The following is a 115343-nucleotide window of genomic DNA, read 5'->3' as shown; positions in this document are numbered from 1 at the left end:
AGCCCCGGGGGAAGATCCGGCATCATCCGTCGCCGACCGGGCGGCGCCGGATCGGGCGTCACCGGATCGTGGGCCGGCGGATCGGGCGTCAGTGGATCGGGCTCCACCGGCTCAGGCATCGACGGCTCGGGAGCGGCCGGATCGGGAACGGCCGGATCGAGATCCGGATCGAGGTCGGCAGCGGCACCGGGCGGCGCCGCTCCCGGCGGCACGGAGTGACTCGCGGTGACGACCGGTCTCGACGGCCCGCTCCGGTCCCCCGATGCGGGCGACGGGAGCGTGAACAGGTTGGCCATCCGCCCGCGGACGGCTTCGGCGGTGTCCTGGCGACGGGCGCTGCCCGGCAGCATCGTTCTCATGGCGAGGACGGTAGGCGCAGCCGCCCCGACCCGGCGGAAGTCCTCGATTCCCTGTGGAAAAACCCCGGCTGTGGATAACTCAGGTAGCCCGAACGAGTGAGTTTGCGCAGCTCAAAGCGGCAGTCACCGCGGCGCAACCACCACGGCCAGCAGCCCCGGCCCGACGTGTGCCCCGATCACGGCGCCGACCTCCCCCACGTACAGCTCGCGCAGCCCGGGGACGCGCTCCCGCAACCGCTCCGCGAGGGGCTCCGCCCGGTCCTCGGCGGCCAGGTGGTGGACGGCGATGTCGACCTCCCGCTCCCCCGCCTCCTGCACCGCGATCTCCTCCAGCCGGGCGATCGCCCGGGAGGCCGTCCGGACCTTCTCCAGGGGTTCGATCCGCCCCCCGGCGAGGTGCAGCAGCGGCTTCACGGCCAGCGCGGAGCCGACCAGCGCGCGGGCCGCCCCGATCCGTCCGCCCCGGCGCAGGTACTCCAGGGTGTCGACGTAGAAGAACCCGCGGGTCTGCTCGGCCCGCCGACCCGCCGCGGCCGCGGTCTCCTCGATCCCGCGGCCCGCCGCGGCCGCCTCGGCCGCGGCCAGGACGCAGTGGCCGAGGGCCATGCCGACCAGTCGGCTGTCCACCACCCGCACCGGGATGCCCACCTCGGCCGCGGCCAGCCGGGCGGCCTCCGCGGTGCCGGACAGCTCCGCCGAGATGTGGACGGAGACGATGCCGCCGGCACCGGCCTCGGCCGCCGCCCGGTAGGCCGCGACGAAGGTCTCGGGGCTCGGCCGCGAGGTGGTCACCCGGCGCTTGGCGCGCAACGCCTCGGCCACGTCCTTGGGGGAGATCTCCACCCCCTCGGCAAGCGCCTCGTCGCCCACGACGACGCTGAGCGGTACGACCTCGATCCGATGGCGGTCCACCACGTCCTGGGGCAGATAGGCGGTGGAATCGGTGACGAGAGCGAGGTGGCCGGGCATGTGCCGGAGGTTACTCCCCGTTCGGCCAGGAAGACAGCGCCCGCCCCGCTCCGCCCCAGCGCCTACGACCCGCCGGGGCTCGGCTTCCGCAGCCGGTCGGCCAGCCGTGCGAGTGGCTCGGCGAGCCCGAGGACCTCCTCGGCACTCACCCGCCGCCCGGCCGCCCCGAGCACCTTCCGCTCCTCCGCCGCCGCACCGGCCGCGCCCGCCCGCACCCCTGACGCACCGTCGCTCCCGGAGGCCGCACCCGCACCCGTTCCAGCACCAGCAGCCGGACCCGCCCCCGGCCCCGACGCAGCACCCCGAGCCCCGTCCCCGGCGGTGTCCCAGTGCCGCAGCGCCCCCGCCTCGGTGGTGCACTCCTCCGTCAGCCGGCCCAGTTCGTCGTCGGCGAAGCGCCGCATCCGGTCCTGGGCGGCCCAGCGCAGCGACTCCGCGGAGTGGGTGATCCGCTCGGCCCGCTCGCGGAGTTCGGCGAGCTTGGCCGTGACCCGGGCGCCGTCCGGCTCCCGCTCCAGCATCCGCAGCTCGCCGTCGAGTTCGGCGGCGTGCGCGTCGAGGCGGGTCAGCAGTTGGAGGGCCTCACCGAGCTGGCCGTCCTGCGGCAGTCCGCTCTCCAGCACCTGCCGGGTGCTGTCGAGCGCGGTGCGCAGCGCCAGCCGGACGGCCGCCAGCTGTCCCTGCGGCCCGGGTTTGGTGAAGGTCTTCGCCTTGAGGGCGACGTTCTCGACCGTGCGGCGGGCCTGGGCCTCGTGCCGCTCGACCTTGGCCGCGACGGCCTTGGCCGCCTTCACGGTGCCGACCACCGCCATCGTCAGCAGCGCCACCCCGAAGAGCAGAACCAGCACCACCACCACACCGATCGCGTCCATGGAGCGCCCACCTTCTTCCACCGCTGCCACCGGGCCGGGCTGCTGCCCGGGTGCGGCCTGCCGCGACTGCCGATGTCTCCACCGTAGCGGCCGGGCCGTAGCGGGTGGACCCGTCGGTCGCCCGCGAGCCCAGAGATCAGGGGCGGCTCAGGGGTCCCGCAGGTCCGGCTCAGGGTGCCCTCAGGGCTTCCCGCCCACCCCGGGCCCCGCGCCCCACCATCCCGCGCCGCCCCACCATCCCGCGTCCCACCATCCCGCGTCCCACCATCCCGCGTCCCGAACCTCCCCCCGCCACGATCGGTGCCACACTGGCCGCCATGCTGGAGACCTCCGCCCGTCTGCTGCGTCTGCTCTCGCTCCTCCAGGTCCGTCGTGACTGGCCCGGTGCGAACCTGGCGAACCGCCTCGGTGTCGATGTCCGCACGGTCCGCCGGGACGTCGACAAGCTGCGCAGCCTCGGGTACCCGGTGGAGTCCGCCCCGGGCGTGGCCGGCGGCTACCGGCTGGGTGCGGGCGCGGAGATGCCGCCGCTGTTGCTGGACGACGACGAGGCCGTCGCGGTGGCCGTCGGGCTGGGGACGGCGGCGGGCGGCACGGTGTCCGGGATCGAGGAGTCCTCGGTCCGGGCCCTGGCCAAGTTGCTGCACGTGATGCCGTCGCGGCTGCGGCACCGGGTGGACGCGCTGGCGTCCGCGACGGTCACCCTGGCCTCGAACGGCCCGGTCGTGGACGCCGCCGCGCTGACCGCGATCGCCGGCGCCTGCCGGGCGCACGAGCGGCTGCGGTTCGACTACCGCGCGTACGACGGCAGCGAGAGCCAGCGCGACGCCGAACCGCACCGGCTGGTGCACACCGGCGTGCGCTGGTACCTGGTCGCCTGGGACACCGCCCGGGCGGACTGGCGGAACTTCCGGGTGGACCGGATGTCGCTGAGGCCGCCGGCCGGCCCGCGGTTCGCGCCCCGGCGGCCACCCGAGGTGGACATCCGGGACTACCTCTCCTGGGAGGTGGCCCTCGGCCAGTACCGCTACCAGGCGCGGTTCACCGTCCGGGCGCCCGCGCACGTCGTCGCGCAGCAGGTCAAACCCACCGCGGGCCTGGTCGAGCCGTTGGACGAGCACAGTTGCACCCTGCGGGCCGGCTCCCACTCGCTCAGCGGCCTGGCCGTGTACGTCAGCGTGCTCGGCTTCGACTTCACCGTCCACGAGCCGCCGGAGCTGGTCGAGCACGTCCGGCTGATGTCCGACCGGCTGCGGGCCGCCGCTTCCTCCCCCGAGGATGCCGCGCCCTCCCCCGGATAGGACCGGCCCCCGCCCCCCGGACGGCGCGGAAGCGGGCCGCGTAGCACGCGAAAGCCGGCCGCCCCCTGAGGGAGCGGCCGGCGTCCGTGCGCCGCGGCGGTCAGCCGGTGACGATGTTCACCAGCTTCGGCGCCCGCGCGATGACCTTGCGGACCGGGGCGTCGCCGATCGCGGCGACCACGGCCGGGTCGGCCAGGGCCAGCGCCTCCAGCTCGGCGTCGGAGATCGACGGCGCGACCTCCAGCCGGGCCTTGACCTTGCCCTTGATCTGCACCACGCAGGTGACCGTCTCGTCGACCACGTAGGCGGGGTCGGCGACCGGGTAGTCGGCGAAGGCCAGCGACTCGTCGTGGCCCAGCCGGCGCCACAGCTCCTCGGCGATGTGCGGGGCCAGCGGCGCGACCAGCAGGACGATCTGCTCGGCCACCGGACGCGGCGTGGAGCCCCGCTTGACCAGGAAGTTGTTCAGCTCGATGGCCTTGGCGACGGCGGTGTTGAAGCGCAGGCCGGCCATGTCGCCGCGGATGCCGTCGATGGCCTTGTGCAGGGCGCGCAGGGTGGCCTCGTCCGGCTCCTCGTCCGTCACCACCAGCTCGCCGGTGGTCTCGGAGACGACGTTGCGCCACAGGCGCTGCAGGAAGCGGTACGAGCCGACCACGGCGCGGGTGTCCCACGGGCGCGAGACGTCCAGCGGGCCCATCGACATCTCGTACAGGCGCAGGGTGTCCGCGCCGTACTCGTCGGCGATCTCGTCCGGGGCGACGGCGTTCTTCAGGGACTTGCCCATCTTGCCGGCCTCGCGCTTGACCGGCTCGCCCTGCCAGACGTACTGGCCGTCGCGCTCCTCGACCTCGGCGGCGGGCACCGGGAAGCCGCGCTCGTCGCGGTAGACGTCGGCGGTGATCATGCCCTGGTTGAACAGCTTGTGGAACGGCTCGACCGAGGACACGTGGCCCAGGTCGTGCAGCACCTTGTGCCAGAAGCGGGCGTACAGCAGGTGCAGCACCGCGTGCTCGGCACCGCCGACGTACAGGTCGACGCCGCCGGCCGGCTTGTCGGCCGTCGGGCCCATCCAGTAGGCCTCGTTGGCGGGGTCGACGACCTTCTCGCGGTTGGCCGGGTCGATGTAGCGCAGCTCGTACCAGCAGGAACCGGCCCAGTTGGGCATGGTGTTGGTCTCGCGGCGGTAGGTCCTGACCCCGTCGCCCAGGTCCAGCTCGACGGTGACCCAGTCCTCGTTGCGCGACAGCGGGGTCTTCGGCGAGGAGGTGGCGTCGTACGGGTCGTAGGTGTGCGGCGAGTAGTCCTCCACCACGGGCACCTCGACCGGCAGCATCGACTCGGGCAGCGCGTGCATCGCGCCGTCCTCGTCGTAGACGATCGGGAACGGCTCGCCCCAGTACCGCTGGCGGCTGAACAGCCAGTCGCGCAGGCGGAAGTTGACCGTGCCCTCGCCCAGGCCGCGCGCGGCCAGCCAGGCGGTGGCGGCGGCCTTGGCGTCGACCACGCCCAGACCGTCCAGGGACAGGTCGTCGTGGGCGGAGTTGACGATGACCGAGTCGTAGGTGTCGAAGGCGTCGTCCCACCCGGCCGGGTCCTGGCCGCGGCCGTCGGTCGGCTCGACCACGCAGCGCATCGGCAGCCCGAAGGCGCGGGCGAAGGCGAAGTCGCGGTGGTCGTGGGCCGGGACGGCCATGATCGCGCCGGTGCCGTAGCCCATCAGCACGTAGTCGGCGATGAACACCGGGACCTGCTCGCCGCTGACCGGGTTCACGGCGTACGCGCCGGTGAACACGCCGGTCTTGACCTTCGCCTCGACCTGCCGCTCGACGTCGGACTTGGCGGCGGCCGCCGCCCGGTACGCGGCCACGGCCTCGGCCGGGGTGGCAGCTGCGCCGGTCCACTCGGCCGGGACACCGGCGGGCCACTCGGCGGGCACGATCGAGTCGACCAGGTCGTGCTCGGGCGCCAGCACCATGTAGGTGGCGCCGAACAGGGTGTCAGGACGGGTGGTGAAGACCGTGATCGCGCCCTCGCCGACCGCGAAGTCGACCCGGGCGCCCTCGGAGCGGCCGATCCAGTTGCGCTGCTGCAGCTTGATGGCCTCGGGCCAGTCCAGGTGCTCCAGGTCGGTGATCAGACGGTCGGAGTAGGCGGTGATCCGCATCATCCACTGGCGCAGCTTCGACTTGAAGACCGGGAAGTTGCCGCGCTCGGAGCGGCCGTCCGCGGTGACCTCCTCGTTGGCCAGCACGGTGCCCAGGCCGGGGCACCAGTTGACCGGCACCTCCTTGGAGTACGCCAGCCGGTACTCGCCCAGCACCTCGTCCCGCTCGACGGCGGACAGCTCGGACCAGGCCCGGCCGTCCGGCGTCGGGCGCGAACCGTCGGCGAAGGCGGCGATCAGCTCGGCGATCGGACGGGCCCGGCCGGCCTCCTGGTCGTACCAGGAGTTGAAGATCTGCAGGAAGATCCACTGCGTCCAGCGGTAGTACTCCGGGTCGATCGTGGCGATCGAGCGCCGCGAGTCGTGGCCCAGACCCAGCCGGCGCAGCTGGCGGCGCATGTTGGCGATGGCCGCCTCGGTGGTGATCCGGGGGTGCTGGCCGGTGGCGACGGCGTGCTGCTCGGCGGGCAGGCCGAAGGCGTCGTAGCCCAGCGTGTGCAGCACGTTGTGGCCGGTCATCCGCTGGTAGCGGGCGTAGACGTCGGTCGCGATGTAGCCCAGCGGGTGGCCGACGTGCAGGCCTGCGCCGGAGGGGTACGGGAACATGTCCATGATGAAGCTGTGCGGCTTCGCGGAGACCTCGCCGGCCGAGGCCTCGGCCAGGGGGCCGACCGGGTTGGGGGCGTCGAAGGTCCCCGACTTCTCCCACAGGTCCTGCCAGCGGGACTCGATCTCGGCGGCCAGCGCGGCGCCGTAGCGGAAAGGCTCGGTGGCGGCGTCGGCCGCGCCGGAAGCAGGGGTCGTCTCGCTCATGGTCCTTCGGGCTCCATCGTCATCAGTTAGCGAACCGGGCAGCGTCCCCGGGCAGGCCATCAGGCCTCAACCGGTCCGGAAAGCAAAAAGGCCCCTCGCAGGAGGGGTCGCCACGCCGACTCCGGCCCCCGCCCGGGGGCGTCGGCCGGTCCTGGTCAGCGCGGCCGGCTAAGGAGCAGGCGCACGGTTCGCATGGGGTCAGGGTACCGCAAGGGGGCATGGCCCCCGGGCGGCCGTCCGGCGCGGCCCCGCACGGCCGGCCGGCCCGAGCCGCCGGGTCGAACTCCCGCAGCGCACGGGCCAGCCGCACGGGTCAGAGCGGTCGGCCGGCCCGGACCGCCGCGTCGAACTCCCGCAGCGCACGGGCCACCCGCCCCGACTGCATGCCGGCCGCCAGCAGCCGGGCCTCCTCGGCGATCCGGTCCGCCTCCTCCTGCTCGCCGGTGCGCCGGTAGGAGTCGGCCAGCCGCACCATGAGCAGGGCCCTGGCCCTGGCCCGCTCGGGCGAGAGCGCCCCGACGGCCGAGGTCAGCAGCGCGCGGGCCCGTTCGTGCTCGCCGAGGAAGAGGTGGCCCTCGCCGACCATGCCCTCCAGGTCGGCCCGCTCCTGGACGTGGTCCAGCTCGCCGTCCAGCGCTTGGAAGGCCCGTTCGGCGACCGCCTCGGCGCTGATCTGCTCGCCCTTGCGTCCGTGCGCCCGGGCGATCCGGCCGAGCTGCAGGGCCCGCTCACGGGGGGTCAGCACCTCGTCGGCGGCGCGCAGCGCGGTGGAGAGCATGGCGACGGCGTCCAGCCCTCGCCCCCCGGAGTTGTAGGTGGCCTGGACGGCGAGGCAGCCGACCACGCTGACGCCGAGCCGCGGGTCCCCGGAGACGTGCGCGGCGCGCAGCGCGGCGACGAAGGCCCGCTGGGCGGCGGCGTCGTTGCCCATGTCGTAGCTGGCCCAGCCGACCAGCCGGGCCAGCCGCCCGGCCGCGCCGTACAGCTCGCGCCCGAGCGGTTCGTCGTAGCGGCCGAGCTCCAGCAGCTTGCCGACCATGGCGAGCTCGGCCTTGGCCGGGCCGAGGATCAGGCCACCGCCGTAGGCCCGCTCCAGGCGCTGCTTGCTCTCGTAGGAGAGCCGCAGGTCGGCGAGCTGCTCGGCGGCGATCCGCAGCGCGCCCTCGCCGCCGGTGACCTCCGGTGGCGGTGAGGCCCAGTGCCGGGCGGCCTGCTCCAGCTCGTCGCCGCGGAACAGGTCGGTGAGGCGGACGGGTGCCGCGTCGGCGCCGGCCTCGCGCAGCGCGGTCTGGGCGGTGTCCGCCGTCCACGGGTCGGTGAGCAGCCGGGGCGAGAGCACCTTGGCGCCGCGGCTGCCGCCCATCTGGCCCCAGAGCTGCTCGTAGGTGACGGCGATGCCGACGGTGCGGCTGAGCACCTCGCAGACGGTCTGGTCGTGCGGGGAGCGCGGCACCATGCCGCGGTCACGCCACTTGTACGGCGCGGTGGAGCTGATCGCGAGCCCGGGCGGGAGCATCGCGCTCACCTCGCGGGCGAGCCGCTCGGGGCTCCAGCCGAGCTGGTGGAGTATCCGTGCCAGCTCTTCGTTGCGTTTGCGTGCCAGGTCGGCCATGGCACGACCGTAGCCGTCGCACCGCTCGCGCCGGTAGGGCCCTGGTGGTTCGCGGGGCCGGGCCCGGGGCGGCCGCGCCGGCTGACGGAACGCCAGAAGGACCGCCTCCCACCGGGAGGCGGTCCTTCTGTTCCTGTGGAGCTATGGAGAATCGAACTCCAGACCTCCTGCATGCCATGCAGGCGCTCTACCAACTGAGCTATAGCCCCTTGCCGTTGTCCCCGGCGTTTCCCCCGGCGACATCGCCAACAATACACGGTCACCGGGGTGGGTCCCTAATCGCTTTCCGGCGCCCCGGCACCGGCCGCCACCTGGGACGTCACCGGGCGGGCCGGGCCGGCCGCCGCCCCCGCCACCACCCCCGCCACCGTCATCGCCCGCGCCCGCGCCACCGCGACCGCCGCCGCGCCCGCGCCCACGACCGCGGGACATGAGACTCCGGGAAACGCAGAAGGCCGCCACCCGGATCGGGTGACGGCCTTCACTCCACTGTGGAGCTATGGAGAATCGAACTCCAGACCTCCTGCATGCCATGCAGGCGCTCTACCAACTGAGCTATAGCCCCGCGACACATGCGGCCCTGACGGACCACCGGTGCGGAGTGGAGCTATGGAGAATCGAACTCCAGACCTCCTGCATGCCATGCAGGCGCTCTACCAACTGAGCTATAGCCCCGCGTTCCCGCGATTCCCGCTTTCCTTTCGGTCTGCGTTCCTCCCTGCGAACGAGGAAGACTCTAGCTGGTCAGAGCCGGAACTGCGAAATCGCCTTCGGTTCACCGTCAGGTCTCGTCCCCGATGACCGGCTCGGGGAGGGTGCCGGCGTTGTGCTCCAGGAGCCGCCAGCCCCGCGCGCCGCGGCCGAGCACCGACCAGCAGCAGTTGGAGAGGCCTCCGAAGCGCTCCCAGTGCACCGGGTCGAGGTCGAGCAGCCGCCCGAGCATGGTGCGGATGGTGCCGCCGTGGCTGACCACCACCAGGGTGCCGTCCTCCGGCAGCTTCTCGACCGCCGCCAGCACCACCGGGACGGCACGGTCCGCGACCTCGGTGGCCAGCTCGCCGCCGCCGCGCCGGACCGGCTCGCCCTGCGCCCACGCATCGAACTGCTCCGGGAACCGGGCCCGGATCTCGGCGTTGGTCAGCCCCTGCCACTCGCCCGCGTAGGTCTCCCGCAGGCCCTCGTGGTGGTCCACCCCGAGGCCGGTGACCTTGGCCAGCTCCGCCGCCGTGTGCCGGGCGCGCTGGAGGTCGGAGGAGACCACCAGGTCGGGCTGGAGGCCGGCGAGCAGCCGGGCCGACCGCCTGGCCTGCTCGACGCCCTGCTCGGTGAGCGGGATGTCGGTGCTGCCCTGGAATCGGGACTCCAGGTTCCAGGAGGTCTGGCCGTGCCGCCAGAAGACGATGCGCGGCCCCCGCGCGGCGCGGCTCAGCTCTCGTCCTCGGGGAGGCCGGAGACGGCGTTGCCCGCGGCGTCGGTGACGGCGTTCTCGGGCCGGTTGCGGGTGGCCACCGCGTCGGCAGGCAGCGGCACCTCGGGGCAGTCCTTCCAGAGCCGGTCGAGGGAGTAGAAGGACCGCTCCTCGGAGTGCTGGACGTGCACCACGATGTCCAGGTAGTCGAGCAGGATCCAGCGACCCTCGCGCTCGCCCTCGCGGCGGACCGGCTTGATGTCGAGCTGCTCGCGCAGCTGGTCCTCGATCTCCTCCGCGATGGCCCGCACCTGGCGGTCGTTGGCGGCCGACGCGATCAGGAAGGCGTCGGTGATCGACAGCACCTCGCTGACGTCGAAGGCGATGATGTCGTGGGCCAGCTTGTCGGCCGCCGCCTGGGCGGCGACGTTGAGGAGTTCCTGGCTGTGGTCGGTGACGGTCACGGTGTACTTCCCGCTCGATGGCAATAACGCCTTCCAGGATCTCACGAACGGGCCGGGGCCCGGATCGGACGATCCGGGCCCCGCTCCCGCCTGCTCGAACCGGCGGGTCAGGGCGCCTTCGGCGGCTGGTAGTCCTTGCCCAGGACGACCACCAGATCCGCGTTCTGCGCCTCGGACGCCTTCTTCACGGCGGTCTCCGGCAGCCCCAGCGCGCCGGCCAGGGCCTTGGCGTCCGCGGCCCGGGAGTCGTCGGTGTAGCGGATCTCGGTGGTCGCCTGCGCGGCCGTCTTGGCGGTGCTGGGCACCAGCTCCAGACCCGCGTTGACCGCCTGGATGCCCGCGGTGGTGGCGTTCTGGTCGTTGCCCGAGGCGTTCACGAACGACACCCGGGTGGCCGTGCCGCCCGCCGTGACCGCGCCCGCCTTCACCGTGCCGCCGAGGATCTCCTTGACCTGCTGGCCGGCCGTGGCCTCGTCCAGCGTGCCGTCCGGCTTCACCTTGAGCGTGCTGCCCGTCAGGTGCCCGTCCCGGGCCTGGCCGGCCAGCAGGGCGAGCACCCCGCCGAGCTGCTTCTCCGCCAGCGACGGGTCCAGCACCGCGTTCATCCGGTGCACGTCGTCGGTGGACTCCGCCAGGTCGGTCGGCATGGTGCGGACCACCGCCTCCAGCACCTTCCCGAACCGGGCCAGCTGAGCGTCCCGGCCCTCGGTCGGCGCCTGGTACGTGGCGTAGGCGACCGAGGCCTTGCCGGTCAGCGTCACGCCCTTGCCGGCCGCGGCGAGCACCTTGCCGTCCGGCTTGTTGCCCTCCCGGACCTCGACGTCGGTGTCCACCTTCACGCCGCCCAGCTGGGCGACCAGCAGCTCCAGGTACGGGGTGTCCAGCCGCCAGGTGCCGCCCACCGGGGCGCCGAGCACCGTGCTCAGCCCCTCCCGGGTGGCGGAGGCGCCGATCGTGTCGAGCCCCTGGCCGACCGTGACGGTGCCGGCGTCGCCGCCGGGCACCTTCAGGGTGTCCGGCAGCATCAGCACCGAGCCCTTGTGCCCGGCCGCGTCGTTCACCAGCAGCGCGGTGGAGACCTTGCCCTGAAGGTCGCGCAGGTGCACCACGTTGACCTGCCGGTCGCCGGCCACCGCGGCCGCGTCCTCGCCGCCGCCGAGCTTGCCGGCCCACCACAGGTAGCCGACTGCCCCGCCGGACAGCACCGCCAGCACCACCAGCAGGGCGACCAGCCGGTTGCGCAGCCGGCGGCGGCGCTCGGCCCGGACCTCGCTGCGCGACTCGGCGAACTTCAGCCAGTCGATGACGTCCTCGGACTCCTCCGCCTGTTCGTCCACGAAGGTGAACTCGCCGGTCGAGTAGTCGTCCTTGGGGGCCCGGGGGGTCCGTCGCCCGCCGACCTGCTCGGAAGGCTGCGCCGGCTCGGCCGGCGGCGCGGCAGCGGGAGTGGGCGGCGCGGGCCTGGGCCGCGGGGGCGCGGGCGGCGCCGCCTGCTGGACGGGCTGCGCCTGCCGCTGCGCGGGGGCCGGCCCGGCGGCGTACGGGTCCTGGGCGTAGAGCTGCTGCTCGTGCGCGTACCCCTGGCCGTACCCGCCGGAGGGGTCGTAGACCGGCTGCTCGGGCTGGTACGGCTGCTGGTAGTACCCCTGCTGCCCGCCCCGGCCGCCCTGGCCGTACTGCTGGCCGCCGTACTGCTGGCCGCCCTGGTGCTGGCCCTGGCCGTACTGCTGGGACGGGTCCTGGTACGCCGGCTGCTGCTGTCCGCGGGAGTACCCCTGGCCGTACCCGGCGGAGGCGTCGTGCGCGGGCTGTTCGGGCTGGTAGGGCTGCTGCTGGTAGTAGCCCTGCCGGCCGTCCCGGCCGTACGGCTGCCCGTCCTGCGCGTAGCCCTGGCCGTACGCCCCGGAAGGCTCCTGGTGCGGCTGCTGCTGGTACGGGTACCAGGTCCCGTCGTCCTGGCCGCGGTCTGGCGATCCGGTCACGCCGCCCCTCCCGGGTTCAAGGCTGGGCCGGCGCGTAGAGCGCCCGCTTGTCGATGTAACGGACCACGCCGTCCGGCACCAGGTACCAGACCGGTTCGCCCTTGGCGACCCGGTCGCGGCAGTCGGTCGAGGAGATGGCCAGCGCGGGCACCTCCACCAGGGAGACCCTGCCGACCGGCAGGCCGGCGTCGGAGAGGGTGTGCCCCGGGCGGGTGCAACCGATGAAGTGGGCGAGCTCGAAGAGTTCCTCGGAGTCCCGCCAGGAGAGGATCTGGGCGAGCGCGTCGGCGCCGGTGATGAAGAACAGCTCGTCGTCCGGGTGCAGGGCGTGCAGGTCGCGCAGGGTGTCGACGGTGTAGGTCGGCCCGTCCCGGTCGATGTCGATCCGGCTGACCGAGAACTGCGGGTTCTCCGCGGTCGCGATGACCGTCATCAGGTAACGGTCCTCGGCGGCGGACACGGCGCGGTCCAGCTTCTGCCACGGCTGCCCGGTCGGCACGAAGATCACCTCGTCGAGGTGGAACGCGCTCGCGACCTCACTGGCGGCGACCAGGTGCCCGTGGTGGATGGGGTCGAACGTGCCCCCCATCACGCCGAGTCGCCTCGTCGTCACGCCCTGCGCGCCCCTGGCCTGCTCTCTCATGGCGCCACACCATACGCGACCCGGATTGCCGCCGGGAATGCGCGAGCCCGCGGGGCCCCGCGCCGGGGCCCCGCGCCGCCCGGGTCAGCGGTCGCGGTTGAAACGCGTGGTCACGAAGAGCAGGAGCAGCAGGATGAACAGTGCGGAGCCGCCGGTCAGGTACGGGCTGAGGCTCTCGTGGTTGCCGCCCTCGGCGAGCTGGGTGAGGGCGGGCAGTGCAGCGTTGCTCATGGTCGGCAGGACCTTCTCGGCTCGGTGACGGACCAGGGGTGCGGGCCTGGGTGGCCCGCCCGCTCATCGTACGGGGGGTGCCCCCGCAACCGCGCGGCGGCCCACCGCGTCCCCCAGGTGGGTGGCGGACCGGTGTCCGGACGGGCCGTCAGCCGATGCCCGGTCAGTGCGGCCGCACCGGACGGCTCAGCTGTTGCGGCCGGCCCGCAGCAGCAGCCAGGCCAGCAGTCCGACGCCGACGAAGGACGCCACCACGATGATCCGCAGGAACAGGCCCGGGCCGTTCTCGGTCGAGATCGGGCCGGCCAGGTGCGCCAGGGTGGCAGGGGACATCGCGGGACTCCTCGGGTGCTGCGGGGTGCTGCTCGGCGGCCCGGCCCCGTCACGGGGCCCGGCCCTGCCAGGGTAGACCGGCTTACGCCGGACCATCGGAGGCGCCCCCGGGCGCACCGCCGGCGGGGCCCGGGGGCCGCGCCGGGGACGAGTACGGACGTACGGACGTTGGAGCGATCAGCAGCGGGGGCCGGCCGGGGAGCCGGTGCCGGCATCGACCAGGGAGGTACTCAGCATGTCCGATCTGACCAAGGAGACCGCGCCGAGCCGGCGCCGGCAGCGCTTCCCGGGCATCTCGACCCGGGCCTGGGAGCACCCGGCGGACCGCTCGGCGCTGGTGGCCCTGCGCAAGCTCAGTGGGTTCGACGAGGTCCTCAAGAAGCTCGCGGGCCTGGTCTCCGAGCGCAGCGTCCGGCTGATGTTCCTGGCCACCGCGGTGCGGACCTCCGAGCGGCAGTTCCCGGAGCTGCACAGCATGGTCAGGGACGCCGCCTACGCGCTGGACCTGGAGAAGGTCCCGGACCTGTACGTGACGCAGGACCCGTCGGTCAACGCCATGTGCATCGGCATGGACACCCCGATCATCGTACTGACCAGCGGCCTGGTCGACCTGCTCGACGAGGAGGAGCTGCGGGCCGTGGTCGGCCACGAGGTCGGGCACGCGATGTCCGGACACGCCGTCTACCGGACGATGCTGCTGATCCTCACCAACATCGCCGCCCGGATCGCCTGGCTGCCGCTCGGCACCCTCGCCATCACCGCGGTCATCACCGCGCTCAAGGAGTGGTTCCGCAAGGCCGAGCTCTCCTGCGACCGGGCCGGCCTGCTGGCCGGTCAGGACCTCCAGGCCTCGATGCGCGGCCTGATGAAGCTGGCCGGCGGCCACAACCTGGCCGAGATGAACGTCGACGCCTTCCTGGAGCAGGCCGAGGAGTACGACAGGGCGGGCGACCTGCGCGACGGCGTGCTCAAGCTGCTCCAGGTGCTGCCGCAGACCCACCCGTTCGCGGTGGTGCGGGTGGCCAAGCTCAAGAAGTGGGCGGAGAGCGAGGAGTACCGCTCGATCCTGGCCGGCGCCTACCCGCGCCGCGGCGACGACCCGGACGCCTCGGTCGGCGCCCAGTGGAAGGCCGCCGCGGACTCGTACTCGCAGTCGGTCAAGGAGAGCAAGGACCCGCTGATGGGCCTGCTGCGGGACGTGGCCGGCGGCGTCGGCACGGTCGGCGGAAGGCTCCGGGACACCTTCGCGGGTGCCCGCAACGGCTCGGGCCCGGACGCCGGCGGCCCGGAGGCGAACGGCTCCAACGGCTCTGTCTGACCCTCGGCGGGGCGGGGCGCCGGCCCGGCGCCCCCGCCCCGCACCGCCGCCGTCAGCCGGTCGGCGCGCCCAGCACCCCGCACAGCTGCCAGGCCGGACGGGCGTGGTCCGCGGGGCTGACCGCGGCCGGCGCCGTGCCCTCCGAGCCCGCCGGCAGCGGCTGGAGGTACCCCGCCGCGTCCGCACCGCAGGCGGTGGGGCCGGCGTGCACCACGGCGTCGACCAGCCGCACCCGCCCGGCGCCGATGTCGCCGTGCTCGAACTCGAAGCGCAGCTCCCGGCGGACCGAGAACAGCGTGGCGGGCGCCTGGGCCGTCCCGGCCGGCCGCACCGCGTAGACGAAGGTGTGGTCCGCGGTGATCTCCAGCGTCCCGCTGTCCGCCTCCACCACCCGGGCCTGCCCGGTCACCTTGACCCGCTCGGTCGCCAGCGCGACCTTCCCCGGGTCGAAGCGGACGAGCCAGCCGGTGGCGGCGTGCCGCTGGTCGTCCCGCGGGGCGTTCAGGCTGTCGTCGTACTGCGCCTGCTCCCCCGGCGTCACCAGGGCCCGCGCCCGGCCGGTCTCGCCCTCCACCAGGGTGCTCGGCGCCAGCGAGGACGCCACCAGGTACTGCTTCACGCTGTCCAGGGCCCGGGCGGTCTCGGGCCGGGTGAAGTGCACGGTGCCCGCCGCGGCCGGCAGGCCCAGGCCCCCGGCGCCGTCCGCGAAGTCCGCGGGCAGCCCGGCGAACGGATCGCCCGGGTCCGCGACCGGCGCGACCGCCGCCGCGGGGCTCAGCGCCACCATCGTCGAGGTCAGCTGGTTGCCGCTCGCCGCGCCGCCCGCCCGGTGCGGGGAGCTCACCCCGAAGTACACCGCCGCGGCGAACGCGAGCACCACCAGCAGCAGCAGCGCGACGGCCTGCCGGGGCAGCGAGCCCAGCGCCCCGAAGCCGATCCGGGCCCGGGTGGCACGCGGGTGGCCACCGCCCAGGCGCTCCTGCGCGGAGAGTTCCTGGATGCGGGCAGCGCGGACGAACGATTCGTCGAAGACCACGGACCGGAACTCGTCCTCGTTGCCGGAGCCGCCCTCGGGGGTACCCTCGGGAGGCTCGCGCGGGTCACCCATACCACCAGGGTAGACGCGGGCCCGGCCCCGTACGAGGGGCCGTGCGCAACTTCTGCCGGCGACCGGCTCAGCCCGAGGGCAGGCCCGCCACCGCCGGGGCCGGACCGACCGGGGCGCCCGTGCTGCTGCCGCTCTCCGGCCGGCGCGGGCGCTCGTCCGCGCCGCCGCCGGTGCCCCGGTAGATCGCGGCCACCGCGACGGCCACCACGCTGATGCCCATCACCACGGCCAGCACCCAGGCCACCGGCCGGTGCCAGCGCTGCTGCGCGACGTCCCGGCCCTGGCCGATCCGCTGCGACCGGCCCGGACGGCCCCAGCGGGAGCGCCGCCGGGAGCGGTCCAGCGCGGACCACGGATCGGGATACCGCCGGTCGTCGTCGAGACCTCGCGGGTGCGGCCGCAGCTCCAGCGGCAGCCCCTCCCCCGAGGTCGTCAGGTCATAGCCCCGACCGGCGCCGGCCGCGTCCGGCTCGAACCTCGCCTCGGCGGCAGCCAGCTGCCGCTCCAGCGCGCTCGGCTCACGGACCGCGGCGGACCGGACGAACGCCTCGTCGAAGACCACGGTGGCGAACTCGTCGTCCGCACCACCGTGATCGGCGCCGTCGGGGTACGGCGAACCCCCCACATCGTCAGCCACGGATTCAGCGTATTACCGGGCGGCCCTTTTGTCTGGGGCTCCCGGCAGTTGGTCCGGCACCCGGGTGGTGCGGTCCGCCGCTCCGCCGGCCCCGGCTCAGGACCCGACGGTCTGGGTCGCCTCGCCCCGCACGTGCCCGTCACCGGTGACGATGTACTTGGTGGAGGTCAGCTCGGGCAGTCCCATCGGGCCGCGGGCGTGCAGCTTCTGGGTGGAGATGCCGATCTCCGCGCCGAAGCCGAACTCGCCCCCGTCGGTGAACCGCGTCGAGGCGTTGACGGCCACCGTGGTGGCGTCCACCAGCTGGGTGAACCGGCGGGCCGCCGCCTGCGAGGTGGTCACGATCGCCTCGGTGTGGCCGGAGGACCAGCGGCGGATGTGCGCGACCGCGGCGTCCAGCGACGGCACCACGGCGGCCGCCAGGTCCAGCGACAGGTACTCGGCCTCCCAGTCCTCCTCGGTGGCCGGCACCACCGTCGCCGCGGAACCCTCCGCGGCCTTCAGCACCGCCTCGTCGCCGTGCACCGTCACCCCGGCCTCGGCCAGCGCCGCCAGGGCCAGCGGCAGGAACTCCGCCGCGACGTCCTGGTGCACCAGCAGCGTCTCGGCCGAGTTGCAGACGCTGACCCGCTGCGCCTTGGAGTTGAGCAGGATGCCGACGGCCATCGCCAGGTCGGTCCGGGCGTCCACGTAGACGTGGCAGTTGCCGGTACCGGTCTCGATCACCGGGACGGTCGAGCCCTCGACCACGGTCCGGATCAGCGAGGCGCCGCCGCGCGGGATCAGCACGTCCACCAGGCCGCGGGCGCGCATCAGCTCCTGCACCGAGTCCCGGCTCTCGCCCGGCACCAGCTGGACGGAGTCGGCCGGCAGACCGGCCCCGGCCACGGCGTCCCGCAGGACGGCGACCAGCGCGGTGTTGGAGCGGTACGCGGAGGCCGAGCCGCGCAGCAGCACCGCGTTGCCGGACTTCAGGCAGAGGGCGGCGGCGTCGACGGTCACGTTCGGCCGGGCCTCGTAGATGATGCCGACCACGCCGAGCGGCACCCGCACCTGGCGCACGTCCAGGCCGTTGGGCAGGGTGTAGCCGCGGACCACCTCGCCGACCGGGTCCGGCAGACCGGCCACGTCCCGCACGTCGGCGGCGATCGCGGCGATCCGCTCCGCGTCCAGGGTCAGCCGGTCCACCACCGACTCGGCGGTGCCGGCCTCCCGGGCCCGCGCGACGTCCTCGGCGTTGGCCGCGGTGATCTCCGCGGTCCGGGCCACCAGCGCGTCGGCGATCGCCAGCAGCGCGGCGTCCTTGACGCTGCGCTGCAGCGGGGCGAGCTCGGCGGCCGCCTCCCGGGCACGGCGCGCGGCGGCGAGGACGGGGCTGTCGGTGGTGGCGTGGTCGCTCATGCCGCAAAGGGTAGCGAGTCCCGCGCGCTTGTCCGGCCCGCGTCCTGTCCCGTGAGACGTCCGCCGGCCCGCGATCCCCGCGCACGCCCGCCGCGCCGGGCTAGTAGGGGTGCACGCCACCGAGGTGCGGGGGCGGGTCCCCGAAGCCCTCGGCCACCCGTTTGTGGTACGTCGGGCGGTCGACGACCTCCAGGCCGACGATCTCCCACGGCGGGAGGTTCGCCGAGCCCTTGTGCTCGCCCCACAGCCGCAGCGCGATGGCCGCCGCGTCGTGCAGGTCGCGGGCCTCCTCCCAGTAGCGGATCTCCGCGTGGTCGGTGGCGTAGCGGGCCGTCAGGAAGAAGGAGTGGTCGTACGCGAGGCGCTCCAGCGCCGTCCGCAGCTCGCCGAGCGGGGTGGCGCGGCCCGCCACGCTGAGCACCACGTGCCACAACCTGCCCTGCTCGGGCTGCGGTTGGTCGTCCTCGACCTGCGGGTGCAACTCCCGGACGGTCTCGCGCGGTTGGCGCTGCGACGGCTCGGCCCGGCGACCGCCCGCGATGCTGGTCAGCCTCCGCTCCGCCGTCTCTCCGGGCAGTGCTCCCTGGAGCCTGCGTCCCACCGGCGGCCTCCTGTTCGGCGACGACACTGTCCGGACCCGGCCGGGCCCGCCTGACCCTCTCCCCCGCAGGGCCTGCCGTCAGCCGCGCAGGACGACCAGGTCGTCGCGGTGGACGACCTCGCGCTCGTACTCGGCACCGAGCTCCTGGGCCAGTTCCCGGGTGGACCGGCCGAGCAGACGGGGCAACTCCCTCGCATCAAAGTTGACCAGTCCGCGGCCGACGATGTGGCCGTTTTCACCAAGAAGGTCGACCGGATCACCCGCGGTGAAGTCCCCGTCCACCCGGGTCACCCCGGCGGGCAGCAGCGACTTCCCGCCGTGCACCACGGCGTCCACCGCGCCGGCGTCCAGGTGCAGCGCGCCGCGCGGGGTGGAGGCGTGCTCCAGCCAGAGCAGGCGGTCGGCGGAGCGGTTGCCGGTGCGCCGGAAGAGGGTGCCGGTGGGCCGGCCGGCCAGCGCGTCGGCGGCGTGGCTGGCGGCCGTGAGCACGACCGGGATGCCCGCGCCGGTGGCGATCCGGGCGGCCTCGATCTTGGTCACCATGCCGCCGGTGCCGACCCCGGCCTTGCCGGCGCTGCCGATCTCGATCCCGTCCAGGTCGTGCGGGCCGTTCACCAGCTCGATCCGGCTGGTGCCGGGCCTGCTCGGGTCACCGTCGTACAGGCCGTCCACGTCCGAGAGCAGCACCAGCAGGTCCGCGCGCACCAGGTGGGCGACCAGCGCGGCCAGCCGGTCGTTGTCCCCGAACTTGATTTCGGCGGTGGCGACGGTGTCGTTCTCGTTGACGACCGGCATCGCGCCCATCGCCAGCAGCTGGTCCAGGGTGCGGTAGGCGTTGCGGTAGTGCGCCCGGCGGCTGGCGTCCTCGGCGGTCAGCAGCACCTGGCCGACCCGCACCCCGTACCGGGCGAAGGACGCGGTGTACCGGGCCACCAGGAGCCCCTGGCCGACGCTGGCGGCCGCCTGCTGGCGGGCCAGGTCGCTGGGGCGCCGGTCCAGGCCGAGCGGCGCCAGGCCGGCCGCGATGGCGCCGGAGGAGACCAGCACCACGTCCGGGGCGTCCGCCCGGTTGCGGACCTTGGCCAGGGCGTCGACGAGGGCGTCCACCCGGTCGGCGTCCAGCCCGCCGGCCGCGGTGGTGAGCGAGGACGAACCGACCTTGACGACGATCCGCCGCGCGGCCAGGACTTCCTGCCGCAGTGTCTGATCCGTCATCAGTGCCCTCCGGTCGTACGGGATCGGGCCCACCGGCCCGATCGCAATCTACGGGATGCCGCCACGGCGCCCGTACGCCGTTTCACCCCGTGGACGTACGGCCCGGGGTACGGGTCACCCCCGGGTGCGCGGTCTCCCGCACGTCCGGGGGCGTCCCGCAGGCGGGCGGGTCAGTGGTCCTCGTCGTCGCCGTCGAGCGCCTGACGGCCGGAGGACAGCGCCTCGAAGGCCAGGTACTCGCTCTCGGCGGCGTCGCGGCCCTTCTGCTTCTCGCGGCGCCGGTCGACGGCCGGACGCTGGGTCTCCATCCGGTGGTCCTCGCCACGGCGGCCGAGCATCTCCGCACCGGCGGCCATGGTCGGCTCCCAGTCGAAGACCACGGCGTTGTCCTCGGGACCGATGATGACGGTGTCACCCTCCTGGGCGCCCACCTTCCACAGCTGCTCCTCGACGCCGAGCCGGGCCAGCCGGTCGGCGAGGTAGCCGACGGCCTCGTCGTTGGAGAAGTCGGTCTGGCGGACCCAGCGCTCCGGCTTGACGCCGCGGATGCGGTAGGCGCCGTCCTCCTCGCTGATGGTGAAGCCCGCGTCGTCGACGGCGGTCGGCCGCAGCACGATCCGGGTGGACTCCTGCACCGGCTTGGCGGCCCGCGCCTCGGAGACGATCTGCGCCAGCGCGTAGTTCAGCTCGCGCAGGCCCTTGTGGGCGAGCGCGGAGACCTCGAAGACGCGGTAGCCGCGCTCCTCCAGGGAGGCCCGGGTGAGGTCGGCGATGTCCTGGCCGTCCGGGACGTCGACCTTGTTGAGCGCGACCAGCCGCGGCCGGTTCTCCAGGCCGCCGTAGGCCGACAGCTCGGACTCGATGGTCTCCAGGTCGGTCAGCGGGTCACGGCCGGGCTCCAGGGTGGCGCAGTCCAGGACGTGCACCAGCACCTCGCAGCGCTCGACGTGCCGCAGGAACTCCAGGCCCAGCCCGCGGCCCTGGCTGGCGCCGGGGATCAGGCCGGGGACGTCGGCGATGGTGTAGACGGTCTCGCCGGCGGTGACCACGCCGAGGTTGGGGATCAGGGTGGTGAAGGGGTAGTCCGCGATCTTCGGCTTGGCGGCGGAGAGCACCGAGATCAGCGAGGACTTGCCGGCGCTCGGGTAGCCGACCAGGGCCACGTCCGCGACGGACTTGAGCTCCATCACGATGTCGCCGGCCTCGCCGGGCTCGCCGAGCAGGGCGAAGCCGGGGGCCTTGCGACGGGCGGAGGCCAGCGAGGAGTTGCCGAGACCGCCGCGGCCGCCCGCGGCGGCGACGAAGCTGGTGCCGTGGCCGACCAGGTCGGCGAGCACGTTGCCCTTCTTGTCCAGGACGACGGTGCCGTCCGGCACGGGCAGGACGAGGTCCTCGCCGTTGGCGCCGGTGCGGTGGCCGCCGGCGCCGGGCTTGCCGTTGGTGGCCTTGCGCTTGGGAGAGTGGTGGTACTCCAGCAGGGTGGTGACGTTGGCGTCGACCGTCAGGATGACGCTGCCGCCCTCACCGCCGTTGCCGCCGTCGGGCCCGCCGAGCGGCTTGAACTTCTCCCGGTGCACGGAGGCGCAGCCGTGGCCCCCGTTACCCGCGGCGACGTACAGCTCGACGCGGTCCACGAAGGTGGTCATGGGATGTGCCTCCAGTGCGAAGAAATGATGTTCCTGCGGTAAAACACGGAGGGTGGACCGGGTCATCCCGGCCCACCCTCACTGTGAGTCTTGACGCAAGGTCAGCAGACTCAGGCCTCGACGGCCACGATGTTGACGACCTTGCGGCCGCGACGGTTGCCGAACTGCACCGCACCGGCGGTCAGCGCGAACAGGGTGTCGTCGCCACCACGGCCGACACCGGCACCCGGGTGGAAGTGGGTGCCGCGCTGGCGGACGATGATCTCGCCGGCGCTGACGACCTGGCCGCCGAAGCGCTTGACGCCGAGGCGCTGGGCGTTCGAGTCACGGCCGTTACGGGTAGAGCTTGCGCCCTTCTTGTGTGCCATCTCGCTATCCCCTTACTTGCTGACGGAGTCGATGCTGGTGATCCGCACAGCGGTGTGCTGCTGACGGTGACCCTGGCGGCGACGGTAACCGGTCTTGTTCTTGTAGCGCAGGATGACGATCTTCTCACCCTTGGTCTGGTCGACGACCTCGGCGTGAGCCTTCACACCGGCCAGCACCCACGGGTCGGAGGTGACAGCGTCACCGTCGACGATGAGGATGGTCGAGAGCTCGACCGAGTCACCCGCCTTGGCCTCAATACGGTCAATCTCCAGCACGTCGCCGACGGCGACCTTGTGCTGGCGGCCGCCTGCGCGAACGATCGCGTACATGCGGTACCCACTTTCTGTACTCGGTCGGAACTCGCCGATGCCAGCCACCTGGGTACGGACACAGGGGCCTCCCCCAGGTCAGCAGGGCTGAACCCGGGAGGTGATCTGCTCGGGAGCGCGGCGTCAAACACGCCAAGGGTCAAGAATACGGACCAGCCGCCCTACGGGCAAACCGGGCCCTACCCGGCGTCGGCCGGGCCCTGCGAGCAGGGCCCGGCCGACGCCCGGGGCTTACTCGGACGCCGTATCACCTTCGGCGGCCGCGGCCTTCTTGGCCGCCGCGCTGGTCCGCTTGGTGGCGGTCTTGCGGGCGGTGGTCTTCTTCGCCGCGGCGGTCTTCTTGGCCGCCGTGGCCGTGGTGGTCGCCTTCTTGGCGGCGGCCTTGCGCGGGGCCCGCTTCTTCGGAGCCGGGGCCTCCTCGACGGCCTCGTCCGTGGCGACGGTCTCGTCCGTGGCGACGGCCTGCTCGACCGGCGCCTCGGCCTCGACGGCCGGGGCCTGCTCGGCGGCGGGCTCCTCGACCGGCTCGGTCTCGGTCACCGGCTCGGCCACCGCCTCGGCGGCGGGCTGCTGCTCGGCCGCGGCCGACAGCGCGGCCTCGACCACGGCGTCGGCGCGGGCCTGGAGCACCACGATCTCGGCCTCGCCCGGCGCACCGGCCGGAGCCGTCGCCTTGCGGACCGCGCGGCGGCGGGTGCGGCCGGCGGCCGGGGCGGGCGCCTCGGCCGGGATCTCGACCAGGCTCGGCTGCGCAGCGGGCTCCACGGCCTCGACCGGGGCGACCGGCTCCTCGACCGCGATCTCCAACTGCTCGCCGGCCTCGCGCTCGACGACCTCGAAGGTCTCCTCGGCCTCGGCCTCGGCGTCGAACTCGCCCTCGGCGCTCTCCAGCGCCTCCGGCTCGTTCTGCGCGGCACCGCCCTTGCCCCGGCGACGGCGCTTGCCGCTGCCCGCGGCCGCGGCCTCGCCGGCCGTCTCGGCCTTGCCGCCACCGCCGTGGCTGTGCGGCTGGTCCATGTGGACGATGACGCCGCGGCCGTTGCAGTGCACGCAGGACTCGGAGAAGGACTCCAGCAGGCCCTGGCCGACCCGCTTGCGGGTCATCTGCACCAGGCCGAGCGAGGTGACCTCGGCCACCTGGTGCTTGGTCCGGTCCCGGCCCAGGCACTCCAGCAGGCGGCGCAGCACCAGGTCCCGGTTGGACTCCAGCACCATGTCGATGAAGTCGATCACGATGATGCCGCCGAGGTCGCGCAGCCGCAGCTGGCGGACGATCTCCTCGGCCGCCTCGATGTTGTTGCGGGTGACGGTCTCCTCGAGGTTGCCACCCTGGCCGACGAACTTGCCGGTGTTGACGTCGACCACGACCATCGCCTCGGTCCGGTCGATCACCAGCGAACCGCCGCTGGGCAGCCAGACCTTGCGGTCCAGCGCCTTCATCAGCTGCTCGTCGATCCGGTAGGTGGCGAACACGTCCACGTCGGAGGTCCAGCGCTGGAGCCGGTCCGCGAGGTCGGGGGCCACGCCGCCGACGTACTCGTGGATGGTGTTCCACGCCTCGTTGCCGCTGACGATGACCTTGGTGAAGTCCTCGTTGAAGATGTCGCGGACGACCCGGACGGTCATGTCCGGCTCGCCGTAGAGCAGCGCAGGGGCGTTGCCGGTGGCGGCCTTCTTCTGGATCTCCTCCCACTGCGCCTGCAGGCGCTGCACGTCGCGCGTCAGCTCGTCCTCGCTGGCGCCCTCGGCGGCGGTGCGCACGATGACGCCCGCGTCGTCCGGGACGATCTTCTTGAGGATCTGCTTCAGGCGGGCGCGCTCGTTCTCGGGGAGCTTGCGGCTGATGCCGGTCATCGAGCCCTCGGGCACGTAGACCAGGTAGCGGCCGGGCAGCGAGATCTGGCTGGTCAGCCGGGCGCCCTTGTGGCCGATCGGGTCCTTGGAGACCTGGACCAGCACCGACTGGCCGGACTTCAGCACCGACTCGATCCGGCGCGGGCCGCCGTGGCCCATCGCCCCGAAGTTCACCTCACCGGCGTACAGCACCGCGTTGCGGCCCTTGCCGATGTCGACGAAGGCGGCCTCCATCGACGGCAGCACGTTCTGGACCTTGCCCAGGTAGACGTTGCCGACGTACGAGGTGGCCTGCTCCTTGTTGACGTAGTGCTCGACGAGCACGCCGTCCTCCAGGACGCCGATCTGGGTGCGGAGGCCGTTCTGGCGCACCACCATCACGCGCTCGACCGACTCACGGCGGGCCAGGAACTCGGCCTCGGTGATGATCGGCACCCGGCGGCGGCCCAGCTCACGGCCCTCGCGGCGGCGCTGCTTCTTCGCCTCCAGACGGGTCGAGCCCTTGATGGACTGCACCTCGTCCGGGTCGAAGGCCGGCTCGGTGGAGCGGCGGCGCGGCTCGCGGACCTTCACCACCGTGCGGACGCCGTCCTCGGTGGTCTCGGCGGCCACCTCGACGCCGCCCTCGCCGCTGCGGCGACGGCGACGGCGACGGCGGCGCGAGGAGGACAGGCCGGAGGCCAGGTCGTCCTCGTCCTCGTCCTCCTCGTCGGCGGCGGCCGACGGCTCCTCGGCCTGCTCGGCGGTCACCGTCTCGGTGTCGGTCTCGTTCTCGTCGTTCTCACCACGGCGGCGGCGACGGCCACCGCGGCGGCGGCGACGGGACGGACGGCCGTCCTCGTCCCACTCCGCCTCGGTCTCCGGGCCGGACACGGGCGCCTCGGCGGGCGCCTCGACGGCGGCCGGCTCGGGCTGCTGGGTACGGGCCTCGGCCTGCACGCGGGCCTCCTGGGCACGCGCCTCCTGGGCCCGGGCCTCCTGGACGCGGGCCTCCTGGGCCCGAGCCTCCTGCTGCGGCCGGCCCTCGGGGCGGACCCGCACGGAGGTGCGGACCCGGCGGCGACGGCCGACCCCGCTGTACTCGAACTCGTCCTCGCTGCTGGGCTCGGCGGCGGGCGCGGCGGCCTTCGCCACCGGCGCCTTGGCGGCCTTGGCCGGCTGTACGGGGGCGGCTGCCGGCTCGGCGGCGGGCGCCGCGGCGGCCACGAAGTGGGTCGGCTCCTGGAAGACCGGGGCCTGGAAGATCGCGGTGGAGGGGCGCACCGCGCGGCGGCGCACCCGCTGCGGCGGCTCGGCCTCGGTGGGGGCCGCCACGGCCGGGGCAGGGGCCTCGGCGGCGGCCGCGGTCTCCGGCTCGGCCTCCTCGGCCTCCTCGGCGGCGGGCTCGACGACGGGCTCGGCAACCGGGGTCTCGACGACGACCGGCGCGGCCTCGACCACCCGGCGGCGGCGCGGCCGACGGGCCGGAGCCTCCTCGGCGGCGGGTTCGGCGGCGGTCTCGGCGATCGGCGCGGGCGCGGCCTCGGCGGGCGCGGCCTCGGTGACCGGCTCGGCGACGGTCTCGGCGGCGGGGGCGCCGGCGGGCGCCTCGGCACGCTTGCGGGTGCGGCGGGCCCGGACGGGCTTCTCGGCCGGCGGCTCCACGGCGGCCGGCTCAGCGGCGGCGGGGGCCTCGGCAGCGGGCGCCTCCACGGCGGCCTCCGGCGCACCGGCCGGCGACTCGACGCGCTTGCGGGTGCGGCGGGCCCGGACGGGCTTCTCGGCCGGCGGCTCCACGGCGGCCGGCTCAGCGGCGGCGGGGGCCTCGGCAGCGGGCGTCTCGGCTGGCATCACGGTCTCGGCGGTCTCGGCGGCCGCGCCCTGCGGCGCACCGGCCGGGCGGGAGACCGCCCGGCGGCGACGGCGCGGCGGAGCGGCGGAAACGCCGTCGGCATCACGGTCGGCCGGTGCCGCAGACGACTGCGGTTCGGTGTTCTCGAGCATGCGGGTGGATCTCCCGTCAGGCCCCCGGGCTCCGTATCCGAGCACGGCGGGCCACCGGGGTTCCGGTCGGTCGCGATGATCGCGGACCGACTCCCACGGCGCCGCCGTGCGGACGCGAGGCCGCACAGGGGCTCGTAGTCTCGCTCGGCGCCCCGCACGGTGCGGGGTGTCGAAAGTCTTCTGGTCTGGGCCAGTGTTCTCAGTTGTCCGGGCCACTTCCGGACCCGGCCTGGTTGGCTGCCAGGCGGGTTCCTCCGGGCCGGTTGCGGGCCGGAGGAAGGTTCCTCGGGCCGGCCGACCATCCGGGTCGGCCGGCCGCAAGGGCTGGCCTTCGTGTCGACGGCGCTCGCTCCCCTGGGGAGCCGCGGGGCCCGTGGAGCCGCGGCTCCGGATCGAGTCCGGACCGGGGCTCCCGCCCACTCGGCGGACGCGGATGCGCGCAGCCAGGCGGCCTCTACTGGCCGGCCGTGGCCGCTGCGCGGTCGAGCGCCAGCGGGTCGGTCACCGTGCCGGACTCCTCGTCGAGCGGCCCCTGCGCCAGCCTGGTCACCTCAGCGGGGACCGGCGGCGCCAGGTCGGCCGTCACACGGAGACCGGACAAAACGTCGTCGGGTCGTACGGCGGGTGTGGCGTGTCGTACTACCAGCCGCAGTATCGCACAGGGACCGCCGGTCCGAACATCACCGGTACCGTCCGTACCGGTGTCGTTACCATTCCCGACCTGCGCCGCTACAACCTCCAGCGTGGCGACCGCGGCTCGCGCGTCGAAGACCCGCATGCCGTTCTTGGTCTGGCGCTGCACCTCGACGGCCTCCGCGGCCAGGAACGCGGCGACCGCGCGGTCGGCCTCCGGCTGCGGCACTCCGTCCAGTTTCAGCCGCCACTCGGAGGCCTCCAGGCGCTCCACGAAGTTCGGCGTGCGCACCTCGACCGCGTCGATCACGTCCAGGCCGGGCGGCAGCGACTCGTCGAGCTGCGCACGCAGCTGTTCCGGGTCGCGGGCCTCGGCCAGGCCGATCTCCAGGTACTCGGCCTCGCTGGCCACCCCGGTCGGGGCGGCGTTGGCGTAGGAGACCTTCGGGTGCGGCGTGAAGCCCGCGGAGTAGGCCATCGGGACGGCCGAGCGGCGCAGCGCACGCTCGAAGGCCCGTTGGAAGTCCCGGTGGCTGGTGAAGCGCAGACGGCCTCGCTTGGTGTAGCGGAGACGGATGCGCTGCACCGTCGGAGCGGGCGGCGGACCGTCGGGCGTGCGGCGTGCCAGGGTCGCTCAGTCCTTAGTCAGTAAGCCAGTCCGGCCCGCCGCCCCCTCGGGGCTCGGCCGGACTTCTGTCAGGACCAGGGTACGCGGCCCGCGAGCGCCCTTCGTGCCCCGCTCACCCGAGCAGCACCCGGCGGAACTCGCGGGCGGCCCGGCGGACCTCCTGACCCGCCCGGCGCAGTTCGGCCCTGGCCGGCCACCAGACCTCGCGCCGCAGCCAGCGGCAGGGCCGGACCACCAGGAAGCGCCAGGCCCGTCCGGCCAGCCGCCAGGCCCAGGCCACGGCCCGTCCGAGCGCGCGCAGCAGCGGTCCGAGCGCCGTCCGCCACAGCCACGCCAGCGGGAGGACGACCAGGTACCCGAGGACGGTCCCGACCAGCCACCCGAGGGCGCCGGCCGACCACTCGACGGCCCGGGCGAGCGGCAGCAGCACGTACCGGTGCAGCGCCCCCAGCGGGGCCACCAGCAGGTACCGCACGCTCCACCGGCAGGCGGCGGCCAGCCCCCGGACCAGTCCCCGGACCAGCCGTCCCGCGGCGGCGGCCGCGGCCCCCACACCCCGGGCCAGCGCCTTCGCGAGCGGGACCAGGACGTACCGCAACAGGGCCCCGGCCGGCCGCACGACCCCGTACCGGACCAGCCGGGTGCAGGCCGTCCCCACCGCGAGCAGGGTGGCCAGCAGCCCCCGTCCGAGCGGCACCAGCAGGTGGCGGCCGATCAGCGTCAGCGGCGCCGCCAGCAGCAGGTCGGCGGCCCGGGCCAGGCGTCGGCCGAGGGCCCGCAGCAGGCCTCCGAGCAGACCGCCGAACCGTCCGACGGCCGCCGCGAGCGCGAGCAGCAGACGGCCGCAGGGCGCCAGGATCCGGCGGGCCGCGAAGCGCAGCAGCGCCGCCAGCGCGCCGGCCGACCGGAGCACGGCCGCCACGGTCGCGGACCACAGCCACCGGGCGGCGGGCGCCAGGACGCGGCGGAGGGTCCACCGGAGCGGCCGCACCACCAGCAGGATCCAGGCGTGGCGCAGGGCCCGGCCGAGCGGAGCCAGCAGGGATCGGTACAGGAACCGGGCCGGCCGGACGAGGAGCCGGTCCGCCGCCCACTTGAGGGCGTGCCGGACGGCCCGTCCGGCGGCGGTGAGACCCTCCCAGGCGAACCGCAGCGGGAGCACCACCACCAGCGCCACCAGCCGCGCCACCCAGGTCAGCAGCCCCCCGGGGGGCCGTTCCTTCGACCGCTGCCGCTCGTCCATCCGCTCCCCCACCGACAGCCACCGGCGGTCACCGAGGGCCCGCCGGCGCCGCACGGCGCCGCGCCCGGTGATCGCCTCGAAGCCGAGATCGTAGTGCACCCCCGGTCGCCCGTCCCCGGCCGCGGTGCGCCACAGGACGCGCGGACCCGCCCGGGACGCAGGGCGTCCCGGGCGGGTCCGGTGGGCGCGGGGCTACTTGACGACCGTCAGCGGCAGCAGCTTCTTGCCCGTGGGGCCGATTTGGATGGCCGTATCCATCTGGGGGCACACGCCGCAGTCGAAGCACGGGGTCCAGCGGCAGTCCTCGACCTCGACCTCCTCCAGGGCGTCCTGCCAGTCCTCCCAGAGCCAGTCCTTGTCGAGGCCGCTGTCCAGGTGGTCCCAGGGCAGCACCTCCTCGTAGGTGCGCTCGCGGGTGGTGTACCAGTCGACGTCCACGCCGGTGCCGGCCAGGCCCTTGTCGGCGGAGGCGATCCAGCGGTCGTAGGAGAAGTGCTCGCGCCAGCCGTCGAAGCGGCCGCCGTCGTCGTAGACGGCGCGGATGACGGCGCCGATCCGGCGGTCGCCGCGGGAGAGCAGGCCCTCGATGATGCCGGGCTTGCCGTCGTGGTAGCGGAAGCCGATGTTCTTGCCGTACTTGCGGTCGCTGCGGATGGAGTCGCGCAGCTTGCCGAGCCGCGCGTCGGTGTCCTCGGCGCTCAGCTGCGGGGCCCACTGGAAGGGGGTGTGCGGCTTGGGGACGAAGCCGCCGATGGAGACGGTGCAGCGGATGTCGTTCTGGCCGGTGACCTCGCGGCCCTTGGCGATGACGTTCTTCGCCATGGTGCCGATCTGCAGCACGTCGTCGTCGGTCTCGGTGGGCAGGCCGCACATGAAGTACAGCTTCACCTGGCGCCAGCCGTTGCCGTAGGCGGTCGCGACGGTGTTGATGAGGTCCTCCTCGGACACCATCTTGTTGATCACCTTGCGGATCCGCTCACTGCCGCCCTCGGGGGCGAAGGTGAGACCGGAGCGGCGGCCGTTGCGGGACAGCTCGTTGGCCAGGTCGATGTTGAAGGCGTCGACGCGGGTGGACGGCAGCGAGAGGCCGATCTTGTCCTCGGTGTACCGGTCCGCCAGGCCCTTGGCGATGTCGCCGATCTCGGTGTGGTCCGCGGAGGACAGCGACAGCAGGCCGACCTCCTCGAAGCCGGTGGCCTTGAGGCCGCGCTCGACCATCTCGCCGATGCCGGTGATGCTTCGCTCCCGCACGGGGCGCGTGATCATGCCGGCCTGGCAGAAACGGCAGCCGCGCGTGCAGCCGCGGAAGATCTCGACGGACATCCGCTCGTGCACCGTCTCGGCGAGCGGGACCAGCGGCTGCTTGGGGTAGGGCCACTCGTCGAGGTCCATCACGGTGTGCTTGGAGACCCGCCACGGCACGCCGGCCCGGTTGGGCACCACGCGGCCGATCCGGCCGTCCGGCAGGTACTCGACGTCGTAGAACCGCGGCACGTAGACGGCGCCGGTGCGGGCCAGGCGCAGCAGCACCTCGTCGCGCCCGCCGGGGCGCCCCTCGGCCTTCCAGCCGCGGATGATCTCGGTCATGTCGAGCACGGCCTGCTCGCCGTCGCCGATCACCGCGCAGTCGATGAAGTCCGCGATCGGCTCGGGGTTGAACGCGGCGTGGCCGCCGGCGAGCACGATCGGGTCGTCGACGGTGCGGTCCTTGGACTCCATCGGGATGCCCGCGAGGTCCAGCGCGGTGAGCATGTTGGTGTAGCCGAGCTCGGTGGAGAACGACAGCCCGAAGACGTCGAAGGCCTTCACCGGGCGGTGCGCGTCGACCGTGAACTGCGGCACCCGGTGCTCGCGCATCAGGGCCTCCAGGTCCGGCCAGACGCTGTAGGTGCGCTCCGCGAGCACGCCCTCGCGCTCGTTCAGCACCTCGTAGAGGATCATGACGCCCTGGTTGGGCAGGCCGACCTCGTAGGCGTCGGGGTACATCAGGGCCCAGCGGACGTCGCAGGCGTCCCAGTCCTTCACGGTCGAGTTGAGCTCGCCGCCGACGTACTGGATCGGCTTCTGGACGTGCGGGAGGAGGGCCTCCAGGCGTGGGAAGACCGATTCGACTGGCATGCGGTGAGCCTTTGGCAGCGGGAACAGGACGACTCTCAAGGGTAGCCGAATCGCGACCTTCCAACGTCGGGCGCCCGCGGCCCCCTCGGGGGTCGCGGGCGCCGGGCCGCCGGGGGTTCAGATCCCTATCGGCCGTTGCGAGCGGACGGACTGCAGCAGTCCGACGGCGATCCAGACCGCGAACATCGAGGACCCGCCGTAGGAGACGAAGGGCAGCGGGATGCCGGCCACCGGCATGATCCCGAGGTTCATGCCGATGTTCTCGAAGGCCTGGAAGGCGAACCAGATGACCACGCCGGCCGCGACGACGGTGCCGTACAGGTCGGTGGCCTGGCGGGCGATCCGGCAGGCCCGCCAGAGGATCACGCCGAGCAGGCCGATCAGGACGGTGCCGCCGATGAAGCCGAGCTCCTCGCCGGCCACGCTGAACACGAAGTCGGTCTGCTGCTCGGGGACGAACTGGCCGGTGGTCTGGGTGCCGTGGAACAGTCCCATGCCGCTGAGCCCGCCGGAGCCGATCGCGATCCGGGCCTGGGCGGTGTTGTAGCCGACGCCGCCCGGGTCGAGCGTGGGGTCGGCGAAGGCGGCGAAGCGGTCGATCTGGTACTTGCTCAGCACGCCGAGCTTCCAGATCGCGACGGCGCCGCCGGCGCCCACCGAGATCAGGCCGAGCACCCAGCGGTTGGCGGCGCCGGAGGCGAGCAGGATGCCCATCACGGTGACGGCCATGACCATCACCGAGCCGAGGTCGGGCATCAGCATGACGACGCCCATCGGGATGGCGGCCACCACCAGGGCGTGGACGACGCTGCGGCTGGGCGGGAACTCCCGCTCCCCCGCGTCCACCCGGGCGGACAGCACGACGGCCATGCCGAGCACGATGGCGAGCTTGGCGAACTCGGCCGGCTGGATGGAGAAGCCGCCGCCGAACTGGATCCAGGAGTGCGCGCCGTTGATGGTGGAGCCGAGCGGGCTGAGCACCGCCAGCAGCATCAGCAGCACGGCGATGTAGACGAACGGGACGGCGGTGCGCAGCCGCCTCGTCCCTATCACCACGACCACGCCGCACAGCACCAGCCCGATCACCAGGTTGGTGAGGTGCCGGTAGAGGAAGTACTGCGGGTCGCCGTGGGTCAGCGAGTCGCGCCCCCGGGTGGCCGACCAGACCAGCAGCGAGCTGCCCAGGGAGAGGGCGAGCGCGGCCAGGATCATGATCCAGTCGACCCGCCGCAGCGGGGCGTCCTTGGCGAGCGCCCGGGAGATCGAGCCGCGCTGGGGGCTGAGCCGGACCTGCCGGTACGAGCCGTAGGAGGTCATGCCCGGCTCCTTCCCCCGGTGCGGGTGGGTTCGAGGGCGGCGAGCGCCATCGGGTACGGGGCGGCGGCGCCGCCGGCGGGCGGGGCCGGGTCGAGGAAGGCGGAGCCGGCGGGGAAGCCGGTGCCGGCCGTGAACGCGGCGGGCTTGATGATGGCGGTGCCGTCCGGGTTGAACTTGGGCAGCTCGGCCTGCGGCTTGGGCAGTATGGCCTTCGCGTTGTCCACGTTGCCCTTGTCGTCCACGCCGTAGAGCGCCTGGTAGATCCGTCGCACCGAGTCACCGGAACCGCCGGAGCCGGTGCCGCCCTGGCTTATCGTCATCACGACCGCGTAGTCGCCGCTGTAGGTGGTCAGCCACGAGGTGGTCTGCTTGCCGGCGACCTCGGCGGTGCCGGTCTTGGCGTGCAGCTCGATCTTGCCCTGCGGCCAGCCGGCCCCGGTGAACTTCCAGGCGGCGGTGCCGCTGGTGACGACGCCGGCGGTGGCCTGGTTGATGTAGCTCATCAGCTTGCCGTCGGCCGGCAGCTTGCCGTCCTCGTGCGGGGCGATGTCGCGGACCAGGGTGCCGTCGGGGCTGAGGACCGCCTTGCCGATGGTCGGCCGGTAGAGCGTGCCGCCGTTGGCGAGGGCCGAGTAGATCCGGGCCATCTGCACGGGGGTGACCAGGGTGTCGCCCTGGCCGATGGCGAAGTTGACGCTGTCACCGGCGCGCATCTGGTTGCCGTCGACGCAGTTCTCGCGGGCGATCTCGTCGGCGTACTCGTGGCCGCCCTTGGCCGCCTGGGCGCACCAGGCGTCCTTGTTGGCGTCGAAGAAGGACTGCTTCCACTGACGGTCCGGCACCCGGCCGGCCACCTCGCTCGGCAGGTCGATGCCGGTCTTGGCGCCGAGGCCGAACTGGTGGGCGGTCTTGAAGAACCAGTCGGCCGGGTTCTTCGGCTTGATGCCGCCGTCCTTCATCCACTGGTCGTAGGCCAGGCCGTAGAAGACGGTGTCGCAGGAGACCTCCAGGGCCTTCTCCAGCGAGATGTCGCCGAAGCTCTCGCTCTCGAAGTTCTTGAACTCGCGTCCACCGATGGTCAGGCTCTTCGGGCACGGGTAGTGGCCGTCGAGCGAGTAGCCGGCCTGGACGGCCGCGGTGGTGGAGATCACCTTGAAGGTGGAGCCCGGCGCGGACTGACCCTGTATGGCCCGGTTGATCAGCGGGTAGTTGGAGTCCTTGCTGGTCAGGCTGTCGTAGTCCTTGGCCGAGATGCCGCCGACCCAGAGGTTGGGGTCGAAGGTCGGCGCGCTGGCCATCGCGACGATCCGCCCGGTGTGGACGTCCATCACCAGGGCCGCGCCGGAGTCGGCCTCGTAGTTCTTCTTGGTCTCCTTGTCGTACACCTTGCGGGCGTCGACCATCGCCTGGGCGAGCTGGTCCTCGACCACCTTCTGGACCCGGGCGTCGATGCTGGTGACCAGGTTGTCGCCGGGCTTGGCGGGGGTGCGGCCGGCGCTGCCGATCACCCGGCCGAGGTTGTCGACCTCCAGCTTGTCGACGCCGGTGGTGCCGCGCAGGGCGTCGTCGTAGACGGACTCCAGGCCGGCCCGGCCGATCTGGTCGGAGGGCAGCCGGCGGTCCCGGCCGGACTTCTCGGCGGTCTTGGTGACCTCCTCGTCGGTGACCGGCGAGAGGTAGCCGAGCACCTGGGCGGCGCTGGCGCCCTCGGCGCCGGTGTACCGGCGCACGGCGGTGGGCTGGGCGGTCACGCCGGGGAAGTCCTCGCGGCGTTCCATTATCTGCATGGCCTGCTGCGTGGTGGCCTGCTGGGTGACCGGGATCGGCTGGTAGGGCGACCCGTTCCAACAGGGCTGCGGCGTCTTGGCGTCGCAGAGCCGGACCTTGTCCTGGACGTCCTTGGCGGGCAGGCCGAGCACCTCGGCCAGCCGGGTCAGGACGCCCTTGCCGTGGTCCTTCTGCTGCAGCAGCGAGGTGCGGCTGACCGAGACGACCAGCTTGGTCTCGTTGCCGGCCAGCACCCGGCCGGCGGCGTCCAGGATCTCGCCGCGGACGGCCGGTTCGACCACCTCGCGGATGTGGTTGCCCTGGGCCTTGGCCGCATACTCGTCGCCGGTGCGGATCTGCAGGTACCAGAGCCGCCCGCCGAGGGTGGCGAGCAGCGAGAGGACCAGGATCTGCAGCACCACCAGGCGGATCGTCACCCGCTGGGTGCGGCCGGTCTCCGGGATGTTGCTCACGGGGCAGTGACTCCTATCACCGTGCTGCTCAAGGGCGCTTGGCGAGGTTCAGCGGACGCTTCTTCTTGCTGTTCACCGGCATCGGCGAGGCCTCCCGGGTGGTCCGGTAGCGGGCCAGCGAGCCGAGGCCGGAGCCCTCCCCGGTCCCGACGGCGACGCTGGAGGGCCCGTGGTCGTAGCGGCGGGCGACCAGCATCACGGCCGGGACGACGAACGGGGCGAGCAGCACGTCGTACAGCAGCGCGCTGAGGACCAGTCCGGTGAGGCCGACGTGCCGGGCGGCGGTGTCGCCGACCAGGGCGCCGACCGTCGCGTACAGCAGGGTGGAGACGACGGCGGCGCCGGCCACCACCAGCAGGGCGCTGAGCGCCGAGCGCTGCCGGCCGCCGTCGGGGCGCAGCAGGCCTGCGGCGTAGCCCATCAGGCAGAGCACCAGGGCGTAGCGGCCGATGGCGTGGTCGGAGGGCGGGGCGAGGTCGGCGAGCAGGCCGCCGGTGAAGCCGACCAGGCAGCCGCCGGTCGGGCCGTAGACCAGGGCCAGGCCGACCACGACCAGCAGCAGCAGGTCGGGGGTGGCCCCGGGGAGTTGGAGCCGGCCCAGCACGCTGACCTGGACGACCAGGGCGAGCAGCAGCAGGACGGCGGGCAGCACGATCCGGTCCGGACGCATGGTCAGTTCCCCCCGGGTGTGGTGGACGGTGCGACGGCACCCGCCTGGGTCGGCGCGGCGGGCGCGGCGGCGACGGAGGCGGTGGGCGCGGGCGGCAGGACGGCGTCCCGCGGGTCGGTGCGCGGCGGTGCGACCACCACGCCGACCAGGTCGAGACGGGTGAACTGGACGAACGGCTCGACCAGCACGGTCTTGGTGAGCTGGCCGGGGGTGGCCTGCACCTCGACCACCTTGCCGACCGGGACGCCGGGCACGAACGGCCGGCCGCTGTGCGAGCCGAAGGTGACCAGCCGGTCGCCGGGCTTGACCTGGGCCTTGCCGTTGAGCAGCTGGACCTTCATCGGGCTGGTGCCCTGGCCGGCCGCGAAGCCGATCTCGTCGCTGCTCTCGATCCGGGTGCCGGCGGTGAAGCCGGGGTCGGAGGCGAGCAGCACGGTGGCGGTGGTGGGGGCGACCGTGGTGATCCGGCCGACCAGGCCCTGACTGTTGATCACCGTCATGTCGCGGGTCAGTCCGTCGTCGCTGCCGGCGTCGATGGTGATGGTCCAGGAGAAGCCCTGGGCGGCGCCGATCGCGATCACCTGGGCGGCCTTGATGGTGTAGCCGCCGGAGCCGGCCGTGCGGAGCATCTCGTCGAGCTGCTTGGTCCGGCCGGCCGCGGTGTCGGAGGAGGCGAGCCGCTGGCGCAGCTCGGTGTTCTCCCGGGTGATCAGGTCGAGCCGCTCCTGGTGGGTGCTCGCGTCGCGGACGGCGCGCACGTAGCCGGCCACCGGGTCGACGACACCGGCCGCTCCGCGTTCGACCGGGCCGAGCGCGCCCGCCGCGGCGCGCCGGGCGCCGTTGAGGGGGGAGCTCTCGCCGCCCTTGATGTCGACGGTGATCAGTGCGAAAGCGACAGCCACCAGCAGGATGAGCAGTAGTCGGCTCTCTCGTGTGTCCCTCACGGTGCTGGAACTGCCCCTTCGGTACCGGTCCCGTCCGCGCGGGGCGGACGGGGACCATTCAGTTGACGAACTGTCTGTGATGGGAACGAGCGGCGGGGCCCGCGGTCGCGGCGGTCAGCGCCGCGGCTGGGCGTCGAGGACCTGCTGCAGGGCCTCGAACTCCTCCACGCACTTGCCGGAGCCGAGTGCGACGGAGTCCAGCGGGTTCTCGGCGATGTGGATCGGCATGCCGGTCTCCCGGCGCAGGCGCTCGTCCAGGCCGCGGAGCAGGGCGCCGCCGCCGGTGAGCACGATGCCGCGGTCCATCACGTCGCCGGCCAGCTCGGGCGGGCACTGGTCGAGCGTGGTCTTGACCGCGTCGATGATCGAGTTGACCGGCTCGTCGATGGCCTCGCGGACCTCGGCGGCGGAGATCACCACGGTCTTCGGCAGGCCGCTGACCAGGTCACGGCCGCGGATCTCGGCGTGCTCGTCCTTCTCGCCGTCCAGCGCGAACGCGGAGCCGATGGACATCTTGATCTGCTCGGCGCTGCGCTCGCCCAGCAGGAGGCTGTACTCCTTCTTGATGTGCTGGACGATCGCGTTGTCGAGCTCGTCGCCGGCCACCCGCAGGGACTGCGCGGTGACGATCCCGCCGAGCGAGATGACCGCGACCTCGGTGGTGCCGCCGCCGATGTCGACGACCATGTTGCCGGTCGGCTCGTGCACCGGCAGGCCGGCGCCGATCGCGGCCGCCATCGGCTCCTCGATGATGTGCACCTGGCGCGCGCCGGCCTGCGAGCTGGCCTCGATGACGGCGCGGCGCTCGACTCCGGTGATGCCGGAGGGCACGCAGACCACGACCCGGGGGCGGGCCAGGTAGCGGCGGCGGTGGATCTTGAGGATGAAGTAGCGCAGCATCCGCTCGGTGATCTCGAAGTCAGCGATCACGCCGTCCTTGAGCGGGCGGATGGCGACGATGTTGCCGGGGGTGCGGCCGATCATCTTCTTGGCCTCGGCGCCGACGGCGAGGATGCCCCCGGTGTTGGTGTTGACCGCCACCACGGAGGGCTCGTTGAGGACGATCCCCTTGCCCCTGACGTACACCAGCGTGTTGGCAGTGCCGAGGTCGATCGCCATGTCACGGCCGATGAACGACAGGTTGTTGGCCATGGGGTGTGGAGTGCCTTCCCGGGTTCGGAATGGATGGCGGGGAGCGGGCCGACCTCGCCGTGCCCGCGGCAGGGCTGACATCAGCTGAGCAGCCGTACCGGGCCCATGAGTTGTGTCCATCGTAGCCACGCCGGTCGAAGCGGTCGGCGGGCTACGGCACGCTGCCCATTCTCCGGGGACGGGTCGGCTTCTCGCAGGATTGGGACGCCGTGTCGGGCTTCCCAGTTCCGTATTTGACGATGAAAAGGTGAGTTTCGCCCGGTCGGACCGGACGGCGGGTCGGACGGCCGACCGGCCGGTGGGCGGGCCGGCGGCCGGGCCGGGGCGCGACCCCTCCCCGCGGGTGGGCGGCGGTGAGGGGCCGGGGAGCCCGGGTCAGGCGTGGGCGGGGAAGAAGATCTTGATCTCGCGCTCGGCCGACTCCGGGGAGTCCGAGGCGTGGATCAGGTTCTCGCGGGTGATCGTCGCGTAGTCGCCGCGGATGGTGCCGGCGCCGGCCTGCAGCGGGTCGGTCGCACCGGCCAGGGCGCGGATGCCCGGGACGACGTTCTCGCCCTCGACGATCAGCGCGATGGACGGGCCGGAGGTCATGAACTCCAGCAGCGGCTCGTAGAACGGCCGGCCGACGTGCTCGGCGTAGTGCTGCTCCAGCGTCGCCCGGTCGAAGGTCCGCAGCTCGACGGCGGCGAGCCGCCAGTTGGCCTTGCGCTCGATGCGGCTGATGATCTCGCCGGCCAGGCCGCGCTTGACGGCGTCGGGCTTGAGCAGGACGAGAGTGCGCTGGGACACGGTGCGGCTCCTGGGGAATGGTTCGGCAGGTGTGCGGCCACCGCAGAGATTACCTTGCGTGAGCTGCACGGACATGCGGCCGGGGGGTACCGGCCGCACGCCGTGGCCGGGGTGTGTGCGGGCCGTGCTCAGGCGGTGGCGGCGGCCCGGGCTCAGGCGGTGGCGGCGGCCCGGGCGGCCTTGATCTCGTCGATCCTGCGGCCGTAGCGCACCGAGCACCACCACAGGCCGGCGAAGACCACGCCGAGCCCGTACATGGTCGGCAGGACCAGGCCGCTGGCGATCAGGCCGAGCTGGAGCGCCCAGCCGACCGCGACCGCGCCGGGACGGGTGATCGCGCCGCAGAGCAGGACGCAGAGCAGCATGGCGACACCGCTGACGGTCCAGATCGCGGTGGTCGACACGTCCGACAGCTGCATCGCCACCAGGCCCGCGAACATGATCAGCAGGGCCTCGCCGATCAGGGTCGAGGAACAGAGGGTGCGCATGTCTCCTACTTCCTTCCGAGCAGCAGGCGGGCCTCGCCCACCGTGATCACCGAGCCGGTGACGATCACACCGGTGCCGGTCAGGTCGCCGTCCTCCTCGGCCAGCGTGATGGCCGCCTCGATGGCGTCGTCCAGCCGGGGCTCGACCTGGACCCGGTCCTCGCCGAAGACCTCCACGGCCTTCGCCGCGAGCTGGTCGACCGGGGTGGCCCGGTGGGTGGTGTTCTGGGTGACGACGACGTCGGACATGATCGGCTCGAAGGCCTCCAGCAGGCCCGTGACGTCCTTGTCCCCGCTGGTGCCGACCACGCCGACCAGCCTGGAGAAGCCGAAGGCCTCGTTGATCGCGGCCACCGTCGCCTCGGCGCCGTGCGGGTTGTGCGCGGCGTCCAGGATCACCGTGGGGCTGCGGCGGACGACCTCCAGGCGGCCCGGGGAGCTGACCCCGGAGAAGCCCTCGCGGATCTTGTCCGCATCCAGGTTGCCGCCACGGGCGCCACCGACACCGAAGAAAGCCTCGACCGCGGCCAGCGCCAGCGAGGCGTTGTGCGCCTGGTGGGCGCCGTGCAGCGGGATGAAGACGTCCTCGTACTCGTAGCCGCCCAGGCCGCGCAGCGTGACCAGCTGGCCGCCGACCGCGACCTCGCGGTGGACCACGCCGAACTCCATGCCCTCGCGGGCCACCGTGGCGTCCACCTCGACCGCGCGCTTGAGGATCGCCTGGGCGGCGTCCAGCGGCTGCTGGGCGACCACGGCCAGGGCGCCCTGCTTGATGATGCCGGCCTTCTCGGTGGCGATCTCACCGGTGGTGTTGCCCAGCCGGTCGGTGTGGTCCAGGCCGACCGGGGTGATCACCGAGACGGCCGCGTCGATCACGTTGGTGGCGTCCCAGCTGCCGCCCATGCCGACCTCGACGATGGCCACGTCCACCGGGGCGTCGGCGAAGGCCGCGTACGCCATGGCGGTGAGCACCTCGAAGAAGGAGAGTGCGATCGGCTGCTGCTCGTCGACCATCCGCACGTACGGCTCGATGTCGCGGTAGGTCTCGACGAAGCGCTCGACGCTGATGGGGGTGGAGTCCAGGCTGATCCGCTCGGTGACCGACTCCACGTGCGGGCTGGTGTAGCGGCCCGTGCGCAGCTCGAAGGTGTTGAGCAGGCGCTCCACCATGCGGGCGGTGGAGGTCTTGCCGTTGGTGCCGGTGATGTGGATCGAGGGGTAGGCGCGCTGGGGCTGGCCCAGGATGTCCATCACCGCGCTGATCCGGTCGAGCGAGGGCTCCAGCTTGTTCTCCGGCCACCGCCGGGACAGCTCTGCCTCGATGGCGCGCAGCTCGCTGTCGCCGTCCGCGGCGTCCGCGCCGGAGGGTCGGATGGTGTACGGGTTCTGCCCGGCCTTGTCACTCACGGGCCCAGTGTAGGGAGCCGGACGGCCGGCGGAGACCACGGGCGCCCGGGGCCCTTCGGGTGAACGGGGGGTGATGGTCACCACCTTCACTAGGAAGAGGGATTTGTCCGTTTTATTATCGATTGCAGGCCTCAACTCGATGTTGCCTTCGATCCCATGCCCAACCGCCTACCGGGGGCCGTCATCGACGCACTGCACACCCTCTTCTCCGACCACCGCGCGACCGTCCTGGCAACGGCGGAGCTGCTCTCCTTAGCCCTGCTCTGCTACTTCGCGTTCGTCTTCGGCCGCTTCCTCCTCTACTGGGCCGGCTCCGCCCACGCCTTCCGCCGCAACCGGGCCGCCGCCCCGGGCGACCCGGCGGACTTCGACTGGCACCTGGTGATCCCCTGCCGCGACGAGGAGGCCGTCATCGGGGCCACCCTCGCCGGTCTGCGGCGCAGCTGCCCCCGGGCCCACCTGTGGGTGGTCGACGACGACAGCGACGACCGGACCCGCGACCCGGTGCTGGCGGCCGCCGCCCGCGACCCGCTGGTCCACCTCGTCGAACGCCGCCGACCGCAGGCCAGGATCGGCAAGGGCGCCGCCCTCAACTCCGCCTACCGCGCGATCTGCGCCGCCCTCCCCGCGGGGACCGACCGCTCCCGCGTCGTGCTGGGCGTGATCGACGCCGACGGGCAGCTCGGCCCCGACGTGACGGCCCACGTCGCCAACGCCGAGGCGATGGGCCTCCCGGACACCGGAGCCGTCCAGATCGGCGTCCGGATGCGCAACGCCGACGACCCGCGACCGCTGCCCGGCCGCGGCCGGACGGCCAACGCCCTCGCCCGCGCCCTGGTCCGGATGCAGGACGTGGAGTTCCGGGCCGGCAACGCCGGGATGCAGCTGCTGCGCCGGCGCACCGGCAGCGTCGGGCTCGGCGGGAACGGCCAGTTCGTCCGGCTGACGGCCCTGGACACCCTGGCCGCCGGCGGCGGCAGCCCCTGGCCCGAGCGCGCCCTGCTGGAGGACTACGAGTCCGGCCTCGAACTGCGGCTGGCCGGCTACCGGCTGACCCACGTGCCCGAGGCCGAGGTCTCCCAGGAGGGCCTGGTGTCGCTGCGGCGCTTCCTCACCCAGCGCACCCGGTGGGCCCAGGGCAACATGCAGTGCCTGCGGTACACCGGCCGGGTGCTGCGCTCCCCGCACTACGGCTGGAGCGGCAAGGCCGAGGTCGGATACACCTTCCTGCAGCCGGTGGTCGCCGTCCTGCTGGTGGTGCTCACCCCGCTCTCGCTCGGGATCTCGCTCGCCACCCGGATCTTCTTCCCCGCCGACGCGGCCGGCTTCGAGGCGCGGTTCGGCCCGCTGATGCTGCTGGCCTTCCTGGTCGCCGCACTGCCGCTGGTGCTCTGGGGCGTGACGTACCGCCGCACCGCGCACCCGGACCGCAGCCCGGCGACCGGCCTCGCCTGGGGCCTGCTGCTGTGGCTGTACACGTACCACGTCTTCCCGGTGGCCGTCCGGGCCGCGCTGCGCCTGCTGCTGCGGCGCAACGGCTGGGCCAAGACCCGCCGCAACGCCGAACGCACCGCCGTCGGAGCGCCGACCGCGCTCGAAGGCTGACCGACCCCGCCGACCTCCGCACCACCCGAAGGCCCCGCCGTGACCCTGCACCACCACCTCACCCACCGCCCGACCGCGCACCCGAGCGGGCACGACCCCGAGCCGCCCGGCCCGGCCCACCTGCCCGAGCCGACCGACCGTGCGCCGCGCCGGCCGGCCCCCGGCAGTGTCGCCGTCGTCCTCGGCACCCGCCCCGAACTGGTCAAGCTGGCCCCGCTGGTCCACGAGCTCGGCCCGGCCGCCCGGCTCGTCCACACCGGGCAGCACTGGGACGAGGCGATGTCCGGCCGCTTCCTGCGCGAACTCGGCCTGCTACGCGGAGTTCCTGGGCCTCGCCCGGCACGCCGCCCTGCTGGTCTCCGACTCCGGCGGGGTGCAGGAGGAGTGCACCGTCCTGGGCCGCCCGCTGCTGGTGGTACGCCGCTCCACCGAGCGCCCGGAGGCCGTCGACGCCGGTTTCGCCGCGCTGGTCGCGCCCGGCCCCGAGCTCGGCCGGCTCGCCGGCGAGTGGCTGGCCGACACCCCGGAGCGGCTGGCCCGGCTGGCGGCCACCCCCAGCCCGTACGGCGACGGGCTGGCCTCGCAGCGGATCGCCCGGCTCACCGCCCGGCTCGCCGAGCAGGTCGGTGAGCCGGTTGCCGGGTCCGCCCGGTCCGCCTGACGGCCCGGGCGGGCCCGGCCGTTCAGCGGTGCGAACGGAACTGGACGACCTGCTGGTAGGTCGGCCGGTTCTGCCAGGTGGTCTTGGTGTCCGTCACCCCGCCGAGCGGGCGCTGGATGACGGTGTCGGCGCACCACTGGTCGCCCGCCGCGCAGTCCGGGTCGCCCGGGTAGACCTGGGCCGGGGTCTGCGCGGCCGCCCTCCGGAGGCTCTCCAGCAGGACGGTGCGGCAGGCCGCCAGGTCACCGCCGCCGCAGAAGGGACGGGCCAGCGGGCCGGCGACCGGCTCGCCGAGCACCGAGCGCAGGTCCTTGTCCAGGTAGCTCCACCAGCCGTACTGGAAGGCCGAACCCTTGTGCGGGATCGACTCGTTGGCACTGGAGGTGCCGCTGGTCGGACCGGTCTGGCCGCCCGAGGGCGACTCGTTGATCTGCAGGGCCCCGGTGAGCGCCGCGAACAGCGGGTCGCCGAGGCCGGGCCGGAAGACGCCGTCCGCCAGCAGCGGCCACCAGGCGTCCAGGGTGCGGATCGCGTCGGCGTCGGCGTAGGTGTGGCTGCCCGCCGACGTCTCGGTGCGCCGGCCGCCCGCCGCGAGCCAGGTGTCCAGCCGCTGCACCGCCGTGGCGGTGGCCGGGTCGGTGACCGGCCCGCCGTGGATCACCCGCAGCAGCTCCGGCAGCACGTCCTCGGCCCGCAGGTCGGTGGTGGCCGCGCTCTCCATGGCCCGGGTGAGCGCGACCCGGGTGACCTTCGCCGGGCCCTGGACCAGCGCCCTCACCCGGTCGTCCAGCAGGTTGCCCCGGTGCACCGAGCCGTTGCCGAAGCCGGCCGCGGCGAAGGACCTGGCCTGCTTGTTGTTCCAGGAGACGTAGTAGTCCTGGTCGGTCGACTGCGGGTGCTCGGCCGCCGGGGTGTACCGGGCGGTGTTCGCCACCGGGTCGAAGTCCCGCCACTCGTAGGCGGGTTCGGCCAGCACCGGAAGCCCCGGGTCGACCCCGGGCGCGCGCACGGGGTTGCTGCCGGAGTTGTAGTACGCGGTGTGCGCCGCGTCCGCGTAGAACCAGTTGAAGGTGTAGTTGATGTTCTGCGCGGCCTGCTGGAAGCTCGCGGTGTCGTGCACCGCGCCCGGGTCGTTGAGCATCTGGAAGCCGATGATGGAGTCGGCCTCGTGGCGGTAGGTGGAGCGCAGCGCGGTGAACGCCACCGGCTTGCCGCCGACGGTGCCGCGGGCCTGCACCAGCCCGTAGTTGGACCGGTACATCACCAGGGTGTAGGAGCCGTTCGCGGTGGGGTCCGCGGTGGTGGGGCTCCAGGCGTTCTTGCGCTCCAGCCGTTCCAGCGGCACGCACCGGCCGTGCCAGAGGTAGGAGTCGGCCGCCGTCGTGACGGGCGAGCCGTCGGTGGTGCACAGCGGCACGGCGTAGCTGTCGGTGATGTCCTGCCCGGCCGAGGTGGCGCTCCAGGCGTAGTCCTGGCCGCGGCCGAGCTGGACGTAGAAGCTCAGCCCGGCGAAGGCCGCGCCGCGGGCGCTGATGCCCGGCCCCTGGATCTCCTCCAGCATCAGCAGTTGCGGGGCGAAGTACCCGGTCTGCGGGCCGAACACGGCGACCGGGTGGCCGTCGTCGGTGTGGCTGCCGGACACCACCAGGGCGTTGGACATGCCGTGCCTGGCGGTGAGCAGGTTGCCGGGGAGCACGCCGGGGGCGGCGGTGACGCTCTGCCCGGCCGAGCCGGTGGCGTCGTAGACCAGCCGCTCGGGGACCACCGATCCCGGGTCCGGCAGCGCCGTCCCCTGCGGGTCGTCCGGCGGCAGCGCGTACGGGAACTGCCGTCCGTCGTGCACGGTCAGCACGGCCTCGGGGTCGTCGGCCTCACGCAGCGACTTCCAGACCGCGTCGCCGGCGTCCTTGCCGTACCGGGCCTCGGCCGTCAGTCTGACCTGGGCGGAGGCCAGTTCGCCGCCGCCGCCCGCGCCGAACAGGGCCCCCACCACGGAGGCCAGCGCGACCAGGTCGGTCAGCTTGAAGGGCTCGATCCCGCCCTCGTTGGTGATCGGGTTGATGTGCCCGGTCAGGTCGTACTCGCCGGGGAAGTAGCGGCCGTTGTAGGACTCGGTGACGTACTTGTTGATGCCGTCCAGGTACGCCCCGGCGTCGTCCAGCGCCTGCCGGGCCCGGTCGCCCTGGCCGGCGATGGCGTCGATCTGGCCCTGCAGCTCGGCCTCGGTGTAGGGGGCGGCCTGCCAGAAGCTCTGTTCCAGCTCGCGGTTGGCCGCCGCGCCGCCGGCGAAGCCGGACAGCTGGCCCCGGCCGACGTGCCGGAACAGGTCCATCAGCCAGAGCCGGTCCTGCGCGGCGGCGTAGCCCGCGCCGAACTCGGTGCCGTACCGGGTGGTGCCGGTGATGTGCGGGACGCCGGTGGCCTTGTCGCGGACGATGGCCACGTCCGGGCGGGGGCGGGCGGTGCTGGCGACCTGGTCGGCCGGCACGCCGAAGGAGGCGTCGTTGAAGAAGGAGCGCAGGGTGGCCTCGCTCAGCCCGGGGTAGGCCGCGGCGAGGTTGGCGTACGGGCCGAGCTGGTCGTCGGTGTGGGCGGGGCGGGTGCCGAAGACCTTGTGGGCCAGGATGTCGGCGAGGGTGGCGTTGCCGTTCTCGCCGGGCGGCAGGATGTCCAGGCAGCGGCCGCCGCAGTAGTCGTTCGCGGCGACGGCCGGGGCGGGGGCCCGGGTGGGGGTCGGGGCGGCCGCCAGGGTGGCGGCCGCGAGCAGGGCCACCGTGAGACCGGCGGCCGGGAGCCTGAGCGCGTGGGGGCGTCGATGCATGCCAGCTCCTCCGTCGAAGCTTCGGAAGTCGACGGTAGGACGGTTACTGACCGGTTGCCTAGTGGCGTGCATGTCATTGCGACACGCGCTGACGGACGCTCAACCCGAGCAGGAGTACCGGGCTTCCGGCAGCTGGGCCGCCCGGGGCTCCGTGCGCCCGCTGTGGCGGCGGCGCAGCTCGGCCACGATCTCCTCGGCCTCCCCCTCCGGCAGCAGCGGCAGCATCATGGCGACCGCCTGGAGCAGCCCGCCGAGCAGGTACGTGGTGTCCGGGGTGCTCGCCACCAGCGCGCGGACGGTGCCCACGTCGCCGTCGGCCACCGACTCCAGCAGCAGCGCGGCGTCCACCGACTCCTCGTCGATCACCACGGCGGAGGTGTCGGCCGGCGCCCGCCGCACCAGCCCGCGCAGCACCCGGTCCCCCACCTCGGGGGCGTACGCCTTGCGCACCGCCTCGGCCGCGACCCACACCAGCAGCGTGGTGACCTCGCGTTCGGCGTGCTCGGCCAGCAGCCGGTCCAGCTCCGAGTCGAAGGCGAGCTGATTGCCGTGCCGGAAGGCCAGCAGCAGGACCGCCGCCCGGGCCTTGACCGCCTCCACCGCCTCGGCAGGCAGTTCGTCGGCCAACTCCGTGGTCACCACCATGCTCGCGCCCTCCCGCCAGTCGCACCGCCCGAATGGGAACGTGGGCAACACCGTACACATCCGAACTGGGAACATCGGTGAACTCGCTCACGTTCAGCGGCCCGACATTCACCGGGGCTTTGGTCCCGCATCCGCCGGGACTTTCCGCCCTGTTCTGCGAAGATGCGTCAATTGCCTTGAATGGACGTCCAGATCACGCGTCGGGGAAGAACGGAAGCGCAGGCCGGGCGGGTGAATCCACGGAAATTCCACGGCTCTTCGGGAAGAGCGGAAAGCCCGCCGACACGCCGGGGCCGACTCGGACGCGAGGTCACCGACCGGCCCCGGGCACAGCCCGCGAAGGTCCCCGGGTGGGGGGACTTTGGACCTGGTTTGAGATGACCATCGTCCCTCGGTGGCACGCCAATTGTCGGGAAGGGTTGCCGGGTCCGTCCATTCGCCGACAATCCGCGGGCTCGCCCCGCCTGGAGGCCCCAGGCCATGTCCAGCACGATCGACAACGCCCCGTACACCGCGTTCCACAGACGCCTCGCACTGGCTTGCTCCGGCGGTCCACTCCTGGACGGCTACATCCTGAGCATCGTCGGAGTGGCCCTGATCGGTATGCGTCCGGAACTCGGCCTGTCCACCACCGAGGTCAGCCTCATCGGCGCCTCGGCACTGCTCGGCATGTTCGTCGGCGGCGCCCTGTTCGGCTGGCTCACCGACCGGATCGGCCGCGAGGTGATGTACACCGCCGACCTGCTGGTGATGATCGTCTGCTCGGTGCTGTCCTTCTGGGCCGACGGTGTGGTGAGCATCGTCCTGCTGCGCTTCGTGCTCGGCCTGGCGGTCGCCGCCGACTACCCGATCGCCACCTCGCTGCTGGCCGAGTGGTTGCCCACCCGGCACCGCGGCCGGCTGCTCGGCAAGCAGATCATCGCCTGGTACGCCGGCTCGGTGCTGGCCTACCTGGTCGGCTACCTCTTCCTGCAGTTCGGCGGCAACGCCGCCTGGCGCTGGATGCTGGCCAGTTCGGCCGTGCTGTGCGCGGTGTTCCTGGTGATCCGCCGCGGCACCCCGGAGTCGCCGCGCTGGCTGGCCGCGCACGGCCGGGTCGGGGAGGCCGTCGCCGTGGTGCACCGGCACCTCGGGGTGCGGGTGGACGGCCGTGAACTGCTGCCGCCGAAGTCCGCCGCCGCGTCCGGCGGCTCGCTCCGGGTGCTGCTGGCCCCCGAGTACCGCCGCCGCACGCTCTTCTGCAGCCTGTTCTTCTTCTGCCAGGTCGGCCCGCTGTTCGCGATGCTGACCTTCGGTCCGCAGATCCTCGGCTCGTTCGGGATGCCCGGCGGCACGGTCATGGACACCCTGGGCACCGCCGTCGTCGGCCTGGTGTTCCTGCTCGGCTGCTACCCGGCGCTGCGGCTGATCGAGACCCGCGGCCGGCGTCCCACCATCGTCTGGTCCTTCGCGCTGATGATCCTGCCGCTGACGCTGCTGGGCGTCTGGCCGGCCGCGCCCGCCGCCGTCGCGGTGACCGCGCTGTGCGCCTACGCCTTCCTGTGCGGCGGGCCCAACGTCCTGGACTGGACCTACCCGAACGAGCTGTTCCCGACCGAGGTGCGGGCCACGGCGGTCGGGCTCGCCACCTCGGTCAGCCGGGTCGGGGCCGCCGTCGGCACGTACCTGCTGCCGCTGTCGCTGACCGGCCTGGGCACCGGGCCGACCATGCTGATCGCCGCCGGCGTCACCGCGGTCGGGCTGCTGGTGTGCGTGCTGTGGGCGGAGGAGACCAAGGGGGTGGCGCTGAGCCACGCCGCCACGGCGCGGCCCGTCCCGGTCGGCGTCTGACGGCGGCGCCTGACGTCGCCTCAACCGGGCGCGGGGCGGGGCCGGTCCACCGGCCCCGCCCCGCGCCTTCAGGCTGCGAACGCCCGCTTGAGCAGGCCGATCTCCTCGACGCACCGGCCTGAGCCGACGGCCACGCAGTCCAGCGGGTTGTCGGCCACCCGGACCGGCAGGCCGGTCTCCCGCGAGATCCGCCGGTCCAGGCCGCGCAGCAGGGCGCCGCCACCGGTCAGTACGACCCCGTTGCGCAGTACGTCGCCGGCCAGTTCCGGCGGCACCTGGTCGAGGGTCTGCCGGACGGCGGCGATGATCTCGGCGACGGGCTCGTCCAGCGCGTCGCGGATCTGGTCCGCCGTCACCGCCGCCGTCCGCGGCAGCCCGCCGATCGAGTCGCGGCCGTGCACCTCGGCGCCTTCCGGGAGTTCGGCCCCGGTGACCTGGTCGGCCGTGCCGAGCACGAGCTTGATCTCCTCCGCGGTGCGCTCGCCGATCAGCAGCGAGTGCTCCTTGCGGACCTGGCGGGTGATCGCCTGGTCCATCCGGTCGCCGGCGACCCGCAGCGAACGCGCCGCCACGATCCCGCCCATGGACACCACCGCGACCTCGGTGGTGCCGCCGCCGATGTCCACCACCATCGACCCGGTCGGCTCCTGCACCGGAAGCCCGGCACCGATCGCCGCCGCCATCGGCTCCTCGATCAGGTGCACCGACTTAGCCCCGGCTCCGGCCAACGCCTCCACCACGGCCCGCCGTTCGACCCCGGTGATGCCGCTCGGCACGCACACCACCACCCGCGGCCGCGACCCGAACAGCCGCCGGCGCCCGGTCACCTTGCGCAGGAAGTGCCGCAGCAGGTGCTGGGTTCCCTCGAAGTCCGCGATCACGCCGTCCTGCAACGGGCGGCTCGCCACGATGGACCCGGGTGTGCGGCCGAGCGTCCGCTTGGCGTCCGAGCCGACGCTCAGCACCTCCCCGCTGCGGCGGTCCATCGCGACCACCGACGGTTCGTTGAGCACGATCCCGCGTCCCTGGAGGTAGACCAGGGTATTGGCGGTACCGAGATCGATCCCTATGTCCCGGCCACGCCCCTGCCGACTAATGATCATCCCGTGTCCGCCTTTCCGCAGTTCCGGCTCTTCGCGCACCACCGTCCCTCGCCACCCTACGGGCCGTCAGCGCCGACCGGGACGGACGGCGGTCGCCGGGCGCGGCTCGGGACAGAGCTGTTGCAGAGGCCGGCGTCGGCGGTCCCGGACCGGTTCGCGCCCGGATCGAGCCCGGATCCCGCCCGGGTCCCGCCCGGCCGCGAACGCCGAGGGCCCGCCACCCGGGGACGGGTGACGGGCCCTCGGGCCGGTGCGGGTCAGCCCTGCGGGAGCGCCGCCAGCTGCGCGGTGATCCGGGCGATGTCGGCCTCGGCGGCCTCCTGGCGGCCACGGATCTTGGCGACCACCTCGTCCGGCGCCTTGGCGAGGAAGCCCTCGTTTCCGAGCTTCGCGGTGGTCTGCGCCTTCTCCTTCTCGGCGGCCGCGAGGTCCTTGGCGAGGCGCTTGCGCTCCGCCGCGACGTCGATGGTGCCGGAGAGGTCCAGCGCGACCGTGGCGCCCGCGACCGGCAGCGAAGCGGTGGCGGCGAAGCCGGCCTCCGGCTCGGTGAGCCGCAGCAGCGAACGGATCGCCGCCTCGTGCGGGACGAGGGCGGTGCCGGCCAGCTCCAGCTGCGCCGGGACCCGCTGACCGGGCTTCAGCCCCTGGTCCGAGCGGAACCGCCGGACCTCGGTCACCACCTGCTGCAGCGTGGCGATCTCGGCCTCGGCGCCGGCGTCCCGGAAACCGCTGTCCTTCGGCCACTCGGCGACCACCAGCGACTCGGCGCCGGTGAGCGTGGTCCACAGGGTGTCCGTGACGAACGGGACGACCGGGTGCAGCAGCCGCAGCGTGACGTCCAGGACCTCGCCCAGCACCCGGCGCGAGGCGTCGGCCTGTGCGCCGCCCGCGGCCAGGGTGGTCTTGGAGAGCTCCACGTACCAGTCGAAGACCTCGTCCCAGGCGAAGTGGAACAGCGAGTCCGAGAGCTTGGCGAACTGGTAGTCGTCGTACAGGCCGTCGGCCTCGGCGACGGTGGCGTTCAGCCGCGACAGGATCCAGCGGTCGGCCGCCGTCAGCTCCTCCGGCGCGGGCAGCGGGCCCTCGACGGTGGCGCCGTTCATCAGCGCGAAGCGGGTGGCGTTCCAGATCTTGTTGCAGAAGTTGCGCGAGCCCTGGACCCAGTCCTCGCCGATCGGCACGTCGGCGCCCGGGTTGGCGCCGCGGGCCAGGGTGAAGCGGACGGCGTCGGCGCCGTAGCGGTCCATCCAGTCCAGCGGGTCGACCGCGTTGCCGAAGGACTTCGACATCTTCTTGCCGAACTGGTCGCGCACCAGGCCGGTCAGCGCGATGGTGTGGAACGGCGCCTGCCCGTCCATCGCGTACAGGCCGAACATCATCATCCGGGCGACCCAGAAGAAGATGATGTCGTGGCCGGTGAGCAGGACGTCGGTGGCGTAGAACTTCTCCAGGTCCGGGGTCTGCTCCGGCCAGCCGAGGGTGGAGAACGGCCACAGGCCGCTGGAGAACCAGGTGTCCAGCACGTCGGTGTCCTGGGTCCAGCCCTCGCCCGTCGGCGGCTGCTCGTCCGGTCCGACGCAGACGACCTCGCCGTTCGGGCCGTACCAGACCGGGATCCGGTGGCCCCACCAGAGCTGGCGCGAGATGCACCAGTCGTGCATGTTGTCGACCCAGCTGAAGTAGCGGCCCTCCAGCTCCTTCGGGTGGATCTGCACCCGGCCGTCGCGGACGGCGGCGCCGGCCTCGGCGGCCAGCGGGGCGACCTTGACCCACCACTGCAGGGACAGCCGCGGCTCGACCACGGTCTGGCAGCGCGAGCAGTGGCCGACCGCGTGCATGTAGGGGCGCTTCTCGGCGACGATGCGCCCCTCGGCGCGCAGCGCGCCGACCACGGCGGAGCGCGCCTCGAAGCGGTCCAGGCCGAGGAACGGACCGTGCACGGTGATCACACCGCGCTCGTCCATCACGGTCAGGTTCTCCAGGCCGTGCCGCTGGCCGATCGCGAAGTCGTTCGGGTCGTGGGCCGGCGTCACCTTGACGGCGCCGGTGCCGAACTCGGGGTCGACGTGCTCGTCCGCGATGACCGGGATCCGGCGGTCCGTCAGCGGCAGCGCGATGGTGGTGCCCACCAGGTGCCGGTACCGCTCGTCCTCCGGGTGGACGGCCACCGCGGTGTCACCGAGCATGGTCTCGGCCCGGGTGGTGGCCACCACGATCGACTCGTCCCCGTCCCCGTAACGGATCGAGACCAGCTCGCCGGGGACCTCCTCGTGCTCCACCTCGATGTCGGAGAGCGCGGTCAGACAGCGCGGGCACCAGTTGATGATGCGCTCGGCGCGGTAGATCAGACCGTCGTCGAAGAGCTTCTTGAAGATGGTCTGGACGGCCTGCGACAGGCCCTCGTCCATGGTGAACCGCTCGCGCGACCAGTCCACGCCGTCGCCGAGCCGGCGCATCTGCCCGAGGATCTTGCCGCCGTACTCCTCCTTCCACTGCCACACCTTCTCGACGAAGGCCTCCCGGCCCAGGTCGTGGCGGGACAGGCCGGAGGAGGCCAGCTGCTGCTCCACCTTGTTCTGGGTGGCGATGCCGGCGTGGTCCATGCCGGGCAGCCACAGGGCCTCGTAGCCCTGCATCCGCTTGCGGCGGGTCAGCGCGTCCATCAGCGTGTGCTGGAAGGCGTGGCCCAGGTGGAGCGAGCCGGTGACGTTCGGCGGCGGGATGACGATGGTGTACGCGGGCTTGTCGCTCTTGGCGTCGGCGGTGAAGTAACCGCGCTCCACCCAGCGCTCGTACAGCTCGCCCTCTACCTCCGCCGGGGCGTAGGTCGTCGGAAGGGTGGCTGCGTCGTCCCCGGGGACTGCGTTGAACCCCTCGGGGCTCTCGGGGCGCTGGTTCGTCGTGTCGGTCACGACGCACAGTTTACGTAAGAGGGGGCCCCGGTCACGAACCGCACCGGGGCGGACCACCCGGCCGGACCGGGACGGCGTTACGGTAGCGTGCCCGAATACTCGTACGCCACAATCCGTGTGCGTGCCCACGAACAGCACGCCGCAGCGAGGCCGCTCCGGGAGCGGTGGGGGAGATCGACGCCGATGTACGGCCAGGGTCAGCAGTATCCACAGGGGCAGCCACCGCAACCCCAGCCGTACGGACAGCCCCCGCAGTACGGCGCGCCCCAGCCGGGCTACGGCCAGCCGCCGTACGGCGCCCCGGCCCCGCACCCCGGCTACGGCTACCCCCAGCAGGCCCCGGCCCCGCAGTACGGCGCGCCGCAGCCCGGCTACCCGCAGGCCCAGTACGGCGGGTTCCCGCCGCCGCCCCCGCCCGCCAGGAACAACACCGGGCTGGTGGTGGGCCTGGTGATCGGCGCGGTGGTGCTGGTGGCCGGCGGACTGGCGGTGGCGACCATGCGTGGCGAGGACGGCCCCGGCGGCGGCAGCGGCGGCGGCGCGGGCTCCGCGTCGGCCGGCAAGTACCGGATCACCGCCCCGGCCACCCTGCCCGGCGGCTACACCAAGAAGTCGGCCCAGGACGCCCCGGCCGGCGGCGCCAACACCCTCACCAAGATCGACGGTTCGATGTCCGCGGTCTACCAGAGGACCGCCACCGACCTGGTCAGCGTGGGCGGCAGCTGGGGCACGATCGACGATCCCGGCGCCATGATAACGACCACCGCCGCGGCCATGAAGATGACCTGGAAGACCCCGCTCACCGAGGTCGACGCCAGGGACGCCCAGGACCCGGGCGGCAAGATGCAGTGCGGCGTGGCCTCCAACGGAACCGCCGCCAGCTCCATCGACACCCCGCTGTGCATCTGGGTCGACCACTCCACCTTCGGCACCGTCACCTTCACCAGCATCTCGCTCACCGGCTCCTCGACCAGCCTCTCGGCCGCGCAGGCCGCGGACCGGGCCCGGCTGATCCGGGACGCCGTGGTCGTCGCCAAGTGACCGCGGCCGTCGCCCAGTAACTCCCGGGAGGGTCCGCACGACCCCGCCCCGCGATCCCACCCCTCCCACGACCGGAAGCGAGTCCTGGTGTCCGAGCAGAACCCCTACGGCGCCCCACCGCCGGCCCAGCCGTACGGCGCCCCGCCGCCGGCCCCGCAGCCCTACGGCGCCCCGCCGCCGCAGCAGCCGTACGGGGACCCGCAGCAGGCCTGGGGCGCGGTGCCCCCGCAGGGCGGCGCCCCCTACCCGGGCTACCCGGGGTACCCCGGCTACCCCGCTGAGCAGAAGAAGTCCCGCAAGACGCTGTGGATCGTGCTCGGCTGCGTCGGCGGCGCGGTGCTGCTCGGCGCCGGCGTGCTCGGGTACGCGGTCTACGACGTGACGTCAAAGACCGGCACCCACAAGGTCGTCATGCCCGACACCTTCAAGGGCATGAAGCGCGACGACACCAACCCGCTGGCCGAACAGATGCAGACCGCCCTGCAGTCCGACTTCGGCCAGGGCAAGGACGCCTGGACCCCAACCGCGGTCAGCGGGCTCTACACCGGATCCGGCTCGGACGAGGGCAAGGTCGTGGTCGTCTTCGGCGGCTGGGGCAACGTGCTCTCCCCGTCCTCCCAGGTCGACGACTTCTTCAGCAGCTTCGAGAAGCAGGCCCGCGGCCAGGGCACCACCTTCAACGGCCGTGCCTCCTTCGACCCCGGCCCGCTCGGCGGCACCCTCTCCTGCGAGGTCATGAAGGCCGAGGAGGAGACCGACAGCCTCTGCGTCTGGGCCGACGGCAGCTCCGTGGTCGCCGTGCTGGCCGGCGAGGCCGGATCCACCGGTACCCCCGACCTCGCCGCGGCCGCCGCGGACGCCCGCGAGCTGCGGAAGGCGGCCGAGGTCCCGCGCTGACCCGCGCTCCCGACGGCCCGCGCCGACGACGAAGCGGCCCCGCACCTTCCGGTGCGGGGCCGCTTCGCTCTGGCCTCGGTGGGTCGGACGCCGTCCGGCCCGGTCAGGCGCTCTTCTCGCGCCGCTCACGCTTGATCATGTCGCGCGGGACGAGGGTCGGGATGGCGTGCTTGGAGACCACGTCTCCGGTGACGACCACCCGGGCGACGTCCTGACGCGAGGGCACCTCGTACATCACGGACATCAGCACCTCCTCCATGATGGCCCGCAGCCCACGGGCGCCGGTGCCCCGCAGGATCGCCTGGTCGGCGATGGCCTCCAGCGCGTCCCGGGTGAACTCCAGCTCCACGCCGTCGAGTTCGAAGAGCTTGCGGTACTGCTTGACCAGCGCGTTCTTCGGCTCGGTGAGGATCTGCAGCAGCGCCTCGCGGTCCAGGTTGTGCACGCTGGTGATCACGGGCAGCCGGCCGATGAACTCGGGGATCATGCCGAACTTGACCAGGTCCTCCGGCATCACCTGACGGAAGTGGTCGCTGGCGTCCTGCTCCCGCTTGGAGCGGATGTTGGCGCCGAAGCCGATGCCCTTGGCACCCGCCCGGCCCTCGATGATCCGCTCCAGACCGGCGAACGCACCGCCCACGATGAACAGCACGTTGGTGGTGTCGATCTGGATGAACTCCTGGTGCGGGTGCTTGCGACCACCCTGCGGCGGCACCGAGGCGGTGGTGCCCTCCAGGATCTTCAGCAGCGCCTGCTGGACGCCCTCGCCGGAGACGTCACGCGTGATCGACGGGTTCTCGCTCTTGCGGGCGACCTTGTCGATCTCGTCGATGTAGATGATCCCGGTCTCGGCCTTCTTGACGTCATAGTCCGCCGCCTGGATCAGCTTGAGCAGGATGTTCTCGACGTCCTCGCCGACGTAACCGGCCTCGGTCAGCGCCGTGGCGTCCGCGATCGCGAACGGCACGTTCAGCATCCGGGCCAGGGTCTGCGCCAGCAGCGTCTTGCCCGAGCCGGTCGGGCCGAGCAGCAGGATGTTGGACTTGGCCAGCTCGATCGCGTCCTCGCGGCCGTTGCCGCCGGAGCGGCCGTTCTCACCGGCCTGGACGCGCTTGTAGTGGTTGTAGACCGCGACCGACAGCGCCTTCTTGGCCATCTCCTGGCCGACCACGTACTGGTCCAGGAACTCGTAGATCTCGCGGGGCTTCGGCAGCTCCTCGAAGCGCACCTCGGAGCTCTCGGCGAGCTCCTCCTCGATGATCTCGTTGCACAGGTCGATGCACTCGTCGCAGATGTACACACCTGGCCCGGCGATCAGCTTCTTCACCTGCTTCTGCGATTTGCCGCAGAACGAGCACTTGAGCAGGTCGCCGCCGTCTCCGATGCGTGCCACGAGGTGCTTCCCCTTCGCCAGGGGCCCCGCGGGGGTTCCGGGGCCTGGTGCTGTGGACCGGCTGCGCCTTCGGCGGTCGGTCTCGCTATCCGACGGTACTCTGCCGCGCCGGGAATTCCGTCGTCTTCGGCAGCTCTGCCCTACGCCCTGGGCGAATTGATACCGAACAGATGCCGTCCTGCGGGCATGGGCCCGCTCTGCAATTGTGCCGGGCCCGGGGCCCGACCGGAACGGCTCGGGGCGGGGCGCAAAGTCACACCTCGGTCGAGGATGCGCCTGCGTCCCGCCCCGGGAGCCGCCGGGTCGCCCGACCTCAGTCGGTCAGCGAGGACTTGCGGGTCGAGATGATCTGGTCGATCAGCCCGTACTCCAGCGCCTCCTCGGCGGTGAGGATCTTGTCGCGCTCGATGTCGTCACGGACCTGCTCGACCGGCTTCTTGGAGTGCTTGGCCAGCATCTCCTCCAGCTGCTCGCGCATCCGGAAGATCTCCTTGGCCTGGATCTCCAGGTCCGACACCTGGCCGCGGCCGGTCTCGGTGTAGGGCTGGTGGATCAGGATCCGGGCGTTCGGCAGCGCCATCCGCTTGCCGGGGGTGCCGGCCGCCAGCAGCACGGCGGCGGCCGAGGCGGCCTGGCCCATGCAGACGGTGGTGATGTCCGGCTTCACGTACTGCATGGTGTCGTAGATGGCCGTCAGGGCCGTGAACGAGCCGCCGGGCGAGTTGATGTACATCTGGATCTCGCGGTCCGGGTCCATCGACTCCAGGCAGAGCAGCTGGGCCATGATGTCGTTGGCCGAGACGTCGTCCACCTGGGAGCCGAGGAAGATGATGCGCTCCTCGAACAGCTTGGCGTACGGGTCGTACTCGCGGATGCCCTGCGAGGTGCGCTCGACGAAGCGCGGGACGATGTAACGGCCCTCGGCGCGGGCGCCGTAGTACTCACCGCGCGGCATGTTGGGGGTGGTGTTCATGGGGTGGTCCGTCCTCCGACGAAGCGTGCGGTCTGGGGGTCTCTTACGGGCGGCGCTCAGGCGCCCGTGCCGCCGCCGCCGGGAACGTCCGCGGCGCTGTGCATGATCTGGTCGATGAGGCCGTACTCCTTGGCCTCCTCCGGGGTGAACCAGCGGTCCCGGTCGGAGTCCGCGGTCACCCGGTCGAAGGACTGGCCGCTGTGGTGCGCGATCAGCTCCGACATCCGCTTCTTGGTGCGCAGCAGCTGCTCGGCCTGGATCCGGATGTCGGTGGCGGAGCCGCCGAGGCCGGCCGAGGGCTGGTGCATCAGGATGTTGGCGTTGGGCAGCGAGAAGCGCTTGCCCTTGGCGCCGGCCGTCAGCAGGAACTGACCCATCGAGGCGGCCATGCCCATCGCGATCGTGACCACGTCGTTCTTGATGTACTGCATGGTGTCGTAGATCGCCATGCCGGCCGTGATCGAGCCGCCCGGGGAGTTGATGTAGAGGTAGATGTCCTTGTCGGGGTCGGCCGCCAGCAGCAGAAGCTGGGCCGTGATCTTGTTGGCGATGTCGTCGTCGACCTGCTGGCCGAGGAAGATGATCCGCTCGTTGAGCAGCCGGTTGTAGACCTGGTCGCCCAGGCCGCCGAGCACGTCACCAGCGGCGGCGTGCGGCGCCATCAGGCCAGGCATCTGCATCTGCGGGAACGTCACTTAGCCACCTGCTCAGTCGATCTGCTTGTGTGTCGCTGTCTATGGACCCTAACGCCCGGGCGGGGCCGCAGAATCCCCCACACAGAACTGTTCGCTGTGAGCGCAGGGTCGAGTGGTGCGAACGGACAGCGAACGGGCGGGGAGCAGGCCGGGGGGGGGCGGAACACGGGCGGCGGGGGTCGCGGGTCGACCCGGTGCGGGGGCCGGGACGGCGCCGGGCGGCGGACGGCAGTGGGCCCGGACACCTCGCGGCGTCCGGGCCCACTGTCACCTGTCACTCAGGCGTCACACTGGTGTCGCTCCGGGGCTCAGGCCTCGGTCGACTCGGCGGCGGCCTCGGTGTCGGCCTGCTCGGCCGACTCCTCGGTCTCGTCGTCCTCGAAGGAGACGACCTCGCCGTTGGTGTCCTTGACCTCGGCGGCCTCGACCACGAGGGCCAGCGCCTTGCCGCGGGCGACCTCGCCGACCAGCAGCGGAACCTGGTTGCCCTGGACGACCTGCTGGGCGAACTGGTCCGGGGTGAGGCCCGAGCCGGCGGCGCGACGGATCAGGTGCTCGGTGAGCTCCTCCTGGTTGACCCCGAGCTCCTCCTTCGCCACGATCTCGTCCAGCACGAACTGGGTCTTGATGCCCTTCTTCGCCTGCTCCTCGGTCTCCGCCAGGAAGTCCTCGAGGGTCTTGTCCTGGGTGGCCAGGTAGGTCTCCAGGTTCAGGCCCATGGGCTCCAGCTGGTGGTGCTCCAGGTTGTGGCGACGGGTCTCGACCTCGTCCTTGAGGAGCTTCTCCGGGTAGTCCATCTCGACGAGCCCGAGCAGCTCGTCCAGGACCTTCTCCTGGGCCTGGGTGGCCTGGTCGAACTCCTTCATGCGCTCCAGGCGCTTGCGGGAGTCGGCACGCAGGTCCTCCAGGGTGTCGAACTCGCTCGCCAGCTGGGCGAACTCGTCGTCCAGCTCCGGGAGCTCCTTCTCCTGGACGGCGGTCACGGTGACGGTGACCTCCGAGTCCTTGCCGGCCTGGGTGCCACCCTTGAGGGTGGTGGTGAAGGTCTTGGTCTCACCGGCGGACAGGCCGATGACGGCCTCGTCGATGCCCTCCAGCAGGCGGCCGGAGCCGATCTCGTAGCTCACGCCGGTCGCGGTGCCGTCCTCCGGCACCTCGCCGTCGACCTTGGCCTCGAGGTCCACGACCACGACGTCCTCGGCACCGGCGGCGCGCTCGACGTCCTTGACCGAGGAGAAGCGCTCGCGCAGCTGCTCCAGCGACTTCTCGATGTCCTCGTCGGAGACGACGACCGGGTCGACGACCACGCTGATCGAGGTGAAGTCCGGGAGAGCGATCTCCGGGCGGACGTCGACCTCGGCGGTGAACTTGAGGTCGCCGCCGTCCGCGAGGCGCTCGACGCCCTCGATGTCGGTGATGTCGGGCTGACCGAGAACCTCGATCTTGCCCTCGTCCACGGCCTGCGTGTAGAAGCGCGGCAGCGCGTCGTTCACGGCCTCCTCCAGCACCGCGGCACGGCCGAAGCGCTGGTCGATCACCTTCGCCGGGATCTTGCCCTTACGGAAGCCCGGCACGGTGACCTGCTGGTTGATCTTCTTGTACGCCGCGTCGAGGCTGGGCTTGAGCTCCTCGAAGGGCACCTCGACGGTGAGTCGAACCCGGGTCGGGTTCAGAGTCTCGACGGCGCTCTTCACGGTTAGGTCTCCTAGGGGCTTGCGGGCTGGTTGTCTCCGCCCGGACTCGATCGGGCCTGCGGCCGTACGAACGGGCGAGACGGGCGATGGGCGGTTGGAGCTGCATCTCCCGTATGGGGTGGACGGTGAGCGTGACTCCTCGCCCTCGGGCGGTTGACCTGCAGGCACGCCACAGGGACTACCACCAGCAGCCCATCCTACCGGTACCGCGAAAGGCGGACGCCAGGGCGCTGCCGAAGCCCCTCCCGCGGGTGCCGCACCGAGGCCCGGGCGCCGGCGTCGGACACCACCCGCCGGGGCACCAGGACGCCTGGGCGCCGCGGTGCCGGAACGACAACAGGGCCCCGTCCGCCGGACGAGACCCTGCCGCACACTGTCGGGGTGACCGGATTCGAACCGACGGCCTTCCGCTCCCAAAGCGGACGCGCTACCAAACTGCGCCACACCCCGTGGTGCCGAGAGGAAGAGTACACGGCAGCCCCACGCCGCCCGGCGCATTATCAACCCCCCGCCGCACCGAAAGCGACGTGCACTCCACCGCCCGGACCAGGTACGCTAGCCCCGTCCTCGCAGCCGCACCCCGGCCGGGAGGACGCGTACGGTCGGACACACCGTCAACTGCACGCACGCGGGCGTAGCTCAATGGTAGAGCCCCAGTCTTCCAAACTGGTCACGCGAGTTCGATTCTCGTCGCCCGCTCCACAGGTACGGCCCCAGGTCAGCGATCACATCGCCGGCCCGGGGCCGTTTCCGTTGGGGGGCGCCATCAGGGGCTGCCACCCTCCCCCGGGGACGGTTAAAACGCCCACGCCGGGTCGCACATCCTTGCGAGACTGTGCGGATGGCAAAGGTCTTTGGTCACATCGACGGACACCCGGTCGGATCGCACTTCCCGCGCCGGACCGAACTCAGCGAAGCCGGTGTGCACGCCCCGCGGATGGCCGGCATCCACGGCAATCCGCGGGAAGGAGCGGACTCGATCGTGGTGTCCGGCGGGTACGTGGACGACGAGGACCACGGCAACGTCATCATCTACACCGGCCACGGCGGCCGCGACAGCACCACCGGGCGACAGACCCGCGACCAGGTGCTCACCGATTCCGGCAACGCCGGCCTGGTCCGCAGCCAGCTGGAAGGGCTCCTCGTCCGGGTGATCCGCGGTGCGAGCGGGGACCCTGCCCACTCCCCCGCTACGGGCTTCCGCTACGACGGCTTGTTCCGGGTGGAATCGCACAGCATCAAGATGGGCGTGGACGGCTTCCGGATCTGCCAGTTCCGGATGGTCGCAGCCGAGGAGGCCGTGGCCGCCGAGGTCCCTGACGATGTCGAGGACGTGGTGCCGTTCCACGGTGACCTTCCCCATCAGCCGGTCCCCACCCGCACCTTCACGGTCCAGCGGTCCGTCCGCAGCAGCGCCGTCATCCAGCAGGTGAAGCAGTGGCACGGCGGGCAGTGCCAGCTCTGCGGACTCGCCCTGGCGGTCCCCGGGGGATCCAGCTACAGCGAGGGCGCCCACATCCAGGCCCTCGGCCGTCCGCACTCCGGGCCGGACATCATCGAGAACGTGCTCTGCCTCTGCCCCAACTGCCACGTGCTCTTCGACAACGGAGCCCGCTACCTGACCGATGCCTTGCAGGTCGTCGACGGGCTGACCCACCAGGAGATCGCTCCCCTACGGACACACCCGCGGCACCGGATCGACCTGCGCTACGTACGCCAGCACCGCGAGCGGTGGATCCCGGAGGGCTGACGCCAAAACCCGCAGAGCGCCAACCGTCAGCCGGCCGACGCCGAGCGGACTCGGGCCATCAGAGCCCGGAGCTCGTGCGGGGTCGGCCACGGCGCCTGCCGGTGCACCATGCGGTGGCAGTTGGCGCAGATCAGGGCCAAATCGACGAGCTTGGTCCGCCCCGCACCGGCCACGTGGAGCGGAATCACGTGGTGACACTCGATGTACCCCGCGCCGCGCTCCCCGTAGGCCAGTCCGAAGTCGAAGTCGCAGACCTCGCAGGCGAGGCGGCCGCCAGCCCGCAGCACCGATGTAATTTTCTTGGCCCGCAGTCCCGCGTTGCGCTCGCGGGCGAGGTGCTGGCGGAGGAGGAGTCGTCCCTCCGGCGCGTCGAAATCCTCCGGCACGTCCGGTGGGAGGAACTCGCGCAGCTCACCGCTCAGCAGGCCGGCACGGATGAGCTGCGCAGCCGCGGCCATCTCCAGCGGGCTCTCCAAGAATGCCTTGAGGACCGCCAGGTCTCGCGCACCGCCGTTCGTCGGCTTCCCGGTGTAGTCCGGGTGGTGAGTGGCCAGGTCCACCGTCTTGCGTGCCACGCCGTTGGGGTTGCGGAAGGTGTCGCTTCGCGAGCTCTGCTCGTGGATCGGCAGAAGTTGCAGCAGTCCGGAGAGCTCGATGACCCGCCTGTCCGTCGCCCCCATGGCCCGCCACCCGTTGTCGGCCGTGATGGCACACGCGAGAACGAGCTCGTCCCAGGCCCAGTCTGGGTTGCGGACGGACTTCACCGTGAACCCGGCTCGGGAGAGCCACGCCACTGCCTGCCGGACACCCCCGTGGAACTCATCCGGGAGCAAGGTCGCCCGTACTCAAACCGGTGCGCGACGCCGGCGATGGCCTTGGAGTCGTACTCCTTGGCCTCGTGGACGAGAAGGTAGTCGCGGGCCGGCAGGTAGCCGTAGGTGGCCAGGAACGCGTCCTGCCCGACGGCGTCGTGTTCGTCGATGGCCTGGAGGACGGATTCTCGAGTCAACGCTCCCTTACGCATGGCCACGAGCATAGAACTCGGCTCGCCCGCAGCCGATTTGGGCTCCAGATTCGCCGGGGTCCGTACCGTGCCGGCGTCTGGGTGCGGGTGTGCCGGAGGCCCGGCCGGGGACGGGTGTCCCGGGCCGGGCCTCCGGCGGGTACGGCGGGGTGGTCCGGATCAGACCTTGACGCCGTGGGCGGCCAGGTAGGCCACCGGGTCGATGTCGGAGCCGTAGGCCGGGCCGGTGCGGATCTCGAAGTGGAGGTGCGGGCCGGACACGTTGCCGGTGGCGCCCGAGAGGCCGATCTGCTGGCCGGCGGTCACGGTCTGGCCGACCTGGACGCCGATCGAGGACAGGTGGGCGTACTGGGAGTACTTGCCGTCGGCGTGCTTGATGACGATCTCGTTGCCGTAGGCGCCGCCGTTGCCGGCGGAGACCACGGTGCCGGCCGCAATGGCCTTGATCGAGGTGCCGGTGCCGACGACGAAGTCGACGCCGGTGTGGTAGCCGCTGGACCAGGCCGAGCCGGCCTGGTGGTACGGGGTGCCGATCGGGCCGCTGACCGGGGCGACGTAGCCCGAGGTGGCAGCGGGGGCCGAGGCGGCCGGGGCCGCGGGGGCCTCGGTCTTCGGGGCGGCCGGCTTGGGGGCGGCCGGCTTCGGGGCGGCGGGCTTGGCGGCCGGCTTGGCGGCCTCGGCCGCGGGGGCCGGGGTGACCGGGGCGCGGTGCTCGGAGCGGGAGGCCTTGGAGGTGTCGGCCTGCGGGGCGGCCTGGCCGCCGAGGGTCAGCTTCTGGCCCGGGTGGATCAGGTTCGGGTTGTCGCCGACGACCTGACGGTTGTCCTGGTACAGCTTCTGCCAGCCGCCGTCGACGTGGTGGGCGTCGGCGATCTTGGAGAGGCTGTCGCCGTGGACGACCTGGTAGCTGTGGTCGGCGGGGGCCTGCTCGGCGGCCGGGGCGGCCGGAGCGGCGGCCGGGGCCGGGGCGGAGACGGCGCCGTGGGCGTCGGCGGAGGTGCCGTGGGCCGAGGCGGCGGTCGCCGGGAGCGCGACGGCGGCGGTGACGACACCGGTGGCGACGGCGATGCGGGTCAGTCGGGACAGACGGGGACGACGGTGCTTGCCCTGAGCGGACATTGAGCGGTTCCTCTCCGACGCCTACGAGGTGAGCTGTCGGGTTCGGACGGGAGATCGCCCGGCCGTGAAAAAGACACGGCTTCACCCCAAGCCGGCCCGGAAGATTCCGGAACGGCACTTACCTGGGTCCCCCGCTCCTGCCGTGCACGGATGGTGTGCGTCGGCCCCGGGCAGCGGCAGGACTCGGCGTTCCACCCGGTGGCCCTGCCCGACGTTTGCCGGGCAGGTCACGAAGCAAAACCCATGAACCGTGTACGGAGCAAGTGACGGTGCGTAAGGAGCGAAACGGACATAAGATCACTTGGGCCGAAGGTCACGCTCCGCTGTGACCCATGGGCCGACCGCAGCCGGAACGCTCACTCCGGGCACGTGGGCACGCACGGCGAGTACCGGATTTCACCGCCCGCGACCGCCGGGTCACCCCCCGGTGGCCGCTGTGGAATCGAAGGTGACTCGCGTCACCCGCCCCGACGCCCACTGTCACGAGCATGAGCCACCCATGCAGCTGTCGAAGGCCTGCGCGGTCGCAGACCGCGGCACCCCCGCACGCCCCCCGGCCACGACCCGGGCGGCGCCGCCGAGGAGCATCCCGGCCCCCGGCCCCGGCGGAGCTGAGACGGCGCCAGGTGTGCGCTGGTTTCCCGCGACCGGGCGGCGGCCGATAGCCTCACACGCGTTCGATCCCCTCACCGTTGAGCAAGGAGCCGGCCCGTGCGCCCGCAGCACCGACTGGACGTCATACAGCGCAGCGTGATCCGCGAAATGACGCGCTTCGGGCAGGCGTTCACGGTCGACGGCGAGCTGCTGCGCGGGCCGGGCACCACGGCCGTGGCGGTACGGGAGCACCCCGGCGACGGCGGAACGGGCCACGTCGACCTCGGCTACGTGCTGCAGCTGGGCCGGGCCGACGGCCCGGTGGTGTGGGACTGCGCGGCCGGGCTCGGCCGCACCGAGGAGGAGCAGCTCGACAACGCCGTCCGGATGTGGGCCACCACCACGGCCACCGCCGTGGTCGAACTGCTGGACAGTCGGGGTGAGTTCGGCGACCGTTACCGGTCGGCCGAGTTGCCCGGCTGGCAGGCGGTGCAGGGCCCGGCCGCGGTGTTCGGCTTCGGATCACGCCGACTGGCGGACTGGCTGGAGGACCACCAGCCACTGCCGGCGCTGGCGGACGCGCTGCGCCAGGAGCTGACCGGACCGCAGGTGAACGGTGTGAAGCTGTTCCTCGGCGGCCGGGTGGGCGAGGACGTCGCCGAGGTCCGGGTGAACGGCGTCGTCTCCGACCGGGCCTCGGCCGCGCTGCGCACACTGGACTGGCCGCGCGGTGAACGGCTGTGCTGGGCACGGCTGTTCATCCTGCTGGTGGCCGAGTCGGCCGATCCGTCGGAACCCGTCGAGCGGCCCGCGGCGGCGGCACCGCACGGCGCCGGGGCCGTGCGCGGGGCGGTCACGGGCCGGCGCCCGAGGCTGCTCGACCGCTGGCGTCGCCCCGGGGCGCGGCGCGGCTGACCCGCCGGCGCAGCTCGTCCGTCCGGTCCTGCGCGAGGGCAGGACAGAGCACCGGACGGCGCAGCGGCCGACCGGTCCCCAGGACGGACCCTGGTGGGGTCAGCCCGCGACGGAGGAGATCGTCGAGGCGAGCTGGGTGAGGAAGTCCTGGATCGGCTTGGCAGCCGTCGACTGGCTCACCATGAAGCCGAACAGCGCCGCGATGATCGCGTGGCTGGTCTTCAGCTGCTTGTTACGGATGAAGATGACGACGATGATGCCGAACAACACCAGCGCGGAGACGGAGAAGGCCACCCGGATTCACTTCCTCATTTCGTGGCGGGGCGCGGGGTGGAACCGGACGGTCCCTGGCGGACGGGTCGTCCCGCCGCGACCGGAGCGCCACGAGGGCCTCCGCAGCCGCCCGACCATAGCCGCGTGACGCACGATTCGCCCCCAATCCCCCGAGTCTCGACCAGCCCACCCGGACTCAGTGTGGTCGCTCGTGCGGACTCCGTAAAGGTCTGGCCGGAAGCCTGCGCCCAAGATCCCGCCATGTGGGACGAGTTTCCGCCGTCCGCGACCCTAGCGGAGGACTTCTGACGGGCTGTCGGCAGGGGCCGGCCGAGCGCCCGCGAAGTACCGGCGGAAGCCGCCGCACCCGGCCGATCACCGCAGACCTGCGGGCCGACCGGGCACCGTCCGGCCGGGCGGTCGGGTGTCAGGAATGGCCGAAGATCACCACTCTCGATTGACAGCCCGGGGTCACCGCCGCGAGGCCGCGTGCCGGCCCGACCCCTGCTGCCCGCTCCCACCTGCTCACGGCCCACGGCTCACGGCTCACCTGCTGTCGGCTCACTGCCGCCAGATCAGCAGGACCGCCCGGTCGTCGTTGACGTCCTTGGCGACCGTCTCGATCAGCCGGCCCGCCGCACCGCGGCTGCCGGCGCCGAGCTGGGCGCCGGCCACCAGCCGGTCGGCCTCGCCCATCAGCCGGTCCATGCCCTCGGTCAGGTCGCGGCCGGGCACCTCGACCATGCCGTCGGTGCACAGCAGCAGGACGTCGCCGTGGCCGAGCCGTCCGCGGACGCCGTCGAACTTGGCGCCGTCGTAGACCCCGAGCAGCGGCCCCTCGGCCTCCTGGACCTCCCAGCGGCCGGCGCCGGCGAGCCGCTGCATTCCGGGCAGGTGGCCGGCCGAGAGCAGCTCGTACTCGCCGGTGTCGAGGTCGAGGACGAGGTGGACGGCGGTGGCGAAGCCCTCGTCCCAGTCCTGGCGGAGCAGGTAGCCGTTGGCGGCGGGGAGGAAGTCGTGGGCCGGCAGCGAGCCGAGCAGGCCGCCGAACGCGCCGGAGAGCAGCAGGGCCCGCGAGCCGGCGTCCATGCCCTTGCCGGAGACGTCCGCCAGGACGGCCTCCAGCACGCGGCGGCCGGGGCCGGTCCGGGCGGCGACCACGAAGTCCCCGGAGAAGGACTGGCCGCCGGCCGGGCGCAGCGCCAGGTCGACGTGCCAGCCCTCGGGCAGGGCCGGGACCCGGCCCTGGACCCGGATCCGCTCGCGCAGGTCGAACAGCATCGAACCGCCGCCGCGCCAGGGCACTCCGACCCGGCTTCGGAACTGGGCGACCAGCAGCCCGGCCACGCCGACCGCGCCGACCACCAGGGCGGCTCCGGGGGTCACCCCGTAGACGTACTCCTCGGGGTGGTTGCTGGCGACCCGCTCGCCGGTGTGGATCAGGGACTCGGTGGACAGGCCGAGCGCGGCGGCGCCGTAGAGCAGGACCAGGGTGCCGGGGCGCAGCAGCATGGCGCCGGCCAGGATCGGCAGGACGAGGGCGGTGGGCGGTGCCCAGGCCGGGATCCAGACGTTCAGCAGCACCAGCAGCGGGATGGCGAGCAGGAAGGCGGCGAAGGCGAGCCAGTCGGCACCGTCGCCGCGGAAGTAGTCGACGCCTGCGCGGCGCACCCGGCGCCGGGCCCGCAGGAGACTGGCGCGCAGGAGGGCCGCGACCGGCTCCGCGGCTGCCGTTGCGGCCGGGCCCGTCGCAGTCGTCTGGGGCGGTGCGCCCGGCTTGCTGCCAGCCATGAGGTCCGACCTTATCCACCGCTCGCGCCCGGCGTCGACGGGGTGGACGGTGCCGGCGGGTGCGGCCGGGCCGCGGCCCGGTGCCTTTCGGCCGCCGTCCCGGCCGCTGCGCCGGTGGTCGGGGCGGGTGCGGGGCGGGTGCGCGCCACCGTTTCGGACGGCTGCGGCGGTGACCGCATTCGACCGGACATGTCGCAAAAGTCGGTCGCGCTCGTACCGATGAGCTGGTAGCTGTGGGCCCATGACAGCCGACACGCGCGCGTCCTCGTTCCTGACCGTCCGCCTGCTGACCGCCGAGGAGTGGGACGGCTGGTACGGCACGCTGGAGACCGCGTTCGGCGGTGAGCAGGAGCAGCCGGAGGAACGGGCACTGTGGCGGCGGCTGACCGAGGTCGACCGTTCGCTGGCCGTCTGCGAGGGGAACGGGATCGTCGGTGGCGCCGCCGCGTTCAGCTTCCGGATGGCGGTGCCCGGCGGCGCGGTGCTGCCGACCGCGGGCGTGACCATGGTCGGGGTGCTGCCGACCCACCGCCGGCGCGGGGCGCTCACCGCGCTGATGCGGCGCCAGCTCGACGACGTCCGGGCGCGGGGTGAGTCGCTCGCCGTGCTGACCGCGTCCGAACCGGCCATCTACGGGCGGTTCGGTTACGGCGTGGGGAGCTGGCGGATGGCGGTGACCGCGCCGCGCGGCCGGGTCGCCGTGGACGTCCCGGCGGCGGCCGGAGCCCCGGCGCTGCGGCTGCGGCTGGCCGATCCGGTGGCCGCCGGCCCCGCCTGCGAGGAGTTGTACGCGAGCCTGGTGCCGCGCCGCCCCGGGATGCTGGAGCGCGGGCCCGGGTGGGAGCGGGTGCCGCTGCTGGACGCCCCCGGCTCGCGCGACGGCCACTCCGCGCTGCAGTGCGTGCTCGCCGAGGAGCGCGGCAGCGGCCGGCTGCTGGGGTACGCCCGGTACGCGGTGAAGAGCGCCTGGGTCAAAGAGAACGCGGCGGGCTCGGTCCGGGTGCGCGACGTCGACGCGCTGTCCCCGCAGGTGTACGCCGCGCTCTGGTCCTACCTGCTGGAGCTGGACCTGACGGAGCGGGTGACCGCCCCGAACCGGCCGGTCGACGACCCGTTGCTGCACCTCGCCTCCGACCCCCGCCGGCTGGAGCCCCGGGTGCAGGACGCGCTGTTCGTCCGGCTGGTCGACGTCGACGCGGCGCTCGCGCAGCGCGGTTACGCCACGCCGTTGGACGTGGTGCTGGAGGTGGCGGACGGGTTCTGCCCGTGGAACACCGGACGCCGGCGGCTGCGGAGCGACGGCCCGGGCAAGGGGACGAGCTGTGAGCGCACCGACCGGCCGGCCGAACTGTCCCTGGACGTGCGGACGCTGGGCTCGGCCTACCTCGGCGGGGTGACGCTCGCGGCGCTCGCGGCGGCGGGCCGGGTGACCGAGCTGCGCGAGGGTGCGCTCGCGGACGCCTCGCGGGCGTTCGCCTCGGACCTGGCGCCCTGGCTGCCGCACGGGTTCTGACGGCCCGTGCGGCAGCGGTCGAGGGTGGGACGGAACAGGGGTGGAGCGGGTCGGGTGGAGCCGGATCAGCCCTGGGGGTGGTGGGCCGGGATCGGGGGGAGCTCGCCGGTGGTCTCGTACTCGCTCAGCATCTCGATCCGGCGGGTGTGCCGGGCCTCGCCGCTGTAGGGGGTGTTGAGGAAGATCTCGACGAACTTGGTGGCCTCGTCGAGGGTGTGCATCCGGCCGCCGACGCTGATCACGTTGGCGTTGTTGTGCTCCCGGCCGAGGGCGGCGGTCTGCTCGCTCCAGGCCAGCGCCGCACGGACGCCCTTGACCTTGTTGGCGGCGATCGCCTCGCCGTTTCCGGAGCCGCCGATGACGACGCCGAGGGCCTCGGCGTCGGCGGCGGTGCGCTCGGCGGCGCGCAGGCAGAACGGCGGGTAGTCGTCCTCCGCGTCGTAGATGTGCGGCCCGCAGTCGACCGGCTCGTGGCCGGCCCCCTTGAGCCACTCGACAAGGTGGTTCTTCAGTTCGTATCCGGCATGGTCGGAGCCCAGGTACACGCGCATGGGTATGAGTGTGGCACGCGGCGGGGGCCGGGTCGGCAGCCGACCCGGCCCGGTGCCCCGATCAGCCGCGGCGGCCCAGGAGCTTCCAGGTCAGCGGGAGGGCGCCCATCGCCAGGACGGCCTTGAGGGCGTCGCCCACCAGGTAGGGGTAGAGGCCGAGTTCGGCGGCGCGGGCGAGCGGGACGTGCAGGGCGACGGCGAGGTAGGGGACGCCGACGGCGTAGATCGCCAGGTTGCCGAGGACCATCGCGGCGGCGGTGCGCAGCGGGCTGCGGTCGGCGCCCCGGCGGGCGAGGGCGCCGGTGAGGCCAGCGGCGAGGACGAAGCCGATGACGTAGCCGAGGCTGGGCATGGCCCAGCCGGAGCTGGCCTGGGCGAACCAGGGCAGGCCCGCCATGCCGGCGAGCAGGTAGAGGCCGAGCGAGGCGACTCCGCGGCGGGTGCCCAGCGCGGTGCCGACCAGCAGGGCGGCGAAGGTCTGGCCGGTGACCGGCACCGGGGAGCCGGGGACGGTGACGGAGAGCTGCGCGGCGAGCCCGGTGAACGCGGCGCCGCCGGCCACCAGGGCCAGTTCGCGGGCCTGTGCCCCGAGTCGGGTCGTCGCGCCCGGCAGCAGGTCGGCGAGGACGGCGGCGGACGGTGCGGAGGTGGCGGTGGCGCTGGCCATGGGCTGGATCTTCCGTTCGGGCACGTCGGGTCAGGTGAACAGTTGTGAACCTACGCGCTGGGAAGGGGTCGGACCGGCGTCGGCAACCGACAAACCGTCAGGGCCTCGCTTGTCGGATCCAGCCTGATTCGGACACATCTGCGCAATCAGGCGTTCACTTTCGGTCACAACAGCGTCCGGATGGCGGCCGTTTCGGCGCGCACCTTGGCCGGTCCGCCGCCATACCGAATAGTGGTCCGGAGTCTCCGCTATCCGAACAGTCTGGATCCGACCCGATGTCGACCCCCACGCAGCCGCCCTCCCTGGAGCGGTCCGACGATCCTGTCGCCTCCCCCGTCACGACCACCACCGCCGCCCCGCCGGCCGCCGGCACCCCGGCCGCCGACGGCCAGCTCTCGCACGGCCTCAAGCCGCGCCACCTCTCGATGATCGCGCTCGGCGGCGTGATCGGCGCCGGCCTCTTCGTCGGCTCGGGCGCGGGCATCGCGGCCGCCGGCCCCTCGATCGTGCTGGCCTTCGCCATCTCCGGCCTGCTGGTGATGCTGGTGATGCGGATGCTCGGCGAGATGTCCGCCGCCCACCCCGCCAGCGGCTCCTTCTCGGTGCACGCCGACCGGGAGATCGGCCCCTGGGCCGGGCTCACCGTCGGCTGGCTGTTCTGGACCCTGCTGTGCGTCGGGGTCGGCGCCGAGGCGATCGGCGCCGCCGGGATCATGGGCAGCTGGCTGCCCGGGGTGCCGTCCTGGATCTGGGTCGCCGTCTTCATGAGCTTCTTCTGCGCCACCAACCTGGCCGCCGTGAAGAACTTCGGCGAGTTCGAGTTCTGGTTCGCGGCCGTGAAGGTGACCGCCATCGCGGCCTTCCTGGTCATCGGGGTGCTCGCCATCACCGGTGTGCTGCCCGGGACTTCGTCCCCCGGCACCGCTAACCTGACCGGCAGCGGAGGCTTCTTCCCGCACGGCACCACCGGCCTGATCACCGGCCTGCTGGCCTCGGTGTTCGCGTACGGCGGCCTGGAGACGGTGACCATCGCGGCGGCCGAGTCCGAGGACCCCCGGCGCAGCGTGGCCACCGCCGTCCGCACCGCGATGTGGCGGATCGCCCTGTTCTACGTCGGCTCGATGGCGGTCATCGTGACCCTGGTGCCGTGGAACGACCCGTCGGTGGTCAAGCCCGGCCCGTACGTCGCGGTGCTGGACCGGATCGGCATCACCGGATCCGGCCAGCTGATGAACGTGGTGGTGCTGATCGCGCTGCTGTCCGCGATGAACGCCAACATCTACGGCTCCTCGCGAATGGCGTACTCGCTGGTGCGCCGCGGCCAGGGCCCCAGGGCGCTGGCCCGGGTGAGCGGCGGCGTGCCGCGGCTCGCGGTGCTGGCCTCCTCGGCGTTCGGCTTCCTCGCCGTGCTGCTCAGTTACTGGTGGCCGACCACCGTGTTCAGCTGGCTGCTCAACATGGTCGGCGCCGCGGTGCTGGTGGTCTGGGCCTTCATCGCCGTCGCCCAGCTGCGGATGCGCCGGCGGCTGGAGCGCGAGGCGCCCGAACAGCTGACCGTGCGGATGTGGGCGTTCCCGTACCTCACCTGGCTGACGCTGGCGGGCATCGTCTCCGTGCTGGCCCTGATGACCCTGGACGGCGGCAACCGGGTCCAGCTCTACTTCACGCTCGGGCTCACCGCGACGCTGGCCGCGATCGGCCGGTTCCGCAGGCGGCGCGCCGTCTGACGCCCCGGCGGTGACGGACGGAAGGGCCCGGTACGCGAGGTGCGTACCGGGCCCTTCCGTCGGTGCGGGCGGGGCGTCACCCGAAGGACGTCACCAGGAGAACGTCACCGGGAGAACGTCACTCGAAGGACGGGCCGGCCGTCCGGGTGCGCTTGATCTCGTAGAAGCCGGGGGTGGAGGCGACCAGGACGGTGCCGTCCCACAGCCGGGCGGCCTGCTCGCCGCGCGGGGTGGGGGTGACCACCGGGCCGAAGAAGGCGACCCGGTCGCCGTCCGGGCCGTCGACCGCGATCACCGGGGTGCCGACGTCCTCGCCGACCAGCGAGATGCCCTCCTGGTGGGAGGCGCGCAGGGCCTCGTCGTAGGCGTCGGTGTCGGCGGCGTCGGCCAGCTCCACCGGCAGGCCGGCGGCGGTCAGCGCCGCCTCGATGGTCGCCCGCTCGTTCGGCAGGCCCTGGTTGTGGAAGCGGGTGCCGAGCTCGGTGTAGAGCGGGCCGAGCACCTTGTCGCCGTGCTGCTGCGCGGCGGCGATCAGGACGCGGACCGGGCCCCAGCCCTTGCCCAGCAGCTCCTTGTACCTGTCCGGCAGGTCGTCGCGGTTCTCGTTGAGCACGGACAGGCTCATCACGTGCCACTTGGTGTCCACCGGGCGCAGCTGCTCGACCTCCAGCATCCAGCGGGAGGTCATCCAGGCCCAGGGGCAGATCGGGTCGAACCAGAAGTCGGCGATCTTGCGGGAGTCGGCAGTCGTCACGGACAGTGCCCTTCAGTCAACGGATGCGGGTCGCTCTGACCTAGGAGCACAACACCCGCGACCCCGGGCTGATTCCTGTCGGCACTGTGCAATGGTACGGGGCGTCGGGCATGAAAGGATGCGCCGGCACCCCAGCCTCACGAAGGCTTGATACGGACAGGAGTACCACCGTGCCGGGCAAGAACCTGAGCCGCGACGAAGCCCAGAAGCGAGCCGGACTGATCGAGGTGGAGAGCTACCGCGTCCACCTCGACCTGAGCTCCGCTCCCGACCCCGGAGCGGCGACCTTCCGGTCCACCACCACCATCGCCTTCGACGCCGCCGAGCCGGGTGCGAGCAGCTTCGCGGACCTGCTCGCGCCGGCCGTCCGCTCGGTCACCCTGAACGGCCGGGAGCTCGACCCGGCGAAGGTCTTCGACGGGCACCGGGTCGCACTCGACGGGCTCGCCGGACACAACCTGCTGGTGGTCGAGGCGGACTGCGCGTACAGCCGGACCGGCGAGGGCCTGCACCGGTTCGTCGACCCGGTCGACGGCGAGACGTACCTGTACACCCACTTCGAACCGGCCGACGCCCGGCGGGTGTTCGCCAACTTCGAGCAGCCTGACCTGAAGGCGCCGTTCACCTTCACGGTCACCGCGGCGGCCGCCTGGGACGTGTACGCCAACGCGGTGCACGAGAGCGTGCAGAGCGAGGGCGACGCCCGGACCTGGCGGTTCGCCCCCACCCGGCCGATCTCCACCTACCTGACCGCCGTGGTGGCCGGCCCGTACCACGTGGTGCGCGACCACTACAGCCGCGAACTGCCCGACGGCAGCACCCTGGAGATCCCGCTCGCCGCGACCTGCCGCAAGTCGCTGGCCGGCTTCTTCGACGCGGACGAGATCCTCACCGTCACCAAGCAGGGCCTGGACTTCTTCCACGAGGAGTTCGACTACCCGTACCCGTTCGGCAAGTACGACCAGTGCTTCGTCCCCGAGTACAACATCGGCGCGATGGAGAACCCGGGCTGCGTCACCTTCCGCGAGGAGTTCGTCTTCCGCTCCAAGGTCACCGAGGCCGCGTACGAGGGCCGGGCCAACGTGGTGCTGCACGAGATGGCCCACATGTGGTTCGGCGACCTGGTCACCATGAAGTGGTGGGACGACCTCTGGCTGAAGGAGTCCTTCGCCGACTTCATGGGCTCCTACGGGCTGATCGGCGCGGGCACCCGCTACCGGTCCGCCTGGATCACCTTCGCCAACCGCCGCAAGGCCTGGGCGTACCAGCAGGACCAGTACCCGACCACGCACCCGATCACGGCGGACATCCGGGACCTGGAGGACGCCAAGCTCAACTTCGACGGGATCACCTACGCCAAGGGCGCCGCGGTGCTCAAGCAGCTGGTGGCGTACGTCGGCCGGGACGCCTTCTTCGAGGGCGCCCGCCGCTACTTCCGGCGGCACACCTTCGGCAACACCGTCCTGACCGACCTGCTGGCCGCGCTGGAGGAGACCAGCGGCCGCGACCTCAAGGCCTGGACCGCCGCCTGGCTGCAGACGTCGGGCGTCAACTCGCTCACCCCGCAGGTGGTCTGCGACGCCGACGGCCGGATCACCGAGCTGGCCGTGCTCCAGGACGGCGACACGCTGCGCCCGCACCGCGTGACGGTCGGCCTGTACGACCACGACGAGGCCGGCGCGCTGGTGCGCACCGGGCGGATCGAGCTGGACGTGGCGGGCGCCCGGACGTCCGTCCCCGAGGCCTCCGGCCGTCCGCGGCCGGCCCTGGTGCTGGTCAACGACGAGGACCTGACCTACTGCAAGATCCGCTTCGACGAGGTGTCGCTGACGACCCTGCGCACCGCCCTGGGCTCGCTCACCGACCCGCTCGCCCGCGCGCTGGCCTGGTCCGCCGCGTGGAACCTCACCCGGGACGCGCTGATGCCCGCCCGCGACTACCTGGACCTGGTGCTGCGCTTCGCCGGGCAGGAGTCGGACATCGGTGTCCTGCAGTCGCTGCACCAGCAGGCCAAGTCCGCCCTGGACCTGTACGCCGCCCCCGACTGGCGGGCCGAGGGCGGCCGGCTGCTCGCCGAGTGCGCGCTGCGCGAGCTGCGCGCGGCCGAGCCCGGCAGCGACCACCAGCTCTCCTGGGCCCGCTTCCTCGCCTCGACCGCCGACGGCGCCGAGCACCTCCAGCTGCTGGCCGGCCTGCTGGGCGGCACCGGCCGGATCGACGGTCTGGCCGTCGACCAGGAGCTGCGCTGGGAGTTCTGGCTCACCCTGGCCGCGGCCGGCCGGGCCACGCCCGAGGAGATCGGCACCGAGCTGGAGCGCGACAACACCGCCAGCGGCCGGCAGCGGGCGGTCAAGTGCCTGGCGGCGCTGCCCACCCCGGGGGCCAAGGCGGCGGCCTGGTCGGCGGTGGTGGACTCCGACGAGCTGCCGAACGCCCTGGTGGAGGCCCAGATCGCGGGCTTCGCCCAGCCCAACCAGCGGGAGCTGACGGCCGGTTACACCGCGCCGTACTTCGAGCTGCTGGAGTCGGTCTGGGAGCAGCGCAGCATCGAGATCGCGATGCGGATCGTCGGCGGCTTCTTCCCGCGCCTGCAGACCGAGCAGCAGACCCTGGACGCCACCGACGCCTGGCTGGACGGGCACCCGGGCGCCGCCCCGGCGCTGCGCCGCCTGGTGCTGGAGTGCCGGGACAACCTGGCCCGGGCGCTGCGCGCGCAGCACTGCGACCGCGGCTGACGTCCGGCCCCGCAGACGCGCGACGGCCGCCCGGGAGATCCGGGCGGCCGTCGCGCGGGCACGGTCGGGCTACTTCAGGGTGGCCGAGGTCAGACCGGCCTGGACCTGGCGCTGGAAGGAGAGGTAGACCACCAGCACCGGCAGCATCGCGATGGTCATGCCGGCGAACAGGGCCGGCGCGTCCGACTTGTAGCCGGACTGCAGGGCCAGGTTGACCAGGCCCTGGGCGAGCACCGAGTGGTCCGCCTCGCCCGCCTGGGTGGGCTGCATCAGGGTGACCGGCAGGATGTACTGGTTCCACTGGCCGAGCACGTTGAAGATGCCGACGCTGATCAGGCCGGGCTTCGCCATCGGGACCATGATCTGGAAGAACGCCCGGGAGTGCGAGCAGCCGTCCAGCATCGCCGCCTCGTGCACGGCGGTCGGCAGGGTGCGGAAGAACGAGTACAGGAAGAAGACGGTGAACGGCAGCGAGTACGCCGTGTACACCAGGATCAGGCCGAGGTAGCTGTTCAGGCCGAGGATCGGGGAGATCTCACCGAGGTTGCGGACCATGAAGAACAGCGGCACCAGGGCCAGGTAGACCGGGAACATCGAGCCGGCCACGAACAGGTAGTAGATCGCCTTGCTGCCCTTGAACTCGTACCGGGCCAGCACGTAGGCGGCCATGCCGCCGAGCAGCATGGTCAGGGTGAGTGAACCGGCCAGCACGATCAGGGTGTTGACGAAGAACCCGCCGATGCCCTTGGACCAGGCGGTGGAGAACGCCTTGAAGCCCCAGGACGCCGGCCAGCTCCAGGCGCTGCTGTTGATCTGCGCGTCGGTCTTGAAGGAGCCGAGGACGACCCAGACCAGCGGGAAGATGATCAGCAGGGCCCAGACGGCGAGGAACCCGTGCGAGAAGGCGTTCAGCACGCCCCCGCCCTCGGCGAAGCGCGTCGTCCGGTCGGCCTTCGGGCGCCCGCCGGGGCGCTGGGCGGGAACGGTCGCGGTCTTGTCGATGCTAGTGCTCATGTCGATGGCCCCGCTCAGTACTCGATCCGGTCGCGCTTGGTGGCCCAGAGCGAGACGACGGACAGGATCAGCGTGAAGAAGAAGATCACCACACCCATGGCGCAGGCGTAGCCGGCCTCGCCGTTGCGCAGGAAGCTGCGCATCAGGTACGTGGAGATCAACTCGCTGTGGTGGTCAGGGCCGCCGCCGAAGTAGGCGCCGGGAGTGATGCTGGAGACCAGCGCGAAGGCGTCCATCGCGACGATCGCGAGGTAGACCCAGGCCGTCTGGACGGTCTCCCAGAGCAGCGGCAGGGTGATCCTCAGGAAGGTCTGGCCTCGCTTGGCGCCGTCCAGCAGGGCCGCCTCGTAGATGTCCTTCGGGATGCCCTGCATGGCCGCCGAGAACAGCACCAGGTAGAAGCCGACGCCGGACCAGACCAGTACCGCGAGCACGCACCACATGACCATGTCGGGGTCGGACAGCCACTGCACCGGGTGCGCCGCGTCGGCCAGTCCCAGCTTGATCAGGACACCGTTCGCCAGGCCCGCGCCGTCGGTGCGGTAGACCGCGCCCCACAGCACCGCGAGGATGGCGATCGAGAGCACCTGCGGGAAGAAGAAGACCACCTTGTAGAAGGAGGCGCCGCGGACGCCCTGCACGCCGCCGGTGCCGCTGCGGCCGCCGACGTTGAGCATGAAGGCGAAGAACAGCGCGATCAGGATGGTGATCACCGGCAGCAGGACGAGCAGCAGCAGGTTGTGCCAGATCGCGCCGAGGAAGACCTCGTCATCGAGGAGTTTCGCGTAGTTGTCCAGGCCGACGAAGTTCATCTCCTGGCTCTGCCCCGACCAGTCGGTCAGGGAGTATCCGAAGGTCTGGGCGTACGGCCAGAGCACCAGGCCGACGTACAGCACGATCGGAAGAAAGAGGAACCCCACGATGAAGGGGTACTTGCCGTGACGCATCGCCACTTCTCCTGTTCTCAGGCGTGACGCACCGGGGGCGGTTCGGGGCCCCCGGTGCGTACGGTGACTCCGCTGGTCAGGCGGTCTTGTTCTTGGTGGCCGACTCCTTGGCCCGCTTGATCCACTCGGCGGGATCGATGCGCGCCGCCATCAGCTCGCCGGAGGCGTTCTGCAGGTCCTCGTCGAACTTGCTCGCGGTGTTGGGGTACTGGAAGTTGAAGGTGTTCGCGGCGGCCGCCTTGAGCGCGACCACGGTGGACGCGGTGCCCGGCTTGAGCTTGACCTCCGGGCCGACGCCGTCCTTGAGACAGGTCAGGCTGTTGGCGGTCTGGGCGAACTTGCCCGAGGCCTCCTTGGTCAGCATCATCCGCAGGAACTCCAGGCCGCCCGCGACGTTCTTGGCCTTGGCCGGGATGATGAAGGGCTCGCCCGCACCGGCCCGGATCGCCTCGAAGGGCAGCTTGTCGCCGGGCAGCGACGGCATCGGCAGGAACGCCATGTCGAAGTCGGCCGGGGTGGAGGCGAGCTGCTCGTTCTCCAGCCAGGAGCCGGACGGGATGAAGGCCGCCTTGTACTGGTTCCACGCGGTCTGCGACTCGGTGTGGGTCATGCCGTTGGTGCCGGGGAGCAGGTAGTCCTTGGAGACGATCTGGTAGAACGCCTCGACCACGGTCTTGACGGCCGGGTCGTCCCACGCGGTGGCGTCCAGGCTGTCGATCCGCTTCATGAGGTCCAGGCCGCCCTGCTTGGCGATCATGTCCATCATGACGACGTTGATGTAGTACGGGTACTTGCCCTGGTGCGCGACCGGCGCGATGCCCGCGGCCTTGATCTTGCCGCAGAGGTCGATGAACTCCGCCCAGGTCTTCGGCGCCGTCCAGCCCTTGTCCTTGAAGAGCTTGTTGGAGTACCAGAACCCCCACACGGTGTAGACGTAGGACAGGTTGTAGACCTTGCCCTTGAGGGTGCCGGACTCGACGGTGCCCGGCATCAGCACGTCGCGGATCTTCTTCGTCGGGTCGTCGATGTACGGCGAGTCCAGCAGCGGGGTCAGCTCGGTCAGCTGGTTGGAGTCGGCCAGCACGTCCAGCTTGATCTGCTTGGCGCCGGAGTCGTCGATCACGTCCGGCGGGCTGCCCGCGTTGAAGCGGGGCTGCAGCTTGCCGGTGACGTCCTTGTCCGCCTGGTGGTTGATCTTCGCGCCCGGGTAGCTCTTCGAGTAGATCGCCTCGAAGGCCTTGGCGTACTCGTTGCCGTAGCCGCCGTCGAAGATGAAGACCTCCAGGCCCTCACCGTCCTTGACGCCGAACGGGTTCTTGGCGTCGGTCAGGTTGAAGCCGCCCGCCCCCTTGGAGCCCTTGTCGCTGCTGCCGGTACCTCCGGCGCAGGCGGCGAGCAGCGAGCCGCCGCTTGCGGCGAGCACGGCGATGCCGGCGGCCCGCTTGAAGATGTCACGACGGTTGTACTCGGTTGCTGAGCCCATGGTGCCCTAACCCCTCGGTGTCCGGAGAGAAGATGCAGACAGGTCTGACGGACGGTCAATTCCTGTACGTTCAGGCGCGCCTAGCGGCGAAGGTGCCGGTCAGAGGCGGTTTCTTTGATGCGCAAAGGTATAGTCCACTGTTCATCTGGCGGCAATAGTCCAACCGCCCGATGCCCGTTGTGACGGTCAAAGCGTTGTCGGCGGTGCAGCATGTGCAATGTGCAGGGAGCCTGCGTATTGCGCCGACGCCGCACCGATGACCGAGAATGTTGCGCGATCATGCGCGTTTGAACATAGAAACGCGCAGCTTCGAGCATAACCGACCCAGAACCGTGATGTTCGAAGCTGCGCGTACGGGCGGTCCGAGCGGTCAGCGGCCGCTCCGGCCGAGCCCCTTGTCCACCGCCGTGACCAGCGACCCCCGGTCGTCGTCGCTGTCCAGCGACCAGACCATCACACCACCCAGACCGTTCCAGCGGGAGTACTGCGCCTTGCGGACCAGCAGTTCCGGGGTGTCGTAGGACCAGAAGTCGGTGCCGTCGTACTTCCAGCTGGCACCGTGCGGCCAGTCGTGGTGGACGGTGCCCGGCAGGTCCTTGATCCGGTTGTACGGGAGCGTCCCGCCCTGCGCCAGGCCGGTGGCCGGCTGGTGGAGGCCGTACGCGGAACCGGCCGGCACGCCCGTCCAGCCGTAGCCGTAGAACGGCACGCCGAGCACCGCCTTCGCCGGCGGCAGCCCCTTGTCGAGGTAGTGCCGGACCACCCGGTCGGCGCTGTAGCCGCGGTTCTCGGCGGCCGGGTCCCTGCGGTCGGAGTAGAGGTTGGCGTTGTGGTCGGTCGGCCCGAGAGTCTCCCAGGAGCCGTGCAGGTCGTAGGTCATCAGATTGAGCCAGTCGACCGACCTGGCGACCCTGGCGACCTCCAGCCGGTCCGCCCTCGTCTCGTTGGCGGGCACCGCGGCCGTCAGCAGGTAGTGGGTGCGGCTCCTCGCGCCGAGCGCGTCCAGCTGGTGGCGGAACTCCTGCATCAGCAGGGTGTAGTTGCGGCCGTCCTCCGGGCGCACGACGTTGCCCGGGTCACCGCCGCCGCCCGGGTACTCCCAGTCGACGTCGATGCCGTCGAAGACCCCCGCCGCCGCACCCCGGCCGCCCTCGGCCGACCCGAGCTGCGGCAGGTCGCCCTTGAGGTAGAGGTCGAGGCAGGAGGCGACGAACTTCCTCCGCGAGGCGTCGGTCAGCGCCGCGTCCGAGAAGTTCCTGGACCACGACCAGCCACCGAGCGAGATCACCGCCCGCAGCTGCGGGTTGGCCGCCTTGAGCTTGCGCAGCTGGTTGAAGTTGCCCTTCAGCGGCTGCTCCGCGGTGTCGGCCACGCCGTCCACCGCCTCATCGGCGCCCACCGGCCGCTGGTAGTCGGCCCAGGCGTCGCCGACGCCGGCGGCGTTGGCCTCGAAGCAGGTGCCCTCGGCGGACACGTTGCCGAAGGCGTAGTTGACGACGGTGAGCTTGCCGGCCTGGCCGGAGGTCTGCACCTTCTTGGCGGAGAACCCGCCGTAGATGCCCCACTGGGTGAAGTAGCCGACCCGCTGCCCCTCCAGGCGCGGGGTGCGGCCGTGGGCCTGGGCGGCGGGGGCGAGGACGGCCGAGGCCACCGTGACGGCGGCGAGGGCGGCTGCGGTACGACGGAGCATGCGCATGCGAGAAGACCCGTGGCTTTCTCTGAATCAGCGTCAAATGGTCTGGACCAAGCTGACAAAGAGGTTTAGTCCACCGGGGCGTCGCGCACAAGAGGGGGCGCAGAACGCGGACCGGGCCGCACCCCCGGGGAGGGGTGCGGCCCGGTCGCCGTGCGGGGTGCGGGTCAGCCGTTGATCAGGCTGCGCAGCACGTACTGCAGGATGCCGCCGTTGCGGTAGTAGTCCGCCTCGCCGGGGGTGTCGATGCGCACGACCGCGTCGAAGGTGACGTCGCCCGCGGTGACCTTGACGGTCTTCGGCGTGCGGCCCTCGTTCAGCTCGGTGACACCGGTGAAGGAGAAGGTCTCCTCGCCGGTCAGGCCGAGGGACTCGGCCGTCTGGCCGGCCGGGAACTGCAGCGGCAGCACGCCCATGCCGATCAGGTTCGAGCGGTGGATGCGCTCGTAGGACTCGGCGATGACGGCCTTGACGCCGAGCAGCGCGGTGCCCTTGGCCGCCCAGTCGCGGGACGAGCCGGAGCCGTATTCCTTGCCGGCCAGGACGACCAGCGGGATGCCGGCGGCCTGGTAGTTCTGCGAGGCGTCGTAGATGAACGACACCGGCGCGTCGGCCTGGGTGAAGTCGCGGGTGTAGCCGCCCTCGGTACCCGGCGCGATCTGGTTGCGCAGGCGGATGTTGGCGAAGGTGCCGCGGATCATGACCTCGTGGTTGCCACGGCGCGAGCCGTAGGAGTTGAAGTCACGCTTCTCCACACCGTGCTCGGTGAGGTACTGCGCCGCCGGGGTGCCCGGCTTGATGTTGCCGGCCGGGGAGATGTGGTCGGTGGTGACCGAGTCGCCCAGCTTGGCGAGGACGCGGGCACCGGCGATGTCGTTCACCGGGCTCGGGGTCTTCGCCATGCCCTCGAAGTAGGGGGGCTTGCGGACGTAGGTGGACTCGGCGTCCCACTCGAAGGTGTTGCCGGTGGGGACCGGGAGCGACTGCCAGCGGTGGTCGCCGGCGAAGACGTCCTGGTAGCCCTTGTCGAACATGGCCTCGTCGATGGAGCCGGCGACGGTTTCGGCGACCTCCTGCTCGGAGGGCCAGATGTCGGCGAGGAACACGTCGTTGCCGTCCGCGTCCTGACCGAGCGCGTCCCGGGTGATGTCGATGTTCATGTTGCCGGCGAGGGCGTAGGCGACCACCAGCGGCGGGGAGGCCAGGTAGTTCATCTTGACGTCCGGGTTGATCCGGCCCTCGAAGTTGCGGTTGCCCGAGAGCACCGAGACGACCGCCAGGTCCGACTCGTTGACCGCGGCCGAGACCTCCTCGGGCAGCGGGCCCGAGTTGCCGATGCAGGTGACGCAGCCGTAGCCGACCAGGTTGAAGCCCAGCTTCTCCATGTACGGGAGCAGGCCGGCCTTCTCGTAGTAGTCCATGACGACCTTGGACCCGGGGGCCAGGGTGGTCTTGACCCAGGGCTTGACGGTCAGGCCCTTCTCCACGGCCTTCTTCGCCAGCAGGGCGGCGCCCAGCATGACGGAGGGGTTGGAGGTGTTGGTGCAGGAGGTGATCGAGGCGATCACGACCGCGCCGTTGTCGATCGCGTACGAGGTGCCGTCAGGGGCGGTGACGGTGGTCGGCTTCGACGCCTCGGCGGAGTACGTCGGCAGCGCCTCGGCGAACTTCTCCGCGGCCTCGGACAGGACCACGCGGTCCTGCGGGCGCTTCGGACCGGAGATCGACGGGACGATGGTGGAGACGTCCAGCTCCAGGTACTCGGAGAAGACCGGCTCGACCGACGGGTCGTGCCACAGGCCCTGCTCCTTGGCGTACGCCTCGACCAGGGCGAGCTGCTGCTCGTCGCGGCCGGTGAGCTTCAGGTAGTTGATCGTCTCGGCGTCGATCGGGAAGATCGCGCAGGTCGAGCCGAACTCCGGCGACATGTTGCCGATGGTGGCGCGGTTCGCCAGCGGGATCGCGGTGACGCCCTCGCCGTAGAACTCGACGAACTTGCCGACCACACCGTGCTTGCGCAGCATCTCGGTGATGGTGAGCACCAGGTCGGTGGCGGTGGTGCCGGCCGGGAGCTGGCCGTTGAGCTTGAAGCCGACCACGCGCGGGATCAGCATGGAGACCGGCTGGCCGAGCATCGCGGCCTCGGCCTCGATGCCGCCGACGCCCCAGCCCAGCACGCCCAGGCCGTTGACCATGGTGGTGTGCGAGTCGGTGCCGACGCAGGTGTCGGGGTAGGCCTGGCCGCCGCGGACCATGACGGTGCGGGCCAGGTGCTCGATGTTGACCTGGTGCACGATGCCGGTGCCGGGCGGGACGACCTTGAACTCGTCGAACGCGGTCTGGCCCCAGCGCAGGAACTGGTAGCGCTCCTTGTTGCGGCCGTACTCGATCTCGACGTTCTGGACGAAGGAGTCCGGGGTGCCGAACTTGTCGGCGATGACCGAGTGGTCGATGACCAGCTCGGCCGGGGCCAGCGGGTTGATCTTGGAGGGGTCGCCGCCCAGCTCCTTGACCGCCTCGCGCATGGTGGCGAGGTCGACGACGCACGGCACGCCGGTGAAGTCCTGCATGATCACGCGGGCCGGCGTGAACTGGATCTCCTCGCTCGGCTCGGCGGTCGGGTCCCAGCCGCCGAGGGCGCGGATGTGGTCGGCGGTGATGTTCGCGCCGTCCTCGGTGCGGAGCAGGTTCTCCAGCAGGACCTTGAGGCTGTAGGGCAGCCGCTCGGAACCCTCGACGGCGGAGAGCTTGAAGATCTCGTACGACTCGTCGCCCACCTGCAGCGAGCTGCGGGCGTCGAAGCTGTTCGCGGACACGACTGACTCCTTCTTGGTCCACCCAAGTGGTAAGGTAAGCCTTAGTTAGGCTCCGCCTCGCCACGATGGAAGGCGTGCGCCTCTCGGCAAGTATCTTGATGTCAAGATAAATCATAGCGCGGAGTTATCTCGACGTCGAGATAAACCATAGTGCATGCCCGTTCACCGGACGAAGGCAGGCATGCCCGGGCATCCTCTCCAAACTTCACCTGCCGGGCGACTACCGCAACCGCAGCCCGAAACCGCCCCGCACCCCCGGCCGGGCCCATCCGGCGCTACCGTGGACCGGTCCGAGGATCACGTGAGCAGGGGGCCCCACCGGTGATAGTTGTCGACGCCTCGGCGCTGGTCCTGGCACTGGCCGACGAAGGCGGGCGCGGCGACGCCGCCCGGGCCGAGCTGGCCGCGGACAGCGAGTGGGCGGCGCCGGAGCACGTGGTGATCGAGGTGATGCAGTCCCTGCGCGGGCTCTACCTCGCCCGGCAGGTCGAGGCCGCCCGGGTCGCCGAACTGGCGTCGAAGCTGCCGGAGCTGGCGATCCGCAAGGTCGAGGTGGCCCCGCTGCTCGGCCGGATCTGGGAGCTCAAGGACAACCTCACCCCGGACGACGCCGCCTACGTGGCCGTCGCCGAGCAGCTCGGCGTCCCCCTGGTCACCGCCGACCTGCGGCTGATGCGGGCCAGCGGGCCGCGCTGCGAGATCCGCGGCATCGCCGCGGCCGCCCCCGGGGTCTGACCGGGCGATCCCGGCCCGAACCTCCGTCGGCACTCCCCGTACGGGTGACCCGGCGGCAGGTCGGCGTGCGGTCGGGCCGTCCCGGCGGCCACCGTGGGCGGTGTTCGGCTTCTCGCGGCTCGCCGCTCGCCGCTCGCCCTCGCCCCTCGCCCCTCGCCCCTCGCCCCTCGCCCGGAAGGACCGGCCTCGATGCCCGTCCCGCTCTCCGGTCTGGCCGCCGCCCTGGCGCCGATCGCCCTGCTGCCCGCCGCCGCCGCACCGCCCACCGTGGTGGACGGCCGGTTCGCCCCCGCCTCCGCGTTCGTCCCGCCGGCCGCGATCAGCCACGCCCAGGACCTGGTGCCGTACGGCTCGCACGTCCGCGTGACGGTGGTGCGCGGCGGCACGGGCACCACCGTGCTGGTGGAGCTGGCCGGGGTCGCGTCCGACCACACCTTCCCGGCCCATGTGCACACCGGTCGGTGCGGAGCCGACCCGGCCGCCTCCGGCCCGCACTACCAGGACCACTCCGAGCCGGCGCGGCCGTCCGCGGAACCGGCGCTCACGGACCCCACGCCCGACAGCCCCGCAGCAGGCAGACCCGCAGCAGGCAGACCCACGCCCGGGAACGCCGCTCCGGCCGAGGGGCGCGGCGAACTGCGGCTGACCGTGCACACCGACGCCACCGGCGCGGGCCGGGGGCACACCACCGTGCCCTGGGGCTTCCGGCCGAACGAGGCCCACGCCCTGGTGCTGCACGCGGGAGACGGCGCCGGACCGCACGCCGCCGGGGACCGGGCGGCCTGCGTGAACGTCGACTTCTGACGCGCCCGGGCCGGGCCGCTCAGCCGAGGGTGGCGACCAGGACCGCCTTGATGGTGTGCAGCCGGTTCTCCGCCTGGTCGAAGACGAGCGAGTGGTGCGACTCGAAGAGCTCGTCCGTCACCTCCAGCTCGGTCATCCCGGTGGCCTCGTGGAGCTGCCGGCCGACCTCGGTGCCCAGGTCGTGGAAGGCGGGCAGGCAGTGCAGGAAGCGCACCGCCGGATTGCCGGTGGCCCGCACGGTGTCCATCGAGACCTGGTACGGCCTGAGCAGCTCGACCCGGTCCGCCCAGATCTCCTTGGGCTCCCCCATCGACACCCAGACGTCGGTGTAGAGGAAGTCGGCCCCGGCCACCCCCGCGGCGACGTCCTCGGTCAGGGTGATCCGGGCGCCGGTGCGACCGGCCAGCTCCTCGGCCGCCTTCCGGACCTCCTCGGTCGGCCAGAGCTGCTGCGGCGCGACGATCCGGATGTCCATGCCGAGCAGGGCGCCGGTGACCAGCAGCGAGTTGCCCGTGTTGAAGCGGGCGTCGCCCAGGTAGACCAGGGTGACGTCGGCCAGCGGCTTGGTGGAGTGCTCCTGCACGGTCAGCACGTCGGCCAGCATCTGGGTCGGGTGCCACTCGTCGGTGAGCCCGTTCCAGACCGGGACCCCGGCGTGAGCGGCCAGCTCCTCGACGATCTCCTGGCCGTATCCGCGGTACTCGATCCCGTCGAACATCCGCCCCAGCACCCGGGCCGAGTCCTTGATCGACTCCTTGTGCCCGAGCTGCGAGCCCGCCGGATCCAGGTACGTGGTCGAGGCGCCCTGGTCGTGCGCGGCCACCTCGAAGGCGCAGCGGGTGCGGGTCGAGGTCTTCTCGAAGATCAGCGCGATGTTCTTGCCGCGCAGCCGCTGCTGCTCGGTCCCGGTGTACTTGGCCGCCTTGAGCTGCGCCGCGAGGTCCACCAGGTGCCGGAACTCCTGGGGCGTGAGGTCGAGCTCCTTGAGCAAGTGCCGGTTCCGGAGGTTGAAGGCCATGCCGGGCTCCTGGGTCATCTGGTGGATCGGGCGACTCGGCGAACCGAGACGGGAAGTGTATACGACTCTCGGAATTTATATGCATCGGTGGGGTGACGCAGGCCCCACGGCGCGCGGCACATCCCGCGAACACCGTGGGGCCCGCACCGGCCGGAGCACCTACAGCCGGGGGTCGACCGGCTCGGACTCCAGGGCCAGCACCGCGAAGACCGGCTCGTGCACCCGCCACAGCGGCTCGCCGGCCGCCAACCGGTCCAGCGCCTCCAGGCCCAGGGCGTACTCGCGCAGGGCGAGCGAGCGCTTGTGCCCGAGGAAGCGCTGCCGCAGCTGGTCCAGGTACTGGGTGTAGTCCGGGCCGTAGATGATCCGCAGGTACTCCCGGCCGCGGACCTTCACCCCGGGCTGGACCAGCCGACCGTCGGCGCCGCCGCGGACCAGCGAAGCCACCGGCTTGACCACCATGCCCTCGCCGCCCGCCTCGGTGAGCCGCTCCCACCAGGCGATGCCCGCGGCGACCGACGCCTCATCCGAGGTGTCCACCATCAGCCGGCCGGTGCGCTGAATGATCGGCGCGGCCGGGTCGTCGGCGTCCGCCAGCCGGTCGATCCAGCCCAGGTGCCGGTCGTGCGGGCGCACCGCGAGGTTGGCACCCTCGGCGGCCAGCAGCTGGAACGGCGCCAGCCGGATGCCGGACAGGCCCTCCGTCGGCCAGCAGTAGCGGCGGTAGGCGGCGGTGAACGCCTCGGCGTCCGCCGCACGCTGCCGCTGCTGGGCCGTCAGCCCGGCGACGTCCAGGCCACGGCCGGCGGCCTGCTCCAGCGCGGCGAGCACCTGCGGGAGCGCGGCACCGGCGGCCGCGCCGACCGCCGCGTACTGCCGGCGCAGCAGCTCGGCGGCCTTGAGCGACCAGGGCATCAGCTCGGCGTCCAGCAACAGCCAGCCGGTGCCGAGCTCCTCGAACAGCCCGGCCCGCTCGGCGGCCGCCCGGACCCGTTCCAGGACCGCGGCCGTCAGCTCCTCGTCCCCGAGGAACGCCCGGCCCGTCCTGGTCCAGATGGCGCCGGGCCCGGCCAGGTCGAAGCGCTTCTCCAGCGCCGCAGCGTCCCGGGCGACCAGCACCACGGCACGGGAGCCCATGTGCTTCTCCTCGCAGACCACGTGCTGCACGCCGTCGTGCGCGTAGGCGTGGAAGGCCTCCTCCGGGTGTTCCAGGTAGCCGTCCCGGCGCGAGGTCGCGCAGGGGGCCATGGTCGGCGGGAGGTAGCTGAGCAGCCGCGGGTCGAGCGCGAACCGGCTCATCACCTCCAGCGCCGCCGCCGCGTTCTCCTCCCTGATCGAGATCCGGCCGTGGTGGGCGGTCTCGACGATCCGCCGGCCCGCCACGTCGGCGAGGTCCAGCGGACGGCCCTCGCGGGAGCCCGGCGCATCGGTGTGCATCGGACGGACGGGGGCGTACCACTCCTGCTCGGCGGGTACGGTCACCAGCTCGCGCTCGGGGTAGCGCAGCGCGGTGAGGCTGCCGCCGAACACGCAGCCGGTGTCCAGGCAGATGGTGTTGTTGACGAAGCTCGCGGTCGGCACCGGCGTGTGGCCGTAGACCACCAGCGCCTTGCCGCGGTACTCCTCCGCCCACGGGTAGCGGACCGGCAGGCCGTACTCGTCGGTCTCACCGGTGGTGTCACCGTAGAGCGCATGCGAGCGGACCCGGCCGGAGTTGCGGCCGTGGTACTTCTCCGGCAGGCCGGCGTGGCACACCACCAGGTCGCCGCCGTCGAGGAGGTAGTGGCTGACCAGGTCCCGCATGAAGGCGCGGACCCGGACGCGGAACTCCTCCGGCTCGGCGGCCAGCTGGTCCAGCGACTCCTGGAGGCCGTGCGAGACGGTGACCTTGCGGCCGGCCATGTGGCGGCCGAGCTTGTTCTCGTGGTTGCCGGGCACGCAGAGCGCGTGGCCGGCCTCGACCATGCCCATCACCAGGCGCAGCACGCCGGGCGTGTCCGGGCCGCGGTCGACCAGGTCACCGACGAAGACCGCGGTGCGGCCCTCGGGGTGCGCGGCGTCGACCGGGCGGCCCGCCTCGTCCCGGGTGAGCGTGTAGCCGAGCCGGGTGAGCAGGGTCTCCAACTCGGAGCGGCAGCCGTGGATGTCACCGACGACGTCGAACGGGCCGGTGAGGTGGCGCAGGTCGTTGAAGCGCTTCTCCGGCACGATCTCGGCGGCCTGCACCTCGGCCTCGCCGCGCAGGATGTGCACCTTGCGGAAGCCCTCGCGCTCCAGGCCCCTGAGCGAACGGCGCAGCTCGCGCTGCTGACGCGGGATGACGTGCCCCGGCAGCTGGCGGTCCGGCCGGTGCCGGTTGCGCTCGGCACAGACACCCGGCGGGACGTCCAGCACGATGGCGATCGGCAGCACGTCGTGCTCGCGGGCGAGGGCGACGAGTTGCTTGCGCGCCTCCTGCTGGACGTTGGTGGCGTCGACGACGGTGAGCCGGCCGGCGGCGAGCCGCTTGCCGACGATGTAGTGGAGCACCGCGAAGGCGTCGGCGGAGGCGGACTGGTCGTTCTCGTCGTCGGCCACCAGCCCGCGGCAGAAGTCGGACGAGACGACCTGGGTCGGGCGGAAGTGCTTGCGGGCGAAGCTGGACTTGCCCGCGCCGGTGGTGCCGATCAGCACCACCAGGGAGACGTCCGTGACGGGCAGCCGGCGGACCGGCCGGGCGGCGCCGGTGGCGCCGGTGGCATCGGTCGGTTCGGCGGCGTCGGGCTGGTCGACAGGCTGGTCGAGGGGCTGCGCGGCCTCGGCGGGCTGTGGTGCGTCGGTGGTCATCGGGTCGCGCTCCCTTCCTGAGAAGCGTCCTGAGCGATCGTGCTCGGTGCGGTGGCGGTCGGTACGGCAGTACCGATGCGGAACAGGGCGAGCTGGGTCGGGGCACCGACCTCGTCGTCCGAGGGCCCGACCGGGCGGACGGTGACGGTGTAGCCGTACTTCCGGGCCACCTCGTCGGCCCAGGCTGCGAACTCCGCGCGGGTCCACTCGAAGCGGTGGTCCGCGTGCCGGACGTGGCCGGCCGGGAGGCTCTCCCAGCGGACGTTGTACTCGACGTTGGGGGTGGTGACGACGACGGCGGCCGGACGGGCCGCACCGAACACCGCGTACTCCAGGGCGGGCAGCCGGGGCAGGTCGAGGTGCTCGATGACCTCGGAGAGCACGGCCGCGTCGTAGCCCTTGAGCCGGGCGTCGGTGTACGCCAGGGCGCCCTGGACCAACCTGACCCGGGCCGCCTGACGTTCGCTCATCCGGTCCAACCGCAGCTTACGGGCGGCCGCGGCGAGCGCGCGGGAGGACACGTCCACCCCGAGCACCTCGGTGAAGCGGACGTCCTTCAGCAGCGCGCCGACCAGCTCGCCCTGGCCGCAGCCGAGGTCGAGCACCCGGGCGGCGCCCGTCTCGTGCAGCGCGGCGACGATCGCCTCGCGGCGCCGGACGGCGAGGGGTACCGGCTTCTCGTCCGGCTGCGCCCGGTCCTGCTCCTGGTCTCGGTCCCGGTCCTGCGGCTCGCCGTCCTCCTTCCCGTCCTGCTGTCCGGCGTCGTCGTGGTCCTGCGGCAGGTCGTCGACGGCGTTGTCCACCTCCTCGGCCTCCTGGCCCTCGGCCTCCGCCAGCCGGGCCAGCGCGAGCCGCTCCAGTGCGAGGCGGGTGAGCGACCAGCGGCGGGACAGGTACCGACGGGTGATCAGCCCCAGCTCGGGGTGGTCGCCCAGCCACCCCTCACCGGCGGCGAGCAGCTTGTCCACCTCGTCCGGCGCCACCCAGTAGTGCTTGCTGCCGTCCATGACCGGGAGCAGCACGTACAGCTGCTGAAGTGCGTCGGACAGACGCAGGGTGCCGGAGAGCTCGACCCGGACGTAGCGGGACGTGCCCCATTCGGGGAAGGCCTCGTCGAGCGGGATCTCCACGGCCTCGGTCCGCCAGCCGAGCGGTTCGAACAGTCGGGCCACCATCGCCGCGCCGCCACCACTGCCCTCTGCCGCACCGGAGTCGCCCGGGCCGGAGTCGCCACGGCCGAAGCCGTTGGCCGGCACCGCGGGGAGCGAGATCCGCAGCGGCAGCGGCTGGTCCGCCAGGCCGGGCCGATGCTCGCAGACACCCTTCATCGCGGACCGGAAGACCGTCCGCAGCGCCACCGCGAGCAGCGAGGACGCGGCGTAGGGCCGGTCGTTGACGTACTGGGCGAGTGCGAGGTCGGGGGAGCCGCCGCGTCCCTTGCCCCGGCCCTGGCGGACCAGGGCGACGGGGTCGACGTCGAGCAGCAACACGGCCGTGCACGCCGCCTCGGTGGCTTCCGGGTAGAGGACGTGGGCCACGCCGTGGGAGGTCGAGAACCGCTGCACCTTGTCGGGGTGCTTGTGGAGCAGGAATCCCAGGTCAGTGGCAGGCCGCTGGGCCGTACCTGTGGTGGAGATCGAGATGAACACCCGTCCGAGTATCGCGGAGCGCCGGGTCGGCGGTCACCGGGTTTTGGCCTGCGCGGCCGTTCCGGGGCCCGGCACGCCGTCCGGACGGTGGGCGTGTTCGGCAACCGCGACCGGGATTGGCTAACGTGCACGGTGTGACTGCTGAAACCTCCTCCCTCGCGCGCGGCGCCGTCGCCGCCGGTCTGGCCACCCTCGCCGCGGACGGCACCATCCTCGACACCTGGTACCCCGCACCGGAGCTGGCCGACCAGCCCGGCCCCGCCGGCACCGTGCGGCTGACCGCCGAGCAGGCGGAGGCCGCGCTCGGCCCGGGCGCCTCCGAGGCCCTGCGCAGCGACGCGCGCCGGGGCGTCGAGGTCGTCGCGGTGCGCACCACGATCGCCTCGCTGGACGAGAAGCCGCTCGACGCCCACGACGCCTACCTCCGGCTCCACCTGCTCAGCCACCGGCTGGTCAGGCCGCACGGCCAGAACCTGGACGGCATCTTCGGCCTGCTGGCCAACGTGGCCTGGACCAGCATCGGCCCGGTGCCGGTCGATCTCGTCGAGCAGGCCCGGCTCGCCGTCCGCGCGCAGGGCGGCCAGCTCGCCGTGTACGGCATCGACAAGTTCCCGCGGATGACGGACTACGTCGCGCCGGGCGGTGTGCGGATCGCCCACGCCGACCGGGTGCGCCTGGGCGCCCACCTGGCCGAGGGAACCACCGTGATGCACGAGGGCTTCGTCAACTTCAACGCCGGCACGCTCGGCACCTCGATGGTGGAGGGCCGGATCAGCGCGGGTGTCGTGGTCGGCGACCACAGCGACATCGGCGGCGGCGCCTCGATCATGGGGACCCTGTCGGGCGGCGGCAAGCAGGTCGTCTCGGTGGGCGAGCGCTGCCTGCTCGGCGCCAACGCCGGTATCGGGATCTCGCTGGGCAGCGACTGCGTGGTCGAGGCCGGTCTGTACGTCACCGCGGGCACCCGGGTGACCACCCCGGACGGCACGATCGCCAAGGCGGTCGAGCTGTCCGGCCAGGACAACCTGCTGTTCCGCCGGAACTCGCAGAGCGGCGCGGTCGAGGTCATCGCCCGGTCCGGCTCCTGGGGCGGGCTGAACGCCGAGTTGCACGCACACAACTGATCTCCTCTCCGTTTCTCCCCGCCGGGCCTCCGGCGCCTGCGTCCCCGACCAGGTGCCGGAGGCCCGGCGCGTTCCGTCAGCCGGTGGGCAGGAGCGGCCGACGGGCAGGTCGGCCGGTGGGCACAAGCCCGCGCAGCGCGCCGGAGCCGGCCCCTAGCCGAGCCGTGCGGCGGCCCGCAAACCCGGATCACCCCTGGGGCTGACGCCGGGCGGGGGTTGGACCTCAACGGGTGGTCCGCGGTGACCGGCCGCGCTCGGGGCTCGTTGGACCGGCGGCCGACATCCGTCGCCTCACACCGCACTACCGAGCTGGAGGGGCCCCCTCATGTCCGAGCCCTGGTCGGAGGCGCCCACGGCGCCGCAGACACCCGCCGCCACCGCCGTACCCACCGGGCTCACCGGGCCCACGGCGCCGCAGAACCTGCTGGAGCAGATGCAGGAACTGCTCGCGTCCATCAACACCGATCTGGCCGGGCTCGACGCCGACCTGCAGTCCTCCGGGGCCCGGGCGGCCGAGGCGGCCCGTACCGCCGAGGGATCGACCGGCGCCGCCGAGCCGGGCCGGTAGCCGGCGACGCCGGGCGGCCCCAACGGGACGACCAGGACCGGCAACGGCCGAGCCGCCCGCAGGCCGAGCCGCGGCGTCCCGCGCCCCGGACCGCCGGCGGGCCCGGACTCCTCGGGGAGCGCGTCCACGCCGTCCCAGGCATCGTCCGGCTCGACACCGTCCACGTCGACGTCGGTCGAGTCGACGTCGGCCGGGTCGACGCCGTCCACGTCGACCCCGTCCCGGTCGGGCTCCTCCGGCCCCGTCGGCGGCGGGGCTCCGGACTCGCGGCGGACCGTCCTCAGCAGCTCCGCCAGCAGGTCCTTGCACTCGGCCCCTGCGTCGACGCCGTCGATGCAGCGCCAGTAGACGCTCTCGGCCTCGGCCCCGCAGGCGAGCACCACCAGCGTCTCCGCCACCTCGTGCAACAGGCTGCCGAGCGCCAGCAGCACCGGCTCCACCTCGCCGAGCTCCCGCAGCCGATCGGCCCGGCCACCGCCGGACCAGTCGGCCGGCCAGTCGTCGGAGCAGTCGACCGTCCGGTCCGGGTCGACCTCCGGCTGCGGCTCGACGCAGCTCGCCGCGTGGCCGCCGGCGTCGCAGAGCAGCTGACCGAGCGCGGCCACCTCACCGGCCTCGCGCTCGGCGATCCGCGCCCCCACGGCCTCGGTCAGCAGCCCGGCCTGCCACGCCTCAAGCAGCGCGTCCGGAACCGTCCTCGCCTCGGCCAGGGCGTGCCGGGCCGTCTTGATCAGTCGCAGCGCGTCCATGCCGCCGCTCCCTTCGCTCGCGTCGGACCGCCGCCATCGGAGCGGCGGATCACAGCGCCAGCCTGCGGCCCGGACGGGCTCCTGGGAGGACCCCTTCCATTTCCTGTGGACAACTGCGGCCTGTGGACAACCGATGTCACCCACACGAGTGAGGAGGCCGAGATTCGCGGGACCGCTACGAGGTCTCCCCCTCGCCGGAAGCACCACCCCGCGCCCCCGGGACGGGGAAGCGCAGCTCGTTCCGCTCGATCTTCGCCGCCAGGGCGGTCAGCGGATCCACCCCCACCGCCGCGCAGAACTGGAGGAGGTAGGCGAGCACGTCCGCCACCTCGTCCTCCACCCGGTGGGCGGCTTCGGGCTCCGTCATCACGGACGCCGCCTGTTCGGGGGTCAGCCACTGGAAGATCTCCAGCAGCTCGCCCGCCTCCACGCTCAGCGCGGCGGCCAGGTTCTTCGGGGTGTGGAACGGCTGCCAGCTGCGGGCCGCCGCGAAGGCGGTCAGCCGCTGCTGCAGGTCCGTCAGGGAGAGCGGTGCGCCGCCCGGCTCGGGCGTCTGTCGATCGGTCACCCTGCCAGGTCTACCGCATACCGCCGCTCCCCCGGGCCGGGCCGCCCCCGCAGGTCAACCGCCGTACGCCCACGTCCCACCGCCGCCACGTCCCACCGCCGGCGCGAGCCCCCGCGCCCCACGCTCCCGTCTGTCCCCCGACGCCCACGCGGGCCCCGCCCCCCGGACACCCCCGCGCGCCCCTCGCGCTACCGCGCGTCCGCCCCGCCCTGCGGCGGCACCCGCAGGGCCTCCGGTCGCAGCAGCACGCTGTGCCCGGTCGCCGGGTCCCGCCGGCACTCCACCAGCTCGACCCCGCCCACCTCCCGGGCGGCCGCCGGGTCCTGGAGGGCTCCCAGCAGCCGGATGTCCTCCTTGGCGCAGACCTCCCGGGCCAGCCGCAGCAGCGAGGCCGTCTGCTCGACCCCCAGCCCGGCGCCCAGGTCCTCGGCCAGGACGGTCAGCTGACGGTGCGCCGGCGGGACCTCCGCCGCCGGGTCGACGTCCAGGACGCCCGCGCCCGTGAGCAGGACCGCCGCGAACGCGAGCAGCCGCAGCATGCCGTCCGACGCCTGGTCGGCCCCGGTCCGGCCGAGGACGCCCTCGTCGAAGACCGCCAGCACCTGCCGCTGCGCCTCGTTGCCCCGGGTCGCCAGGTCCAGGCCGAGCAGCGGGTGCGGGGCGGCCGCCTGGACGGCCTTGAGCAGGCGGCCGTAGCGCCGGGTGCAGCCCTGCTTGATCCGGGCCAGCACGGCCGAGATGTTGGCGGCCGTGCCGAGCAGCCGGGCCTGCGGATCGGGCCTGGCCCAGCCGCGCATGGCGGCCGGCACGGGGTGCAGCTGGAAGACCTCCCGCAGTGCGGTCAGCAGGTGCTCGGTGGCGGTCAGCACCTTCTGCTCCCCGGGCGAGGAGCCGGCCACCCGGAGCGGGATCTGGGCGGTGATCAGGCTGGTGCTCGGGAACGGCGCCCGGATGTCGCCCTGCCGGGTGTCGTTGTGCCAGGTGACGTTGATCCGGCCGTGCGCGACGTCCTGTTCACCGGTGTCGACGAGCGTCTCGCCGTCCAGGGTCAACAGCTCGCGGGCGATCCGGACCGGCCCGTCGGTACGGACCACGACCTCCAGCCGGATCGGGCCCACCACGGAGCGGACGGTGCAGCCGAGGATGATCGCGTTCCGCCCGTGCGGGACGCAGCCGAGCAGCCCGCCCCGGAGCGGCGCGGCCAGCGGGCCGGTCGGCGCGCCGCCGCCGTCCAGGGAGGCCCGGATCTCCTCCCCGATGGCGAGCCGGGAGAGCACCGCCAGTGCGTCGAGCGCGTTGGACTTCCCGACCCCGGAGGGCCCGTGCAGCACGGTCAGTGCCGACAGCGGCAGGGTGGCCCGACGGTAGGACTTGAACGAGGTGAGCCGGAGCTCCTCGACGGTCGGGCGGAGGCTCTGGCGGGGTGCGTACCGGACGGCTTCGCTGGTCACCCCGAGGACCCTAGCCCCCGCCTGAGCAGCAGAAACGTGCCTCCGGTGGCCATTCACCCCAACGAGTAAGCCGCCCCCGGACGGCCGTGGGGCCCGAACGGTTCACACCCGGCCGGCGCGGATCGACTCAGCGATAGGTCGACACCAGCACCGACCCGGTCACCTCGACCGGCTCGGGCAGTACGGCCAGCGCGGCCGCCAGCCGCTCCCGGTCGGTGTGCCAGGCGCTGGGCCCCATCCCGACCACGGCCGCGGCGTCCGCGTGCGCGAGCCGCAGCCGGAACTCGACCTCGACCCGGTCGTCCCGGTCGAACCACGGGCCGAGCTTCTCGTCGATCCGGCGCTCCTTGTCCTCGTCCACCGAGAGCAGGCCGAGCGCCTCGACCAGCTCCCGCAGGTGCCGGGAGGTCGGCGAGACGACCAGCAACCGGCCGCCGGGGCGCAGCACCCGTCGCAGTTCCGGCCCGTTGCGCGGGGCGAAGACGTTGAGCACCAGGTCGGCGCTGCCGTCGAGCAGCGGGAGCGGCCGCCAGGCGTCGCAGACCACCGCGCCGATCCGCGGGTGCGCCTTGGCGGCGCGGCGCAGCGCGTACTTGGAGATGTCCAGGGCGGCGCCCGCCCGCTCGTCCCCGAGGCGGTCGAGGACGTGCGCCAGGTAGTAGCCGGTGCCCGCCCCCAGGTCGGCGACCAGGCCGCGACCGTCCGACGAGCCGCGCTCCGGGCCGTGCTCCGGGCCGCCGAGGGCCGTCCGGGCGGCCTCGGCGAGGGCGTCGGCGACGGGCCGGTAGTGCCCCGCGGCGAGGAACCCGGCACGGGCGGCGACCATCTCCGCCGTGTCACCGGTACCGGTGTGGGCGTCCCCGGGCAGCAGGCTGACGTATCCCTGCTTGGCCTGGTCGAAGCTGTGCCCGGCGGTGCACCGCAGGGTGCGGTCGTGCAGGACGAGGTGCTGCGCGCAGTGCGGGCAGGCCAGGGAGTGCTCGATGTCCTGCAGCAAGGTGGTCGTTCCTCGTGGTCCGGGGCGGTGCGGCCCCAGCCTACTCAGTCCGGACCCGCCGCCCGGCCCACCTCTCCGGCCTCACCGGCCTCACCAGTCTCACCGGCCTCACCGGCCTCACCGGCCTCACCGGCCTCACCGGCCTCACCGACCCGCATCGGCCCGCATCGGCCCGGGCCTGGGGCGCGCAGCTCAGTCCTCGTCCTCGTCCTCGCCGCCGACCTCCTCCCCCTCGGCCTCGTCGACGACCCAGGACGACAGCCGCTCGGCCACCCCGGTGACGCCGAGTTTGCCCTCCCGGATGGCCCGGGCCAGGCTGCGGACCTCACGGGCCGTGGTGGCGACGCTGCATCCGCTGGCCACCAGGTAGGAGTAGGCAACCGCGGTGGCGAACAGCTCGTTGCTGCGCTCCAGCGCGGGCACCCGGATGAGCTGGTGCATCAGGGCCGCGGCGCGGTCCTGCGGCTCGGGGTAGACGGCGATGTCGAAGATCTCGGCCTGGTGTCGGGCGACCGCGGCCAGCAGTGATCCGTAGTCGATGACCTGGGGATCACCGGGCGTGTACTGCTCAGCGGTCATGAGCAGCCACGAGAGGTCCACCTCGAGGTTCAACGGCGCCCGCTTGGGGCGTCGCCGGGGCCGTGCTCGCCGAACTCGGCCAGGAAGGCCGTCTCGTACTCCTTCATGAACTGGGCGGCGGTGTCCACGAACAGCCGCCCGGCTTCGCCCATGTCCTGCTGGACGAGCTTCTCGATGTACTGGTTCATGCTGATCCCCTGCTGCTCGGCCCGCTCGCGGGCCATCTCGGCGGTGGTCGCGTCCACCCGGACGTTCAGCTGCTTCTTGGCCATAGTTCAAGCTAGCGCCATAGTGCTAGCACGGCAAGGGCGCACGGGGCGCACGGTCCGCGCCCCCGATGTCGGGGTGCGCTGGGCTTTCGGTACGGCCGCCGGGTACCCGGTCGGGGGTCCACCCGGCGGAGAAGGCGGAAGGACGCTGAGGGAGGAGGAAGGAAGAAGGAGGAAGCGGAAGGAAGCGGAAGGCGCAGAAAAGCGTGGTGCAAGAGGAGAGTGCCCAGCTCGCCCGACGGTCACTCACCCGCCGTGCGCCGCGCGCGGGCACGGCTCGCAACGGCGATGAGGAGCGCACAGAGCAGCAGGAGCGCCGCCACCGCGAACGTGACCCTCATCCCGGCCCCGACGGCCCCGGGAGCCGCAGCCGTGACGTCCGTCGTCGCCGAACCGAGCGCGAACACGGCTCCCATGACGGAAGCTCCGGTGATCAGCCCGAGGTTGCGCGACAGGTTGAGCACGCCCGAGACGACACCCCGCCGCTCGGGACCGGCCCCGGCCATCACGGAGGTGTTGTTGGCGGTCTGGAACACCGCGTACCCGGCGGTGACCACCACGATCGGGCCGAGGTAGCCGCCCACCCCGAACGCCGACGGGAGCACCGCCAGCAGGACGGACCCGGCCGCCATCGCGCACAGGCCGGCCACCGTCATGAGCGGTGCGCCGAGACGGTCCGCGATCCGGCCGGCCGGCACCCCCGACACGGCCGCGACCAGGGGACCGACGGAGAGCGCCAGCCCGACGAGGGCCTCGCCCAGCCCGAGCGCGCGGGACAGGTAGAACGGCCCGACCACCAGGGTGGCCATCATCACCGTCGAGACCAGCGTGCTCGTGGCGAGGCTCGCGCTCAGCCCCGGATCGCGGAACACCGCCGGCCGGAGCAGGGGTGAGGCCGCCCTCGCCTCGACGCGGACGAAGAGGGCCGCCCCGCCGGCCGCGGCCAGCAGCAGCGCCGCGTTGAGGACGTCGAAGCGCCCGTGCCCCAGCGTCATGGCCAGCGCGTAGGCCCCGAGCGTGAGGGCCAGCAGCACCGTGCCCACGGTGTCGAAGCCGGGCCGGTCGGCCGCGGCCATCCGCCGGTCGGCGGGCAGGTGGCGCCGGGCGAGGAGGAACGCCACGGCGCCCAACGGCGCGTTCACCAGGAACACGCCCCGCCAGCCCGGGCCGGCGATCAGGGCGCCGCCCAGCGACGGACCGAGGGCGGTGCCGACCGCGGACATCGTCCCGAGCAGACCCATGGCGCTGCCGGTCCTCGCCCTGGGCACCGTCTCCCCGACGAAGGCCATGGTCAGCGCCATCATGACGGCCGCTCCGAGCCCCTGCGCCGCCCGGGCCGCGACCAGCACCCACAGTGTGGGCGCGGCACCGCACAGCACCGAGGCCGCGGTGAAGAGGAGGATCCCGCCCAGCAGCAGCCGGCGGCGGCCGATGAGGTCACCGAGCCGTCCCGCGCTGACGATCAGCGTGGTGATCGCCAGGAGGTACGCGAGGACGATCCACTGCACCTCCTGGAAGGAGGCGCCGAACGCCCGGGCCAGGGTCGGCAGGGCGACGTTGGCGATGCTGGTGCCGAGCGAGGACAGCAGCATGGAGAGCGAGAGACCGGCGAGCACCCATCGGGTGGACGGCGTCCGCTCCGTGCCCGCGATCGCCGCCCGGTCCTGCCTCGCGCCGGTGGAACGCACCATGGACTCCAATCTCCGGCGGCCGACCGGGGCCCCACGGGCAGGTCGGCCGGGCCGGTACGCGGTCAGTGGGTCGGACGGACGGCCGTGAAGACCGTGACGCCCGCGAGCAGGAAGGCGTCCGGCCGCCGCAGGATGCCCTCGGGCGCCTCGGGGTCGAGCAGGACGTCGAGCGTCGCGAGGTCCTCCCCGGTCAGGACCTCGCGCACGCCCTCCCGCATCCGGGCCAGCTGGCCGTGCAGGTAGGCCCGGGCCGGACCGTCCAGCGGCGCGGGCAGGTCGAGCAGGGTGGTGAAGCCGCGCGCCCGGGTGAGCCCGGCACGGCCGAGCAGCGCGGGCCAGTCCTCGACGACGGCGGTGCTGCCGGGCAGCTCGGCCCGCATCGCCTCGAACCGGGACTCCAGGGCGACGTCCAGACGGGCCTGGAGTCCCGGTCGGCCGATGCCGATGTCGCGCGGCAGGAAGCGCATCGGCAGGCCGCCCTCGGCCACGGCGAGCAGCCCGCCGGGCCACAGGGCACCGGCGAGTGCGTTCAACGCACCCTGCTGGTCGCCGAGATGGTGCACGGCCTTGCTGCTCCAGATCAGGTCCGCCGCACCGACCCCGCCGACCCCGCTGACCGCGTCGGTCGCGCCGGTGGCGTCACCGGAGTCCCCGTCACCGCCGGCCAGGCCGTCGGGCAGCTCGGCGTGCCGGACGGCCACCCGGCCGCCGAGGCCGAGTCGCTCGGCGCGGGCCAGCGTGCGGTCCAGCAGCCCGGGCGCGCCGTCCACCGCGACCACCTCCGCACCGGCGAAGGTCTCCGCGAGCACGCAGCTCATCACGCCCGGCCCGCTGCCGACGTCGAGGACGCGGCGGACCTCGCGGTCCGGGCCGAACAGGTCCGCCAGCCGGGCCGCCGTGCGGCGGAGGGCGGGCAACTGCACCTCGCCACCGGCCTCCAGTTGGGCGGCCATGGCCTCCCAGTCGGGACCTGCGCCGTGGCGGTGCGCGTGGTCCCCGCCGGGCGCGCGGACCGAACCGGGCGCGCGGGCCGGACCGGGCGCCGGCGTGACGGTGGCACCCCCGTGGCGGTGTCCGTGTGGGGAACCGTCGCGGGGAGCGAGGGAATCGTCGTGTGGGCTCATACCGCGGAGCATCCGCCCGCCCGGACCGGTCGGGCAACTTCTGTTGCCATTTCCGGGACAGCGGGATGGAATGCCCCCCATGGACACGCCGCCCGACCCCGCCTCCGACACCGCGCCCGACTCCCCGCCGGCCTACCGGGCGGTCCTGGAGGAGGTTGCTCCCCGGCTACGACGGCTGCGGGCCAAGCGCGGTCTCACGCTGGCCGAACTCTCGGATGCGACCGGCATCTCCAAGAGCACGCTCTCCCGGCTGGAGTCCGGCCAGCGCCGCCCCAGCCTGGAGCTGCTGCTGCCGCTGGCCGGCGCGTACCGGGTGCCGCTGGACGACCTGGTCGGTGCCCCCGAGGTGGGCGATCCCCGGGTCCGGCTGACGCCGCACAGCCTGCCGAACGGTGGCACGTTCGTGCCGCTGACCCGGAGCCCGGGCCCTCTCCAGGCGTACAAGATGGTGATCACGGACCGGGGCTCCGAACCGGACCTGCGCACGCACGAGGGCTACGAGTGGCTGTACGTACTGGACGGCCGGCTCCGGCTGGTCCTCGCGGAGCACGACCTGGTCCTCCGCGCCGGCGAGGCCGCCGAGTTCGACACCCGGGTGCCCCACTGGTTCACCAGCGCCGACGGCCGGCCGGTCGAGGTCCTCAGCCTGTTCGGCCGGCAGGGCGAGCGCATGCACGTCCGCGCGAAGCCCCGCAGCACCACCTGAACATCAGCAACGCACGCTTGCCACTGGGGAGTTGGGGCGACCAACGGCACCTGACATCCTCGGGTGCCCGACCTGGCCGGTGTGAGCCCGCGCGCCGGCCCCGGACGCCGGACGGCGGGTGCCGGAGTCCCCTCCCGCACCCGCCGTCCGCGGTCCGCCGCCGGCCCGGCCGGCCGGTCAGCCCTCGACCGGCTCCAGGATGGCCACGCACTCGAAGTGGTGGGTCATCGGGAACAGGTCGAATGCCCGCAGCGAGACCGGGCGGTAGCCGCCCTCGCGGAAGTAGGCCAGGTCCCGGGCGAGCGCGGCGGGGTCGCACGCGACGTACGCGATCCGGCGGGCCTCCAGCCCGGCCAGGTGGGCGACGGTCTCGCGACCGGCCCCCGCGCGCGGCGGGTCGAGGACGATCAGGTCGGTGCTGGTGATCCCGGTCCGCGGGAGCAGCGCCTCGACCTTGTCGCACTCGATCCGGACGTTCTCCAGTGCGGCCAGGTTGTGCCGGGCGTCGACGACGGCCTGCTTGGCGGACTCGATGCCGAGCACCGCGCCGTCCTCGCCGACCCGCTCCGCCAGTGCCCCGGCGAACAGGCCGACACCGCAGTACAGGTCGAGCGCGCTCTCGCCCCACTGCGGGTCGAGGCCGTCCAGGACCGCCGAGACCAGGGTGTCCGGGGCCTCGGGGTGGATCTGCCAGAAGCCGCCGTTGGAGACCCGCCAGGTGCGGCCCGCGGCGACCTCGCGCACGAAGGTGCGGCCGTGCACCCGGTGGAAGTTGTCGTGCTCGTCGATCCGGGAGATCGAGACCGGCCGGTCCAGCTCGACCAGCGGCAACTGCTCGCCCGGTGCCGGGACGAGCACCACCTGACGGTCCGAGGAACCGGTCGCGGCGATGACGTCGACCGAGACGACGCCCGGCCAGTCCCGCGACTCGACGCCCAGCTCGCTGACGCCCTCGGCGGCGATCAGGCAGCGGTCGACCGGCTGGATGTCGTGCGAGCGGTGCTTGCGCAGGCCCACCGAGCCCGTGGCCGGGTCGACCGCGTACTGGACGCGGGTGCGCCAGGCCGGCACCTCGCCGGGCGGGAGCTTGCCGCCGACCGGCTCGACGCTGCCGTCCCAGCCCGCCTCGGCCGGGGTGAGCCCGGCGAGCTTGGCGAGCTGCTCGGTGAGCACCTGGCCCTTGAGCTTGCGCTGGCCGCCCGGGGTGACGTGCTGCCAGTCGCAACCGCCGCACTTGCCGGGGCCCGAGAACGGGCACGGCGGGGTGATCCGCTCCTTGGCGGGCTCCAGGACCTCCACCGCGTCGGCCCGCAGGAAGCGGGACCTGGTGGTGCCGTCGGTGACCTCGACGACCACCCGCTCGCCGGGCAGCGCGTGCCGGACGAACATCACCCGGCCCTCGTGCCGGGCGACGCAGTGCCCGCCGCCGTGCGCGACCGCGCCGACCTCGACCTCGTACCGCTCGCCGACCAGCGGGTCGCCGGCCGGCGCCTTCTGGACGGGCTCGCCGGCGCGCAGCGCCTTGGGCGGGCGCACGGTCTGCTGCTTGCGCGGCTGTCGTGCCTTGGGCGCCTGCTGCCCCGAGGCCGTACGGTCGCCGCCCGCGGCGCCCTTCCCGGCCGCGCCCTTCCCACCGGCGGCGCCCTTGCCCGCGGCGCCCTTCCCGGCGGCGCCCTTGCCCACCGTGCCGGCCTTCCCGGCCTCCAGCTTGGCCTTGGAGGCCGACTTCGGGCCGCCCTTCATCGCGGCCTTGGGCACGGCCGTGGGCCGGTCCTCGGGCTGCTCGGACTCGCCCGGTGCCAGCGGCGCGGTCTGGGCCGTGAGGCCGTCGCGGTCGGTCGCGGCGGGCCGGGCGGGGCGGGCGCCCCAGCGCGGGTGGGCCACCTGCCCCGGCTTGGCGCCCGACTTGGCGCCGGGCCGGCCCGGCCGGCCGGAGGAGCGGGGCGGGGTGTTGCGGGTCACTGGCATGCGTCCTAACGCGAGCGGTGCGGGTCGTTCTTACGCGAGCGGGGCGGAGTCCTTGCCCGGGTCCGTACCCGGGCGCTGTTGGTCGTCGGAGCTCTGCGCGGGCCGGTGCCGGGGCTCGCCGCGGCGGACGGCACCCGGAGCGGACCACGCCTTCTGCGGCTTGCGCCGCTCGGAGGACTCCAACTGCCAGGGTACGGAAGTCACCATGACCCCGGGCTTGAACAGCAGTCGTCCCTTGAGTCGCAGGGCGCTCTGGTTGTGCAGCAGGTGCTCGTACCAGTGGCCGACGACGTACTCCGGGATGTACACCGACACCACGTCGCGGGGGCTGGAGCGGCGCAGGTTCTTGACGTACTCCAGGACCGGTCCGGTGATCTCGCGGTACGGCGAGTCGAGCACCTTGAGCGGCACCTCGATGCCGCGCTCGTCCCACTCCTTGCGCAGTGCGGCGGTGTCCACCGGGTCGACGTTGACGCTCACCGCCTCCAGCGTGGACGCGCGGGCCAGCCGGGCGTACGCGAGGGCGCGCAGGGCGGGCTTGTGCAGCTTGGAGACCAGCACGATGGCGTGCACCCGGGTGGGCAGCACCACGTCGTCCGGCTCCTCGGCGGCGACCAGCTCGGCGGAGACCCGCTCGTAGTGGCGGCGGATCGCCTTCATCATCACGAACAGCACCACCATGGTGGCGATCGCGATCCAGGCGTGGCTGATCTTGGTGGCGAGCACGACGATCAGCACGGCCATGGTCATCACCAGGCCGAAGGTGTTGATCGCCCGGCTGCGCTGCATGTGGGCGCGCTTCTTCGGGTCGGTCTCGGTGCGCAGCAGCCGGGTCCAGTGCCGGATCATGCCGGACTGGCTCATGTTGAACGAGACGAAGACGCCGACGATGTACAGCTGGATCAGCCGGGTCGGGTCCGCGTCGAACGCGAGGATGAACAGGATCGCGGCGGCGGCCAGCAGGATGATGCCGTTGGAGAAGGCCAGACGGTCACCGCGGGTGTGCAGCTGGCGCGGCAGGTAGCGGTCCTGGGCGAGGATCGAGCCGAGCACCGGGAAACCGTTGAAGGCCGTGTTGGCGGCCAGCACCAGGATCAGGCCGGTGACCGCGGCGACGAAGTAGAAGCCCGGGGTGAAGTTGGAGAAGACGGACTCGGAGATCTGGGCCAGCGCCGTCTTCTGGTGGTAGTCGGCGGGGGCCCCGGCCAGCTGGGTGGCGGGGTCCTCGGCCATCTGCACGCCGGTGAGCCGGGCGAGCCAGATGATGCCCATGAACATCACCACGGCGATCGAGGCCATCAGCAGCAGCGTGGTGGCGGCGTTCTTGCTCTTCGGCTTGCGGAAGGCGGGCACGCCGTTGGAGATCGCCTCCACGCCGGTGAGCGCGGCACAGCCCGAGGAGAAGGCCTTGAGCAGCAGGAAGACCATCGCGAAGCCGGCCAGCGACTCGTTGCCGGGGGTCGCCTGGAGGTGGAAGCCGGCGCTCTCCGCGTCCATGGTCTGGCCGAGGCCGAAGTACCGGACGGCACCGTAGACGACCATGCCGATCACGCCGACCATGAAGGCGTAGGTGGGGACGGCGAAGGCGCTGCCGGACTCCCGGACGCCGCGCAGGTTCATGCCCATCAGCACGATCACCACGACGACCGACAGCACCAGTTCGTGGCCGCGCAGCGAGGGCACCGCGGAGACCACGTTGGCCACCCCGGAGGTCGTGGAGACCGCCACCGTGAGGATGTAGTCGACCAGCAGTGCGCTGGCCACCACCAGGCCGGAGTTCGGGCCGTGGTTGACGGTGGCGACCTCGTAGTCGCCGCCGCCGCTCGGGTAGGCGTGCACGTTCTGCCGGTACGAGGCGACCACCGCGAGCATCACGACCGCGACGACGACGCCGATCTGCCAGGAGAAGTGGATCGCCGAGGCCCCGGCCAGGGACAGGGTGAGCAGGATCTCCTCGGGGGCGTAGGCGACCGAGGAGAGGGCGTCGGACGCGAACACCGGAAGCGCGATGCGCTTGGACAGCAGGGTCTCTCCCAGCTTGTCACTGCGCAGCGCGCGTCCGATCAGGATGCGTTTCGGTAGGTCAGCAGGCATAGGCACATCAAGGAATCGTAGGGGCTGCCGACAGCGGAGCCGACGACCGGTGCCCCCTTGGTCGAGCCTGCGTTCGGCCGACCGGCTAGCGTGTCGGATGATGAGGTTGCGGGCAGCACTCCAGTTGCCCGGGCAGTAACCGGGTGCGCGACAGGACAGTGCGTAGCCGACGGATCGCCCCCGAGAGCCGGGCGTGGAAGGATGATGAGCGGTGTTTGCGCAGGTCAAGAGCCCAACGGACAGGGTGAGGTAGCGTCCCGTGCACATCGTCATCATGGGTTGCGGCCGCGTGGGCTCCGCCCTCGCCAGAGCACTTGAGAAACAGGGTCACTCGGTCGCGGTGGTGGACCAGGACCCGACGGCCTTCCGCCGGCTGGGTGCCGGGTTCAACGGGCGCCGGGTGACCGGGGTCGGCTTCGACCAGGACACCCTGCGCGAGGCGGGCATCGAGGAGGCCGGGGCGTTCGCCGCCGTCTCCAGCGGCGACAACTCCAACATCATCGCCGCCCGGGTGGCCCGGGAGAACTTCGGCGTCGAGCACGTCGCGGCCCGGATCTACGACCCCCGGCGCGCCGAGGTCTACCAGCGTCTGGGCATCCCCACCGTCGCCACCGTCCGCTGGACGGCCGACCAGATGCTCCGCCGGCTGCTGCCCAGCGGCGCCGAGCCGCTCTGGCAGGACCCGAGCGGCAGCGTGCAGCTGGCCGAGGTGGCCTTCTCCCCGGCCTGGGTCGGGCACAAGATCAGCTCGCTGGAGGAGGCCGCCGGCGTCCGGGCCGCGTTCGTGACCCGGCTGGGCGAGGGCATCCTGCCCACGCCGTCGACGGTGATCCAGGAGGGCGACCTGGTCCATGTCATGCTGCGCCGCTCCGAGCTGGCGTCGGTCGAGGCCGCGTTCGCGCAGGGCCCCGAGGAGGAGGGTCACTGATGCGAGTCGCCATTGCCGGAGCCGGTGCGGTCGGCCGCTCGATCGCGGGCGAGCTGCTGGAGAACGGCCACGAGGTCCTGCTGATCGACAAGAACCCGAACTCCATCTCGGTGGAGCGGGTCCCGATGGCCGAGTGGCTGCTGGCGGACGCCTGCGAGATCACCTCGCTGGACGAGGCCGCCCTGCAGCGCTGCCACGTGGTGATCGCCGCCACCGGCGACGACAAGGTCAACCTGGTCGTGTCGCTGCTGGCCAAGACCGAGTACGGCGTGCCGCGGGTGGTCGCTCGGGTCAACAACCCGAAGAACGAGTGGCTCTTCAACGAGTCCTGGGGCGTCGACGTCGCCGTCTCCACCCCGCGCCTGATGTCGGCGCTGGTCGAGGAGGCCGTGAGCGTCGGCGACCTGGTCCGCCTGATGCGCTTCAGCCAGGGCAACGCCAACCTGGTCGAGCTCACCCTGGCGGGCGACGCCGCGCTGGTCGGCACCCGGGTCGGGGACGTCCCGTGGCCGGTGGACACGGCGCTGGTCAGCATCATCCGCGAGGGCCGGGTGCTGGTGCCGGCCAAGGACGACACCCTGGAGGGCGGCGACGAGCTGCTCTTCGTGGCCGCCCAGGAGCGCGAGGAGGAGCTGGAGAACCTGCTGTCCGCCGAGGCCGGCGCGCAGTAGGTCCCGCTGTCGTACGTCGAGGGGCGGTACCCGGTCGGGTACCGCCCCTCGACGTACGGTCGGCCGTGCGGCCGGCCGGGTCAGTCCTCGACCTCGGCCTTGATCGGCGCGGGGGCCTTCAGCAGGATCCGCCAGGTGACGTACATGGCGAGCACCAGCGCCGGGATGCCCAGCGCCGTCTTGAGCCAGCCGAGCAGGCTGGTGTTGTGCGTGAAGTACAGCGGGAAGAGGATCACCGGCTTGACGCCCATGATCACCACCCACGCCCAGGTGGCCTTGGTGTACGCGGCCAGCCGGCCGGGGTTCTGGGTGCGCCAGGTGAACATCTCGCCGGTGACGGGGCCGAGCATCAGGCCGACCAGCGGCCAGCGGACCAGCGCCGAGACGGCCAGCGCCAGGCAGTAGCCGACGTTGTAGAGCAGGCCGGGCAGGTAGAAGTCCTCGGCCTTCCCGGTCTTCATCGCGATCCAGGCACCGATGGCCACGCCGAACACGCCGCTGAAGGCGTGCTGGATGGTCTCCCGGCGCACCAGCCGGACGACCACGAAGAGCGCGCTGAGGCCGAGGGCGGCCCAGGCCGCGGCGCTCACCTGGTGGGTGATGTTGAAGGTGAGGATGAAGACCAGACCCGGGAGGGTCATGTCGATCATCCCTCGGACGCCGCCGAAGGCCTTCATCACGGTCTCGGCCGCCTCCTTGGAGGCTGCCTCGTCCGCTGCCTTGCGGTCGGCCTCGGAGGCCTCCCACTGCTCGGCCGCCGACCCCACGACCGTCTCGGTCAGCGTGTGGTCCACGTAGTTCTCGAAGTCCGCGGGCTTCTCGAAGTCGGCGGTACGGGCGGCGCTCTCGCCGCCGGGAAGGTTGGTCACGCTGATTCGCTCCCGTGTCCGACCGGACGCAGCTCGTAGCGGGGGTTGAAGAGCACGCGACGGCCGCGTGCGTGGCTGATCCGGCCGCTGGCGATGAGCCGGCGGCCAGGCTCTATGCCGACGATGGAGCGACGGCCGAGCCAGACCACGTCCAGCGCGTCGCTGCCGTCGAAGAGCTCCGCCTCCAGGGCGGGGACCCCCGCCCGGGGTCGGAGCGTCACGGTGCGCAGGGTGCCCGCGACGGTGACCACCTCGCGGTCGCCACAACTCGCTATCGGCGTGCACCCGGACTCCGCGGTGTCCTGCCGCAGCTCCTCCGCCTCCAGCTCCTCCGGGGAGGAGGTCAGGCGGCTGAGCATCCGCCGGAACCGGCTCTGCGGCTGCGCGCTGCTGTTGTCACCACTCATGTCGGAAGGGTACCGGTTTTGTCACGCCCGGCGGCAGGGCCACCGGCGCCGCGGTGGTCCCTCTCACGCCTCGAAGCGGTAGCCCATGCCCGGTTCGGTGATGAAGTGGCGCGGGTGCGAGGGGTCGACCTCCAGCTTGCGGCGCAGCTGGGCGAGGTAGACCCGCAGGTAGTTGGTCTCCTTGTGGTACGCGGGCCCCCAGACCTCCTGGAGCAGCTGGGTCTGGCTGACCAGCCGGCCGGCGTTGCGGACCAGAACCTCCAGCAGGTGCCACTCGGTCGGGGTGAGCCGGATGTCGGCACCGTCCCGGTTGACCTTCTTGGCGGCCAGGTCGACGGTGAACGTCGCGGTGACCACCACTGCGTCGTCCTCGCCGGCCACCGGTTCGGCGCGGCGGACGGCGGCCCGCATCCGGGCCAGCAGCTCGTCCATGCCGAACGGCTTGGTGACGTAGTCGTCGGCCCCGGCGTCCAGCGCCTCCACCTTCTCGTCCGAGGCGTGCCGGGCGGAGAGCACGATGATCGGCACCCTGGTCCAGCCACGCAGGCCCCGGATCACGTCCACGCCGTCCATGTCGGGCAGGCCGAGGTCCAGCACGACCACGTCGGGGTGACGGGCGGCGGCCAGCTCCAGCGCGCCCGCGCCGTCGTGCGCGGCGTCCACCTCGTACTTGCGGGCCTTCAGGTTGATCACCAGGGCGCGGACGATCTGCGGTTCGTCGTCCACGACGAGGACCCGGGTCATACGGGCTCCGCCTTTCGGGTCGGCATCGGTCGGTGGTCGGGAAGGTCGACGGCGGGCAGGGTGACCACCATGGTGAGCCTGCCGCCCGGGGTGTCCTCGGCGGTGACGGTACCGCCCATCGCCTCGACGAAGCCGCGGGCGACGGCCAGGCCGAGACCGACGCCGGCGCCGCGCGGGGCGTCGCCGTAGCGCTGGAACGGGGCGAAGATCCGCTCCCGGGCCTCCTCGGGCACACCCGGCCCGCGGTCGACGATCCGCAGCTCGACCCGGGCGGGCGCGCCCGCCGGGTGCAGCGCGTCGGCCTTCACCAGGACCCGCCGACCGTCGGGGCTGTACTTGACGGCGTTCTCGACCAGGTTGGCGAGGGCCCGCTCCAGCAGCCCGGCGTCGGCGTGGACCATCGGCAGGCTCTCCGGCACGTCCAGCCGCACGCCCTGGGGCGGGACGCCGCCGAGCGCGTACGGGACGACCTCGTCCAGGTCGGTGGGCCGGATCAGCGGGGTGACGGTGCCGGTCTGCAGCCGGCTCATGTCGAGCAGGTTGTTGATCAGGTGGTCCAGCCGGTCGGCGCCGGACTCGATCCCGGCCAGCAACTCGGCCTCGTCCTGCGGGTCCCACTCGACGTCCGTGGAGCGCAGCGAGGTGACGGCGGCCTTGATGCCCGCCAGCGGCGTCCGCAGGTCGTGCGAGACGGCGGCGAGCAGCGCGGTGCGGATCCGGTTGCCCTCGGCCTCCCGGCGGGCGGCGGCGGCCTCACCGGCCAGCCGGCGGCGGTCCAGCAGCACGGCGGCCTGGGCGGCGAAGGCACCGAGCAGCCGGCGGTCCCCGGCGGGCAGCACCCGGCCGCGCAGCGCCAGCGCGAGGTGGTCGCCGACCGGCACGTCCACGTCGGCCTGCTCGGGCCGGGCCGGCGGGTCGATGCCGCTGGCGGCGGTGAGCTGCCAGGGGGCCCGCTCGTCGGGGCGCTCCAGCAGGGCGGCGGACTCCTGCTGGAAGGTCTCCCTGACCTGCTCCAGCAGGGCGGTCAGCAGGCCTTCGTCGGTGAACGGCGCCTCGCCGGTGGGGGCGCCGCGCAGCACGGTGCCGGCCAGGGCGCTCAGGGTCTGCGCCTCGGCCTGGTTGCGGGCGGCCTGGTGGGTGCGGCGGGCCGCCAGGTCGACCACCGAGGCGACCGCGATGGCGACGGCGGTGAAGATCGCCACCGCGAGGATGTTCTGCGGCTCGGAGATGCTGAAGGTGTGCAGCGGCGGCGTGAACCAGTAGTTCAGCGCGCTGGAGCCGATCAGCGCCGAGGCGACGGCCGGGTACAGCCCGCCGACCAGCGCCGCGCAGACGGTCAGCGACAGGAACAGCAGCATGTCGGTGGAGAGCCCGAAGGCGTGGACCTGGGTGAGCAGCAGCGCCAGCAGCGGCGGACCGGCCACGCCGATCACCCATCCCGCCACCGTCCGGGTCCGGCCGAGGTCGGTGACCCGGCGGACCGGGATCCGGGCGCGACCGCCCGCCGCGTGCTCGTGGGTGACCATGTGGACGTCGATGTCGCCGGAGCCGCGGGTGACGGTGGCGCCGACGCCCGGCCCGTAGACGTACTGCCAGGGCCGGCGGCGGCTGGTGCCAAGCACGATCTGGGTCGCGTTGACGCCGCGGGCGAAGTCCAGCAGGCCGGCCGCCGGCTCGTCGCCGAGCACGGTGTGGAAGGTGCCGCCGAGACCCTCCACCAGCGCCCGCTGCTCGATCAGGGACTGCGGTGAGCCGCCGGCGGCCAGGCCGTCGGAGCGGGAGATGTGCACGGCCAGCAGCTCGCCGCCGGCGCCGCGGTCGGCGATCCGGGCGGCCCGGCGGATCAACGTCGCGCCCTCGGGGCCGCCGGTCAGGCCGACCACGATCCGCTCGCGGGCCTGCCAGGTGCCCTGGATGCCCTGCTCGGCGCGGTAGCACTGGAGGTACTCGTCGACCCGGTCGGCCGTCCAGAGCAGGGCCAGCTCGCGCAGCGCGGTGAGGTTGCCGGGGCGGAAGTAGTGGGCGAGCGCGGCGTCGATCCGCTCCGGGGCGTAGACGTTGCCGTGCGCGAGCCGGCGGCGCAGCGCCTGCGGGGACATGTCGACCAGTTCGATCTGGTCGGCCCGGCGGACCACCTCGTCGGGGACGGTCTCGCGCTGGCGGACGCCCGTGATGCCCTCCACGACGTCGCCGAGGGACTCCAGGTGCTGGATGTTGACGGTCGAGATCACGTCGATGCCGGCGGCCAGCAGCTCCTCGACGTCCTGCCAGCGCTTGGCGTTGCGGCAGCCGGGGACGTTGGTGTGGGCGAGCTCGTCCACCAGGGCGACCTGCGGGGCGCGGGCCAGCAGCGCGTCCAGGTCGAGTTCGGTGAGGTCGACGCCCCGGTGCGTCATCCGGCGGCGCGGGACGCACTCCAGGCCCCGGACCAGCGCGGCGGTCAGCGGGCGGTCGTGGTCCTCGACGAGGCCGGCCACCAGGTCGGTGCCGCGGCCCAGCCGGCGGTGCGCCTCGGCCAGCATGGCGTACGTCTTGCCGACCCCGGGCGCCGCCCCGAGGTAGATCCGCAGCCTGCCGCGTGCCATGCGCACCATTCTTGGTCCGGTCCGGGAGGACTGCTCCCGGACAGCCGTCCGCCGCCTTCGACCCTACGGCCTTCCGGATGAATATCCGCTGATCAGAACAGTCCGTGCGCGGATTTAGCGCGATATTGACGGCCCGCGGCCGCTTCACGCCGCCGCCACCGTGGCGCAACACCCCGCCGGGACAATCGACCGCATGCTCTCCCTGGTCGCTCCTCCCACACTCGGCCGCACCCCGCTGCCCGCCGAGGGCGGCGGCGCCGGAGCGGTCCTGCGCGCGGTCCTGGCGGGCGGCCCGCTGACCCGGTCCGCCGTCGGCCGCGCCACCGGGCTCAGCCCGGCCGCGGTCTCCCGGCACACCGCCGACCTGAGCGCACTCGGCCTGCTGCGCGAACTGCCGCCCGAGGACGGCCCGCCGAGGGCAGGCCGCCCCCAGCTGCCGCTGGACATCGACATCCGCCACCACCTGGCCGCCGGCGTACACATCGGCGTCCCCTGGCTCACCTTCGGCCTGCTGGACCTGCGCGGCCGGGTGGTCGCCCACGAGCGACTGCCCCGCCGCGGGGACGCCGGGGACGTGCTGCGGACGGTCCGCGCGCACCTGCCCGGCTTCGTCCGCCGTCGCGCGGCCGGCCGGTCGCTGCTCGGCCTCGGCGTGGTCACCGGGGGCTGGGTCGACTCCGAGTGCGGCACCGTGGTCGAGCACGGCCCGCTGGGCTGGCGCGACGTACCGGTCCGGGACGTCCTGACGGGCGCCACCCGGCTGCCCGTCCACCTGGAGAGCCACGCCCGCGCGCTGGCCCGCGCCGAGCTGCTGTTCGGCGCCGGCCGCGGCGCCACCGAGCTGGTCGAACTGTTCGTCGGCAACGTGGTGGACGCCGCCATCGCCACCGGCGGCGCGGTGCTGCGCGGCCGCCGCTCCCGGGCCGGCGACATCGGCCACCTCCCCGTCCCCGGCTCCACCGAGCCCTGCTCCTGCGGCCGCACGGGCTGCCTGGAGGCCACCGTCGCCCAGGACACCCTGGCCCGCCGGGCGCACGCCTCGGGGCTGCTCCCGGCACCCGACTTCGACCTGCTGCTGCGGTCGGCGGCCGCCGGGGACGACGGGGCGCTCGGCCTGCTCAGGGAGCGGCTGACGCTCACCGCCCCCGCCGCCGCCCTGCTCATCGACGTCCTCAACCCGGAGGTGCTGGTGGTCAGTGAGGCCGGGCTGCTGGCGGTGCCCTCCCTCCTCGGGCACTTCCGGGACGAGGTCCGGCGGCACACCCGCGCCGAACCCGCCCAGCTGGTCACCGCCGCCTCCTTCGGGATGGAGGTCCTCGCCGTGGCGGCCTGCGCCGGCGTCCTCGACAGCGCCTACCAGCGGCCGATGGAACTGCGGACCGCCCGGGCCGGCTGATGCTGCCGCACCGTCAACACCGCATTAATTCCGCCGCCCGGCGAATCGTTGTCGGCCCGTCGGGCCGCCGGAAGGATGAACGGCGACCCCCTTCCCCTCTCCGGATCCGGAGCTGCCCGCCATGCCCGAGAGCGACCGCCAGCTGCACTTCAACCTGTTCCTGATGGGCGTCGGCCACCACGAGGCGGCCTGGCGCCACCCGCGGACCGACCCGCACCGGGCCGCCGACGTCGCGCACTTCCAGGAGCTGGCCAGGACCGCCGAGGCCGCCTCCTTCGACTCGGTCTTCCTCGCCGACGGCGTCGAGGCCCGATCGGACGGCGGCTGGGGCCTGATCAGCCACTTCGAACCGTTCACCCTGCTCACCGCGCTGGCCGTGGTGACCGAGCGGATCGGCCTGATCGGGACCGTCTCCACCGGCTTCTCCGAGCCCTACAACCTGGCCCGGCAGTTCGCGTCGCTCGACCACATCAGCCACGGCCGGGCCGGCTGGAACATCGTCACCTCGGCCGGCGACCGCGCCGCGCAGAACTTCGGCCGGGACGCCAACCAGGAACACGCGGTGCGCTACCGGCGGGCCGACGAGTTCCTGCGGGTCACCACCGCGCTGTGGGACAGCTGGGAGGACGGCGCCCTGCTGCTGGACCGCGCCCGCGGCGCCTTCGCCGACCCGGCCAAGGTGCACGAGATCCACCACGTCGGTGAGCACTTCAGGGTCCGCGGTCCGCTCAACATCCCGCGCAGCCCGCAGGGTCACCCGCTCTTGGTGCAGGCCGGCTCCTCCGACAGCGGCCGCGCGTTCGCGGCCCGCTGGGCGGAGGCCGTCTTCACCGCCCAGCAGACGCCGGCCGAGGGCCGGGCCTTCTACGCCGACCTCAAGCGGCAGGCCGCCGAGGCCGGCCGCGACCCGGCGGGCCTCAAGGTGCTGCCGGGGATCGTGCCGGTGCTCGGCTCCACCGAGGCCGAGGCCAAGGCGCTGGACCAGGAGCTGGACGACCTGATCGACCCGGCCCGGGCGATCGGCGTGCTCTCCACCGTCCTCGGCGTCGACCTGACCGACCACCCGCTGGACGCCCCGCTCCCGCCGCTTCCGCCGGTCACCGAGATCAACGGCGCCAAGAGCCGCTTCGAGCTCATCCGCGACCTCGCCGAACGGGACCGGCTGACGCTGCGCCAACTCGTCGGTCGGCTCGGCGGCGGCCGCGGTCACCAGGTGGTCGTCGGCACCCCCGAGCAGGTCGCCGACCACATCGAGCACTGGTTCACGCACCGGGCCGCGGACGGCTTCAACATCATGCCGCCGGTCCTGCCCGACGGCCTGACCGACTTCGTCGAGCACGTGCTGCCGGTCCTGCGCCGGCGCGGGCTGTTCCGCGAGGGCTACCACGGGCGCACCCTGCGGGAGCACTACGGCCTGCCGCGACCGGTCGGCCGCTCCGGCCGCTGACCGCGCACCGACGTGCGCCGCGAGGTGGGAGGACCTCGCGGCGCACTCTTGCGTTCGGGGGCGGTCAGGGCGTGTAGTGCGCCGCCTCGTCCCCCTCGATCAGATAGCTGGACTCCCCGTTGACGGCGACCGGCACGTCGCCCGCCACCGTCACCCGGTGCAGCCGGCGCGGCAGGTCGTCGTAGTCGTCCGGCGCGTAGTGCTGGGTGGCCCGGTTGTCGAACAGCACCACGTCGCCGACCGCCCAGCGCCAGCGCACCACGTTCTCCGGCCGGGTCACGTACGCCTGGAGGGTGCGCAGCAGGTCCCGCGAGGCGTCACCCGGCAGACCGACGATCCGGTCCGCGAACCCGCCGATGAACAGCCCCCGTTCCCCGGTCTCCGGGTGCACCCGCACCACCGGGTGCGCGGTGCGGTACCGGCGGGCCGTGAAGACCCGGCGCCGCTCGGCCTCGGCCTCGTCGAGCGGCTTGCCCTCGGCGTAGTCGTAGTCGTTGGTGTGCTCCGCCCACAACCGGTCGGCGAACTCCCGCAGCGCCTCGGGCAGGTCCCGGTAGGCGCCCTGCGCGTCCGCGATCAGCGTGTTGCCGCCGTACGGAGGCACCACCAGGCTGCGCAGGGTGCTCGCCTTCGGCGGGGTCCGGACGAAGGTGACGTCGGTGTGCCAGCGGTTGGCCCGGCCCTCCTCACCGTCCACCGGCAGCACGTGGGGCTGGCCCTCCAGGGACGGCACGGTCGGGTGGGCGGCGGTGAGGGTCCCGAAGTGGGCGGCGAAACGGGTCTGCCCGTCGTCGTCCAGGCTCTGCCCGCGGAAGAACAGCGCCTTGTGGGCGAGCAACGCGTCGTTCAGGCCCTTGACGGTGGTGCCGTCCAGCGGCCCGGCGAGGTCGAGGCCGGTGATCTCGGCGCCGATCCGGCCGCCGACCTTGTGGATCTCGAAACTGGTCATCGTGCGGTGTCCCTTCACATAGGGCTGAGGCGGAACCAGGGAGTTGAGGAGTGCCAGGAGCGTCAGGAGGGTCACGAAGCTCAGGGGGCTCAGGAGGTCGGGCAGTCGGACTGACGGGAGATCACCGGGACGCCGTCAGCGGTCGTGGGGGGCCCGCCAGGCGGTGAAGCGGCGCTCCAGCGCCACCAGCAGCTGGTTGAAGGCCACCCCGATGACGGAGATGGTGACGATGCCCGCGTACATCTGCGGGATCGCGAAGTTGTACTGGGAGGCGTTGATCAGGTAGCCGAGCCCGGCCTTGGCGCCGACCATCTCCGCGGCCACCAGCACCAGGATCGACACCGCCCCGGCCAGCCGGATCCCGGTGAAGATCACCGGAACCGAGGCCGGCACGATCACCTTCTGGAACAGCCGCGGCGCCGACAGGTCGAGCGAACGGGCCAGCCGCAGCAGCGTCGGGTCGACGCTGCGCACCGCACTGACCGTGTTCAGCAGGATCGGCCAGACACAGGCGTACAGCACGATGGAGATCTTCGAGGTCTCCCCGATGCCCAGCACCAGCACGAACACCGGCAGCAGCGCCAGCGCCGCGGTGTTGCGGAAGAGTTCGAGCAGCGGGCTGAGCAGGGTGGCCAGCGGCCGGTACCAGCCGATCAGCAGACCGAGCGGCACGCCGATCACGACCGACAGGCCGAAACCGGTGAGCGAACGGGTCAGGCTGGCCTGGGTGTTGCTCGCCAGCTGCCCGTTGTCGAGCAGCCCGAACCAGGCGTCCAGCACGTCGCTGAACGGAGGCAGGAAGGTCCGGTCGACCAGGTCGAACCGCGGGGCCAGCTCCCAGAGCAGGAGCAGGACGGCGATCGCCGCGGTCTTGGTCAGCAGCCCGAGCAGCAGACCGGCCACCCGGGGCGTCCGGCGCGCGACGGGTGGGACGGCGGGTGGGGCGGCCGGCGCGGAGCGCCCGGGCCGTTCCGGCTGCTGGGGCCGCTCCGACGGTGTCCGGTCCTCAGTGCCGTCCTCGATGCGGTCCTCGGTGCCGACCGCCGTGCTGATGTCCGTGCTCATACCGGGCTGACCTCCCTCTCCAACTCCTGGGCCCGACTGACCTCGTCATGCAGCAGGCTCCAGATCTCGTGCCGGTACCGGGCGAACTCGGGGCTGGAGCGCAGGTCCCGGTCCTGCTGCCGGTCACCGAGCGCGACCGGCACCACCTGCTTGATCCGCCCGGGCCGGGAGGTCATCACCGCCACCCGCTGCCCGAGGTAGACGGCCTCCTCGATGCCGTGCGTGATGAACAGCACCGTCTTCCCGGTGCGCTCCCAGATCCGCAGCAACTCCCCCTGCAGCGACTCCCGGGTCTGGGCGTCCAGGGCGGCGAACGGCTCGTCCATCAGCAGCACCTCCGGGTCGTACGCGAGGCTGCGGGCGATCGCCACCCGCTGCTTCATCCCGCCGGACAGCTCGTGCGGGTGCCGGTCCTCGAAGCCGGCCAGACCGACCAGGTCCAGGTACTCCCGGGCCCGCGCGGCGCGCCGGCGACGCGGTACGCCGATCGCCTCCAGGCCGAACTCGACGTTCCCCTGGGCCGTGCGCCAGGGCAGCAGGGCGTACTGCTGGAACACCGTGCTGCGGTCCGGCCCCGGGCCGGTGACCGGACGGCCGTCGAGCAGGATCTCGCCCGAGCTCGGCGTGGTCAGCCCGCCCAGCAGGTCGAGCAGGGTGGACTTGCCGCAGCCGCTGGGCCCGACCAGGGCGGTGAACTCCCCCGCGGCGATGTCGAGATCGACGCGGTCGACGGCGACGAAGTCCGCCTGCCCGCCGCGGAGACCGGCCCTGCCGCGGACCGGGAAGGTCTTGCTGACGGCACGGAAGGAGATCTGTGCGCTCATCGCTCAACTCCTGCTGGCAGAGGGGGAGACGGCGGCCGTCGGCGCGGACTCGCCGGTGTAGCCGTTGAAGTCGTTGGAGTAGAGGTCGCCGGCCTTGACCTGACCCGCCTTGAGGTCGCCGTGCGCGACCAGCCAGTCGGTCCACAGCTGGAACTCCCCGTCGGAGATCCGGCCGCCGGGCTCCGCCACCCCGAACGACTTCCAGTACTGCAGGGCGGCCGGGTCCTCGTTGCGTCCGCGCCGCTTCACGATCTCCACACTGCGGGCGATCACCTGCTCCCGCGGGGTGCTGCGGCTCCACTCGATCGCCCTGGCCACGGCCGTGACGAAGGTCCGGGAGGTGGTCGGGTTCTCCTTCAGGAAGCGGTCGGTCATCACGTACGTTCCGGCGCTGAACGCCCCGAGCAGGTCGAAGTCGCTGAACAGCGGCCGGATCCCGCCCGCCGCCAGCGCCTTGTCCCGGAGCACCCCGCCCAGCACGGCCACCTCGACCTGCTTCTGCCGCAGTGCCTGCTCGGTGCTCACCGGCGGCAGCACGGTGGGCTCCACCTTCGCGATCTCGGCCGGCGACAGACCGTTGCGCTGGAGGTAGATGTCCAGCAGCGCCTCACTGTGGGCACCGAGGGTGTTCATCGCGACCTTCTTGCCGATCAGGTCACGGGCCCCGCGGATCGGGCTGTCGGCCAGCACGTAGTACCCGCTGAAGGCCGCCTGGTCGACGCCGTAGTAGCTGATCACCGACTTCACCGGGGCGCCGGCGGCGATCAGCTTCACCACCGCGCCGTTGAACGCGCCGCCGAAGTCCGTCTGGCCGGTCGCGGCCGACTGGATGTCCTGCGGACCGCTGATCGTGTTACCGACCCACTCCAGCTTCACATCACCCAAATAGCCGAGATCCTCGGCGAGTTCGGGCAGGGTCACCTGCCCGGCCCAGCCCTGGTACCTGATCTTCTTCGTCTCCTTCCCCCCTCCGGCGGACGCGGTGGCCCGCCCGCAGGCGGCAGCCGCGAAACCCAGCGCGGCAAGGGACAGGAACTGGCGGCGGGAGGCGGCGGGCATGGGGCGATTCCTTCGCAGAGAACAGCGGACACCGCGCCTGGTGGACGTCCACGGACGGGACGGCCCACCGGGCGACGGCAGGAGGACGCGACGAACGGGCCACCGGGCGACCGGCACGGCAGGGCCACGGACGGAACGGGTGAGACCTGAGCGGGAAAGGCGGCGCATCCGGGCGGCGACCGGGATCAACCTCGGCGGCAGCGGTGGCGCCCGCCCGAGCGCTCAGCGGTCGGGACGGGACGCCGACCCGGGTTGGACAGCGTCAGACGGCACAGAGGGCGCTCGCGTGCCGTCGAAGATCGACGTGCAGGCGGCCCACAAGGCTCTTGGCTTGGCTCACACCCACAGCGTTCCAGCGTGGCCGCGGGCGGGTCAACGAATGTTCCTCCGGCGGAAGAAAACCTCCGGCCGGCGACCACCGGTGCTGCAGGGTGCCCGGCACCCCGCCGGAGCGTGGTGGCTGGTCCCGCCGATCCCGCCGATCCCGCCGGATGCGGCCGGATGCGGTCCGGGAACGCGAAAAGCCCCTCCCGGGTGACCCGGGAGGGGCTTCTCTGAAAGATTGTTCGGCGGCGTCCTACTCTCCCACAGGGTCCCCCC

Annotated in this window: 93 protein-coding genes, 5 tRNA genes and 1 riboswitch (1 of these 99 running past the window's edge); of the genes, 21 read left to right on the top strand and 77 right to left on the bottom strand. The window is 72.7% G+C overall.

Annotation, left to right across the window (positions count from 1 at the left end):
- The 3 genes from ACIOFR_RS00490 to ACIOFR_RS00480 all read right to left on the bottom strand — a co-directional run.
- On the bottom strand, nt 1-359 hold the 5' end (the start) of the coding sequence (locus ACIOFR_RS00490) for a helix-hairpin-helix domain-containing protein (protein ID WP_400991410.1). It extends 655 nt beyond the left edge of the window; 359 of the gene's 1014 nt are visible here — the first part of the coding sequence; the start codon lies at nt 357-359; the stop codon falls past the left edge of the window.
- Nucleotides 360-482: 123 nt separating this feature from the next.
- Nucleotides 483-1328, bottom strand: a complete 846-nt coding sequence (locus tag ACIOFR_RS00485) for a DegV family protein (protein WP_400991409.1) — start codon at nt 1326-1328, stop codon at nt 483-485.
- Nucleotides 1329-1390: 62 nt separating this feature from the next.
- Nucleotides 1391-2200, bottom strand: a complete 810-nt coding sequence (locus ACIOFR_RS00480; protein WP_400991408.1) for a hypothetical protein — start codon at nt 2198-2200, stop codon at nt 1391-1393.
- A gap of 317 nt (nt 2201-2517) precedes the next feature.
- Between ACIOFR_RS00480 and ACIOFR_RS00475 the strand changes: the two genes are divergently transcribed.
- Complete coding sequence (locus tag ACIOFR_RS00475) at nt 2518-3501, top strand: helix-turn-helix transcriptional regulator (RefSeq protein WP_400991407.1); 984 nt, start codon at nt 2518-2520, stop codon at nt 3499-3501.
- 100 nt (nt 3502-3601) lie between these two features.
- On the opposite strand, the gene leuS is transcribed toward ACIOFR_RS00475, so the two are convergent.
- From leuS to ACIOFR_RS00420, 11 genes are all read right to left on the bottom strand, one after another.
- On the bottom strand, nt 3602-6481 hold the full coding sequence (gene leuS, locus ACIOFR_RS00470) for a leucine--tRNA ligase (RefSeq protein WP_400991406.1): 2880 nt from the start codon (nt 6479-6481) through the stop codon (nt 3602-3604).
- Between the two features lie 313 nt (nt 6482-6794).
- Complete coding sequence (locus ACIOFR_RS00465; RefSeq protein WP_400991405.1) at nt 6795-8093, bottom strand: hypothetical protein; 1299 nt, start codon at nt 8091-8093, stop codon at nt 6795-6797.
- 136 nt (nt 8094-8229) lie between these two features.
- Nucleotides 8230-8302, bottom strand: a tRNA-Ala gene (locus ACIOFR_RS00460).
- A gap of 283 nt (nt 8303-8585) precedes the next feature.
- A tRNA-Ala gene (locus ACIOFR_RS00455) sits at nt 8586-8658 on the bottom strand.
- Between the two features lie 37 nt (nt 8659-8695).
- Nucleotides 8696-8768, bottom strand: a tRNA-Ala gene (locus ACIOFR_RS00450).
- Between the two features lie 106 nt (nt 8769-8874).
- Entirely contained in the window at nt 8875-9522 is a 648-nt protein-coding gene (locus tag ACIOFR_RS00445) for a histidine phosphatase family protein (protein ID WP_400992099.1), read from the bottom strand.
- The gene (gene rsfS / locus ACIOFR_RS00440) at nt 9519-9965 is read right to left on the bottom strand and encodes a ribosome silencing factor (protein ID WP_400991404.1); all 447 of its coding nucleotides are present in this window, start codon (nt 9963-9965) and stop codon (nt 9519-9521) included. The genes ACIOFR_RS00445 and rsfS overlap by 4 nt, the downstream gene beginning before the upstream one ends.
- Nucleotides 9966-10072: 107 nt before the next feature.
- Nucleotides 10073-11947 carry a LytR C-terminal domain-containing protein gene (locus ACIOFR_RS00435; RefSeq protein ID WP_400991403.1) on the bottom strand — a complete coding sequence of 625 codons (1875 nt, stop codon included), beginning with the start codon at nt 11945-11947 and terminating at the stop codon, nt 10073-10075.
- A 16-nt stretch (nt 11948-11963) separates the two neighbouring features.
- The gene (gene nadD / locus ACIOFR_RS00430) at nt 11964-12590 is read right to left on the bottom strand and encodes a nicotinate-nucleotide adenylyltransferase (RefSeq protein WP_400991402.1); all 627 of its coding nucleotides are present in this window, start codon (nt 12588-12590) and stop codon (nt 11964-11966) included.
- Between the two features lie 84 nt (nt 12591-12674).
- Entirely contained in the window at nt 12675-12821 is a 147-nt protein-coding gene (locus ACIOFR_RS00425; protein ID WP_400991401.1) for a hypothetical protein, read from the bottom strand.
- Nucleotides 12822-13007: 186 nt separating this feature from the next.
- Entirely contained in the window at nt 13008-13154 is a 147-nt protein-coding gene (locus ACIOFR_RS00420; protein ID WP_400991400.1) for a hypothetical protein, read from the bottom strand.
- Between the two features lie 235 nt (nt 13155-13389).
- On the opposite strand from ACIOFR_RS00420, the gene ACIOFR_RS00415 reads away from it, so the two are divergent.
- Nucleotides 13390-14472, top strand: a complete 1083-nt coding sequence (locus ACIOFR_RS00415) for a M48 family metallopeptidase (RefSeq protein ID WP_400991399.1) — start codon at nt 13390-13392, stop codon at nt 14470-14472.
- Between the two features lie 52 nt (nt 14473-14524).
- On the opposite strand, the gene ACIOFR_RS00410 is transcribed toward ACIOFR_RS00415, so the two are convergent.
- The 20 genes from ACIOFR_RS00410 to ACIOFR_RS00315 form a co-directional block, all read right to left on the bottom strand.
- Entirely contained in the window at nt 14525-15580 is a 1056-nt protein-coding gene (locus tag ACIOFR_RS00410) for a hypothetical protein (RefSeq protein ID WP_400991398.1), read from the bottom strand.
- Between the two features lie 67 nt (nt 15581-15647).
- On the bottom strand, nt 15648-16217 hold the full coding sequence (locus ACIOFR_RS00405) for a hypothetical protein (RefSeq protein WP_400991397.1): 570 nt from the start codon (nt 16215-16217) through the stop codon (nt 15648-15650).
- Nucleotides 16218-16313: 96 nt separating this feature from the next.
- Nucleotides 16314-17618, bottom strand: a complete 1305-nt coding sequence (locus ACIOFR_RS00400) for a glutamate-5-semialdehyde dehydrogenase (protein WP_400991396.1) — start codon at nt 17616-17618, stop codon at nt 16314-16316.
- Between the two features lie 100 nt (nt 17619-17718).
- Nucleotides 17719-18219: a hypothetical protein gene (locus ACIOFR_RS00395; RefSeq protein WP_400991395.1), complete on the bottom strand. Its 501-nt coding sequence runs from the start codon at nt 18217-18219 to the stop codon at nt 17719-17721.
- A 78-nt stretch (nt 18220-18297) separates the two neighbouring features.
- Nucleotides 18298-19434 (bottom strand): glutamate 5-kinase, encoded by a 1137-nt coding sequence (gene proB, locus ACIOFR_RS00390; RefSeq protein ID WP_400991394.1) that lies wholly within the window; start codon nt 19432-19434, stop codon nt 18298-18300.
- A gap of 170 nt (nt 19435-19604) precedes the next feature.
- Complete coding sequence (gene obgE / locus ACIOFR_RS00385; RefSeq protein WP_400991393.1) at nt 19605-21080, bottom strand: GTPase ObgE; 1476 nt, start codon at nt 21078-21080, stop codon at nt 19605-19607.
- 110 nt (nt 21081-21190) lie between these two features.
- Nucleotides 21191-21448 carry a 50S ribosomal protein L27 gene (gene rpmA, locus ACIOFR_RS00380; RefSeq protein ID WP_030233756.1) on the bottom strand — a complete coding sequence of 86 codons (258 nt, stop codon included), beginning with the start codon at nt 21446-21448 and terminating at the stop codon, nt 21191-21193.
- Nucleotides 21449-21460: 12 nt separating this feature from the next.
- Complete coding sequence (rplU, locus tag ACIOFR_RS00375) at nt 21461-21778, bottom strand: 50S ribosomal protein L21 (RefSeq protein WP_033818965.1); 318 nt, start codon at nt 21776-21778, stop codon at nt 21461-21463.
- A gap of 231 nt (nt 21779-22009) precedes the next feature.
- The gene (locus ACIOFR_RS00370) at nt 22010-25615 is read right to left on the bottom strand and encodes an Rne/Rng family ribonuclease (protein WP_400991392.1); all 3606 of its coding nucleotides are present in this window, start codon (nt 25613-25615) and stop codon (nt 22010-22012) included.
- A 454-nt stretch (nt 25616-26069) separates the two neighbouring features.
- The gene (locus ACIOFR_RS00365; protein ID WP_400991390.1) at nt 26070-26834 is read right to left on the bottom strand and encodes a TIGR03936 family radical SAM-associated protein; all 765 of its coding nucleotides are present in this window, start codon (nt 26832-26834) and stop codon (nt 26070-26072) included.
- 154 nt (nt 26835-26988) lie between these two features.
- Nucleotides 26989-28218 carry a hypothetical protein gene (locus tag ACIOFR_RS00360; protein WP_400991388.1) on the bottom strand — a complete coding sequence of 410 codons (1230 nt, stop codon included), beginning with the start codon at nt 28216-28218 and terminating at the stop codon, nt 26989-26991.
- Nucleotides 28219-28311: 93 nt separating this feature from the next.
- Nucleotides 28312-30237, bottom strand: a complete 1926-nt coding sequence (locus ACIOFR_RS00355; protein ID WP_400991386.1) for a TIGR03960 family B12-binding radical SAM protein — start codon at nt 30235-30237, stop codon at nt 28312-28314.
- 117 nt (nt 30238-30354) lie between these two features.
- Entirely contained in the window at nt 30355-31554 is a 1200-nt protein-coding gene (gene rodA, locus ACIOFR_RS00350) for a rod shape-determining protein RodA (protein WP_400991385.1), read from the bottom strand.
- Nucleotides 31551-33794, bottom strand: a complete 2244-nt coding sequence (gene mrdA / locus ACIOFR_RS00345) for a penicillin-binding protein 2 (protein WP_400991383.1) — start codon at nt 33792-33794, stop codon at nt 31551-31553. Before mrdA ends, rodA begins: the two co-directional genes overlap by 4 nt.
- 28 nt (nt 33795-33822) lie before the next feature.
- The gene (gene mreD, locus ACIOFR_RS00340; RefSeq protein WP_400991381.1) at nt 33823-34464 is read right to left on the bottom strand and encodes a rod shape-determining protein MreD; all 642 of its coding nucleotides are present in this window, start codon (nt 34462-34464) and stop codon (nt 33823-33825) included.
- A gap of 2 nt (nt 34465-34466) precedes the next feature.
- Nucleotides 34467-35408 (bottom strand): rod shape-determining protein MreC, encoded by a 942-nt coding sequence (gene mreC / locus ACIOFR_RS00335; RefSeq protein ID WP_400991379.1) that lies wholly within the window; start codon nt 35406-35408, stop codon nt 34467-34469.
- 114 nt (nt 35409-35522) lie between these two features.
- Complete coding sequence (locus tag ACIOFR_RS00330) at nt 35523-36548, bottom strand: rod shape-determining protein (RefSeq protein ID WP_400992097.1); 1026 nt, start codon at nt 36546-36548, stop codon at nt 35523-35525.
- Between the two features lie 387 nt (nt 36549-36935).
- Nucleotides 36936-37349 (bottom strand): nucleoside-diphosphate kinase, encoded by a 414-nt coding sequence (gene ndk, locus ACIOFR_RS00325; RefSeq protein ID WP_371497026.1) that lies wholly within the window; start codon nt 37347-37349, stop codon nt 36936-36938.
- A gap of 152 nt (nt 37350-37501) precedes the next feature.
- Nucleotides 37502-37837 carry a DUF4233 domain-containing protein gene (locus ACIOFR_RS00320; RefSeq protein WP_400991376.1) on the bottom strand — a complete coding sequence of 112 codons (336 nt, stop codon included), beginning with the start codon at nt 37835-37837 and terminating at the stop codon, nt 37502-37504.
- 5 nt (nt 37838-37842) lie between these two features.
- Nucleotides 37843-39210, bottom strand: a complete 1368-nt coding sequence (locus ACIOFR_RS00315; protein ID WP_400992096.1) for a bifunctional folylpolyglutamate synthase/dihydrofolate synthase — start codon at nt 39208-39210, stop codon at nt 37843-37845.
- A 189-nt stretch (nt 39211-39399) separates the two neighbouring features.
- Between ACIOFR_RS00315 and ACIOFR_RS00310 the strand changes: the two genes are divergently transcribed.
- Both ACIOFR_RS00310 and ACIOFR_RS00305 read left to right on the top strand, forming a co-directional pair.
- The gene (locus ACIOFR_RS00310; protein WP_400991374.1) at nt 39400-40848 is read left to right on the top strand and encodes a glycosyltransferase family 2 protein; all 1449 of its coding nucleotides are present in this window, start codon (nt 39400-39402) and stop codon (nt 40846-40848) included.
- Nucleotides 40849-40987: 139 nt separating this feature from the next.
- Entirely contained in the window at nt 40988-41509 is a 522-nt protein-coding gene (locus tag ACIOFR_RS00305) for a UDP-N-acetylglucosamine 2-epimerase (RefSeq protein ID WP_400991372.1), read from the top strand.
- A 22-nt stretch (nt 41510-41531) separates the two neighbouring features.
- On the opposite strand, the gene ACIOFR_RS00300 is transcribed toward ACIOFR_RS00305, so the two are convergent.
- Together ACIOFR_RS00300 and ACIOFR_RS00295 are read right to left on the bottom strand one after the other, a co-directional pair.
- Complete coding sequence (locus ACIOFR_RS00300) at nt 41532-44330, bottom strand: penicillin acylase family protein (protein WP_400991370.1); 2799 nt, start codon at nt 44328-44330, stop codon at nt 41532-41534.
- A 99-nt stretch (nt 44331-44429) separates the two neighbouring features.
- On the bottom strand, nt 44430-44975 hold the full coding sequence (locus ACIOFR_RS00295) for a hypothetical protein (protein WP_400991368.1): 546 nt from the start codon (nt 44973-44975) through the stop codon (nt 44430-44432).
- A gap of 480 nt (nt 44976-45455) precedes the next feature.
- Between ACIOFR_RS00295 and ACIOFR_RS00290 the strand changes: the two genes are divergently transcribed.
- Nucleotides 45456-46805, top strand: a complete 1350-nt coding sequence (locus tag ACIOFR_RS00290; protein WP_400991366.1) for an MFS transporter — start codon at nt 45456-45458, stop codon at nt 46803-46805.
- 68 nt (nt 46806-46873) lie between these two features.
- On the opposite strand, the gene ACIOFR_RS00285 is transcribed toward ACIOFR_RS00290, so the two are convergent.
- Together ACIOFR_RS00285 and ACIOFR_RS00280 are read right to left on the bottom strand one after the other, a co-directional pair.
- On the bottom strand, nt 46874-47908 hold the full coding sequence (locus ACIOFR_RS00285) for a rod shape-determining protein (protein WP_400991362.1): 1035 nt from the start codon (nt 47906-47908) through the stop codon (nt 46874-46876).
- Nucleotides 47909-48165: 257 nt separating this feature from the next.
- Nucleotides 48166-50820: a valine--tRNA ligase gene (locus tag ACIOFR_RS00280; protein ID WP_400991360.1), complete on the bottom strand. Its 2655-nt coding sequence runs from the start codon at nt 50818-50820 to the stop codon at nt 48166-48168.
- A gap of 183 nt (nt 50821-51003) precedes the next feature.
- Between ACIOFR_RS00280 and ACIOFR_RS00275 the strand changes: the two genes are divergently transcribed.
- On the top strand, nt 51004-51861 hold the full coding sequence (locus ACIOFR_RS00275) for a hypothetical protein (protein WP_400991359.1): 858 nt from the start codon (nt 51004-51006) through the stop codon (nt 51859-51861).
- An 87-nt stretch (nt 51862-51948) separates the two neighbouring features.
- On the top strand, nt 51949-52758 hold the full coding sequence (locus tag ACIOFR_RS00270; RefSeq protein WP_400991357.1) for a hypothetical protein: 810 nt from the start codon (nt 51949-51951) through the stop codon (nt 52756-52758).
- A 103-nt stretch (nt 52759-52861) separates the two neighbouring features.
- Here ACIOFR_RS00270 and clpX read toward each other — a convergent pair whose 3' ends face one another.
- From clpX to ACIOFR_RS00245, 5 genes are all read right to left on the bottom strand, one after another.
- Complete coding sequence (clpX, locus tag ACIOFR_RS00265; protein ID WP_371497035.1) at nt 52862-54151, bottom strand: ATP-dependent Clp protease ATP-binding subunit ClpX; 1290 nt, start codon at nt 54149-54151, stop codon at nt 52862-52864.
- Between the two features lie 313 nt (nt 54152-54464).
- Complete coding sequence (locus tag ACIOFR_RS00260) at nt 54465-55124, bottom strand: ATP-dependent Clp protease proteolytic subunit (RefSeq protein ID WP_400991355.1); 660 nt, start codon at nt 55122-55124, stop codon at nt 54465-54467.
- A gap of 56 nt (nt 55125-55180) precedes the next feature.
- Nucleotides 55181-55798, bottom strand: a complete 618-nt coding sequence (locus ACIOFR_RS00255; RefSeq protein ID WP_371503299.1) for an ATP-dependent Clp protease proteolytic subunit — start codon at nt 55796-55798, stop codon at nt 55181-55183.
- Between the two features lie 329 nt (nt 55799-56127).
- Entirely contained in the window at nt 56128-57513 is a 1386-nt protein-coding gene (gene tig / locus ACIOFR_RS00250) for a trigger factor (protein ID WP_400991353.1), read from the bottom strand.
- A 376-nt stretch (nt 57514-57889) separates the two neighbouring features.
- Nucleotides 57890-57963: transfer RNA gene (locus ACIOFR_RS00245), tRNA-Pro, on the bottom strand.
- A 178-nt stretch (nt 57964-58141) separates the two neighbouring features.
- Here ACIOFR_RS00245 and ACIOFR_RS00240 point away from each other — a divergent pair.
- Both ACIOFR_RS00240 and ACIOFR_RS00235 read left to right on the top strand, forming a co-directional pair.
- Nucleotides 58142-58215, top strand: a tRNA-Gly gene (locus ACIOFR_RS00240).
- Nucleotides 58216-58354: 139 nt separating this feature from the next.
- Nucleotides 58355-59263 carry a YDG/SRA domain-containing protein gene (locus ACIOFR_RS00235; protein WP_400991351.1) on the top strand — a complete coding sequence of 303 codons (909 nt, stop codon included), beginning with the start codon at nt 58355-58357 and terminating at the stop codon, nt 59261-59263.
- Nucleotides 59264-59289: 26 nt separating this feature from the next.
- Here ACIOFR_RS00235 and ACIOFR_RS00230 read toward each other — a convergent pair whose 3' ends face one another.
- The 3 genes from ACIOFR_RS00230 to ACIOFR_RS00220 all read right to left on the bottom strand — a co-directional run bounded on the left by ACIOFR_RS00230 (nt 59290) and on the right by ACIOFR_RS00220 (nt 61406).
- The gene (locus ACIOFR_RS00230) at nt 59290-59943 is read right to left on the bottom strand and encodes an HNH endonuclease (RefSeq protein WP_400991349.1); all 654 of its coding nucleotides are present in this window, start codon (nt 59941-59943) and stop codon (nt 59290-59292) included.
- A gap of 80 nt (nt 59944-60023) precedes the next feature.
- Complete coding sequence (locus ACIOFR_RS00225; protein WP_400991347.1) at nt 60024-60272, bottom strand: hypothetical protein; 249 nt, start codon at nt 60270-60272, stop codon at nt 60024-60026.
- A gap of 174 nt (nt 60273-60446) precedes the next feature.
- Nucleotides 60447-61406, bottom strand: coding sequence for a peptidoglycan DD-metalloendopeptidase family protein (locus ACIOFR_RS00220; protein WP_400991346.1), 960 nt, complete (start codon nt 61404-61406; stop codon nt 60447-60449).
- A gap of 5 nt (nt 61407-61411) precedes the next feature.
- A riboswitch (cyclic di-AMP (ydaO/yuaA leader) is annotated at nt 61412-61572 on the bottom strand.
- 545 nt (nt 61573-62117) lie between these two features.
- Here ACIOFR_RS00220 and ACIOFR_RS00215 point away from each other — a divergent pair.
- Complete coding sequence (locus ACIOFR_RS00215; protein ID WP_400991345.1) at nt 62118-62915, top strand: DUF6348 family protein; 798 nt, start codon at nt 62118-62120, stop codon at nt 62913-62915.
- A gap of 99 nt (nt 62916-63014) precedes the next feature.
- Here the strand turns inward: ACIOFR_RS00215 and ACIOFR_RS00210 are convergent, their stop codons facing one another.
- Nucleotides 63015-63209, bottom strand: coding sequence for a hypothetical protein (locus ACIOFR_RS00210; RefSeq protein WP_350640734.1), 195 nt, complete (start codon nt 63207-63209; stop codon nt 63015-63017).
- Nucleotides 63210-63749: 540 nt separating this feature from the next.
- Nucleotides 63750-64979 carry a PP2C family protein-serine/threonine phosphatase gene (locus ACIOFR_RS00205; protein ID WP_400991343.1) on the bottom strand — a complete coding sequence of 410 codons (1230 nt, stop codon included), beginning with the start codon at nt 64977-64979 and terminating at the stop codon, nt 63750-63752.
- 241 nt (nt 64980-65220) lie between these two features.
- Here ACIOFR_RS00205 and ACIOFR_RS00200 point away from each other — a divergent pair, with 241 nt between their 5' ends.
- Nucleotides 65221-66492, top strand: coding sequence for a GNAT family N-acetyltransferase (locus ACIOFR_RS00200; protein WP_400991341.1), 1272 nt, complete (start codon nt 65221-65223; stop codon nt 66490-66492).
- A 65-nt stretch (nt 66493-66557) separates the two neighbouring features.
- Here the strand turns inward: ACIOFR_RS00200 and ACIOFR_RS00195 are convergent, their stop codons facing one another.
- Both ACIOFR_RS00195 and ACIOFR_RS00190 read right to left on the bottom strand, forming a co-directional pair.
- Nucleotides 66558-67043, bottom strand: a complete 486-nt coding sequence (locus tag ACIOFR_RS00195; protein WP_400991340.1) for a ribose-5-phosphate isomerase — start codon at nt 67041-67043, stop codon at nt 66558-66560.
- Between the two features lie 61 nt (nt 67044-67104).
- Nucleotides 67105-67710 carry a biotin transporter BioY gene (locus tag ACIOFR_RS00190; protein ID WP_400991338.1) on the bottom strand — a complete coding sequence of 202 codons (606 nt, stop codon included), beginning with the start codon at nt 67708-67710 and terminating at the stop codon, nt 67105-67107.
- Nucleotides 67711-67985: 275 nt separating this feature from the next.
- Here ACIOFR_RS00190 and ACIOFR_RS00185 point away from each other — a divergent pair, with 275 nt between their 5' ends.
- On the top strand, nt 67986-69437 hold the full coding sequence (locus ACIOFR_RS00185; protein ID WP_400991336.1) for an amino acid permease: 1452 nt from the start codon (nt 67986-67988) through the stop codon (nt 69435-69437).
- A gap of 118 nt (nt 69438-69555) precedes the next feature.
- Here the strand turns inward: ACIOFR_RS00185 and ACIOFR_RS00180 are convergent, their stop codons facing one another.
- Nucleotides 69556-70191 (bottom strand): disulfide bond formation protein DsbA, encoded by a 636-nt coding sequence (locus ACIOFR_RS00180; RefSeq protein ID WP_400991334.1) that lies wholly within the window; start codon nt 70189-70191, stop codon nt 69556-69558.
- A gap of 170 nt (nt 70192-70361) precedes the next feature.
- Here ACIOFR_RS00180 and pepN point away from each other — a divergent pair, with 170 nt between their 5' ends.
- Nucleotides 70362-72926 carry an aminopeptidase N gene (pepN, locus tag ACIOFR_RS00175; protein ID WP_400991333.1) on the top strand — a complete coding sequence of 855 codons (2565 nt, stop codon included), beginning with the start codon at nt 70362-70364 and terminating at the stop codon, nt 72924-72926.
- Nucleotides 72927-72995: 69 nt separating this feature from the next.
- Here the strand turns inward: pepN and ACIOFR_RS00170 are convergent, their stop codons facing one another.
- The 5 genes from ACIOFR_RS00170 to acnA form a co-directional block, all read right to left on the bottom strand.
- A complete protein-coding gene (locus ACIOFR_RS00170; protein WP_400991331.1) occupies nt 72996-73940 on the bottom strand; it encodes a carbohydrate ABC transporter permease in 945 nt (314 codons plus the stop codon).
- A gap of 14 nt (nt 73941-73954) precedes the next feature.
- Nucleotides 73955-74887: a carbohydrate ABC transporter permease gene (locus ACIOFR_RS00165; RefSeq protein WP_400991329.1), complete on the bottom strand. Its 933-nt coding sequence runs from the start codon at nt 74885-74887 to the stop codon at nt 73955-73957.
- A gap of 76 nt (nt 74888-74963) precedes the next feature.
- The gene (ngcE, locus tag ACIOFR_RS00160; protein ID WP_400991327.1) at nt 74964-76370 is read right to left on the bottom strand and encodes an N-acetylglucosamine/diacetylchitobiose ABC transporter substrate-binding protein; all 1407 of its coding nucleotides are present in this window, start codon (nt 76368-76370) and stop codon (nt 74964-74966) included.
- Between the two features lie 370 nt (nt 76371-76740).
- The gene (locus ACIOFR_RS00155; protein WP_400991325.1) at nt 76741-78060 is read right to left on the bottom strand and encodes a glycoside hydrolase family 18 protein; all 1320 of its coding nucleotides are present in this window, start codon (nt 78058-78060) and stop codon (nt 76741-76743) included.
- A gap of 170 nt (nt 78061-78230) precedes the next feature.
- Complete coding sequence (acnA, locus tag ACIOFR_RS00150; protein ID WP_400991323.1) at nt 78231-80879, bottom strand: aconitate hydratase AcnA; 2649 nt, start codon at nt 80877-80879, stop codon at nt 78231-78233.
- Between the two features lie 321 nt (nt 80880-81200).
- Here acnA and ACIOFR_RS00145 point away from each other — a divergent pair, with 321 nt between their 5' ends.
- Entirely contained in the window at nt 81201-81614 is a 414-nt protein-coding gene (locus ACIOFR_RS00145) for a type II toxin-antitoxin system VapC family toxin (RefSeq protein WP_400991322.1), read from the top strand.
- Between the two features lie 189 nt (nt 81615-81803).
- Nucleotides 81804-82418 carry a hypothetical protein gene (locus ACIOFR_RS00140; RefSeq protein ID WP_400991320.1) on the top strand — a complete coding sequence of 205 codons (615 nt, stop codon included), beginning with the start codon at nt 81804-81806 and terminating at the stop codon, nt 82416-82418.
- A gap of 19 nt (nt 82419-82437) precedes the next feature.
- Here the strand turns inward: ACIOFR_RS00140 and argF are convergent, their stop codons facing one another.
- From argF to ACIOFR_RS00125, 3 genes are all read right to left on the bottom strand, one after another.
- Entirely contained in the window at nt 82438-83436 is a 999-nt protein-coding gene (gene argF / locus ACIOFR_RS00135; RefSeq protein WP_400992094.1) for an ornithine carbamoyltransferase, read from the bottom strand.
- Between the two features lie 159 nt (nt 83437-83595).
- A complete protein-coding gene (locus ACIOFR_RS00130) occupies nt 83596-86262 on the bottom strand; it encodes a polynucleotide kinase-phosphatase (protein WP_400991318.1) in 2667 nt (888 codons plus the stop codon).
- The gene (locus tag ACIOFR_RS00125; RefSeq protein WP_400991316.1) at nt 86259-87911 is read right to left on the bottom strand and encodes a 3' terminal RNA ribose 2'-O-methyltransferase Hen1; all 1653 of its coding nucleotides are present in this window, start codon (nt 87909-87911) and stop codon (nt 86259-86261) included. The genes ACIOFR_RS00130 and ACIOFR_RS00125 overlap by 4 nt, the downstream gene beginning before the upstream one ends.
- A gap of 134 nt (nt 87912-88045) precedes the next feature.
- Here ACIOFR_RS00125 and dapD point away from each other — a divergent pair, with 134 nt between their 5' ends.
- Nucleotides 88046-89035, top strand: a complete 990-nt coding sequence (gene dapD, locus ACIOFR_RS00120; RefSeq protein ID WP_400991314.1) for a 2,3,4,5-tetrahydropyridine-2,6-dicarboxylate N-succinyltransferase — start codon at nt 88046-88048, stop codon at nt 89033-89035.
- A gap of 291 nt (nt 89036-89326) precedes the next feature.
- Here the strand turns inward: dapD and ACIOFR_RS00115 are convergent, their stop codons facing one another.
- The 8 genes from ACIOFR_RS00115 to ACIOFR_RS00080 all read right to left on the bottom strand — a co-directional run bounded on the left by ACIOFR_RS00115 (nt 89327) and on the right by ACIOFR_RS00080 (nt 96860).
- Nucleotides 89327-90352, bottom strand: coding sequence for a DUF6099 family protein (locus ACIOFR_RS00115; RefSeq protein WP_400991312.1), 1026 nt, complete (start codon nt 90350-90352; stop codon nt 89327-89329).
- A 175-nt stretch (nt 90353-90527) separates the two neighbouring features.
- Complete coding sequence (locus ACIOFR_RS00110; protein ID WP_400991311.1) at nt 90528-90920, bottom strand: nucleotide pyrophosphohydrolase; 393 nt, start codon at nt 90918-90920, stop codon at nt 90528-90530.
- A 188-nt stretch (nt 90921-91108) separates the two neighbouring features.
- Nucleotides 91109-92371, bottom strand: a complete 1263-nt coding sequence (locus tag ACIOFR_RS00105; RefSeq protein WP_400991309.1) for an AAA family ATPase — start codon at nt 92369-92371, stop codon at nt 91109-91111.
- 127 nt (nt 92372-92498) lie between these two features.
- Nucleotides 92499-93368 carry a putative RNA methyltransferase gene (locus ACIOFR_RS00100; RefSeq protein ID WP_400991307.1) on the bottom strand — a complete coding sequence of 290 codons (870 nt, stop codon included), beginning with the start codon at nt 93366-93368 and terminating at the stop codon, nt 92499-92501.
- Nucleotides 93369-93560: 192 nt separating this feature from the next.
- A complete protein-coding gene (locus ACIOFR_RS00095; protein WP_400991305.1) occupies nt 93561-93980 on the bottom strand; it encodes a fic family toxin-antitoxin system, toxin component in 420 nt (139 codons plus the stop codon).
- A complete protein-coding gene (locus tag ACIOFR_RS00090; protein WP_371497060.1) occupies nt 93977-94219 on the bottom strand; it encodes a toxin-antitoxin system HicB family antitoxin in 243 nt (80 codons plus the stop codon). The genes ACIOFR_RS00095 and ACIOFR_RS00090 overlap by 4 nt, the downstream gene beginning before the upstream one ends.
- A gap of 239 nt (nt 94220-94458) precedes the next feature.
- Complete coding sequence (locus ACIOFR_RS00085) at nt 94459-95907, bottom strand: MFS transporter (protein WP_400991303.1); 1449 nt, start codon at nt 95905-95907, stop codon at nt 94459-94461.
- Between the two features lie 62 nt (nt 95908-95969).
- A complete protein-coding gene (locus ACIOFR_RS00080) occupies nt 95970-96860 on the bottom strand; it encodes a class I SAM-dependent methyltransferase (protein ID WP_400991301.1) in 891 nt (296 codons plus the stop codon).
- Nucleotides 96861-97110: 250 nt separating this feature from the next.
- On the opposite strand from ACIOFR_RS00080, the gene ACIOFR_RS00075 reads away from it, so the two are divergent.
- A complete protein-coding gene (locus ACIOFR_RS00075; RefSeq protein ID WP_400991299.1) occupies nt 97111-97737 on the top strand; it encodes a helix-turn-helix domain-containing protein in 627 nt (208 codons plus the stop codon).
- A 177-nt stretch (nt 97738-97914) separates the two neighbouring features.
- Here ACIOFR_RS00075 and ACIOFR_RS00070 read toward each other — a convergent pair whose 3' ends face one another.
- Nucleotides 97915-99255 (bottom strand): class I SAM-dependent RNA methyltransferase, encoded by a 1341-nt coding sequence (locus ACIOFR_RS00070; protein WP_400992093.1) that lies wholly within the window; start codon nt 99253-99255, stop codon nt 97915-97917.
- Nucleotides 99256-99735: 480 nt separating this feature from the next.
- Nucleotides 99736-101799: an APC family permease gene (locus tag ACIOFR_RS00065; RefSeq protein ID WP_400991297.1), complete on the bottom strand. Its 2064-nt coding sequence runs from the start codon at nt 101797-101799 to the stop codon at nt 99736-99738.
- 259 nt (nt 101800-102058) lie between these two features.
- Here ACIOFR_RS00065 and ACIOFR_RS00060 point away from each other — a divergent pair, with 259 nt between their 5' ends.
- Together ACIOFR_RS00060 and ACIOFR_RS00055 are read left to right on the top strand one after the other, a co-directional pair.
- Nucleotides 102059-102727, top strand: a complete 669-nt coding sequence (locus tag ACIOFR_RS00060; protein WP_400991295.1) for a potassium channel family protein — start codon at nt 102059-102061, stop codon at nt 102725-102727.
- The gene (locus ACIOFR_RS00055) at nt 102727-103398 is read left to right on the top strand and encodes a potassium channel family protein (protein ID WP_400991294.1); all 672 of its coding nucleotides are present in this window, start codon (nt 102727-102729) and stop codon (nt 103396-103398) included. Before ACIOFR_RS00060 ends, ACIOFR_RS00055 begins: the two co-directional genes overlap by 1 nt.
- A gap of 80 nt (nt 103399-103478) precedes the next feature.
- On the opposite strand, the gene ACIOFR_RS00050 is transcribed toward ACIOFR_RS00055, so the two are convergent.
- The 4 genes from ACIOFR_RS00050 to ACIOFR_RS00035 form a co-directional block, all read right to left on the bottom strand.
- A complete protein-coding gene (locus tag ACIOFR_RS00050) occupies nt 103479-104267 on the bottom strand; it encodes a DUF3159 domain-containing protein (protein WP_400991292.1) in 789 nt (262 codons plus the stop codon).
- Nucleotides 104264-104674, bottom strand: coding sequence for an OB-fold nucleic acid binding domain-containing protein (locus tag ACIOFR_RS00045; RefSeq protein ID WP_400991290.1), 411 nt, complete (start codon nt 104672-104674; stop codon nt 104264-104266). The genes ACIOFR_RS00050 and ACIOFR_RS00045 overlap by 4 nt, the downstream gene beginning before the upstream one ends.
- Before the next feature lie 63 nt (nt 104675-104737).
- Complete coding sequence (locus tag ACIOFR_RS00040; protein WP_400991288.1) at nt 104738-105418, bottom strand: response regulator; 681 nt, start codon at nt 105416-105418, stop codon at nt 104738-104740.
- Nucleotides 105415-108003 carry an ATP-binding protein gene (locus ACIOFR_RS00035; RefSeq protein ID WP_400991286.1) on the bottom strand — a complete coding sequence of 863 codons (2589 nt, stop codon included), beginning with the start codon at nt 108001-108003 and terminating at the stop codon, nt 105415-105417. Before ACIOFR_RS00035 ends, ACIOFR_RS00040 begins: the two co-directional genes overlap by 4 nt.
- 193 nt (nt 108004-108196) lie before the next feature.
- On the opposite strand from ACIOFR_RS00035, the gene ACIOFR_RS00030 reads away from it, so the two are divergent.
- Complete coding sequence (locus ACIOFR_RS00030; protein ID WP_400991284.1) at nt 108197-109399, top strand: ROK family protein; 1203 nt, start codon at nt 108197-108199, stop codon at nt 109397-109399.
- Between the two features lie 121 nt (nt 109400-109520).
- Nucleotides 109521-110846, top strand: a complete 1326-nt coding sequence (locus ACIOFR_RS00025) for an LLM class flavin-dependent oxidoreductase (RefSeq protein ID WP_400991282.1) — start codon at nt 109521-109523, stop codon at nt 110844-110846.
- Nucleotides 110847-110910: 64 nt separating this feature from the next.
- On the opposite strand, the gene ACIOFR_RS00020 is transcribed toward ACIOFR_RS00025, so the two are convergent.
- The 4 genes from ACIOFR_RS00020 to ACIOFR_RS00005 form a co-directional block, all read right to left on the bottom strand.
- On the bottom strand, nt 110911-111795 hold the full coding sequence (locus tag ACIOFR_RS00020; RefSeq protein WP_400991280.1) for a TauD/TfdA dioxygenase family protein: 885 nt from the start codon (nt 111793-111795) through the stop codon (nt 110911-110913).
- Between the two features lie 135 nt (nt 111796-111930).
- The gene (locus tag ACIOFR_RS00015) at nt 111931-112860 is read right to left on the bottom strand and encodes an ABC transporter permease (RefSeq protein ID WP_400991278.1); all 930 of its coding nucleotides are present in this window, start codon (nt 112858-112860) and stop codon (nt 111931-111933) included.
- Entirely contained in the window at nt 112857-113684 is an 828-nt protein-coding gene (locus ACIOFR_RS00010) for an ABC transporter ATP-binding protein (protein ID WP_400991276.1), read from the bottom strand. The genes ACIOFR_RS00015 and ACIOFR_RS00010 overlap by 4 nt, the downstream gene beginning before the upstream one ends.
- A gap of 3 nt (nt 113685-113687) precedes the next feature.
- A complete protein-coding gene (locus ACIOFR_RS00005) occupies nt 113688-114743 on the bottom strand; it encodes an ABC transporter substrate-binding protein (RefSeq protein WP_400991274.1) in 1056 nt (351 codons plus the stop codon).
- Nucleotides 114744-115343 lie beyond the last annotated feature (600 nt).

It is taken from the genome of Kitasatospora sp. NPDC088346 (assembly GCF_044740765.1).
GTDB lineage: Bacteria > Actinomycetota > Actinomycetes > Streptomycetales > Streptomycetaceae > Kitasatospora.
Note: the sequence above shows the minus strand (reverse complement) of the source record. Positions and strands in the feature narration are given on the sequence as shown.

Bases quoted from the DNA above. Each gene is read 5' to 3' on its own strand.
- ACIOFR_RS00485 (WP_400991409.1), bottom strand. From the start codon at position 1,328: ATGCCCGGCCACCTCGCTCTCGTCACCGATTCCACCGCCTATCTGCCC.
- ACIOFR_RS00480 (WP_400991408.1), bottom strand. From the start codon at position 2,200: ATGGACGCGATCGGTGTGGTGGTGGTGCTGGTTCTGCTCTTCGGGGTG.
- ACIOFR_RS00475 (WP_400991407.1), top strand. From the start codon at position 2,518: ATGCTGGAGACCTCCGCCCGTCTGCTGCGTCTGCTCTCGCTCCTCCAG.
- leuS (WP_400991406.1), bottom strand. From the start codon at position 6,481: ATGAGCGAGACGACCCCTGCTTCCGGCGCGGCCGACGCCGCCACCGAG.
- ACIOFR_RS00465 (WP_400991405.1), bottom strand. From the start codon at position 8,093: ATGGCCGACCTGGCACGCAAACGCAACGAAGAGCTGGCACGGATACTC.
- nadD (WP_400991402.1), bottom strand. From the start codon at position 12,590: ATGAGAGAGCAGGCCAGGGGCGCGCAGGGCGTGACGACGAGGCGACTC.
- ACIOFR_RS00425 (WP_400991401.1), bottom strand. From the start codon at position 12,821: ATGAGCAACGCTGCACTGCCCGCCCTCACCCAGCTCGCCGAGGGCGGC.
- ACIOFR_RS00420 (WP_400991400.1), bottom strand. From the start codon at position 13,154: ATGTCCCCTGCCACCCTGGCGCACCTGGCCGGCCCGATCTCGACCGAG.
- ACIOFR_RS00415 (WP_400991399.1), top strand. From the start codon at position 13,390: ATGTCCGATCTGACCAAGGAGACCGCGCCGAGCCGGCGCCGGCAGCGC.
- ACIOFR_RS00410 (WP_400991398.1), bottom strand. From the start codon at position 15,580: ATGGGTGACCCGCGCGAGCCTCCCGAGGGTACCCCCGAGGGCGGCTCC.
- ACIOFR_RS00400 (WP_400991396.1), bottom strand. From the start codon at position 17,618: ATGAGCGACCACGCCACCACCGACAGCCCCGTCCTCGCCGCCGCGCGC.
- proB (WP_400991394.1), bottom strand. From the start codon at position 19,434: ATGACGGATCAGACACTGCGGCAGGAAGTCCTGGCCGCGCGGCGGATC.
- obgE (WP_400991393.1), bottom strand. From the start codon at position 21,080: ATGACCACCTTCGTGGACCGCGTCGAGCTGTACGTCGCCGCGGGTAAC.
- rpmA (WP_030233756.1), bottom strand. From the start codon at position 21,448: ATGGCACACAAGAAGGGCGCAAGCTCTACCCGTAACGGCCGTGACTCG.
- rplU (WP_033818965.1), bottom strand. From the start codon at position 21,778: ATGTACGCGATCGTTCGCGCAGGCGGCCGCCAGCACAAGGTCGCCGTC.
- ACIOFR_RS00370 (WP_400991392.1), bottom strand. From the start codon at position 25,615: ATGCTCGAGAACACCGAACCGCAGTCGTCTGCGGCACCGGCCGACCGT.
- ACIOFR_RS00355 (WP_400991386.1), bottom strand. From the start codon at position 30,237: ATGCCAGTCGAATCGGTCTTCCCACGCCTGGAGGCCCTCCTCCCGCAC.
- rodA (WP_400991385.1), bottom strand. From the start codon at position 31,554: ATGACCTCCTACGGCTCGTACCGGCAGGTCCGGCTCAGCCCCCAGCGC.
- mreD (WP_400991381.1), bottom strand. From the start codon at position 34,464: ATGCGTCCGGACCGGATCGTGCTGCCCGCCGTCCTGCTGCTGCTCGCC.
- ACIOFR_RS00320 (WP_400991376.1), bottom strand. From the start codon at position 37,837: ATGCGCACCCTCTGTTCCTCGACCCTGATCGGCGAGGCCCTGCTGATC.
- ACIOFR_RS00310 (WP_400991374.1), top strand. From the start codon at position 39,400: ATGCCCAACCGCCTACCGGGGGCCGTCATCGACGCACTGCACACCCTC.
- ACIOFR_RS00300 (WP_400991370.1), bottom strand. From the start codon at position 44,330: ATGCATCGACGCCCCCACGCGCTCAGGCTCCCGGCCGCCGGTCTCACG.
- ACIOFR_RS00295 (WP_400991368.1), bottom strand. From the start codon at position 44,975: ATGGTGGTGACCACGGAGTTGGCCGACGAACTGCCTGCCGAGGCGGTG.
- ACIOFR_RS00290 (WP_400991366.1), top strand. From the start codon at position 45,456: ATGTCCAGCACGATCGACAACGCCCCGTACACCGCGTTCCACAGACGC.
- ACIOFR_RS00285 (WP_400991362.1), bottom strand. From the start codon at position 47,908: ATGATCATTAGTCGGCAGGGGCGTGGCCGGGACATAGGGATCGATCTC.
- ACIOFR_RS00275 (WP_400991359.1), top strand. From the start codon at position 51,004: ATGTACGGCCAGGGTCAGCAGTATCCACAGGGGCAGCCACCGCAACCC.
- ACIOFR_RS00260 (WP_400991355.1), bottom strand. From the start codon at position 55,124: ATGAACACCACCCCCAACATGCCGCGCGGTGAGTACTACGGCGCCCGC.
- ACIOFR_RS00255 (WP_371503299.1), bottom strand. From the start codon at position 55,798: ATGCCTGGCCTGATGGCGCCGCACGCCGCCGCTGGTGACGTGCTCGGC.
- ACIOFR_RS00235 (WP_400991351.1), top strand. From the start codon at position 58,355: ATGGCAAAGGTCTTTGGTCACATCGACGGACACCCGGTCGGATCGCAC.
- ACIOFR_RS00230 (WP_400991349.1), bottom strand. From the start codon at position 59,943: ATGGGGGCGACGGACAGGCGGGTCATCGAGCTCTCCGGACTGCTGCAA.
- ACIOFR_RS00220 (WP_400991346.1), bottom strand. From the start codon at position 61,406: ATGTCCGCTCAGGGCAAGCACCGTCGTCCCCGTCTGTCCCGACTGACC.
- ACIOFR_RS00205 (WP_400991343.1), bottom strand. From the start codon at position 64,979: ATGGCTGGCAGCAAGCCGGGCGCACCGCCCCAGACGACTGCGACGGGC.
- ACIOFR_RS00200 (WP_400991341.1), top strand. From the start codon at position 65,221: ATGACAGCCGACACGCGCGCGTCCTCGTTCCTGACCGTCCGCCTGCTG.
- ACIOFR_RS00195 (WP_400991340.1), bottom strand. From the start codon at position 67,043: ATGCGCGTGTACCTGGGCTCCGACCATGCCGGATACGAACTGAAGAAC.
- ACIOFR_RS00190 (WP_400991338.1), bottom strand. From the start codon at position 67,710: ATGGCCAGCGCCACCGCCACCTCCGCACCGTCCGCCGCCGTCCTCGCC.
- ACIOFR_RS00185 (WP_400991336.1), top strand. From the start codon at position 67,986: ATGTCGACCCCCACGCAGCCGCCCTCCCTGGAGCGGTCCGACGATCCT.
- ACIOFR_RS00170 (WP_400991331.1), bottom strand. From the start codon at position 73,940: ATGAGCACTAGCATCGACAAGACCGCGACCGTTCCCGCCCAGCGCCCC.
- ACIOFR_RS00165 (WP_400991329.1), bottom strand. From the start codon at position 74,887: ATGCGTCACGGCAAGTACCCCTTCATCGTGGGGTTCCTCTTTCTTCCG.
- ngcE (WP_400991327.1), bottom strand. From the start codon at position 76,370: ATGGGCTCAGCAACCGAGTACAACCGTCGTGACATCTTCAAGCGGGCC.
- ACIOFR_RS00155 (WP_400991325.1), bottom strand. From the start codon at position 78,060: ATGCTCCGTCGTACCGCAGCCGCCCTCGCCGCCGTCACGGTGGCCTCG.
- ACIOFR_RS00140 (WP_400991320.1), top strand. From the start codon at position 81,804: ATGCCCGTCCCGCTCTCCGGTCTGGCCGCCGCCCTGGCGCCGATCGCC.
- argF (WP_400992094.1), bottom strand. From the start codon at position 83,436: ATGGCCTTCAACCTCCGGAACCGGCACTTGCTCAAGGAGCTCGACCTC.
- ACIOFR_RS00130 (WP_400991318.1), bottom strand. From the start codon at position 86,262: ATGACCACCGACGCACCACAGCCCGCCGAGGCCGCGCAGCCCCTCGAC.
- ACIOFR_RS00115 (WP_400991312.1), bottom strand. From the start codon at position 90,352: ATGGACGCGCTGCGACTGATCAAGACGGCCCGGCACGCCCTGGCCGAG.
- ACIOFR_RS00090 (WP_371497060.1), bottom strand. From the start codon at position 94,219: ATGGCCAAGAAGCAGCTGAACGTCCGGGTGGACGCGACCACCGCCGAG.
- ACIOFR_RS00085 (WP_400991303.1), bottom strand. From the start codon at position 95,907: ATGGTGCGTTCCACCGGCGCGAGGCAGGACCGGGCGGCGATCGCGGGC.
- ACIOFR_RS00080 (WP_400991301.1), bottom strand. From the start codon at position 96,860: ATGGCCGCCCAACTGGAGGCCGGTGGCGAGGTGCAGTTGCCCGCCCTC.
- ACIOFR_RS00075 (WP_400991299.1), top strand. From the start codon at position 97,111: ATGGACACGCCGCCCGACCCCGCCTCCGACACCGCGCCCGACTCCCCG.
- ACIOFR_RS00065 (WP_400991297.1), bottom strand. From the start codon at position 101,799: ATGCCTGCTGACCTACCGAAACGCATCCTGATCGGACGCGCGCTGCGC.
- ACIOFR_RS00055 (WP_400991294.1), top strand. From the start codon at position 102,727: ATGCGAGTCGCCATTGCCGGAGCCGGTGCGGTCGGCCGCTCGATCGCG.
- ACIOFR_RS00045 (WP_400991290.1), bottom strand. From the start codon at position 104,674: ATGAGTGGTGACAACAGCAGCGCGCAGCCGCAGAGCCGGTTCCGGCGG.
- ACIOFR_RS00040 (WP_400991288.1), bottom strand. From the start codon at position 105,418: ATGACCCGGGTCCTCGTCGTGGACGACGAACCGCAGATCGTCCGCGCC.
- ACIOFR_RS00035 (WP_400991286.1), bottom strand. From the start codon at position 108,003: ATGGCACGCGGCAGGCTGCGGATCTACCTCGGGGCGGCGCCCGGGGTC.
- ACIOFR_RS00030 (WP_400991284.1), top strand. From the start codon at position 108,197: ATGCTCTCCCTGGTCGCTCCTCCCACACTCGGCCGCACCCCGCTGCCC.
- ACIOFR_RS00025 (WP_400991282.1), top strand. From the start codon at position 109,521: ATGCCCGAGAGCGACCGCCAGCTGCACTTCAACCTGTTCCTGATGGGC.
- ACIOFR_RS00020 (WP_400991280.1), bottom strand. From the start codon at position 111,795: ATGACCAGTTTCGAGATCCACAAGGTCGGCGGCCGGATCGGCGCCGAG.
- ACIOFR_RS00015 (WP_400991278.1), bottom strand. From the start codon at position 112,860: ATGAGCACGGACATCAGCACGGCGGTCGGCACCGAGGACCGCATCGAG.
- ACIOFR_RS00010 (WP_400991276.1), bottom strand. From the start codon at position 113,684: ATGAGCGCACAGATCTCCTTCCGTGCCGTCAGCAAGACCTTCCCGGTC.
- ACIOFR_RS00005 (WP_400991274.1), bottom strand. From the start codon at position 114,743: ATGCCCGCCGCCTCCCGCCGCCAGTTCCTGTCCCTTGCCGCGCTGGGT.